A 113,742-nucleotide genomic window follows, 5' to 3' on the forward strand; every position below is an offset into this window, starting at 1 on the left:
CAGCTGGGCGATGCGCGCCAGCTCCGGCAGGTTGATGCGCAGGCCACCTTGCGGGGCGAAGCTGCTGCCGTTCTGGCCGGGCTGCTGGTGCCGGCTCCAGCGCGGCTGCGTGGGCAGGGGCCAGTCGTCGGTCTGCGGCTCCCAGCCCTGCGCGCCGCGGCGGTACAGGGTGGCCAGGCGCTGGCGTTCGGCCGGGCGCATCAGTGCCACGTCGTAGCCAGGGCGGATGCCCAGCGGGCCGAACAGCCAGCGCTGCATCAGCGCGTCGAAGCGCTCGCCGCAGGCGGCCTCCATGGCGGTGGCCAGCAGGGCGAAGGCGAAGTTGCAGTAGGCGAAGCGGCTGCCGGGTGCCGCCGGGTGCCAGTGGGCGGGGTCGGCCCAGCTGCGGCGCAGGGCGGCGCCGTCGGGCTGGGTGGGCTGGTCGGGGTCCTGCAGGCTGGACTGATGGGTGAGCAGCAGGCGGGCGCTGATGGGCGTCTGGCGGTGCAGGGGGTGGCGCAAGGGCGTGCCCAGCCAGCGGCCCAGGTCGGCGTCCAGATCCAGCCGGCCGGCCTCGTGCAGACGCAGCAGGGCCAGGGCCAGGGCCAGCTTGGAGATGGACGCGATGCGCAGCCGCGTGTCCATCTGCATGGGCAGGGGCTGCGCGCCCAGGCGGCGCCAGCCCCAAGCGCCCTCGGCCAGCACCTGGGGGCCGCGCTGCAGGCGCAGCACGAGGCCGCTGAGCGGTGCGGCCGCGCCTTGGGTCAGCGCGGCCAGCGGATCCAAGCGCGCATCGGCCCGGGCTTGCGTCACTGCGGCACCCAAGGCCGCCAGCAGGCCCTGGCGCCGCGTCAGGGGAAGCCCCCGCTTGCTCATCAGAACCGCCAGCCCAGGTTCAGGCCCACGGTGCGCGGTGTCAGGTAGATGCCCCGCAGGCCCACGCGGCTGGCCACGGCGGAGGTGCCCTGGAAGGACACCAGCTCGCGCTCATTGCTCAGGTTGTCCACCCACAGGCTCAGGTCCCAGTTGCCTTGGCTGATGCCGGTGCTCAGCCGGTAGGTGGTGTAGGCCTTGTATTCGAAGGGCTTGTCCTCGGGGTCGTCGCCGCGGTCGCTGGCCTTCACGCCCAGGTAGTTGGCGCTGGCGGCCACATACACATCGCTGTCGCCCCAGGCACCACTCCAACGGGCATTCAACGCATGCTTCCAAGGCGCGGTGCCGCCCAGCTGGCCGCCCTTGCGGTAGGTGCGGCACTCGGTGCCGTCGGCGTACAGGCAGACCTCCTTGGTGCCGGCCCACTCGCCTTCGGTGTAGCTGCTGCTCAGGCCCAGCTCCAGGCCGGCCACGGGCAGCCAGCGCAGCTGCATCTCGAAGCCGCGCGTGCGCGCCTTCGGGCCATTGGTGGTGCCCCAGACCGGGAAGCCCTGGATGTCCTGGCTGAAGTAGGTCTGCGGGTCCTTCCAGTCGATCTGGTAGACGTCGGCCTGCAGGTAGAGCTGGCGGTCCAGCAGGAAGCCCTTGGCGCCGATCTCGAGGTTGTCGGTGCGGTCGGGGCGGTAGCCCTGCAGCGCGGGGTTGACGGCCTGGTCGCCCACGCCGCGGAAGCCGTTCGCGCCACCGCGCCGGAAGCCCTGGCTGAGCGTGGCGTAGGCCAGCAGGTCTTTGGTGAGCGCGTAGTTGGCGTTGAGCTTGAAGTAGGTCTTGCCGCTGTCCTTCTCGCGGCCCTTGATGGTGCCGGTGACGAGGTCGAAGGCGTAGTCCTCCACCTGGGTGCTGCTGTCGTCCTGGTAGGCGAACAGGCGTGCGCCGGCGGTGAGGGTGAGTTTGTCGATGGCCTGCCAGCTCAGCTCGCCGAAGAGCGCGCGTTCCTTGTAGTCGCTGCGCTGGTCTTCCATATAGCCCTCACCGGGGCGGCCGCGGGTGGGCAGGGTGGGCATCCATTCGCTGTATTGCTGGCTCTTTTCCTGGCTGGAAAGGAACAGGCCAGCAATCCAGCTGATCGGGCCGGGTTCGGAGACCAAACGGGTTTCGTGCAACACCCCTTCGTTGCGGTTGTCGTACGTCATGTAGGCCGTCTGGCCGGCGAAATTGGGCGCGCCCAGGCGGTAGCGCGAATAGCCCAGGTCGCCGTAGAAGAAGGAGCCGGTGCCGAGGTAGTCGCCCTGGCCCACGCGGCTGTCCTTGAAGCGGCTGGTGCTGCTGTGCAACTGGCCCAGGCCGTCCAGGCGCCAGTCCAGGTCGATGGTGGTCAGATCGATGCGGCGGTCGGTGTACTCGGGGTAGGGCGAGAGCACGGTCTGGCGGTCCCAGGCCAGGGGGGCGGTGTAGCGGGCGGGCGAGCCGCTGGCCGGCAGCAGCTGGCCGCCGCTGGTGCCGTGGGCGGTGCTGTCTTGCCAGCCATGCGTCAGGCGCAGCTCCAGCGCGGGCGTGGCGCGCCACAGCAGGGAGACACGCGCGGTGTCGGCGCGGTACCAGTCGTCGTCCTTGTAGAGCACCTCGTCGGCCTTGGGCTTGGGCGTCCAGGTGGATGTGAGGTAGCTGGGCGTGCCGGCGTAGCGGTCGGTGTAGCCGCGGTCGTCCAGGCGCGCCAGCGACACGCGCAGCGCCAGGTCTTCGCCCAGCGGGGCGTTCAGCACCACGTCGCTGTCGTTCGACAGCGAGCCGTGCTTCACCTGGAAGAAGCTGGTGTTGAGCTGGCCCTCGAACTTGCCCAGCTGCGGCTTGTTGGTGATGTAGCGCACCGCGCCGCCCAGCGCGCCGCCGCCGTACAGCGTGCCCTGCGGCCCAAGCAGGGTCTCGACGCGGGCGATGTCCTTGATGCGAAAGCCCACGGCCGGGAGCATGGCGTCGTCCAGGTAGGTGGACAGGGTGCTGCGCGCGAACCACTCGATGTTGTTGGCGCTGACCGAGCTGATGTTCAGGCCGCGCACGGTGATCGAGTCGGAGAAGCGCGCGCTGTTGGGCGGGGCCTCGATGGAGGGGCTGTTGGCGATCAGGCGCTTGAGGTCGGTGATGTTGGCCTCGCGCAGCGCCTGCTCGCCGATGGCGGTGACGTTGTAGGGCAGGCGGTGCGCCAGCTCGCGGCGCTTGCTGGAGGTGACGACCACGGTGTCCAGCTGGGCGGCTTTGGACTCCTTCTCCGCCTTCTTCTTGGCTTCGGCCTCGGCTTCTTCTGGCACCGTGGTTTGCGCCTGGGCGGGCAGCTGGATCAAGCCGGCCAAGAGCAGGGCCAGGGCGACGGGACTCGGTTTCTGACGCAGACGCATTCGTGGGACTCCTCGGGGGGATGTTGTGGGGCCGACAGCGCCGCCGGTTCGGAGTGCACGGGCCGTCTTGAGCCGCAAGGCTAGGAGGCCCATCGGTCCGAATCGGCAACTTGCTCTTGCCCCGGCGCCTTGGCGTTGCGGCGGCTCACGCAGTACGCAGCGCGGTGAATCCCCATGGCGCCAGCGCTTCACAGCGGGCAGCATGGCGGCATGAGCCTGGACCTGAACCCCTTGCTGATCTTGCTGGAAGTGCAACATGCCGGGGGCCTTGCGCCCGCCGCGGCGCGCCTGCACACCACGGCCTCGGCCCTCTCCAAACAGGTGCGCGCGCTGGAGCGCCAGACTGGCCAGCTGCTGGTGGAGCATGGCTCCAAGCCGCTGCGCCTGACCGAAGCCGGCCGCGCCTACGCGCTGGCCGCGCGCCAGATGCGCGAGCACCTGCGCAGCGCGCAGGACCAGAGCGCGGCCCTGCGCAAACAGCTGGGCGGCACCCTGCGCGTGGCGGCCAGCTTCATGCTGGGCCACGCGGTGCTGGCCGAGTACGTGGTGGCTTTTCGCCGCCGCCACCCGCAGGTGGAGCTGGAGCTGGTGCTGCGCGACGACGACCCCGACCCCGTGGCCGAGCAGTTCGACCTGGCGCTGCGCCACGAGCAGGGCCGCAGCGCGGAGCTGATCGCGCGCTCGCTGGGCGCCAACCGCGTGCGCCTGTGCGGTGCGCCGGCCTACTTCGAGCGTATGGGCTTCCCGCGCGAACCCGAGGACCTGGCCGGCCACCCCTGCCTGGTCTTCCACTGCGAGGGCCTGGACAGCCGCTGGCGCTTCGTGGGCCCGCAGCGCACCGTGCTGGTGGTGCCGCAGGGGCCCATCACCTGCAACAGCGACGAGCTGCTGCTGGCGCCACTGCGCGCGGGCGAGGGGCTGTTGCCCTGCTTCGACTGGGTGGTGGCGCGCGACCTGCGCGAGGGGCGGCTGCAAACCTGCCTGGACGGCTGGCGCTTCGAGTGCGAGGCCTGGGGCGAGCCCGAGCTGTGGGCCGTCTACCCCAAGGGCAAGCGCGGCCAGCCCAAGATCAAGGCCTTCATCGACGGGCTGGCGGAGTACCTCGCGCAACTCAATGCGGGCGTAGAAAAAGCGCAAGCCTGGCTGGGCCGCTGAAGCGCGGCCGCGCCAGGCTTGCTCGGGGTTTGGGCCCTTACTTGAAGACGTGCATCAGCAGGTCGGCCCCCGTGCCGTCATCGGTGATCAAGGCCTCGAACTTGGCGGCCGGGTACTTCACGCCCTTGCCGCTGCGCGTGGTGTCGTAGTTCTTGGAGTAGGGCACCCCGTCCCACACGCCATAGGGGTCGTTGACGATGTAGTTGGCACCGTCCCAGCCCACCACCTCCACGATGTGGCCGGAGCCCGTGAACCAGCCATGAATGACCACCGGCTTGCCGCTGCCCACCAGGCTGCGCAGCTGGCCGATGGAGCCGGCGCTGGTCCACTGATCCCGCAGCGCGGAGCCGGCCTTGATGGCCTCGGCATTGAAGATGTTGGCCATGGTGGCGGGCGCGCCGCTGATGCCGTAGGTCTTGTAGAGGTAATCGGGCGTGCGCATGCCCAGGCGGGCCGGGTCGGTGATCTTGTAGAAGTCCAGCACCATGGCCAGCGAGGTGATGTTGCAGGCGCGCCAGCCCTCTTGCTGGTTGGCGTTCTGGTTGTAGTACGGGAAGGTGACCGGCATGCTGCTCAGGCCCTTGAGCTGGAGATAGAAGTCGCCCGACCAGCGCTGCTGCAGGCAGGCCAGGCCACCGCCCTTGCTCTGGCAACTGGCCGTCAAGGTGGCGGGGAAGGGCCCGAACACGTTCAGCTGGTTGCCGCTGGGCGCGGTGCCCTCCACGCACAGGCCGTCAAAGCGTGCATCGCCCGCGCTGCTGCCGCGCGGGCAGGCCGCGGTGCCGCGCAGGCTCTTGGTGAAGGCCTTGGCCCAGCGAGCGGCGGCCACTGTCACCGTGTTGCCCTGGTAGGGCAGGGGCTGCTGCTCGGCGCAGGTGCTGCCGCCGCCCAGCCGCTGGCATTCGCTCACCATGGCGGCGGGGAAGGGGCCGTAGGCGTTCGCGGTGTCGGCGCAGAAGCCCAGCGCAGTGTCGAAGCTGGCGCCATCGGGGCAGCTGGTGGCCACCGGCGCCGGGTTGGGCGGTGGGCTGGCGGCGATCTGGTAGTTACCGGCGCTGCAGGCGGTGCTGGTGTCCCAGCTGGTCTGTTGCCAGTTCATCGCGGCCAGAGTGTTCCATTGCGAGAGCGGCACCTCCGCGCCGGGCACCACCCAGAGCGAGGCGTGGGGACCGGCGATCTTGAAGAACTCGTTCTGCTGCGCAGCGCTGGTGAAGGCCTTTTCGTTCGAGGCGATGTGCCAGATCGGCTTCTTCGCGCCCAGCGCGCGGTACTCGCAGTTGCCGGTCTCGATCCAGCGCTTGGTTTCGGCCACATAGCTCGGGCCCCAGACGTCGAGGTAGGTCTGCGGCATGTGGGCGTCGACGTACTTGTCGATGATGTCCACGCGCATGCCGCGGTCCTTGGGGTTGCCCCAGGTGGTGGCGGTCAGGTACCAGTCGCCCTGGATGGTGCCGGCGGCGCGCGCCTGGGCCTGCGCGCTGCTGAAGGCCTTCAGCAGGTTTTCCAGCGCAGTGCTGGTGCCGTCGAACTCCTTCTCCAAATCCAGCACATAGCCCTGATAGCCGAAGCTGGCGGCCTGCTTCAGCGCATTGGCCTGCGCGGCCTCGTTGCCCGGGTAGTTGTAGGACCAGGCCCAGGGCTCGATGCCGCGCGCCTTGTAGATGTCGGTGGTGGTTTTGGAACACGCATCCGGGAACCAGTTGCAGCTGTTCGCGCCGTCGGCGATCTTGATGAAGATGCGCTTCACGCCCACGCTCTTGAGCTTGTCCGCCAGCTGCGCATGCGTCATGCCGGTGTTGCTGATGAGGAAGAGCCAGGCGCCGAACTTGTTCTTGGCTGTGCCGGCGCTGGTCAGGCCGGCGTAGAAGCCGGCGTTCCAGCGGTTCGTGTAGCAGGCCGGCCCGCCCGCGGCGGCCACGCATTGCGCGATCAGGCTGTCCGCAAAGGGCCCGTACACACTCTTCACGCCGCCCACGGTTTCGCTGCAGCGGTTGCCGTAGGCCGGGTCGGGCACGCTGCCGTTCGGACAGGCGCCGGTGCCGCGCAGGCCCTGCGTGAAGGCCTTGCTCCAGCGCGGCAATTGCACCGTGGTGCTGCCCACGACGTAGGGCTTGGTATCCGTGCAGGCCGGGCCACCGCCTAGGGTGCTGCACTGGCTCGTCATGGCCTGGGTGAAGGGGCCGTAGGCGTTGGCGCTGTCGGCACAAAAGCCCAGGTTGCTGTCAAAGCTGCTGCCATTGGGGCAGGCCGCTTGCGCGCCTGCGGCGCAGGCCAGCCAGGCCAGCAGGGTGGCAGCAGGCCACGGTCGGAAATTCATCGCGTCTCCTTGGTGTGAGGGGCCGCTGAACGGCCCGCCTGAAGAGACGCTGCCTGTCAGCGGGGGCGCAGGTTAGGAGGGGGCGGGCGGTGCGAACAGGGGGCGGCGCCGCGGGCGTCATCACCGCAGGGCATGGGAACTCGTGGCCCCATCAGGACTTGCCCGTAGCGCGGTTGCAGTTGCGCGCACCGGCCCTGGAGGGCCTGCCGCTGGATGTAACGGCAGGCCGCCGCGGCGGACAGGTCAGATTGCCAAAACGGCAAGGCCGCTTTGTCGCTTTTCCGGCGCAATTGCTCAGCCGGTGCGGGCCAGCGCGCGGATCGCGTCGATCACGCGTGCCGTGTCGGCCACGCCCATGCCGGCGTACAGCGGCAGGCACAGCACCTCCTGCGCCGCCTGCGTGGCCACCGGCAGATGGTCCGGCTGGGCGCTGGGCAGCTCGGCATACATCGGGAAGCGGCTGATCAAGGGGTGGAAGTAGCGCCGCGTCAGGATGCCCTGCTGCTTGAGGCGCTCGTACAGGGTGTCGCGGCTGCAGACGAAACCAGCCTGCACGCGCACCGGGAAGTAGCTGTGGTTGTGGCTGAGCGGGTCGGTGCTGGGCGGCAGGGTCAGACCGGGCAGGCCCGCCAGGCCGGCGCGGTAGGCGGCGTCCACGGCGGCGCGCTGCTGGTTGTTGGCTTCGTAGCGCGGCAGCTGCAGCAGCCCGATGGCGGCCTGCAGCTCGTTGAGCTTGCCATTGATGCCCACGCTGTCCACCGTCAGCTCGTCCACGAAGCCGAAGTTGCGGATCTGCTGCAGGCGCCGCTTCATTGCGGCGTCGCGGCAGATCACCGCGCCCCCCTCGAAGGTGTGGAAGACCTTGGTGGCGTGCAGCGAGAGGACCGACAGCTCCCCGGCGCGCAGCAGCCCCGGCGCGCGCACGCCAAAGGCGTGGGCGGCGTCGTATAGCACCTTCAGGCCATGGCGCGCCGCCAGGGCGTCCAGCGCGGCGGTGTCGCAGGGCCGGCCGTACACATGCACCGGCAGCAGGGCGCGCGTGCGCGGGGTGATGAGGGCGGCGACGCGCTCCGGGTCCAGGTTCAGGGTGACGGGGTCGATGTCCGCGAACACCGGCCTCAGCCCGGCCCAGCGCAGCGCGTGCGTGGTGGCCACGAAGGAGAAAGGCGTGGTGATGACCTCGCCCTCTTCCAGATCGAGCGCGCGCAGAGCGGCCAGCAGGGCGATGGTGCCGTTGCAGAACAGGGCCAGCTCCGGCACGTCCAGGAACTCGCACAGGGCCCGCTCGAGCTGCTGGTGGAAGGGGCCGTTGTTGGTCAGCTGGCGGCTTTCCCACAGCGCCTCCAGCGCCGGCATCAGGTCCGCCAGCGGCGGCAGATCGGGGCGCGTGACGGTGAGCTTGGGCTCAGTGCTCAAAGCGCACCTCGAAGGATTCGGCCGGCCGGCGCACCAGCGCCGCCACATTTCGCGCAGGGCGGCCTGGATGCCGGCGGCGACGGTGGTGGGCTGCACCAGGGGGTGGGTGCCGATGCGGGCGCGCAAGCTGGCACGCAGCTGCCCGAGCGATCGCAGTTGCTGACTCCAGGTCTTCGCCATGGCAACAAAGGTGGCGTCGTCATGCGCAATGAAGGCCTGCAGGCCCAGACGGCCCAGGATGCCGGCGCACTGCCAGGAGACGAAGGAATCGCCCGTGCGAGTCAGGGTGGGTACGCCCATCCACAGCCCATGGTGCGCAGTGGTGCCGGCCGGGTAGGGCACGGTGTCAAGCAGTAGGTCGATTTGTGCGTGCAAGGCCAGGTACTGCTGCAGGGGCTGTACGCCATGAAAAGCCAGGCGTTGACGCGCGATGCCCCGCACTTCCAGCGCCCGCTGGAGCCGCTGGCGGGCCTCGGTGCCATCGATGGCACCCAAGAGCATGCGGCTCTGGGGTACGGCGTGCAGCACGGCGGCCCACAAATCGAGGCTGGCCGGGCTGATCTTGTTGGGTCGCTGGAAGCTGCCGAAGGTGAACGGATGACCGAGCGAAACCGGCAGCGGCGCCACATCCGGTGCTTCCCCATGCTCGAAGGTGCTGGAGCTGGGGATCCAGACGAGATGCTCCACGCATTGAGAGGCCAGCTGGGGCGGGGTGCGGAAGGTGTCGGTGATGCGGTAGTCCACGGCTTCCAGGCCCGTGCTGTGCGGGTAGCCGATGGCGGTGATCTGGACCGGCGCGGGTTTGCGGGCAAAGCACATCAGGCGGTTGTGGGCGGTGTGGCCGGACAAGTCGATCAGGATGTCAATGCCATCGGCCTGGATGCGGGCCGCCAGCTCGGCATCACTCAATGCGGCCACTTGCACCCATTGATCGCACAGGGCCTGCAACTCGTCCGTATAGGCGTCACGGCGCCAATGGGCCTGGTAGGCCACCAATTCCAGTTCCGTGCGATCGAAGGCGCGCCAAATGGGTGCGATGAAGCGGGCCACCGCGTGATTGCGCAGATCAGCCGATACAAAACCGACTCGCAGACGCTTGCCGGGGTCGCGCAGATTGGCATGCTGAGGCCACCGACTGCGCAGGGGCGAGCCATGCATGGCACCGAATCTCAGGTGCGCGTCGCGCAACTCGGCTGGGCTCAAACCGCCTTCGTGGGTGAGCATGAAGAGCAGATTGCTGTGCGCCTGCACGAAATTCGGGTCGCATCTGAGCGCGGCCTCGAAGCTCTGTCGCGCCAATTCAATGTGGCCCTGGCGTTGCTGCACCAAGCCGAGCAGGTTGTGTGCCGCCGCGTCGTCCGGTTTCAGGCGCAAGGCGAGCTGGAGGCAGGCGTATGCTTCCTCCAGCTCTCCTTGTTGCCGCAGGGTGTTGGCCAGATTGATGTGCACATCGGGCCGATGTGGCAGCAGCTGCGCGGCCTTGCGCTTTGCCGTCAGCGCCAGGTTCGGCTGGCCCTCACGTTGGGCCGCCACGCCAAGCAGGTTCCAAGCCTCACCCATCTCCGGGTGCTCAGCCGTCAGTGCTTGACCCAGCAACAGAGCCTGACGGTCCTGGCCATGCAGCAAATGGTCCCGCAGCCGGCGCAGGGTGGGGCCGGGTGGGCTGGAATCGGTGTCGGGCATGGCCAAGAGAAGCGTACAAGCAGGGACTGGAGCGCGCGCAGGCGACGGCTGCGCGTGGGGGCGCGATGCTCTCATGCCCAGGAGCGTGCAACTTGGGGGATGCCCCCGATGGTAGAGTCCGCGCCCCCCAGGTCGACGGCCCCGGCCCTGCGAGAAGATCGCACTGGCAGACGCCGCACGAGCACCGCACATGTCCCGCGCGCCCCTGTTTGACCCCCGCGACGTCCAAGCGCAGCTGCAACCCTATGCGCTGTACGCCCGGCTGCGCGAGGAAGACCCGGTGCACCGTAGCCCGTTCGGCATGTGGGTGCTGTCCCGCGATGCCGATGTGCGCACCGCCCTGCGCGACCCCCGCTTCAGTTCGCGGCCCTCGCGCTTTTCGGTGCATGCGCGCCAGGAGCTTCAGGACCTGCCGGCTTCGCGCATGGTGCGCGACATGGTGATGTTCCAGGACGCACCGGAACACACCCGCCTGCGCCGCCTGCTGGCCCGGGTGATCACGGACAACCTGGCCAGCAATCTGCGCGAGCGCATCCTGCACTGCGTGGACGAGCTGCTGGCGCCGCATGCGGCGCGTGGCGAAATGGACCTGCTGCACGACTTCGCGATCCCGCTGCCTGTGCAGGTGATTTCCGAGCTGCTGGGCATTCCGCCGCAGGACCGGCACTTGCTCAAGCGCTGGGCCGGCAGCGTGTTTCAAGTGTTTTCCCCCATCACCGACGGGAGCGCCTACCGCGAGCTCAACGGCGCCGTGCAGGAGTTCCGGGACTACCTCGGCCCGCTGGTGCAGCTGCGCCGCCGTGAGCCGCAGCGCGATGTCATCAGCCAGCTGATCCAGCTGCGCGACGAGGCCGACGCACTCAGCGACGACGAACTGATCACCTCCTGCATCCTGCTGTTCGCCAACGGCGAGGAGTCCTTTGCCCACGCGCTGTGCAATGGCCTGCACGCGCTGCTGAACGACGCCGGGCAGCTGCAGCAGCTGCGCGCCGACCCCAGCCTGGTGCGTCCGGCTTTCGAGGAGTTCATTCGCTACGACAGCCCGGCCCAGGTGGTCGGTCGAACCCTGCTCGAACCGATCGAGTTGCATGGCCGGGTGATTCCGAAGGGCGTGCCCGTCTACCTGTTGCTCGGCTCGGCCAACCGGGACCCGGCGCGCTGGGCGGAGCCCGATCGCTTCGACATCCGTCGCGCCGACGCCGATCACCTGGGTTTCGGCCATGGGCGGCACAGCTGCCTGGGGGCCGGCATTGCGCGGGTGGAAGCGCAGGTGGCGCTGACGCGCCTGCTAGAGCGCCTGCAGGGCCTGGCCTTGGCCGAAGCCGATCCGCCCTGGCGCGCCGACTTCTTTCTGCGCGGCCTGCAGCGTCTGCCCGTGCGCTTCCGTCCCTTCTGATACGCCACGCCATGCACCCGCTGCTGCCCCAGCTGTTCGAGCGCCATGCGGCGCAATGCCCGCAGGCGCCTGCCCTGGTCGACCAGGGCGAGTGCTGGAGCTATGCCGAGCTGAACCGCCGGGCGGATCACCTGGCCGCGGCGCTGGCGGCGCGCGGCATCGGCGCCGGCGATCGAGTGGTGCTCGCCTACGAGCGTTCGGCACAGGCTCTGGCGGCTCTGCTGGGCATTCTGAAGAGCGGCGCGGCTTACGTGCCGGTCGATCCGGCGCACCCGGCGGAATGGCAGGCGCAGATCGTGGCGGACTGCGAGCCGGCTGCCGTGCTGGGGGCGCTGCGCAGCCCCCACAGCGCCACGTTGGACGATGCCTGGTGGCTTGCGCAAGGGCCGGCGGCCTGGGTGCCCGACCGTGCGCTGGCCGCTGAGGATCTGATGTACCTGATCTACACCTCGGGCTCCACCGGCCAGCCCAAGGGGGTGCGGGTGTCGCATGCCAACGTCGCCCGCCTGTTCCCGTCGCTGGCCGGCCACATGCCCTTCGGTGCGCAGGATCGTTGGACGCTTTGCCATTCGCTGTCCTTCGGCTTTTCCGTCTGGGAAGTCTGGGGCGCCTGGGCGCATGGCGGCTGCCTGGTGCTGGTGCCGCCGGCGCTCAGCCAGTCGCCGCAGCGGCTGCTGGACCTGCTGGCGGCCGAACGGGTGACCGTGTTGAGCCAGACGCCCACCGCCTTCCGGCAGCTGGCGCGCGGCCTGGGGCCGCAGACGCCGGCCCTGCCCGATCTGCGCTGGGTGGCCTTCAGCGGCGAGGCCCTGGAGCCGCACACCCTCGCCCCCTGGCTCGCCCACTTCGGCGCGGAACGGCCCCGCTTGGCCAACCTGTACGCGCTGACGGAGACCAGCGGCGAGGTGGCCTTCCACCGGGTGACGGACGCGGACCTTGCGCCGGGCCGGGGCGCCTGCATCGGCCAGGCCTTGCCGGATGTGCGCCTGCGCCTGGTGGACGAGCAAGGGGCCGACGTGGCGCCGGGTGAACTGGGTGAACTGGTGGTGGGTGGGCCCAGCGTGGCGCTGGGCTACTGGCGCCGGCCCGAGTTGGAGGCGCAGCGCTTTGGCTGGCACGACGGCCAGCGCGAGTACCGCACGGGGGATCTGGCACGGCAGGGGCCGGACGGCGCCCTGCGCTTTGAGGGGCGGGCCGATCGCCAGGTCAAGCTGCGGGGCTACCGGGTCGAGCTGGGTGCGGTCGAGGCCGCACTGGCCAGCCACCCCGCGCTGCGCGACGCCGTGGTGGACGCCGAGCCCCAGGGCACTGGCGGTCGCTGCCTCGTCGCCTATGTGCAGCCGATCGAGGGCGGGGCGCTGCCCGCCGGGCTGGCGGCCTTTGTGGCCGAACGCCTGCCGCATTACGCCGTGCCCGAACGCTGGGTGGCCATCGACCACCTGCCGATGACGCCCAACGGCAAGCTGGACTGGGCGGCCCTGCGTGCCCAGGCCGGCGCGCCAGCCGACCCGCCGCCCGCGCATGTGCAGCCGGGTGCCGGTCTGCAGCAGGCGGTGGCAGCGCTCTGGTGCCGCGTGCTGCAGCGCGCCGAAGTGACGCCCGATGACGACTTCTTCGACCTGGGTGGCTATTCGCTGCTCGCCTTGGAACTGACGCTGGCCTTGGAGCAGGAGCTCGGCCTGCAGGTCACGATGACCGATCTGTTCGAGGCCCCGACCCTGGCGGCGCTCTGCGCCTTGCTGGAGCGGCGCCAGAGTCTGGGCCAGGACCCGGAGGCCCAAGCCGCGGAGGCCGGCATGGATGGGGTCTACATGCGTCAGGCCATTGCCAAGGCACGCGAAGCGATGCTGGTGGGCCAGCCGCCCTATGCGGCCTGCATCGTGGGCCCCGACGGCGCCGTGCTGGCCGTGGCCCACAACGCCATCTGGCAGAACCAGGATGCGACCGCCCATGCCGAGGTCGAGGCCATTCGCGCCGCCTGCCGCAACCTGGGCGCCTCCGAGCTCAAGGATTGCGTGCTGTACTCCACCGCCGAGCCCTGCAGCATGTGTCTGAGCGCCAGCGTCTGGGCCGGCCTGCAGCGCATCGTGTATGCCATCGACATGCAGGACGAACCCCGCTTCGGCCTGGCCGAACCCACCGTGCCCTGCCGCACCCTGCTGCAGATGCTGGGCAAGCCCGTGCCAGTGCAGGGCGGGGTGATGCGGGCCGAGATGCATGCCCTGCTGGAGGACTGGCTGCGCCTGCAGTCGGTGAGGCCATGAGCGCTCCCGCACGGCCGCTCCGAAGGGCGCGCGTTCCTCCCTCGGGGAGGTGGTCACGCAGTGACCGGAGGGTAGTCCAGTGACCGAGCTGCAGCGCGTCGTCATCGTGGGGAATGGTCAGGTGGCCGAACTGGCCCTGGCGCGGCTGCGGCGTGACACCGCGCTGCAGGTTGCCGGCTTTGCGGTCGATCGCGCCTACATTCGCGGCCCTGAACTGCTGGGCCTGCCGGTGCATGCCTTTGAAGACATCGCGAGCCATTTTCCACCCGATACCCACCTGGCGGTGGTGGCCATCGGCCCCACCGCGGTGAACCGCATCCGGGCCGAACGCTTCGACCAGGCGCGCGCGCTGGGCTACCGCTTTGTCAATCTGATCAGCCCGCGCGCCAGCGTCTGGCCCGGCGTGGTGATGGGCGAGAACTGCACCGTCGGCGACGGCTGCGTGATCCAGCCCTACACGCGCCTGGGTGACAACGTGCATGTGGGCAGCGGCAGCGTGGTGGGCCACCACGTGGTGCTGGAGGACCACTGCTACCTCGCGGCCAGCGTGGCACTGGCGGGTAGCGTGACCATCGGCCGTGCGGCTTTGCTGGGCGTGGGCACGGTGGTGCGGGACCGCGTGCGGGTCGGCGCCGAGGCCGTGCTCGGGGCGGGGGTGGTGCTCAGCGGGCATGCCCAGGCGCGCGCCGTCTATGCAGCGCCGCAACCGGTGCTGCTGCCGGTCAGCAGCGACAAGCTGCCGCTTTAGAGATTGCGCGGAGGCCACGCTCCGGCTTGCTTCAGCATGGCCAGATCATGGTGCTCCACGCGGTAGCTGCCGTCGACATGGCTGGCGGCGGGGCGGGGCGGGTCCACCGTGATGGCGGTGTCGCCCAGCCATTGGCGCAGGCACAGGCCGAGCTCATCCAGACCCAAAAGCCGGCGTGCGAGCGAGGCGCCGGTGAAGCGTCCGTTGACCTCGATGACCTGCCAGCCCCACTCGGGATCGCGCTTGCCCTGCACATTGCAGGGGCCGCGCCAGCCCGCCTGCGCCAGGGCCCGAACATGAGTCAGGGCCAGGTCCGCCCATGGCGCTTCGGCGCATGGCTCCAGCCAGGTGGGCCGGCCCGAGCTCTGCACCGCGCGGTAGCCGAGTGAGCCCTCGATCTGCCCCTGGGGGTCGATCAGGGCATGAAAACCGAAGAGCGAGGTCTCGGGGACTTCTGACCAGAGCGGCAAGCCCAGCGGTGCGGCCAGGGCTTGCACCTGCCATTCAGGGTGAGGGTCGAAGTAGGGCTGGAGCACATAGCCCGCCGTCCTCGCCGCGGCCAGGACTTGGACCTCGGTGTGGACGATGCGCACGCCCCGAGAGCCATTGCCGGCCGCAGGCTTGGCAATCAAGGTGCGATGGACCTGCCACAGCGCGAGAGCCGTGTCGGGCTGCGAATCCTGGCCGCAGACCACGGTGGCGGCAAAGGGCAGGCCCTGTGCGGCCGCGAAGGCCGCGTACTGCGCCTTGTCATGCAGCGCCTGGGCAGCGTCCAGCGCACCCACCAGCAAGCGCGGCGCGTATTGAGGGTCACGAGCGCGCCAGCGCGCCAGGGCCAGCACATCGTCGTCGCGCGCCGGGATCGCCAGGTCGATGGCCTCGCGCATCAGGAGCTCGGTGTGGAAGGCGTCCCAGGCCGCCGCATCGGCCGCAGGCGGTGCGAGGTAGACGCGATCACAGCGGAAGTTGGCAGCTGCACCGGCTTCGGAGTTGCTGCCAATCACCCGCAGGCCTTGGCGTCGCCCTTCCAGGCAATCCAGCAAGTTGTGGCCCACGCCGGAACCGACGCTGGTGATGAGGAGATTGGGCATGGCATGGTCTTGAGCGGGTCGCGATTCTCTGCGCGGCAAAGACGCTCAGACCAAATGACACGCCACCCGGCGCCCCCCCACCTCCCGCAACTCCGGCCGCTCCTGCCCACAACGCGCCTGCGCCAGCGGGCAGCGCGGGTGGAAGGCGCAGCCGCTGGGTGGGTTCAGGGGGCTGGGCAGTTCGCCGTGCAGGCGGATGCGCTGGGCGCGTTCCTTGGGCTTGAGCGAGGGCGTGGCGCTCATCAGGGCCTGGGTGTAGGGGTGCAGGGGGTGCGCGAAGACCTGGGCCTTGGGGCCGATCTCCACCGTGCGGCCCAGGTACATCACCATCACCTCGTCGGCCATGTGCTCCACCACCGCCAGGTTGTGTGAGATGAACACATAGGCCGTGCCGGTCTGCTCTTGCAGGTCCATGAAGAGGTTGAGGATCTGCGCCTGGATCGAGACATCGAGGGCCGAGACGGGCTCATCCGCCACCACCAACGCGGGCTTGAGCATCATGGCGCGGGCGATGGCCACGCGTTGGCGCTGGCCGCCGCTGAACATATGCGGGTAGCGCGCGGCGTGCTCGGGGCGCAAGCCCACGGCGGCCAGGCTCTGGGCCACGCGCTCCTGGCGCTCGGGTTTGCTGAGCTGGGTGTGCAGCAGCAGGGGCTCGGCCAGGCTGCGGCCGATGCTGTGGCGCGGGTTCAGGCTGGCATAGGGGTTCTGGAACACCATCTGCACGCGCGGGCGCAGGGCTTGGCGCTGGGCGGTGTCCATCGCGGCCAGGTCTTGGCCTTCGAGTGACAGGCGGCCGGCGCTGGGCGATTCGATCAGCGTGAGTTGGCGCGCCAGCGTGCTCTTGCCGCAGCCGGATTCGCCCACCACCGCCAGGGTCTGGCCCGGCTTCAGGGCAAAGCTGACGCCGGCCAGCGCCTGCACCTTGGCTTTGGGCGCGAACCAGCCGCGTTTGATGTCGTAATGGCGCGCCAGGTCCTGGGCTTCGACGAGTGCAGAGGTCATGTCGGAAAGAAGCAGCGCACGCCCTGTTCCAGCGCTGGCTGCTCGGAGTGGCAGCGCGCCTGGGCCTTCGGGCAGCGGGGGGCCAGCAGGCAGCCGGCCGGGCGGTCGTGGGCGCCGGGCACGATGCCGGGCAGGGCCGCCAGGCGGCGCGCACCCTGGTTGTGCTCGGGCAGTGCGGCCAGCAGGGCCTGGGTGTAGGGGTGGCGGGGGCGCTCGAACAGGTCGGGCAGGGGGGCGGTTTCGACCAACTGGCCGGCGTACATCACGGCGGCGCGCTGCGCGAGCTCTGCAACGACTGCCAGGTCGTGCGTGATCATCACCAGCGCCATGCCTTGCTCACGCTGCAGGCGGGCCAGCAGGTCGAGGATCTGCGCCTGGATCGTCACGTCCAGCGCGGTGGTGGGCTCGTCGGCAATCAGCAGCTTGGGGTTGCAGGCAATCGCCATCGCGATCATCACGCGCTGGTTCATGCCGCCGCTCAGCTCATGCGGGTAGGCGTTCAGGCGGTTCTTGGCATCGGGAATCTCGACCTGCTGCAACAGCTCCAGCGCCCGCGCGCGCGCCGGGCCGCCGCGCAGGCCCAGGTGTACGCGCAGCACCTCTTCGATCTGGAAGCCCACGCGGTAGGCGGGGTTCAGGGCCGAGAGGGCGTCCTGGAACACCATGGCCACCTCGCGGCCCACCAGGCGGCGGCGGGCGCCCTCATCCAGCGTCAGCAGGTCCTGGCCGGCGAAGCGCAGCGTTTGCGCGCTCACTTCGCCGGGCGCGGGGATCAGGCCCATCAGCGCCATCATGCTGACGGACTTGCCCGAGCCCGATTCGCCCACCAGGCCCAGCACCTCGCCGGGCTGCACGCTCAAAGAGACGCCATCCACGGCCTGGAAGGCGCCGAAGCGCACCGAGAGGCGGTCGATTTCCAGCAGCGGCGCGCTCATTGCAGCTTCTTCAGTTTGGGGTCGAGCGCATCGCGCAGCCCGTCGCCCATCAGGTTCACGGCTAGCACGGCCACCAGGATGGTCAGCCCCGGCAGCGTGACGACCCAGCCGGCGCGTTGGATGTAGTCGCGCGCGCTGCTGAGCATGCTGCCCCACTCGGGCGTGGGGGCCTGCACGCCCAGGCCCAGGAAGCCCAGGCCCGCGGCGGCCAGCAGCGCGGTGGAAAAGCCGAGGGACGCGTTGACGATCAGCGGCGCCATGCAGTTGGGCAGCACGTTGACGAACATCTGCCGCAGCGTGCCGGCGCCGGCCACGCGGCTGGCAGTCACGTAGTCCTTGGGCAGCTCGGCCAGCGCGCTGGCGCGGGTCAGGCGCACGAAGCCGGGCAAGGCGCCGATGGCGATGGCCAGCGCGGTGTTGGCCAGGCCCGGCCCCAGGATGGTGATGACGCAGATGGCCAGCAGCAAGCCCGGCAGGGCCAGCAGGATGTCCATGGTGCGCATGATCAGCGGGCCTGCAGAGCGGCCATAGAAAGCCGCCAGCAGGCCCAGCAGCACGCCGGGAATCAGCGACAGCAGCACCGCTGCCGCGGCCAAGCCCAGCGACGCGCGCCCGCCATGCAGCAGGCGCGAGAGGATGTCGCGCCCTAGCTCGTCCGTGCCCAGCAGGAAGCGCGCGCTGCCGCCGTCCATCCACACCGGCGGCGTCAGCATGTGGGCGCGGTACTGCTCGATGGGATCGTGCGGTGCCAGCCAGGGTGCGGCCAGCGCGGCCAGCACCAGGGTGCAGAACACGATCAGCGCCACCAGCGCCCCGCGGTTGGCGGCGAAGCCGTCCCAGAACTCTCGCAGCGGCGATTTCATGCGGCCCCCCGCAGACGCGGATTGGCCCAGCTGTTGAGGATGTCCACCAGCAGGTTCACGGCGATGAAGGTCAGGGCGGTGACGAGGATGCCGGCCTGCACCACCGGGTAGTCGCGCCGGGCAATGGCGTCGATCAGCCATTTGCCGATGCCGGGCCAGGAAAAGATGGTCTCGGTGAGCACCGCGCCGGCCAGCAGGCTGCCGGTCTGCAGGCCCACCACGGTCAGCACCGGAATGAGCGCATTGCGCAGCGCGTGCACGGCCAGCACCCGCGCGGGCGAAAGCCCCTTGGCGCGGGCGGTGCGGATGTAGTCCTCGCGCAGCACCTCCAGCATGCTGGAGCGCGTCATGCGCGCCACCACCGCCAGGCTGGCCGTGCCCAGCACGATGGCGGGCAGCAGCAGGTGCCGCAGCGCACTCCGGAACGCGCCGGCCTCACCGCTCAGCAGGCTGTCGATCAGCATGAAACCGGTCACGCGCTCGACCTCGAACTCCACCGCGATGCGGCCGGACACTGGTGTGAGGCCCAGGTCCACCGAGAAGAACATGATCAGGATCAGGCCCCACCAGAACACCGGCATCGAGTAGCCCACCGTGGCCAGGCCCATCACGCCCTGGTCCAGCCAGGAGCCGCGCTTCAGCGCCGCGGCCATGCCCAGCAGCAGGCCGCCTACCACCGCCAGCAGCAGCGCGCACAGGGCCAGCTCCAGCGTGGCCGGGAAGAGGGCCGCGAACTCCTGGCTGACCGGCGTGCGGCTCACCAGGCTCTGGCCCAGATCGCCCTGCAGCAGCTGGCCCAGGTAGTGGAGGTACTGGTTCCAAAGCGGCTGGTCCAGGCCGAGCTGCTTCATCAGCGCGGCGTGGGTGGCAGGGTCGAGCTGGCGCTCGCCCACCATGATCTCGATCGGGTCGCCGGGCACCAGGCGGATCAGGCCGAAGGCCACCGCCGTGATGCCCAGCAGCGTGGGCAGCAGCAAGGCCAGCTTGTGCAGAAAGGCTTTCATCAGAAGCGGCTGGTGTAGGGCACGCGCTCGGCAGGCTTGAGCAGCTTCAGGCCGCCGGGCCGCGTGCAGGCATCCAGCAGGGCGGCGGTCTCGGCGTCGGGCACCCCGTCGTAGCGGGCCGGGCGGTAGCGCATCTGGAAGGCGATCAGCTGGTCGCGTGTGTAGGCGTCGAGGGTCTCTTCCAGGTCGGCGCTGTGGGCGGGTGCAAAGCCGTGTTCGCCCAAGCGGGCCTGGAACCAGGCCAGATCGGGCAGCTGTTGTTCGTACTGGGCTTTCAGCTGCGCCACCAGGGCCTCATCGGGCCAGGGGATCAGGCCTTCTTCGGCCAGGCGCTTCCAGGGGAAGAGGGGCCCCGGGTCCTGCTTGCTGCGCGGCTGGATCTCGCCATGGCTAACGATCCGCTCGGGGCGGATCTTGTGGCGCGCCACGATGTCCTTGGTCAGCGCCACCACGGCCTCGATCTGCTCGGGCGGGAAGGGTCTGAAGTCCCAGCTGCCGTCCGTGCGGCGCGTGCCGCCGCGGTTGACGATCTCGATGCCGATCGAGCTCGCATTCAGGCCCGCATGGCCCTTCCAGTAGCTGGGGCCGGCATGCCAGGCGCGGCGGCTTTCGTCCACCAGGCGGTAGATGCGCACGGGCTCTTCGCTCACCAGGTAATGGCTGCTGACGGGCGCAGCGCTCGGTTCGGTCAGGGTCTTGAGCGAGGCATTGAAATCGCCCACCGTGTAGTGCATCACCAGGAAGAGCACGCGGCTGTCCTGGTTCTGCGAGCGGTAGCTGTCGTCGATGCGCAGACCGGCGCAGCCGGTCAGCAGCAGGGCCATCAAGAGGGCAGGTAGTCGCTTCATCGGGTTCGCAACAAGGTATGGGCCAGCTGGGCCGCGGTGGTGTGCGGCTGCAGCTGGCCGCTGGTGAGCGGCAATTGGGGGGGCAGGGCCTCGCGCAGGCCGTCCAGCACCAGCGGGTGCAGCAGCAGCGCGCGGCCGGCGGCCAGCACGGGCTTGGCGCCAAAGCGGCGGCTTAAAGCGAGCGGCAGGCGGGCCAGCTCGGTGCCGGCGCGGCGCAGCAGGACGCGGGCTTGCGGGTCTTGCGCGGCGGCTTCGGCCACGGCCAGGGCCAGGCGGCCGATGCTGCCGCGATCCCCGCCGTACATGAACTGGCGGCTGCGCGCCCAGTCCGGCCCGCCCAGGCGCTCGAACAACGCACAGGCCAGGGGCGAATCGCGCCAGCTCTCGGGGGCTTCGTCCTCGCGCCGCCACACCGTCGCCAAGGCCTCGCGGGCGATCCAGTAGCCACCGCCTTCATCGCCCAGCAGGTAGCCGCGGCCACCGGCGCGGTGCAGCTGGCCGCTGGCGTCCAGGTGCACGGCAATGGCGCCGGTGCCGGCGTAGACCAGATAGCCCGCGCCGGGCGCAAAGGCGGCGCGGTAGGCGATGTCCATGTCGCTGTGGCAGGCCACGCGCGTGGGCTCGATGCGCAGGGCCTCGGCCAGGCGGCGGTTCAGCTCCTGGGCCACCGGGCCCTCGGGCTCGGCCACGCCGGTGATGCCGCCGTACAGCGCCACCGCCTGCCCCAGCGGCGCCAGGGCCTGGGCCAGCTCGGCCAGGGCCTGCTGCAACTGCTGCCGCTTGGCCGGGTCGGCCAGCAGCAGGCCGCTGATGGGGGCTACCTCGCCCTCGGCGCACAGGCTGCCCTGCGCATTCACCGCCGCCCAGCGGGTTTGCGTGCCGCCGGCGTCCAGGCCGATGGAGAGGAGCTTCATGCCTTGCTCCAGGAAGCGCGCGGGCCTTCGAGGCCGGTGGCGCTGATGGCGCAGGCCACCAGGGCGTCGGCGCGGTCCGGCCAATCGAAGGGGCCGGGCCCGCGCAGCTCGCCGCGCCAGGCTCCGGCCTCGCGCCACCACAGCCAGCGCCGCAGCGGGGCCTCTTCCGGCCCGCGCAGCTGCCACTGTGCCGCGCCGCCCACGGGGCGCACGCGCTCCAGCTGCAGCGCACCCGGTGGCGCATCCGCCAGCCAGGGCGTGGCCGGGGGCAGGGCGGACTGGGCGTAGCTCTGGGTGCGCAGGCGCTCGCTCAAACCACGGCGGTTCTGGCCCAGCGCCACCCAGCTGAAATGCACATGACCGCCGGCCTGGGCCTGGCGCGTCACGCCGATCTGCGCCTCGATCTCCTCCACCGGCCAGCTGTCGTCTTTCTCCGTCACCTTGCTGGTGAAGAGGCCGGGCCACAGGTGTCGGCCCTTGGGGTTGAGTTGCTGCCAGCCGCGCAGCAGGGGCTCGAAGGCCTGGGCGGTTTGGGCGCGCGGCCAGTAAAGCTGCGGCACCAAATAGTCCAGCCAGCCTTCGCTCAACCAGCGCTCCACATCGGCGTACAGCTGGTCGTACTGGCTGAAGCCCTGGATGCCGGCGGGGCGCAGCGCCGGCTTCATCAGGCCGAAGGGGCTGATGCCAAAGCGCGCCGTGGGGCGCAGCTCGTGCACGCTGGCGTGCAGGCGTTGCACCAGCGCGTCCACCTGGGCGCGGCGCCAGTCGGCGCGGCTCAGGGTGCCGCCGCTGGCTTGGTAGCGAGACCAGGCCGGTTCGTCGGGGAAATCCACCCACTGGCCGGCGGCGTCCTTCACCGGGTAGGGGTAGAAGTAGTCGTCGATGTGCAGGCCATCAAGCGCGTAGCGGGCCAGCAGGTCGCGCGCCACGGCCAGGGTCTGGGCGGCGGCGCCGTCTTCGGCCGGGTCCAGCCAGAGCTGGTCGCCATAGCGGCGCACCCAGTCGGGGCGGCCCTGGCTCACATGGGTCGCACTGCGCGGGCCCTTGGCGGCGCTGGGCTGGGCGCGGTAGGGGTTGAGCCAGGCATGCAGCTCCAGCCCGGCAGCATGGGCCTCGCGCAGCCAGAAGGCCAGCGGGTCCCAGCCCGGGTCTTCCCCCTGATGGCCGCTGAGCCACTCGGCCCAGGGTTCCAGCGCGCTTGGGTACAGCGCATCGGCGGCGGTGCGCACCTGCAGGATCAGCGCGTTCAGGCCCAGGCGCGCGGCCTGCTGCACGGCGCGGCGCGCTTCTTCCTGCTGCACGGCCGTGGGCAGGCCGGGGCGGCTGGGCCAGTCGATGTTCGCCACGGTGGCCACCCAGGCGGCGCGGAACTCGCGCGGGATGGCGGGTGCCTGCAGCGCGGGGGCGGGCTGCACGCCGCCCAGATCGAGCACGGCGCAGCCGCCCAGCAGGGCGGGCGTGGCCAGCAGCAATTGGCGGCGCTTCATACGGTGATGAACCAGCGGCGCTGGTGCATGAACTGGGCAAGGCCCCAAAAGGCCGCCACGAACAGCAGCGCGAAGGCCAGCGAGGCATTGATGGCCGACAGACCCAGGCCCTGCAGACCTTCGAAGGCGCGTGCCTTCAGGCTCTGGCCGCCGGGTGCCCAGAAGGCCAGCAGCTTGGCCAGCAGGCTGCTGGCCACGAAGAGGAAGAGCGCGTTCATGCCGCACACCACCAAGGGGTGCAGGCGCCGCGCCCAGCGGCTGCGGGCGCCTGCGTCGGGTTGGCTGTCCAGCAGCCAGTGGCTCACCCCAAACACCAGGCAGGCCCAGCCGGCGGTGCTGGCCACATAGGCGGGGGTCCAGAGCGACTTGTTGATCGGCATCGTCCAGACCGCCAGCACTTCGGCGGCCCACAGCGCCGCCAGCCCGGCCACGAAGAGCCAGGCGGTCTTCTCCATCGCGCTGCGCGGCGTGGCCAGCCAGTGACCCACCAGCAGGCCGGCAATCTGGCTGGCCAGCGCCGGCAGGGTGCTGAGCAGGCCCTCGGGGTCCCAGGTCTTGGCCTGGGCCCACAGGTGGCCGTCCATCAGCAGGCGGTCCACAAAGGACGCGAGGTCCTGGCCCTTTTCGAGCGAGCCTACGCGCACCACGCCGTCGGCCCCGGGCACGGGGATGCAGAGCATCAGCCCGGTGTAGAGCAGCAGCAAGCCCACACCCACGCCGGCCTGGGCGCGCCAGCCCAAGTAGATGGCCAGCGGGGCGGCCAGCATGGTGCACAGCCCCAGGCGCTGCAGCACGCCGGGCCAGCGCAGGGTGTCCCAATCGAACTGCGGCACGGCGTTGAGCAGCAGGCCGATCAGCACGATGACGGCACCGCGCCGCAGCGTGCTGCGCAACAGCTGGGGCTTATCGGCGCCGGCCTGGGCGCGGCGCGTCAGGCTCAGCGTCATGGCCACGCCGCTGATGAAGACGAAGAAGGGGAACACCCAGTCGGTGAAGGTCCAGCCATGCCAGGGCGCGTGCAGCAGCGGCGCGTACACATGGCTCCAGCTGCCGGGGTTGTTCACCAGCAGCATGGCGGCGATGGTGAAGCCACGGAAGGCATCCAACGACAGCAGGCGCTGGGCAGGGGCGTGCGTCATGCCTTCTTCCCGAAGCCCGGCGGCACGTGGATCAGCGCCGTCACCGCAAACGAGGGCAAGGTGGCCAGCAGCACCCAGGCGAAGAACCACATGTAGCCGATCTGGTCCTGTAACCAGCCGCTCCACATGCCGGGCAGCATCATGCCCAGCGCCATGAAGCCGGTGCAGAGCGCGTAGTGCGCGGTCTTGTGCGGGCCCTCGGCCACCAGGATCATCACCATCAGATAGGCCGTGAAGCCCAGGCCATAACCGAACTGCTCCACCGCCAGCGCGCCGCTCACCCACCACAGGCTTTGCGGCTGCGCCCAGGCCATCAGCAGGAAAACGACGTTGGGCACATGCATGGCCAGGATCAGCGGCCACAGCGCCGCCTTCAGGCCCACGCGCGAAATCACCCAACCACCGAGCAGACCGCCCAGCGTCAAGGCACTCAGGCCCACGGTGCCGTAGGCGATGCCGACCTGCTGCGTGCTCAGCCCCAGGCCGCCTTGCGCGACGGGGTCCAGCAGGAAGGGCGTGGCCAGCTTGAGCAGCTGCGCCTCGGGGAAGCGGTAGAGCAGCAGAAAGGCCACGATCACCAGGATGGCCGGCTTCTTGAAGAACTCGGCAAACACCTGCAGCGACTCGCGCCAGAAGTCCTGCTGGCGCGGTGCGGGCCGGTCGGCCGCCGGCTTGGGCAAGGCCCACAGGTGGTAGAGCGCCACCAGCACAAAGAGGCCCGCGAGCAGCGCCATCACCACTTGCCAGGCCGAACGGGCGCTGCCCCAGCGTTCCGTCAGGAACCCGGCCAGATAGACCAGCCCGCCCTGGCCGGCAATATTGGCCAGGCGGTAGAAGGCCGAGCGCACGCCCACGAAGGCGGCCTGCTCATGCGTTTCCAGCGCCAGCAGGTAGAAGCCATCGGCGGCGATGTCGTGCGAGGCCGAGGCAAAGGCCATCAGCCACAGCACCGCCAGCGACATTTGGAAGAAGCTCTCCAGCGGCAGCGTCAGCGCCACCCCGGCCAAGGCCGCGCCCACCGCGAACTGCAGGGCCACGATCCAGTGGCGCTTGGTGCCCAGCAGCTCCACCAGCGGGCTCCACAGCGGTTTGATGACCCAGGGCAGGTAGAGCCAGCTGGTGTAGAGCGCGATTTCGGTATTGCCCAAGCCCAGGTTCTTGTACATGACGACCGAGAGGGTCATCACCGTCACATAGGGCAGGGCCTGCAGCAGGTAGAGGCTGGGGATCCAGGCCCAGGGAGAGCGCATCAAGCCTCCAGGGCGGCGCGCAGATGGCCACCGTGCTGCGCCAGCAGCGCCTGGGCGGCCGGCGCCGTCAGGCCCGCGCGCAGCATCAGCACCGCCAGCTTCACCGAGCCGCCAGCCTGGGCCAGCGCCAACTCGGCGGCCTCGGGCGCGGCGCCGCTGGCGCGTTGCGTCAGGGCCAGCGCGCGGCGGCGCAGTTTGGCGTTGGTGGCCTGCAGGTCCACCATCAGGTTGCCGTGCACCTTGTGCAGCTTGACCATCAGGCTGCTGGAAAGCGTGTTGAGCGCGATCTTCTGCGCCGTGCCGGCCTTCAGCCGCGTGCTGCCCGAAATGATCTCGGGCCCGCTGTCCAGCACCACGCCGATCTCGGCCTGCACGCACACCGGCGCGCCCGGGTTGTTGGCCATGCCGATGGTGAGACAACCCGCCGCGCGCGCCGCCTGCAGTGCGCCCAGCACATAAGGCGTGGCGCCGCTGGCGGCCAGGCCGATGACGACATCCTGGGCGCGCGGCTGCAGCTGCTGAAGATCGGCCGCGCCCTGGCTGGCGTTGTCCTCCGCGCCTTCCACCGCCTTCATCAGCGCGCCGGGGCCTCCGGCGATCAGCGCGCAGGCGCGCTCGGGCGGCCAGGAAAAGGTGGGCGTGAGCTCCACACCATCCAGCAGGCCCAGGCGGCCCGAAGTGCCTGCCCCCACGTAGATCAACCGACCGCCGGCCTGCAGGCGCGGCAGCGCAGTCTCCACCGCACGCGCCAGCGCCGGGGCGGCGGCCTGCACGGCACGCACCGCGTCGAGCTGGTCGTCCACGAGGGCTTGCACCAGCTGGCCGGTGGGGTAGCTGTCCAGATCGGGGTGGCGGGGGCTCGGCGTCTCGGTGTTGAGCATGGGCAAGGGTCAGAGGCGAGCGCTCACTCTAGGCAGGCTGGGGCGGCGGAACCAATGAATGCTGGGCCGCGGCGCATAACTGCGGGTAATTGCCGCGTCGGCAGGCGAGCGGCAGGTCCTGCTGTGCCGAACGCGACGTCTGCTGCGGGTGCCGCAGGCTCTAACCGATGCCGCCCCCTGCGCCTTCCGCTGCGGCGCAGTGGAACTCGGGCCGGAGCGGTGTGTGGCGTTGCACCGGCGGTACTCGGCCGCCGGTCAGGCCCTGTCAGAAGAACTTGTACTCCAGACGCAGCGTGAAGCTGCGGCCGCGCGGGTCGGCCACGCGGGGCTCCCAGCTGCTGCCGGCACCGGTGTTGGTGTCGTACGTGACGCTGAAGGGCGGCTCGTCGTTCAGCAGGTTCTTGATGCCGGCGGTCAGCGTCAGGTTCTTGAAGCCGGTGTAGCCCACGCTGAGGTTAAACACCGAGTAGCTGTCCACGTTCGGCTGCCAGTTTGCGGGCTTGACCGTGCCATTGGCCACGCCGGGCAGGGTGTAGTCCTTGTAGCCGTCGCGGAAGGTCTGGCTGAGGGTGGCCGTCCAGTCGCCGGCCGTGCGCGTCAGCGAGGCGGTGTGCTTCCAGCGGATGCCCAGATCGCCCGAGCGCGTGAACACGCCGATCTCGCTCGGGCCCATGGGGGCGGACTTGAGCGGGCGCGAGCGCTTCTCCAGCAGGTAGGAAACATCGAAGCCCGCCGTCCAGCGCGCGTCGGCCCACATCGTGCTGCCGCGCAGGCTGAAGTCCAGGCCTTCGGTGATGGACTCACCCGCATTGACCCAGCGCGTGTCCACCGCCACCAGGTTGCCGGAGGCATCGCGGCGCAGGTTGTCCGGGAAGTACTGGTAGTTGTTCAGGATGGTGGTGATGCCGTAGCTCAGGATCGTGCCCTCGCGGCGCACCTTCCACCAGTCCAGCGTGGCCACCAGGTCCTTGGTGGGCTGGATGACCACACCGGCGCTGGTCATCTTGGCCTCCTCGGGCTCCAGCTCGGGCTTGCCGCCGAACAGCACCAGCGGGCGGATGGCTTCGCAGCCCGGCGTGGTGGAGACGGCGCGGCTCGGGCACTTGGCCGGGTCGGTCAGGTCGGCACCGGTGTACTGGCTTTCGGTGATCGGGTCTTGCGCCTGCTTGAAGGTGGGCACGCGGAAGCCCGTGCTGTAGGAGCCGCGCAGCAGCAGTTCCTCAAACGGGGTGTAGCGCAGCGTCAGCTTCGGATTGGTGCTCTTGCCGAAGCCGGTGTAGTCGTCCTGGCGCACGGCGCCCACGGCCTCGAAGCCCTTGAAGACCGGCAAGGCGATTTCGCCGTACACCGCCTTGATGTCGCGCTTGAGCGTGCCGGCGGTGGCCAGCGCGTTATCAAAGGGCACGTTGAAGATCAGCGCGTCCACGGTGTTCGCATTGGGGCGCTGGTCCCCGTCGAACTTGTATTCCTCGGTGCGCTTGTCCAGGCCGAAGGCCGCCATGGCCATGCCTCCGGGCAACTTGAACAGCGGGCCGGAGACGGAGGCATCGGCCTGCGTCATCGTGTACTTGCCGCCGTAGAGCGTGACGCCCTGGGCCGAGATGGCGTCCAGCGCCTGGAGTGCGGCTGGCGTCTGGGTCAGCGAGAAGGGGTTGAGCGTGCCGTTGTTGATCAGGTCGGCGAATTTCTGCCAGTAGTGGTAGCCGGTGCCCACCGTGGAGCTGCTCTTGCTGGTGGCGCGGTTCAGGCCGACGCGGTACTCCCACTCCGGGAAGAAGGGCAGCGGGCCGTCGGCGCCGAGCAGGAAGCGTGCGGTGTCGGTTTCGGTCTCGATCTCGCGTGGGCCGCAGGGCATGCAGCGCCAGCGGAACGCGATCGGCTGGCCGCGGTTGGCCTCCAGCGCCGGGAAGGCCGCCACCAGCTGGTTGAAGATCTCGTTGTAGGAGCTGCCCGTGCTCGGATAGGCCAGGTTCAGGAAGGGGTGGGGCACGCGCGTGCCGTTGGGCAAGGTGGTGGTGGCCGTGGTGCCGCTGCTGATCTGGTTGTTCGAGAAGCTCTTGGCCGATTCGCTCTTGCCCAGCACCGCCTCGGCGGCGATCTGGTGCTCGCCGGCGCGGAAGGTCAGGCGCGAAACCAGGTTGGTGTTTTTCACCGGCTGCTGGATCACCGCGGCGCGGCCGGTGTCCCAGGCGCAGCCGTATTTGCTGGCCGCCGTGGCCCAGAGCTTTTCCTCGTAGGGGCTCATGCCGTCCACCGAGCCGCAACCCGCCTGGCCGGGCAGGTCCAGCACGTTGATGCCGTTCACGCGCAGCGTGGGGTCGGCAAAGTCGGCCGGCCCGGTGCCGCGGCCGGTGGCATTCAGGTTGTCGCGGCTCAGGGCGCTGTAAAGGGTGCTGATGGCAAAGGCGGTGGCAATCGGCGTGCCGCGCGTGTCCGGTGCCACGCCGCGGTCGGGCTGGTAGGTGTTGACGAAGTCGCGCTGGTCGCCGCGCAGGATCTTGTGGTCCCGCACCGAGAGTGAGGCCAGGAAGTTGAAGCCCTGGCGGTCGAGGTCGCCAAAGCCGGCCGTCACGTCGGCGCCGTAGATCTCGCCGCCCTTTTCCTGCGGAATGTCGACCATCGCGTTCATCACCAGGCCTTCAAAGCGCGTGCGCAGGATGAAGTTGATGACGCCGCCGATGGCATCGGTGCCGTAGATGGCCGAGGCCCCGTCCTTCAGCACCTCCACGCGCTCAATGGCCGCGAAGGGGATCTGGTTCAGGTCCACCGTGCCGCCGTTCAGGCCGTGCGAGGCCACGCGGCGGCCGTTCAGCAGCACCAGGGTGGCGTTGCTGCCCTGGCCGCGCAGGTTGGCGCTGGTGGCGCCGTTGTTGCCGCGTGCCGCGCCGTCCACCACGTCGGCGTTGCCGGCCAGGTTGTCCAGGCCGTTGCCGTTGATGTTCAGGCTGGCGATCAGCTGCTCGGTGGAGGCGATGCCCTGACGCTCCATCTCGCTGCGGCTGATGATCTGCACCGGCAGCGCCCCTTCGTCCTTCAGGCGCTTGATGCTCGAACCCGTGATCACCACTTTCTCGAGCTTGGCTTCGCCGGCGGGCGGGGTGGTCTGCGCGAGGCTGGGGCTGACCAGGCCCACCAGGGCCAGGGCTTGGGCGATGCGGGTGCGTTTCATCAGGGACTCCGACTGCAGGTTGTGGTTGGAAGCTTGGCCGCGATCTTCACCATGCAGACCCCCACTCGCACAGAGGGCGCGCCCCGGTTTGTGGTGCAAATGGTGATCACGACTTGTGCGCAAACCATAACTCGTGGGAATGCGCGCGCCCTCAACCGGTATTGCCTGTTTGGGAAAGAAGCAACTGCCGCGCGGTGCAGGCTGGCAGCATGGCGGGGCCATGCACCTGCTCCGCCGATTCGCCCTCCTTTGTGTCGCCCCCATCCTGCTGGCGGCCTGTGCCCACCGTCCCCTGCCGGACCCGCTGCAGACCGCGTTGCAGGCCCAAGGACTGCCGGCGGACAGCCTGGCCCTGCTGCTGGAGCCGGTGGGCCAGGCGGCGCCGGTGCTGGCGCTGCAGGCCCAGCGTGCCATGGCGCCTGGTTCCACCATGAAGCTCGTGACGGCCGCCGTGGCGCTGGAACGCCTGGGCTCCAATGCCCGCGCCGCCACCGAGCTGCGCGCCACCACCCCGCCCGATGCCGACGGCGTGCTGCACAGCCCGCTGTACGTGCGCGGCGGGGGCGAGGCCGATCTGGGCTATGCCGAGCTGCATCAGCTGCTGCGCGAACTGCGCGAACAGGGCGTGCGCGAGCTGCGCGGCGGCGTGGTGCTGGACCGCAGCCTGTTCCAGCCCGAGCGCCCCGATCAAGGCTTGCCCCCTTTCGACGACACGCCCGAGTTCCCCTACAACGTCATCCCCGATGCGCTGCAGCTCGCGGGCAGCCTGCAGCGCCTGGAGCTGCAGAGCAGCGCCCAGGGCGTGATGCAGGGGCGGCTCAGCCCCGTGCTGCCCGGCATCGAGCTGGATCTCTCCGGTCTGCGGCCGGCCGCGCGTGCCTGTGCCGACTGGGAAGACGGCTGGCAGCCGCCCCGGGTGGTGCGCGAGGCGAATGACCGGCAACGCGTGCACCTGCAGGGCGAGTTCCCGCCGCAATGCCGCATCAGTCAAGCCCTGCAGTTGGTCGATCGGCAAGTGCTGTGGGAGCGGGCGCTGCGCCAGTTCTGGGCTGAGCTGGGCGGGCAATGGGGCGCGCTCGCGGCCGTGCAGGCAGGGCGCACGCCGCCCGACAGCCTGCTGCTGGCCCGGCACCTGGAGCGGCCGCTGGCCGAACTGCTGCGCGGCCTGATGAAGCGCAGCGACAACGCCCAGACCCGTCTGCTCTACCAGCGCCTGGGTGCCGCAGTAGCCCGCCCGGGCGAGCCCACATTGGCGGCCGCCGCGCGCGCCGTGCAGGCCTGGTTCACGGAGCGCGGCATTCCGGTCGATGGCCTGGTGATGGACAACGGCTCCGGCCTTTCACGTAGCGAGCGCATCAGCGCGCGCCAGATGGCCGATCTGCTGCAAGCCGTCTGGCGCGAGCAGCGCCATCTCCCCGAGTTCCTGAACACCCTGCCCGTGGCGGGCGAGGACGGCACCCTGAGCCGCCGCCTCAAGCACGGCCCCGCGCAGGGCCGTGCGCGGCTGAAGACCGGCACCCTGCGCGACGCCGTCGGCCTCGCGGGCTATCTGTGGGACCGCGCCGGCCGGCCCTGGGTGCTGGTCGCCTGGATCAACCACGACAGCCAGGACTTGCCGCAGCGAGGCCGCGCCGTGCTGGACGCCGTGGCGGAGTGGGCGGTCAGCCGCTGAGATGCATCGGCCTCGGGGCCCCGGCCGCGTCGGCCCGGGGAGTAGCCAGCGTGGCGTGGGAGCGGGCGCCTATCGTGCTTCCAGTTCACTGATGACGCGGGCATGGCGCTCGTGGGTCCAGTAGGCCCAGGCCCAGTCCATCAGCACCACCAGGCGGCTGCGGAAGTCGATGAGGAAGTAGACGTGCGCAAACAGCCAGAACAGCCAGGCCAGATAGCCGGAGAAGCGCAAGGGCCCCAGCGGTGTGCCGAGATCGACCACCGCGCTGTGGCGCCCGATGGTGGCAAGGTTGCCGTAGTCGCGGTAGCGGAAAGGCAGGGTGGGGCGGCCCGCCAGGCGCCGCAGCAGATTGGCGGCGGCCCAGCGGCCCATTTGCTTGGCGGCGGGTGAGACCCCGGGCACCGGCCGCCCCTCCGGCCCGCCGCTGCGTGCGGCGGCCAGGTCGCCGATGACGCTGATGTGCGGGTGCCCGGGCAGGCTCAGATCCGCCTCCACCTGCACGCGCCCAGCGCGGTCGAGCAGGGCGCCACAGGCCTCGGCGAGCTGCCGGCCCAGCGGCGAGGCCGCCACGCCGGCCGCCCAGATCACGCAGTGGCTGTGCAGGCGCTGCGTGCCGTCCTGCCCCTGCAGGGTGACACCCTCGCCATCGATGGCCGTGACGCGCTGGTTCAGCAGCACCTCCACGCCCAGTTGCTGCAGTTGCCGGCGCGCGCTCTCGCTCAGCATGGGCGGCATGGTCTGCAGCACGCGCTCCGCCCCTTCCACCAGCACCACGCGTGCGCTCGCGGGATCAATCTGTCGGAACTCGCCCACCAGGGTACGGCGGGCGATCTCGGCCAGGGTGCCCGCCATCTCCACGCCGGTGGGGCCGGCACCGATCACGACGAACTGCAGCCAGCCGGCGCGGCGCGCGGGGTCCGGCTCGCGCTCGGCAGCCTCGAAGGCTCGCAGCACGCGGCGGCGGATCTCGAAGGCGTCCGCCAGCGTCTTCAGGCCGGGTGCGTGCGGCGCCCAGGCGTCATTGCCGAAATAGCTGTGCGTGGCGCCGGCTGCGACGATCAGATGGTCCCAGTGCAGCACTTGGCCGTCCTCCAGGGTCACTGTTCGCGCCTGGGGGTCAATGCGCTGCACGTCGCCCAGCAGCGTGCGCGCATTGGCCTGCGCGCGCAGCACATGGCGGATCGGGGCGGCGATGGATGGGGCCGACAACCCGGCCGTGGCCACCTGGTACAGCAGGGGCTGAAAGAGGTGGTGGTTGGTGCGGTCAACGACGGTGATGTCGACCGGCGCGCGGCGCAGGGCGCGGATGGCTTCAAGACCGCCAAAGCCGCAACCGATCACCAGGATCCGTTGACGGGGGGAGGGGGTAGACATACCGTGATCCTAGTCCTCATGCTGCAGCGCAGCATTTGTGGCTTCGGTCGCCTTGCAGCGGCTCGGGCTTTTCAGGACGCCGGTAATCGTTTTCCCGCTGGTGGTGTGTGCACTTATGCACGAAAAGTGGTGCCGTGGGACCTCCTTCGGGGTGCCCTGCAAAGGAGGGTCCCCGATGGAAAACATGGCAGTGATGCTGGTGGTGGCGGCGGTAGCCGCGCTGGCCGGTGCGGCTGGCGCCTGGCTGGCGCTGCAGGGCCAGCTCAAGCAGGCGCAACACCGCACGCACAAGTACGAGCAACTGCGCAAGCAGCTGGAGCAGCAGAAGGCCCAGGCCTTCAAGCAGATCGAGCAGCTGCAGGCCGATCTGACCGATCTGCGCCGCGAACAGGCCCTGCACGATGCACCGCGCGGCAAGTCGGCGAAGTCCGGTCAGGATTCCGTGGGTGGCGCAGCGCTGCTGGCCAGCGAACCCTATTTCGACAGCGACTCGGCGGCGCCGGAAGGCTTTGCCCAGACGCAGATCACACTGACGCCGCATTCCAAGGGCGTGTGAGGCAGGCGAGTTTGCTGCCCGCGCGGCGGCAATGAAAAACGGGCCGCGAGGGCCCGTTTTTGCTTGCTGTCTGGCGGAGAGAGCGGGATTCGAACCCGCGGTGGGCTGTTAACCCACACACGCTTTCCAGGCGTGCGACTTAAACCACTCATCCATCTCTCCGGAACCCGGCATTCTAACCAGAACAATCAGGTCTTCTGGCCGCCCTTGAGCAGGGCCATCGCGGTGCCGATCAGGCCGCCCACCTCGCTCATGTTGCCGGGCACGATCATGGTGTTGTTCTTCTGGGCCAGCTGGGCGTAGGCGTCCACCGCCTTTTCGGCCACCTTGAGCTGCACGGCCTGCTCGCCGCCGGGCGAGCGGATGGCCTCGGCAATCTTGCGAATGGCGTCGGCCGTGGCGTCGGCCACCGCGGTGATGGCGGCCGCCTCACCCTGGGCCTTGTTGATCTCGGCCTGCTTCTCGCCTTCGGAGCGGGCAATGGCCGCCTCGCGCTCGCCGGTGGCGATGTTGATCTGCTCCTGGCGGCGGCCCTCGGAAGCCGCGATCAGCGCGCGCTTCTCGCGCTCGGCGGTGATCTGCGCCTGCATCGAGCGCAGGATTTCCGCCGGTGGCGTCAGGTCCTTGATCTCGTAGCGCAGCACCTTCACGCCCCAGTTCAGCGCGGCCTCGTCCAGCGCCGAGACGACCGAGGCGTTGATGGCATCGCGCTCCTCGAAGGTCTTGTCCAGCTCCATGCGGCCGATCACCGAGCGCAAGGTTGTCTGGGCCAGCTGGGTGATGGCGACGATGAAGTTGCTGCTGCCGTAGCTGGCACGCATGGCGTCGGTGACCTGGAAGTAGAGGATGCCGTCCACCGTCAGCTGCGTGTTGTCCTTGGTGATGCAGACCTGGCTGGGCACATCGAGCGGGATCTCTTTCAGCGAATGCTTGTAGGAGACGCGATCAACAAAGGGCACCAGCACGCGCAGGCCCGGGGCCAGGGTGCGGTCGTAGCGCCCCAGCCGCTCCACCACCCAGGCGTGCTGCTGCGGCACGATCTTGATCGCCCGGCTGATGAAGAGGATGGCGATGACGGCGACGATGAGTGCGATTTCCATGGTGGCCTTTCAGCAGGGTTCAAGTTCAAGGGTGTTGCCGCGCAGGGCGACGATGCGGTGCATGCCGGGTGCGGGGCTGCCTGGGCCCGCGAACTGGGCATGCCAGGTGGCGCCGCGGTAGCTGACCTGGGCATGCCCCAGCGAATCCCATTGGCCGACCTGCACGCTCTGGCCGATGTCCAGGTTCACGTCGGGATTGCTCTCGATGGCGGGCGAATCGGAACCCTTGGCGCGGCGGTAGCGGTACCAGGCGAAGGTGCTCAGCGCTCCGGCCGCAGCGGCGGCCACGATCTGCAGCTGCATGCCCAGGCCCAGGTGGGCACAGAGGGCTCCCGTGGCCGCGCCCAGGGCGAGCATGAGCAGATAAAAGCTGCCGGTCAGCAGCTCGGCGGCGACCAGCGCACCGGCCAGCAACCACCAGGTGGTGGCGTCATTCATACAGGTCCTCCCGGACGTCTTGACTGTCTGGCCAGTTTAGGCGGGTGACCTTCATACGATTGACCGGTCCGCGCCCTAAACTGCGCGCCCTTTTTCCTGACCGGCCCCTCGGAGCCCTGCCATGCTGCGTTTCCATTTCCCCATCGTCATCATTGATGAGGACTACCGCTCCGAGAACGCCTCGGGTCTGGGTATTCGCGCGCTGGCGGACGCGATCAAACGAGAGGGCATGGACGTGCTGGGCGTGACCAGCTACGGCGACCTCTCCCAGTTTGCCCAGCAGCAAAGCCGCGCCTCGGCCTTCATCCTGTCGATCGACGACGAGGAGTTCACGCCCGGCCCCGAGCTCGACCCGGCGGTGCTGAATCTGCGCAAGTTCATCGAGGAGATCCGCTTCCGTAATCCGGACATCCCTATCTACATCTACGGCGAGACGCGCACCAGCCAGCACCTGCCCAACGATGTGCTGCGGGAACTGCACGGCTTCATCCATATGTTCGAGGACACGCCGGAGTTCGTGGCGCGCCACATCATCCGCGAGGCCAAGAGCTACCTGGATGGCCTGGCACCGCCCTTCTTCAAGGCGCTGATGGACTACGCCCAGGACGGCTCCTACAGCTGGCACTGCCCAGGCCACAGCGGCGGCGTCGCCTTCCTGAAGAGCCCGGTGGGCCAGATGTTCCACCAGTTCTTCGGCGAGAACATGCTGCGCGCCGACGTCTGCAATGCGGTGGAAGAACTCGGCCAGTTGCTCGACCACACCGGTCCGGTCGCCGCCAGCGAAAAGAACGCCGCGCGCATCTTCAATGCCGACCACTGCTTCTTCGTCACCAACGGCACCAGCACCTCGAACAAGATGGTCTGGCATCACACCGTGGCGCCAGGCGACGTGGTCGTGATCGACCGCAACTGCCACAAGAGCAATCTGCACGCCATCATCATGTGTGGCGCGATCCCCGTCTTCCTGACCCCGACGCGCAACCACCACGGCATCATCGGCCCGATCCCCGAAAGCGAGTTCTCGCCCGAGACCATCCGCGCCAAGATCGCGGCCAACCCGCTGCTGGCGCATGTCGACCCGGCGACCGTCAAGCCCTCGATCCTGACGCTGACGCAGAGCACTTACGACGGCGTGCTCTACAACACCGAGACCATCAAGCACAAGCTGGACGGCTACATCCCGACCCTGCACTTCGACGAGGCCTGGCTGCCGCACGCCGCCTTCCACGACTTCTACGGCCAGTTCCACGCAATGGGCAAGAACCGCCCGCGCCCCAAGCAGGCCATGGTCTACGCCACGCAATCGACCCACAAGCTGCTCGCCGGCATCTCGCAGGCCTCGCAGGTGCTGGTGCAGGACTCGCAACAGGTCAAGCTGGACAAGCACCTGTTCAACGAGGCCTACCTGATGCACACCAGCACCAGCCCGCAGTACTCGATCATCGCCAGCTGCGATGTGGCCGCGGCCATGATGGAGCCCCCGGGCGGCACGGCGCTGGTCGAGGAAAGCATCCGTGAGTCGCTGGACTTCCGCCGCGCCATGCGCAAGGTCGACGAGGACTACGGCGACGACTGGTGGTTCAAGGTCTGGGGCCCGGACCATCTGGCCGAGACCAGCGACCCCAAGTCGGCCGACTGGATGCTGCACGCCAACGAGGAGTGGCATGGCTTCGGCGCGCTGGCCGAGGGCTTCAACATGCTGGACCCGATCAAGTCCACCGTCATCACACCGGGCATGGACATGGAAGGGCGCTTCGCCAAGACCGGCATCCCGGCCTCGGTGGTGACCAAATTTCTGGTCGAGCACGGCGTGGTGGTCGAGAAGACCGGCCTGTACTCCTTCTTCATCATGTTCACCATCGGCATCACCAAGGGCCGCTGGAACACCCTGCTCACCGCGCTGCAGCAGTTCAAGGACGACTACGACAAGAACGCGCCGCTGTGGCGCATCCTGCCGGAGTTCTGCGCCGCGCACCCGAAGTACGAGCGCATGGGTCTGCGCGACCTCTGCCAGAGCATCCACGAGGCCTATGCCGAGGGCGACATCGCGCGCCTGACGACCGACATGTACCTGTCGAATCTGCAGCCGGCGATGACCCCGACCGACGCCTACGCGCACATCGCGCAGCGCCGGACCGAGCGCGTCGGCATTGACGAGCTCGAAGGCCGCATCACCACCAGCCTGCTGACGCCCTACCCGCCGGGCATCCCGCTGCTGATCCCGGGTGAGCGCTTCAACAAGAAGATCTGCGACTACCTGAAGTTCACGCGCGCCTTCAACGCCAAGTTCCCGGGCTTTGCTACCGATGTGCATGGCTTGGTGCACGAGATCGATGAAGAAACCGGCAAGGGCCGCTATTACGTGGACTGCGTGAAGCAGTAAGCCGAATGAACAAGGGGCGCCCGCGGCGCCCCTTTCTGTTTGTGCCCGGCGGGGCTTACTCCTCGTTGGCCAGCGCCACGTGGCTGAAACCGCCGTCCACGTACAGGATCTCCGCGCTTACGCCGGCCGCCAGGTCGGACAGCAGGAAGGCGGCGGCATTGCCGACGTCGTCGATCGTCACATTGCGACGGATCGGCGTGGTGGCGGCAAAGGCCGAGAGCAGCTTGCCGAAGTCCTTGATGCCCGAAGCGGCCAGCGTCTTGATGGGGCCGGCCGAGATGCCATTCACGCGCACCCCTTTGTCCCCCAGGGCATGGGCCAGGTAGCGCACGCTAGCCTCCAGGCTGGCCTTGGCCAGGCCCATGGTGTTGTAGTTGGGTACATAGCGCAGCGCGCCCAGGTAGGACAGGGTCAGCAGCGCGGCGCCGGGACGCAGGCGCGGAGCGGCTGCCTTGGCCATGGCCGGGAAGCTGTAGGCACTGATGTCGTGCGCAATGCGGAAGGATTCACGCGACAGGCCATCGAGGAAGTTGCCTGCAATCGCCTCGCGCGGTGCAAAGCCGATGGAGTGCACAAAACCGTCGAATTCCGGCCAGACCTCGCCCAGTTCGGCAAAGGTGCGCTCGATTTGCTCATCGCTGCCGACATCGCAGTCGTACACCAAGCTGGAGCCGAACTCGGCGGCAAATTCAGTGATGCGCTCCTTGAAGCGCTCGCCCACGTAGGAAAAGGCCAGTTCGGCGCCTTCACGATGGCAAGCCTTGGCAATGCCATAGGCAATGGAGCGGTTGGAAAGCACGCCGCTGATCAAAAAGCGCTTGCCGGCCAGAAATCCCATGGTTCAACCTGTTGCAAAAGTGGGGCGCGGATTCTGTCACGCGCAACAAGGGCTACGGGGAAGCCCGCGCTTTCGGATTAGAATGCGAGCTTCGCTGAAGTAGTGAAGCGTTGGGCGGATTCTTCCAGCCCATTTTTTTTGGCTTTTCGCTTTTAGAGCGGTACGGAGTGGTTGGCGCGGATGAACTGGCAGGCAGTGGTTGAAAAGACCGTCACAGGTTTGGACCTGGAACTGGTGGAGTGTGAGCGCTCCGCCGGCGGATTGCTGCGTGTGTTCATCGACAAATTGCCCGCCCCCGAAGGCCAGGAGCAGCCCTTCGTCACCGTAGACGACTGCGAGCGCGTGACGCGCCAGCTGCAGTATGTGCTGGAAGTGGAAGGCTGCGATTACAGCCGCCTGGAAGTCAGCTCGCCCGGCCTGGACCGCCCCCTGCACACCCCCGTGCACTACCGCCGCTTCTGCGGTGAGCAGATCGACCTGACCCTGCGCCTGCCGTTCCAGGGCCGCAAGAAGTACCGCGGCCTGCTGCAGGCAGGCGAGGGCGAAGGCTGGCAACTGGTGTTCGGCGAACCCGGCCAGGAGCAAGTCCTCAGCTTTCAACTGGACGAGGTGCGCGAGGCGCGCCTGGTGCCGGTGATCGATTTCAAGGGCCGCAAGACCAAGCCGACCCCCGGTGGCAAGACCGCCCAGACCCCGAATCAGAAGAAGACCGACGGAGATCAGACCCCATGAACCGCGAACTGTTGTTGCTGGTGGACGCCATTTCCCGCGAAAAGAGCGTGGAACGTGAAGTGGTGTTCGGCGCCGTGGAATCGGCGCTGGCCCAGGCCACCAAGAAGTTTGTCGGCGGTGAGGTCGACATCCGCGTCTCGATCGACCGCGAATCTGGCGAGTACGAGAGCTTCCGCCGCTGGCTGGTGGTGCCTGACAGCGCTGGCCTGCAGAACCCGGATGCCGAGGAGCTGCTGACCGACGCCCGTGATCGCATTGCCGATATCGAAGAGGGCGACTACATCGAGGAGTCGATCGAATCGGTGCCCATCGGTCGCATCGGCGCCCAGGCTGCCAAGCAGGTCATCCTGCAGAAGATCCGCGATGCCGAGCGTGAGCAACTGCTGAACGACTTTCTGGCGCGTGGCGAGAAGATCTTCGTCGGCACCGTCAAGCGTCTGGACAAGGGTGACATCATTGTTGAATCGGGCCGCGTGGAAGGCCGCCTGAAGCGCAGCGAGATGATTCCGAAGGAAAACCTGCGCAGCGGCGACCGCGTGCGCGCCGTGCTGCTGGGCATCGACCCGACCGCGCGCGGCCCGCAGATCATGCTGTCGCGTGCCCACGGTGACTTCATGAAGGAGCTGTTTGCCCAGGAAGTGCCGGAGATCGAGCAGGGCCTCCTGGAGATCAAGAGCTGCGCCCGCGATGCCGGCAGCCGCGCCAAGATCGCGGTCGTCTCGCATGACCGCCGCGTCGATCCGATCGGCACCTGTGTGGGCGTGCGGGGTTCGCGCGTCACTGCAGTCACCAATGAGCTGGCGGGCGAGCGTGTCGACATCGTGCTGTGGAGCGAGGACCCGGCGCAGTTCGTGATTGGCGCGCTGGCACCGGCGAATGTCTCGTCCATCGTGGTGGACGAGGAGCGTCATGCGATGGATGTGGTGGTCGATGAGGAAAACCTCGCCATCGCCATCGGCCGCGGCGGCCAGAACGTGCGTCTGGCATCGGAGCTGACCGGCTGGCGCATCAACATCATGACGGCCGAGGAATCGGCCGCGCGCAAGGCCGAGGAAGACGGCGGTGCGCGCAAGTTGTTCATCGAGAAGCTGGATGTCGACGAGGAAGTCGCCGACATCCTGATCGCCGAAGGTTTCACCAGCCTGGAGGAGGTGGCCTATGTGCCGCTGGCCGAAATGTTGGAGATTGAGAGCTTCGACGAAGACACCGTGCACGAGCTGCGCGCACGTGCAAAGGATGCGCTGCTGACGATGGAAATCGCGCGCGAGGAATCGGTCGAGGAGGTTTCGCAGGATCTGCGTGACCTCGAGGGCATCACCCCTGACCTGCTGGCCAAGCTGGCCGGCGGCGGTGTGCATACCCGAGATGAATTGGCCGATCTGGCGGTGGACGAGTTGGTCGAGATGACCGGCATGGCCGAGGAAGGCGCGAAGGCGCTGATCCTGAAGGCACGCGAACACTGGTTTGCGTAATCCAAGCCCTGCACCCGACCTAACTGCTACCGCACCAAGACACCCCAAGGATTCCCCAGATGGCTGTGACCACCGTCGCTCAATTTGCCGCCGAGCTCAACCGCCCGGCCAGCACGCTGCTTGAGCAGCTGCAGGCTGCCGGCGTACCCAAGGCCTCGGCGGCCGATGCGCTGACCGAAGGCGACAAGGAACGCCTGCTTGAACACCTGCGCCAGTCCCACGGCACGGCCGGTGCGGACCGCAAGAAGATCACCCTGGTCAAGAAGTCGACCACCGAGATCAAGCAGGCCGACGCCAGCGGCAAGGCGCGCACCATCACGGTCGAGACGCGCAAGAAGCGTGTGTTCGTGAAGCGTGACGACGGCCCGGCCTCCGACGAGACGGCTGCGCTGGAAGCCGCCGAGCTGGCGCGCCGCGAGGAAGAGGCACGTGCCCAGGCCGAAGCGCTGGCGCGCGAGCAGGCGGAGCTGGAGCGTCAGGCCCGTGAGCGTGCCGAGGCGGAAGCCCGTGCTCGCGAAGAAGCCGAGCTCAAGGCGGCCGAAGAGCGTGCCGCTGCGGAAGCTGCCGCCAAGGCTGCGGCCGAGGCCGCTCTGGCGGCGGCGCAGGCAGAGGCCGAAGCCGCCAAGAGCGCCAAGAGCGCCAAGGCCAAGCCCGAGGCCACGGCGGAGACCAAGCCTGAAGCCAAGGTTGAGGCCAAGCCCGAACCCAAGGTGGAAGCAGCAGCCCCGGCGCCGGCGCCGGTCGAGGCGCCCAAACCCGCGCTGCGTGTGGTCAAGGCGGCCGACATCACGGCCGAGACGGCAGCCAAGGCGGCCGAGCTGGATCGTCGCCGCAAGGCGGCCGAAGCCGAGGCTGCGGCCATTCGCGCCATGATGAACGCACCCAAGAAGGTGCTGGTGGCGAAGAAGCCGGAAGAACCCAAGCCGGCCGAAGCCCCGGGCATCAAGGGCACCCTGCACAAGAAGCCGGGCGTGGCCGGTGCGCCGGCCCCGGCAGCCAATGCAGGCGCCGCCAAGCCAGGCGACAAGAAGTCCGTCAAGAGCGAGAAGCTCAGCAGCAGCTGGGCCGACGATGCGGCCAAGAAGCGCGGCCTGAAGACCCGCGGCGACACCACGGCCGGAGCCGGCCGCGGTACGCCGGGCTGGAAGGCGCCGAAGGGCGGCCGCCGTGGCGACCGTGGCGAAGGCCAGTCGAACTTCGTGGCGCCGACCGAGCCGGTGATCCAGGAAGTGCATATCCCCGAGACCATCACGGTGGCCGACCTGGCGCACAAGATGTCGGTCAAGGCCGCCGAGGTCATCAAGAAGCTGATGCAACTGGGTCAGATGGTCACCATCAACCAGGCGCTGGACCAGGAAACGGCCATGATCGTGGTCGAGGAAATGGGCCACAAGGCCTTCGCGGCCAAGCTGGATGACCCGGACGCCTTCCTGGAGGAAGACGCCGCCGAGAAGGAATACGAGGCCCTGCCGCGTCCCCCGGTCGTGACCGTCATGGGTCACGTCGACCACGGCAAGACCTCGCTGCTGGACACCATCCGCCGCGCCCGTGTGGCCGCGGGCGAGGCGGGCGGCATCACGCAGCACATCGGCGCCTATCACGTCGAAACGCCGCGTGGCGTCATCACCTTCCTGGACACCCCGGGTCACGAGGCCTTCACGGCCATGCGGGCCCGCGGCGCCAAGGCCACCGACCTGGTGATCCTGGTCGTGGCGGCGGACGACGGCGTGATGCCGCAGACGAAGGAAGCCATCCACCACGCCAAGGCCGCCAATGTGCCGCTGGTGGTGGCGATCAACAAGATCGACAAGCCCGGTGCCAACCTCGACCGCGTCAAGCAGGAGCTGGTGGGCGAGGAAGTGGTGCCGGAAGAGTACGGTGGCGATTCGCCCTTCGTGCCGGTGTCGGCCAAGACGGGCGAGGGCATCGACAGCCTGCTCGAACAGGTGCTGCTGCAGGCCGAGGTGCTGGAACTGACCGCTCCGGTCGAATCCATGGCCAAGGGCCTGGTCATTGAAGCCAAGCTGGACAAGGGCCGCGGCCCGGTGGCCACGGTGCTGGTGCAGAGCGGCACGCTCAAGCGCGGTGACGTGGTGCTGGCCGGTTCCACTTTCGGCCGCGTGCGCGCCATGCTTGACGAGGACGGCAAGGCTGCCAACGAGGCGGGTCCTTCCATTCCGGTGGAGATCCAGGGCCTGTCGGACGTGCCGCGTGCTGGTGATGAGTTCATGGTGCTGGGCGACGAGCGCCGCGCCCGTGAAATCGCCACCTTCCGTGCCGGCAAGTACCGCGACGTGAAGCTGGCCAAGCAGCAGGCCGCCAAGCTCGAGAACATGTTCGAGAACATGGGTAAGGGCGAGGCCCAGACCCTGGCGCTGATCGTCAAGGCGGACGTGCAGGGTTCGCAGGAAGCGCTGGCCGCTTCGCTGCTCAAGCTCAGCACCGAGGAGGTGCGCGTGCAGATCGTCCACTCGGCGGTCGGCGGCATCAGCGAGACCGACATCAACCTGGCGATTGCCTCCAAGGCGGTGGTCATCGGTTTCAACACCCGTGCCGACGCCGGTGCGCGCAAGCTCGCCGAGAGCAATGGCGTGGACCTGCGCTACTACAACGTCATCTACGACGCGGTGGACGATGTCAAGGCAGCCATGAGCGGCATGCTGGCTCCTGAGCAGCGCGAGGAGATCCTGGGCACGGCCGAGATCCGCAACGTCATCGTGGCGACCAAGATCGGCACCATCGCAGGCTGTATGGTCACCAATGGCACGGTCAAGCGCGATGCGCGCTTCCGCCTGTTGCGCGACAACGTGGTGATTTACACCGGCGAGCTGGATTCGCTCAAGCGCTTCAAGGACGACGTCAAGGAAGTCAAGGAAGGCTTCGAGTGCGGTGTGAAGCTCAAGAACTACACCGACATCCACGAAGGCGACCAGCTCGAATTCTTCGAAGTCAAGGAAGTCGCCCGAACCCTGTAAGCCGGTAGCAGGATTCGCGACAAGCCCCGACCGGCAGTGCCGGTCGGGGCTTTGTCCATCCAGGAGAACCGCTCATGCGCCACAAGAAGTCCACCCCCAACCGCAGCTTCCGCGTCGCCGACCAGATCCAGCGCGATCTGGCCGAGCTGATCCGCGAGCTCAAGGATCCGCGCATCGGCATGCTGACGATCTCGGCCGTCGAGGTCACGCCCGATTACGCCCATGCCAAGGTGTTCTTCACCTTGCTGGTGGGCTCGCCCGACGCCACGGCGGAGGCGCTGAATGAGGCCGCTGGCTTCCTGCGCAACGGCCTGTTCAAGCGGCTGCAGATCCACACCGTGCCGACCTTGCATTTCCACTTCGACCACAGCACCGAGCGGGCGGCGGAGATGAACGCGCTGATCCAGCAGGCCAATCGCACGCGCGCGCTTGATGCTGACGAGGACCGCGAGGACTGATGCACGCCACCCCCCGCCCGCGCCTGCCGCGCCGTGCCCTGCATGGCGTGCTGCTGCTTGACAAGCCGCTGGGCCTGTCGAGCAACGACGCGCTGCAGAAGGTGAAGCGCCTGCTGCGCGCGGAGAAGGCCGGCCATACCGGGACCCTGGACCCGCTGGCCACCGGCCTGCTGCCCCTGTGCTTCGGCGCGGCCACCAAGTTCAGCCAGCTCAATCTGGAGGCCGACAAGGCCTATGTCGCGACGCTGCGCCTGGGACAGACCACGGCCACCGGCGACCGCGAAGGCGAGGTGCTGCGCGAGCGTGCGATTTGTTTCACGCCTGAGCAACTGCAGGCGGCCTTGCAGCGGCTGCGGGGCGAGATCGAGCAGGTGCCCCCCATGCATTCGGCGCTCAAGCACGAGGGCAAGGCGCTGTACGAGCTGGCGCGTCAGGGCAAGACGGTGGAGCGCGAACCGCGCCGCGTCACCATCCACGCGCTCGACCTGCTGTCACAGGATGGCGAGACGATGCAGCTTGCCGTGCGCTGCTCCAAGGGCACCTACATCCGTACCCTGGCCGAGGACCTTGGCGAACTGCTGGGCTGCGGCGCGCACCTGAGCGCGCTGCGCCGCACCCACAGCGGCCCGCTGCATCTGGCCCAGGCCGTGACCCTGGAGCAGCTCGAAGCGGAAGATGACACGGCCCGGCTGAGTCATCTGCTGCCGCCCGATCTGCTGCTGGACGACTGCCCGCTGGTGCGCCTGGACGCCGAGAACGCCGGCAAGCTGCTGGCCGGCATCCGCCGCCGCACTGCGCTCGCGCCCTCTGCGCGGGTGCGTGCCTTCGGCCCCGAACCCAAGGCCTTCCTTGGCTCCGCCCGCATTGCTGGCGGCGAACTGATTCCTGAGCGACTGCTCAGCCCCATCGAGCTGCAGACCCTGCTCGCTGGCCCCGTATCACTGACCTGAGAACTGCCATGAGCAACAAGCAAATCCGCAACATCGCCATCATTGCCCACGTGGACCATGGCAAGACCACCCTCGTCGACCAGCTGCTGCGCCAGTCCGGCACCTTCGCTGCGCACGAGCAGGTCGAGGAATGCGTGATGGACAGCAACGCGATCGAAAAGGAACGCGGCATCACCATCCTGGCCAAGAACTGCGCAGTGAGCTGGGAAGGCACGCACATCAACATCGTCGACACCCCGGGCCACGCGGACTTCGGCGGTGAGGTCGAGCGTGCGCTCTCGATGGTGGACGGTGTGGTGCTGCTGATCGACGCCCAGGAAGGTCCGATGCCGCAGACCCGCTTCGTGACCAAGAAGGCCCTGGCCCTGGGCCTGCGCCCGATCGTGGTCGTGAACAAGGTCGACAAGCCGGGCGCCAAGCCCGACGCCGTCATCAATGCCGCCTTCGATCTGTTCGACAAGCTCGGTGCCACCGACGAGCAGCTCGACTTCCCGGTCGTCTACGCCTCGGGCATCAATGGCTGGTCCTCGTTGGAAGAGGGCGAGCCGGGCGAGAAGTGGGGCGATTCGATGGCCCCCTTGTTCGAGACCATCCTGCGCCATGTGCAGCCGCACGAGGGCGAGGAGAGCGCGCCGCTGCAAATGCAGATCAGCTCGCTGGACTATTCCTCATACGTCGGACGCATCGGCGTGGGCCGCATCAACCAGGGCACCATCAGGCCCGGCATGGACGTGCTGGTGATGGAAGGCCCGGACGGCAAGACCGCCAAGGGTCGCATCAACCAAGTGCTGAAGTTCAAGGGCCTGGACCGCATGATGGTGCAGGAAGCCGGCCCCGGCGACATCGTGCTGATCAATGGCATCGAGGACATCGGCATGGGTGTGACCGTGACCGACCCGGCCAACCCGCAACCGCTGCCGATGCTCAAGGTCGACGAGCCGACGCTGACGATGAACTTCTGCGTCAACACCTCGCCGCTGGCCGGTCGTGAGGGTAAGTTCGTCACCAGCCGCCAGATCTGGGACCGCCTGCAGAAGGAACTGCAGAGCAATGTGGCCCTGCGCGTCAAAGAGACTAGCGAGGACGGCGTGTTCGAAGTGATGGGCCGCGGTGAACTGCACCTGACCATCCTGATTGAGAACATGCGCCGCGAGGGCTTCGAACTGGCCGTCGGCAAGCCGCGCGTGGTGTTCAAGGACATCGACGGCGTGCGCTGCGAGCCGATCGAGCTGGTGACCGCCGACATCGAGGAAGCCCATCAGGGTGGCGTGATGCAGGCGCTGGGCGAGCGCAAGGGTGAGCTGGTGAATATGGAGCCGGACGGCCGTGGTCGCGTCCGCCTTGAGTACCGCATCCCCGCGCGCGGCCTGATCGGCTTCAGCAACGAGTTCCTCAACCTGACGCGCGGCTCGGGCCTGATCTCGAATATCTTCGACGGTTACGAGCCGCACAAGGGCGACATCGGCAGCCGCAAGAACGGCGTTCTGATCTCGATGGACGCAGGTGAAATCTTCACCTACGCCCTGGGCAAGCTGGACGACCGCGGCCGCATGTTCGTCAAGGCCGGTGACCCGGTGTACGAGGGCATGATCGTCGGCATCCACAACCGCGACAACGACTTGGTCGTCAACGCCACGCGCACCAAGCAGCTGACCAACTTCCGCGTCAGTGGCAAGGAAGACGCGATCAAGATCACGCCCCCGATCGACCTGACCCTGGAATACGGCGTCGAGTTTTGCGAGGACGACGAACTGGTCGAGATCACGCCCAAGAGCGTGCGCCTGCGCAAGCGCTATCTGGTCGAGCACGAGCGCAAGCGCATGGCGCGCGAAAACGCTGCAGGCTGACGCGTCGGCCCATGAGCCACCGCCGCGCGCTGCTGCTGATGGTGTTGGTGACCCTGCTGTGGAGCAGCGCGGGCATCGTCAGCCGTCAACTGGAGAGCGCGCGTCCCTTTGAAGTGACCTTCTGGCGCTCTGCCTTCACCGCACTCACGCTTTTGCTGTGGTGGGGCTTGCGCGAGGGGAGGGCGGGTCTGGCGCCGCTGCTTCACCCGAGCAAGGCGCTCTGGGCTTCGGGCGCCTGCTGGGCGGTGATGTTTACGGCCTTCATGGTCGCCGTGAGCATCAGCCCCGTGGCCCAGGTGCTGGTCGTCATGTCGCTTGGCCCCTTGATGACGGCAGTGTTGGCCTGGGTGGTGCTGAAGCAGCCCATGGCGTTGCGCACCGGGCTGGCTGTCTTGCTGGCCTGCGCGGGCGTGGCGTGGATGTTCGGCGGCGATGCGAAGCCGGGTTTGGGTGCCTTGGTGGCGCTCGCGGTGCCGATTGCAGCCTCCACCAACTGGATCGTTCTGCAACGCTTCGGGCGGAGCAGCGGCACGGTGTCGCTCCCGCACGCCGTGGCACTTGGCGGACTGGCTTCGGCACTGCTGACACTGCCTCTGGCCTGGCCTTTCCATGCCTCGGGTGTCGACATGGCCTGGCTGGGCTTTCTGGGCATGTTTCAGCTGGCGCTGCCGTGCGTGCTCGTCGTCCATCTGGCGCGCGTGCTCAGTGCCACCGAACTCTCCCTGCTGGGGCAGTTGGAGCTGCTGTTCGGCGTCGCCTGGGTTTGGTGGCTGGCTGGCGAGGCACCGGGGCCAAATACCCTGGCCGGGGGCAGCCTGGTGCTCACGGCCTTGTTTCTGAACGAGCTGCGCCGCCGCCCGGCGCTGGAGCCTCTGGCATGAGTGACACCCCATCCCTGATCCCCCCCCTGGGCAGCGAAGGCCAGATCCTGGCCGAGGTCAATGGCGTGCTGGGCATCATTACCTTGAACCGGCCCCAGGCTCTGAATGCGCTCTCGCTGGCCATGATCCGCGACCTGCGAACCCTGCTGAATGCCTGGGCCGAGGATTCGCGGATCGAAGCCGTCGTCGTGCTGGGCGCCGGCCGCGAGGGCAAGCCCCCGGCCTTCTGTGCGGGTGGCGACATCCGTTTCTTTCACGCTGCCGCCAAGGCCAAGGACAAGGCACTCGGTGACTTCTTCACCGAGGAGTACGCGCTGAACTACGAGATCCACAACTATCCCAAGCCCTACATCGCCCTGATGGACGGCATCGTGATGGGTGGTGGCATGGGCATCAGCCAGGGAGCCCGACTGCGCGTGCTAACCGAACGCAGCAAGCTCGCCATGCCCGAGGTGCACATCGGCCTGTTTCCTGATGTGGGCGGCGGTTGGTTCCTCGCGCAGTGCCCAGGGCATTTGGGCGAATGGCTGGCACTTACTGGGCAGGTGCTAGGCGCGGGGGACGCCATCGCTTTCGGGTTGGGCGATGTGTATGTGCGCGGCGATGAGTTGAGCGGGCTGATCGCGGCTCTGCGTCATGAGTCGCAGAGCACTGCCGAACGCGTGATCGCGACCGTGATGGAGCGTGCGGACGTGGCTCCCGATGCCCTGCACCTGGCCGAACGAGAGCGCATTGACCTTCACTTTGGTGCGACCAACCTGCAAGAGTTGTTGCTGTCGCTTCAGAACGAGCATTCCGATTGGTCCGCACGGGTGCTCGCCCAACTGGCCAAAAGCTCGCCCTTGGCGATGGCCATCAGCCTGGAACTGATCCGACGAGGCCGTCGTATCGGTTTGGCCGATGACCTTCGTCTCGAGCGCAATCTGGTTCATTGGTGCTTCGAGCCTGCCTGGCGTGACGAGCATTGCGAAACTGTTGAGGGGATTCGGGCACTGGCGATTGACAAAGACCATCGCCCGCGCTGGCTTCCTTCGACGCCATCCGAACTGGATCACCGGGTGATTGGGGCCATGTTTGAAGATCCGTGGGCCGGAAAGGTCCATCCGCTTGCCGCACTGCGCTGAAGTCATCCATCGATTGCGAGTGTCGAAAAGTTTGACAGTTCTCGGTGCGGCCGTGGGATCAATCAGTCAAGCGCTGAGCTATCGCTTTTTAAATCAATAACTTATCACCCTAGCGATGGGGCTGGCATGAGACCTGCTAAGAATGCAGCGAGGGAGGGCATGTTGCCCCTCAGTAGCTAGACAGGAGCTTTCAAATGAACGTGATCAAGAAGACCGCAGTGGCTGCTGCCTTGGCTCTGGCCGGGGCAACCAGCTTCGCGAGCACCATCAACGTGGGTGGTGTGAATTGGGATCCGGATGCGCCGACCGACTATTCGGGTCAGGCGGTGAACATGCGCCAAAAGATCAATACCGTCACCGGTGAACTGACTGGTTTCGGCATTCTGACGGCCATGAACGGTACTGCACAGGGCGCGTTTTGCCCGGGCTGCGAACTGACCTTCCAATTTGGTGGTTTCTCGCCCATCGGTGGCCAAATCATCCCCGGCATCGGTGCTACCGTCAGCTACACCGGCGGCTGGGTTAAGTTCTACGTCGATCACTCGCCCGAGATTGCCAATCCGGCCAACTACTTGGCTCTGACCTCGGCGAATACCGGCGACGGCAATTTGTGGCTGAGCTTGGCAAATAACGGCGTCTTCCAAGGCACGAACTTCGGCAATGTGATCCTGTCCGGTCTGGGCTTCTTGGACGTAACTGGTGGTATGGCTGCCGCCAATTTCGACACCAACACTCGCCCCAATGGGACTGACTTCTTTTTCTCGACTTCACTGACCTTCCCGCACTCTGGGAGCACCGTGGTCGATATGTCGGGTACCGGCAACCTGTTTGGTTCGTCGGTCCCCGAACCGACCTCGCTGGCGTTGATCGGCTTGGGTCTGTTGGGGGCGGGTGTGGTCAGCCGCAAGCGCGCCAAGTAATCGCTTCAAAGCAACTCCGGTTGCTCCAGTGCAAAAGAGCCGTCGGGCTCTTTTGCATTTGGCGCAGTTCGCGTTAACTGATGATGGCTCACCTGGTGAGCCAGTCGGCGTGGGTGCTTGAGGCGAAGCCCCTCGGTGGGGCCTGGAGCCCTCGATGCGAGACGACGATGGACCTCCTGGCTGGCTTGCCTGGGCCGCCTGAGTGCTGAACAGCGCTTGCAGCTTCGCCAGTGCTTGGATGTCGTGACCGCTGAGATGGCGTTGAGGCCGCGATGCTGCGCCGGCGCAGCCGGCACCCCGAGTGTCCGCACTGCCAGGGGCTTCACGTGGTGCGCAATGGCCATGCGGATGGTCGGCAACGCTACAAGTGCCGCGACTGCGGCCGCAGCTTCAATGCCCTGAGCGGCACGCCTCTGGCTCGGTTGCGCCACCGCGAACGCTGGATGGTGCAGACCGAGGTGCTGGCTTCGGGCCTGAGCGTACGCAAGTCGGCCGTGCGGTTGCAGGTGCATCGCACCACGGCGTTTCGGTGGCGCCACCGCTTCCTGAGTCGGACCAAGAGCGTCAAGGCCAATGGGCTGCAGGGCGTGACGGAGGCTGATGAGACCTACCAATTGCGCTCTTTCAAGGGGCAAGCCCGCTTGCTGGCAGAACAGTGTCGCCAAGCCAGGCGCCACGGCGGACGGGCTGCCAAGCGGGGACTGTCCGACGAACAGGTGCCCGTTCTGGTGCTGCGCGACCGCAGCGGCGCGACGACCGACTTCGTGTTGCCCGACCGCAGCAAGGCGGCAGTGAAACAGGTGTTTGCGCTGGCGCTAGCCGCCGACGCAGTGCTGTGCACCGATGGCAGCGGCACGCAGGCGGCAGCCGCACGCGAACTGGAGCTGGAGCACAAGGCCGTCAACATCTCCAAGGGCGAGAGACGTCGAGGTGCCTGGCACATCCAGAACGTCAACGCATACCACTCGCGCTTCAAGACTTGGATGCGTCGCTTTAACGACGTGGCGACGTCATATCTGGAGCACTACCTGGGCTGGTTTCGTGCGCTGGACCGCAATGCCCAGGCCGGCGCCAAACCAGCATCACTGCTGGACTTGGCTCTGGGAGTCTGAACATCATCAGTTAACGCGAACAGCGCCTTGTTTTTTGCGGCCGGCTCTTTGGCCTATGGTTGAAGTGCCTGATGGCTCCGACTGATTTCGTCTCGGTTGGTCACCGGTAGCGTTCCGGCGCCAACAGATCGCTCGGATCGTGAAGCTGATGCAGTCTGCGATTGAATTCACTGGCAGTAGGTGCGAATTCGCGAAGCAGGCCCATGGCGCTGATTGGCAGTCGGTACGGGAAAAACCCCCGCTCACGCCCCTTGCTTACCAACTGCAGCAGGCAAACCTCCGCACGCCGGCAGGCGCTCTCATCTGCTCGATCAAAAAGGATGGGGACGGTACTGTCAAATAGCCGGTCGCCTAAGCTGGTGAAGGTGATCAGGGGTTCGATGCCGAGCGGGCGCATAGTTTGGTGGACAAAGTCTGCGTAGTCGCGTGTGGCGTCGCTGTGCATCGGTACCAAGGGGGCGTACCACATGAGGCCGCAGCCATCTTGACCGGGATCCAAGTCGGAGCCGGCGGGCGGCTCACCGCGTTTGCGCCAGTACGCGAGGGGCAGCGCGGTGTGGTTGGGTCTGCCTGCGACCAGTTCGAGTGATTTCGCCAGGGTGCCTGTCAGTCGTTGCAGTCCATTTCCAGCGCGACCTGGAATGAGGCGTGCTAAGCGGGCAAGGGACTGGGCCCGCTGCGGCGTGATGAAAAGGACGCGCGTGGCAAACCCTTTGAGCAGGGATCGCAACTCGTCCTGTGCGGCGCGGACCATCCTCCTAGAGCCATAGAGTGTTGCGAACCCCGTCCAGGGCGCAATGTGGTAGCGCCGGCCCATTTCCTCGAGCACAGCGCTGGGGATTAGACCATCTGGGCCAAGGTGGTCCCAGGGGTATGGCGCCGACATTGATAGCATGCGGTGGCGATTCATCAAGTTGATGGCCCCGAGAGTGCCGCCCAGGCGTTGATTGGCCTGCTGAATGGCCTCTACGGCAGCCCCAAGCAAGTCTTCGCGGGGCACGCTGAACAAGCAAGCCATCAAGCATTCGGGGCGGGGCGCAAGTGCAATCGAAATCTGGGTCACGATGCCGATGCCGCTCTGGCTGAACAGTCCTTGCGTGTAGGCGCCAACGCCCCATCGGAACAACCGCCCCAGTTCCGGGCCGGCGGCCTCACTAAGCATGCCCTGATACAGGCGGCCATCTGGCATCACGGCGCGCAGGTCGGTGACGGCGCCAAAGTGATCGGTGTACGGGGTCACGCCGTAGCCGCGTTCCAGGGCGTTGGCCAGCACGCTGCACTTCGGGCCGGCGCCGGTGACGGGTACAAGGTAGGGCAGCCCCTCGCTGTCCAGGAACCGCGCCAAGTCTTCCTGGGTGACGCCGGGCTCCAAAGTGACGACGCCAAACCTTCGGTCGAAATGAAGGATTTTTCGCATGCCGCCCAGATCAATCAGGGTGCAGTCCTGACCTGACGGCAGCGCAGTGCCATAGCCCCAGTTCCGTCCCGTTGAGATGGGGTGCAGTCGGCGCCCGTGCTGGTTGGCAATTCGCAGGACTTGTTGAATTTGAGCCTCGGTCACGACTCGAAGCGCGCCGGCGAGTCGCCGTTGGCTGCCCGTGGTGTCCATGCCATAGCGGCGGCTCGCCTCCTGTGGGCCGTCAACTTGCCCATCTCCCAACAGATCGCGCCATGCCTCGAAGGCTTGGTCGGTCAGGGAATTGGTGTCGTGTGTCTGTTGCATCGGCTTATTGTCTGAATCTAGCGAGGGACGACCTAGTTCCGAGCGGTCTGCAAACCCTAAGAAGCCGGTGGGCTTGCACTACAGTCGATTCGGTGGTCGCAGCAATGCGGCCAGAAGAAGCCGCTCCTCGGCAATGCACTAGAACCGGTACCAACCGCCCATGCCCAATTTTTTTCGCCGGCACCCGGCAACGCTGCTTCCCTTTGCTTTTGCCGCCGCTCTGGTCGGTGGCTGCGTTCAGGAGTCCGCTGAGCAGCAGTTGAGCAAGGCCAAGTCGCATTTGGAGCAGTCCGAAAGGCCCCAGGCCATCATTCGGCTCAAGTCGGCGCTCCAGGCGGATCCTGCGCTGCAGGAGGCCAGGTACCTTCTTGGCGTGGCGTTGCTTGAGTCTGGGGATGCAGTGGGGGCGCAGATCGAACTGCGCAAACTGAGGGAGGCAGGGTACCGAACTGAAGATGTGGTGCCCAGACTCGCTCAGGCCATGCTGAAGGCCGGTAATGTGGATCGGCTGCTGACCGAGCTGGGGCAGGAGAGTTTGCAGAGCCATACTGGTCAGGCTGAGCTGAAGGCGGCTATTGCGATGGCACATGGTGCTCGCGGCAAGCTCGAATTGGCTGGCGAAGCGGTGCAAGCGGCTCTGAAGCGCGATCCGGAGAATGGCAGCGCGCGGCTCGTGGAGGCGCGCTTGCTGGCGGCGGGAGGGGATCGAAAAGGTGCGTTGGAGCGGGTGGACTCGCTGCTCACGAAGAATCCAAAGTTTTCTGAGGCTGGGCTATTCCGGGCGGTGTTGCTGTCCATGCTCGGGCGGTCCCGCGAGGAGATCGAGTCTGCCTATCGCCAGGTTCTGGCGGTCGAGCCTGCCAACTTGGATGCCCTGGGGATGTCGACCTTGCTTGCCGCGCATGCCAAGGATTGGTCCGCTGCGCAGGCCTATTTGGAGCTGATGCAGCGCCATCATCCGAGGCAACTGGCCACGCTGTTCATTGCGGCCTCGCTGGACGCGCAAAAGGGTGAACTGGCCGCTGCACATCAAAAGATCCAGGCTTTGCTCAAACTGGCACCTGCTGAACCGAGTTTTGCGAGATTGGCTGGCGTCATCGAGTACCAGCGTGGCAACTTCTTGCAGGCGGCCAGCCATCTTGGTCGTGCACTCAGCGGCAGTGAGTTCCAGCTTGCGACACGCGTGTTGCTGGCGCGTAGCCAGTTGCAGCTTGGGGATCCACAGCGCAGCTTGATGACTTTGCGCCCGCTATTGGATCGCGGCGACCTGCCGAATGAGGCCAGGCTCACAGCGGCGGAAGCCTATCTGCAAGTCGGAGACACCGCGGCCGCATCCAAGCTGTTTCAGCAGGCGGCCCAGCAAGATCCGCGCGACCCGCGCGCTCGCACGGCTTGGGCCTTGGCCCAGTTTGACCGTGCAGGCTTGCCTGCTACAGAAGCGGCCTTGCGCGAGATTGCCCAGGCTGATGCCGGCGTGGTGGCGGAGTTGGCACTGGTGACTCTGCGCATGTCACGCCAGTTGCACCCCGAGGCATTGCTGGCGATTGACGAGCTTGAAGCCAAGCTCAAAGCCAGTCCGCTGCCGCACCTGCTGCGAGGGCGGGTGGAGTTGGCCAGAGGAGATCAAGCTCTGGCGCGAAAGCACTTTGAGCGGGCACTCCAGACCAAGCCTGACCTGGTTCCGGCGGTGTCTGCGTTGGCGGATCTGGATGTGCGTGCTGGCCAGCGCGAGGCGGCTGTGCGGCGATTCCAGCAATTGGCGCAGGTCAGCACTGGGTCATTGTCTGCCGATCTCGCCGTGCTGCAGTTGCGTGCGGAGGGTGGCGCGAGCGCGGTGGAACTGGTGACGCTCGCGGCGGAGGTCAGCAAACGGCACCCCGGCGAGGTCCAGCCGCGCTTGGCCCTGATTCGCGCGATGTTGGCAGCCAATCAGTTCAAGGAAGCGGTGGGTGCAGCGCAGCAGGCAGCAGTTGCTTTCCCTGGTGATGCCGAGTTCCTGGAACTCCTGTCAATTGCGCATCAGCAGGCGGGTGACATCGGGCAAGCGCAGGCGGCCGCTACGCGTATGGCCAGCCTGCATCCAAATTCCCCTATGGCCTACATGCGCATGGCTGAGCTGAGCTTGTCGCAAAAGAACGCCAGCGAAGCCAAGGCGCATCTTCAGCGGGCTCTTTCTGTTCGTGACGACTTCACGCCAGCCTACATGGCCTTGGCCGACCTCCTGATGGCGGAGGGCAAGTTCGACGATGCGCGCGCGTTGGCGAGCAGTCTGCAAAAGCGGCATCCAGCGATGGCATCTGGCTGGTTGTTGACTGGTGAAATTGAGCGCAGGAGCCGCCGGCCCAAGGCCGCCGCTGCGGCATTCCAGACCGCGCTGGAAAAGCGCGAAGACGTCCGCACCGCAATGCAGTTGCACACTGCATTGGTGGCGGGTGGTGAACGGACGGACGCCGCTCGGTTTGCTGCGGAATGGCTGAAGCGGCGGCCCGGTGACGCGGCCTTCAAATCCTTTTTGGGCCAGCAGGCCATCGAGGCCCAAGACCTTGTGCAGGCCGAGCGCCTGTTCCAAGAGCTTGTGGGCGAACAGCCGGGGAACGTGGTGGCGTTGAACAACTTGGCCTGGACGCAGATGCGCCTGGGCAAGCCGGATGCGCTAGCGAATGTTCAGCGAGCGATTGCAATTGCGCCTCGCTCGGCTGCGGTACTGGACACCTTGGCAGCCGTCCATGCTGCGCGAAAGGAATGGGAAGTGGCCTTGGCCGCTCAGCGGCGCGCCGTTGATGCCGAGCCAAGCATCATGTTGCATCGTCTCCACTTGGTGGAGTACTTGGCGCGTTCGGGTCAAAAAGACGTAGCGCGCGCCGAGTTGGAGCGCATTGACTTGGCGACGCTTGCGCCACCTCTGCAAGCGCGCTGGAAGGCGCTGAAAGCCGGGCTTTGAGGCGGCTTCAAAGATCCCTCGGATCAAGGGGGCTCGCGCAGATGGCGATACCCCCTATGGCATGATCCCGCGGGCTTATGCACAGGCATGGCGGCTTGCCCGTTGCCGAGTCCAATTTCGGACTTGCTGAGAATGAAAGCGCTTCAGATGAACTCATTGCTTCGGGCCCTGGGATGGGCAACTGGTTTGGCACTCGCGCTGCAGCTTTCGGGCTGCGCTTCTTCAGGTGCGCATCCGCCTGCGCCGGCTGCTGCGGCGGTGGAGGACTACAGCTACGTCATCGGGCCAGGCGACAGCCTCAATATCGTTGTTTGGCGCAATCCGGAACTTTCCATGGCGGTGCCCGTACGTCCGGACGGCAAGATTTCTGCGCCCTTGGTGGATGAATTGCTCGTGCAGGGCAAGAACTCCAAGGAAGTGGCGCGTGAGGTAGAGAAGCAACTGGGCAAGTATGTGCGGGATCCCGTCGTGACCGTCATGGTGACGAATTTCGTGGGGCCCTATAGCGAGCAGATCCGAGTCGTGGGTGAGGCCGCGCGTCCCCAGTTCCTGCCCTACAAGCAGAAGATGACGCTGTTGGACGTGATGATTGCCGTCGGGGGGCTGACTGACTTCGCCGATGGCAATGGCGCCACGATTCTGCGCACGAGTGACGCCGGTAAGCAGTACTCGGTTCGCTTGAAGGACTTGATCAAGCGCGGAGATGTCAGTGCCAATGTGGAAATGCGTCCGGGAGACATCCTGATCATTCCGCAGAGCTTCTTCTAACCCGAGCGTCGGAAAAGCATGGACCTCTTGTTGGCCCAATTGTTTGGGGTGTTCCGGCGGGTATGGAAGTACCGCTGGATCGGCCTTGGCCTGTCTTGGTTGTTGGGCGTGATCGCGTTGGTGGTTGCTTTTGTCGTGCCCAATCGCTACGAGTCGAGTGCACGGATCTATGTGGACACCCAGTCCATCCTGAAGCCGCTGATGTCGGGCATGGCGGTGCAGCCGAATGTCGAGCAACAGGTGACGATGCTCAGTCGCACCCTGATCACGCGACCCAACGTTGAAAAGCTGGTGCGCATGGCGGACTTGGACCTGAAGAAGCAAACCAAGGTGCAGGCCGAGGCGCAGATCGAGCACCTGATGAAGACCTTGTCCATCTCGACGACAGGCCGTGACAACCTTTACACCTTGGCTTACAACGATCCGAATCCGGAAGTGGCCAAGCGGGTGGTGCAGTCCTTGGTGTCCATCTTCGTGGAGAGTTCGTTGGGCGCCACGCGCAAGGACACCGCATCCGCAACCACTTTCATCAACGAGCAAATCAAGGCTTACGAGGCCAAGTTGGAAGAGGCGGAGCAACGGCTCAAGGAGTTCCGGCTCCGCAATCTGGAGATGGTCGCTGGAGACGGTAAGGATGCGACTTCGCGCCTTGCCGAGATGAATGCGCAGCTTGAACGAGCCAAGCTGGAACTGCGCGAGGCCGAGAACGCTCGCGATGCGGCAAGGAAGCAACTGGAAGGTGAGCGCGGGCGGGGCGGTGATGTCACGACCGCCTCCATCTTGCAGGAATCGAGTATTTCCGTGTCGACCCCCGAGATTGACGCGCGTCTCTCTGAGTTGCGCCGCACCCTGGACGGGCTGCTGCAGCGTTACACCGAGCAGCATCCCGACGTCACTTCGGTGCGCCGACTTATCAAAGAACTCGAAGAACAGAAGCGCCGGGAAATGGCCGAACTGCGCAAGCAGGCGATGAACAACCCTGTCGGGACCGCCACAACCGGCAACCCCGTCCAGCAGGAACTCAGCCGCATGCTGGCGACGGCAGAGGTGCAGGTGGCTTCGCTGAAGGCTCGCGTTGCCGAGTACCAGTCTCGCTATACCGCCGCGATGTCCGCAATGCGGACTGCTCCGCAGATCGAGGCGGAGGCGGCCCAGCTCAATCGCGACTACGCGATTCACAAGAAGAATTACGAAGATTTGGTGGCTCGGCGTGAATCGGCCGCGATTTCCGGGGAGTTGGACGTTGCGGCCGGGGTGGCTGATTTCCGCCTGATTGAGCCACCTCGGGTGTCTCCGAGGCCGGTGGCTCCCAACCGCTTCTTGTTGCTGGGTGCCGGCCTGCTGGTGACTTTGCTGGGAGGCGTTTTCGCGGCCTTCGCTGCCAGTCAGTTGCGGCCGGTGTTTTTCGAGCCGAGCGAGCTGCGCAACAAGACCGAATTGCCGATCCTCGGCGTTGTGTCGCGGCTTGTCAGTCAGGCGGAGATCAGGCGTCGGCGGGTGGACCGCCTGCGCTTCATCGGGGGTTCGATTGGATTGTTTGGCATGTTTGGCCTCGCCACGCTGGCGCTGGTGATTCTGAATGCCCGGCAGGCGGTTGTTTGAGGAAAAGGGCAGAGCATGGCCAGTCTGATTGAGCAGGCAGCACAGCGTCTGGAGCAGTTGCGCCAGGCCGGTGTCGTCCTTCCCGAAGCCCCCTCCATTCCGAGCGCAGTCGCCCCCGCCGTTGCTGTTGTTGAGGCGCCTGTGGAGAAAGCATCCGGGCGCGGCACGGCGACGCCCCCTGCACCCTCAACGGAAGCGCCGCAGCGATCGAAACAGGTTGAGCTGGATTTGGCAGCGCTCGGGGCCATGGGCCTGCTGACGCCTGCGGCCCCGCGCAGCCTGATCGCGGATCAGTACCGCGTCATCAAGCGGCCCTTGATCAAAAACGCCGTCGGGCAAGGTGCCACGACCCTCAACCACGCCAACCTGATCATGGTGACCAGCGCGCTGGCGGGAGAAGGCAAGAGCTTTACCTCGTTGAACCTTGCCATGAGCATCGCGGCAGAACTGGATCACACGGTGATGCTCGTCGATGCCGACGTGGCGCGACCGTCGCTCTTGCGCATGCTTGGTCTGCCTCCCGGTCCGGGCCTGTTGGACGTGCTTGAAGATCGCTCGCAGTTGTCCGATGTCTTGCTGCGGACCAATGTCGACAAGCTGAGCCTCCTGCCCAGTGGCACGCCACATCCGCGCGCCACTGAATTGCTCGCCAGTGAATCGATGCGGGACCTGCTTAACGACATGGCCCAGCGTTACCCCGATCGCATCATCATCTTCGACTCGCCGCCGCTGTTGCTGACGACTGAAGCCAGGGTGTTGGCCTCGCAAATGGGGCAAATCGTCATGGTTGTGGCCGCGGAGGCCACGCCGCAGTCGGCCGTGCAGCAGGCACTCGCCACCATTGAGGCCCATCCCCTGAAGATGCTCGTGCTCAACCAGGTTCGCACCGATGCGCAGGGTGGCTACGGCTACGGCTACGGCTACGGCTACGGCTACGGCTACGAGCATGAGGACCGTGGTGCTCAAGCGAGCTGAGCTGCTGTGCTGGCTTGCGCCCCTGGGTCTTGTGGCTATGCCGGTCTGGGCACAAGAGGCCACCAGCACAGGGGCGGCCGGCAGCAGGTTGCAAATGCAGCTCGGGGCCAGTCTGCTGGTCAGTGACCAACTGGCACGTAGTGAGACGCAGTCGGCCAAGGATCGTGGCGCGCTTTTGATGGTGTCGCCCGGTGTGGTGTGGCGCTCCAACCGGGGTGCCGTGCAGGGGGCGGTCGATTACAGCCTGAACACCATCAAGAAGATCAAGACCAATACCGACATGCGGCAGATCCAGCACCAGCTGAAGGCCAGTGTGCGGGCGTCGCTGCTGCCAGAGCATCTCAGCCTGGATGTGAACGGAAATGTCGGTCAGCAGGCCTTGTCTGCGTTCGCTACGCAGAGCGTGGGCTCGCAGCCGGCTGCAGGAGCCAATCGTTCCGAAGTGGGCAGCCTTTCAGTGACCCCGCAGATGCGGGTCCGTCTGGCCGGGGTGGCCCAGCTTCAACTGCGCCACACGCAGTCCGTCCAGCGGGTGCGCGGCACCTTGGCGGGCGATGTCAACGGACGCATCACGGCGCTCACGCTGAGCCCGGCACGCGATCGCGTGCTGAATTGGTCCTTTGATCTCAGCGACCAGCGCAGTACTCCGCGGCTGGGGCGGAGCACGCGGACCGAATTGGCTCTGGTCGGTTTGAACTGGCGACCTGACGTTGATTGGCGTCTGGGGGCTCGCGCCGGACAGGAGCGCAGCAATCTCTTTGAGGGCCTTGCTCGCACCGCCGATACCTACGGTGGCTCGGCGAATTGGCAACCCAGTGCTCGCACGTCTGTCGCTTTCAATTGGGATCGTCGCCTGGCGGCGGACCAATACAGCCTCAGCGCCAATCACCGCCTGCCGCGCTCGACGCTCGGGCTGAGCTACAACCGCAGCGTCAATTTGCCGGGGAACTACCTGCTTGGAGAGGCGCAGACACGCTACGACCAACTCTTTGCCCTGTTTGCCTCGCGTGAGCCTGATGCAGCGCGCCGTGATCTGCTGGTGCGGCAGGAACTGGCTCGCCTTGGACTGGGCGTGGATGCTCCGGTCTCGGCGGGCTTCCTGAGTAGCAGCAGTTCCCTGAGTCATGCCCTGCAATTCAACTGGGCCTGGGCGCTGCAACGCTCGGTGCTTACTTTTGGGCTGAGCCAGCGCCGCACCGAGCGACTGGGATCGGCTCCGGCTGTCTCGCAGGACGATCTGGCCATCAGCTCCATGGTGAAGCAGCAGGGCATGAACCTGGCCTGGACGTACCGACTTGCGCCGACCCAGAGTCTTACCGCGCAATGGGTCCGACAGCACAACCAAGGTGAGCGTGCCAGCTTGGATTCAACCCTGGACAGCGCCAATCTGATGTGGACCTTGCAATTGGGCCTGCAAACTCAGTTCAGTGCCAGCTATCGCCACAGCCGCTTTGAGGCCACTCAGCGTCCGTACGACGAAAACGCGCTGATGCTGACCTTGACGCAACAGTTTTGACATGAACCGCCCCTGGAACTTGCTGCTGCCCGCCGCCGCGGGTGCCTTTACGCCACGAGCGCCCGGGTGCTATTGAGATGTACGAAGCCTTCTATGGCCTGAGCGCCAAACCCTTCCAGCTGAGCCCGGATCCGAGCTTCTATTTCGGCTCCAAGCAGCATCGCCGTGCCAAGGCTTATCTGGACTATGGGGTGCTGCGCAATGACGGCTTCATCGTCATCACCGGCGAGATCGGAGCTGGCAAGACCACCTTGCTGCGTGGTTTGCTGGACGGCCTGAACCGCGAGCAGGTGGTGATCGGCAACCTGGTCACCACCCAGCTGGATGCCGAAGACACGCTGCGCATGGTGGCCGCGGCGTTTGGTGTCCGTGCCAAAGACCTGCCCAAGGCCGAGCTGCTCATGACCCTGGAGGCCTTCTTCGTAGCGCAGGCCAGTCAGGGCAAGCGCTGCTTGCTGGTGGTGGATGAGGCCCAGAACCTCGCGGCTCGTGCGGTCGAGGAACTTCGCATGCTGTCGAACTTCCAGTTTGGCAACCAGTCGCTTCTCCAGACCTTCGTGGTCGGCCAGCCGGAGTTCCGACAGATCCTGCAGCGCCCGGAGATGGAGCAGTTTCGCCAGCGTGTGGCGGCCACCTGCCATATTGGTCCGTTGGACGAAGAGGAAACCCAGCGCTACATCGAGCACCGCCTGAAGTGCGCGGGAGCGACTGACAAGCCGACCTTCGACCCCGAGGCCTTCCTGGTTATCCACCGTGCCACCAAGGGCATTCCGCGGCGCATCAACACGCTGTGCGACCGCCTGCTCTTGCTGGGTTTCATGCAGGGGCGCGTGCATCTGGCGCTGGGTGACGTGGATGAAGTCCTGAAGGACCTCGCAAAAGAGTCCGAACTGCCGCCGCCCTCGCGCCCCGTGCCTCTGGATGCCAGCAGCGAGGCCGCGCGTGCGGGCCTGGATTCGCAGAGCGGTGTCGATCTGGACCTCAGCCGTCTGAGTGCGCTTCCTGGGGCTCAGGGTGCCCAGTTGCAGCAAGGGCTGGGTCAGCTGGTGCTGGATCAGCAGAACGATCGTCTGCAGAGGCTTGAGCGCAGCCTGATGCGGCTGGAGCGCATCAACCTGCAGACGCTGCAGCTGCTGCAGAAGATGGTGGCGGCGATGACGGCGCCCGGAGGGCCCGGCTCTTGATGCGCAATGCGATGACCATCGACGTCGAGGACTACTTTCAGGTCTCGGCGATGGCCCCCTACATCCCGCGTTCGGACTGGGAGCGTATCCGCTGTCGTGCCGAAGACAACGTGATGCGCATTCTTTCCCTCCTGGAGGAGGCCGATGTCAAGGCCACCTTCTTTACGCTGGGATGGATCGCCGAACGCCATCCGGGGCTGGTGCGGGCCATTGTGGCCGGCGGGCACGAGTTGGCCAGTCATGGCTATGGGCACGAACGCGCCAGCGACATGAGCCCGGTGGCCTTTGCGGACGATGTGCGGCGCGCCAAGGCCCTGCTGGAAGACCTGGGCGGCGTGGCGGTCCAGGGCTACCGGGCGCCGAGTTTTTCCATCGGCGAGGGCAATCAGTGGGCCTTCGACGTGTTGGCCGAGGCAGGCTATCGCTACTCGAGCAGCGTGTACCCGATCGAGCACGACCACTACGGCATGCCCGATTCGCCGCGCTTCGCCTACCCGGTGCGCAACGGTCTGATCGAAGTACCCGTCACCACCTGCCGCATCGGAGCCCGAAACATGCCCTCCAGTGGCGGCGGGTATTTCCGTCTGCTGCCCTACCGCCTGTCGCGCTGGTTGATCCGCCGCGTCAACGAGCAGGAGCAGCAGGCGGCCGTGTTCTATTTCCACCCCTGGGAAATCGACCCAGATCAGCCCCGTGTCCGGGGCATCGACGCCAAGACACGCTTCCGTCACTACGTGAACCTGGGCCGGACCGAGGCCCGCATCCGTCTCCTGCTTGGAGATTTCTCCTGGGGGCGGATGGACGAGATCTTCCTTCCCCATTGACCATGAGCGCCGTGCTGCAGGTGCGCCCGCTGGCGCTGGATCAGCCTGCCCAGGTCCGCGCCTGGGACCACTATGTGCGTGCGCAGCCGCAGGCCACGTTCTTCCACCTGAGTGGGTGGGCGCGCGTGGTGGAGCGCGTCTGGGGGCACCGCTGCACTTTGCTGGCGGCGTGGCGCGAAGGCCAGTTGGTCGGCGTGCTGCCGCTGGGCGAGATCGACAGCCTGCTGTTTGGTCACAGCCTGAGCTCCATGCCCTTTGCCGTCTACGGCGGCGCCGTGGGCGACGATGAGTTGGTCGTGCAGGCTCTGGAGGCAGCCGCCGATGCCCTGGCCCAGCGTCTGGGCGCTGACCATCTGGAGCTGCGCCATTTGCAGCCCCAGACGCGCCACCGTGACTCGCCGCAGCAGGATCTGTACGTCACGTTCCGCAAGGCGCTGAGCGCAGACCATGAGGCCAACCTGCTCGCCATTCCCCGCAAGCAGCGCGCCATGGTCCGCAAGGGCATCGCCAACGGATTGCGAGCCGAGATCGATGCCGACGCCGGCCGCTTCTTCGAGCTGTTTGCCGACAACGTGCACCGCCACGGCACGCCCGCGATGCCGCGAGCCTGGTTCGAGGGCCTGCTGCAGGAGTTCGGTCGGGATGCCGAGGTGCTGACGGTGCTGGCCCCCGATGGTCGGCCCGTTTCCAGCGTCCTCAGCTTCTACTTCCGCGACGAAGTGCTGCCCTACTACGCGGGCGACGACCTGGCGGCGCGCGAACTGGCGGCGAATGACTTCAAGTACTGGGCGCTGATGCAGCATGCCGTCGACCGCGGCGCGCGCCTGTTCGACTACGGCCGCAGCAAGCTGGGAACCGGCCCCTACAGCTTCAAGAAAAACTGGGGTTTCGAGCCGCAGGCACTGAGCTATGCGTTCCGCCTGTACCGGGGGCAGGACGGCGTGCCTCAGCAAAACCCCAACAACCCCAAGTACCAGGCCTTGATCCAGACCTGGCGACGCCTGCCGCGCGCCGTGGTCGACCGGCTCGGCCCCTGGGTGGTGCGCAGCCTCGGATGAAGATCCTCTACCTGGTCCATCGCCTGCCTTACCCACCCAACAAGGGGGACAAGGTACGCTCCTATCACCTGCTGCGTCATCTGGTGCAGCAAGGGCACCAGGTGCTGCTGGGCAGCTTCATCGATGACCCCGAAGACTGGCAGCACCTGCCCACCCTGCGCACGCTCTGCGCCGACCTCCATGTCGAGGGGCTGAGCCCGCGTTGGGCCAAGCTCATGAGTCTGAACGGCCTGATGCGCGGCGAAGCGCTGGGCCTACGCTACTACCGCAACCCCAAGTTGCAGCGGTGGGTGGATGCGCAGGTTCAGAGCGGCGTGGACGCGATCCTGGTGTTCTCCTCGACCATGGCGCAGTACGCGCTGCCGCACAACCGGCTGCCGCTGCTGGTGGACTTTGTCGACATGGACAGCGCCAAGTGGCGCGACTACGCGCCTCGCCACGCCTGGCCCCTTTCTTGGCTGTATGCCCGCGAGGGGCGCGAATTGCTGCGTTTCGAGCGTCTGGTGGCCGAGCGCGCACGCGCCAGCTATTTCGTCACAGATGCCGAATGCGCGCTGTTCCGTGCCGCGGCCCCCGAGTCGAACGAGCGGGTGCAAACCCTGTGCAACGGCGTCGATGCCGAGTTTTTCGACCCTGCGCTGGATTTGCCCAACCCCTACGGGCCTGACGAATTGCCGATCGTGTTCACTGGGGCAATGGACTACTGGCCGAATGTGGACGCCGTGCAGTGGTTTGTAGCGGAGATGCTGCCCCAGCTGCGGCAACGGCACGCGCGTCTGCGCTTCCATATCGTCGGCCGCGCTCCCTCTGCGGCGGTGCAGGCCTTGGCAGGAGAGGCAGTCCATGTCTCGGGCACCGTGCCCGACGTGCGGCCCTATCTGCGTCATGCCGCCGCGGTGGTGGCGCCCTTGCGGCTGGCGCGAGGCATCCAGAACAAGGTGCTGGAGGCCATGGCGATGGCGCAGCCCGTGGTCGCGGCGACCAGCTGTGTGGCCGCCATTGATGCGGTGGCGGGGCAGGAACTCGCGCCGGCCGAGCGGGCAGAGGACTATGTGGCCCAGTTGCTCGCGTGGCTGGACGCCCCGGGCCTGGCCGCCGAGGTGGGACGGGCGGCGCGTGAGCGGGTCTTGGCGCGCTATGCCTGGGGCGCGCAGCTGGCGCGGCTGGATCGCGAGTTGGAGGCCTTGGCATGACGACGTGGAAGCGCTCGATGTTGGAGTGGCTGGTGCTGGTCGGCTTGATGCTGGCCCTGTGGTTTCCGGCCGCGTCCGGCATGGCGGTGATCTGGTGGCGCAGCGACACCTACGCGCATGGATTGCTGGTGCTGCCGATCGCCGCCTGGCTGGTGTGGCGAGATCGCACCCGATGGATGGCCCTGACGCCGCGGCGCTGGGCCTGGGGCTTGCTGCCCCTGGCGGCTGCCGCCCTGCTGGCCCTGGCGGGCGAGCTGGCGCAAGTGGCCGCGGCCAGCCAGTTCGCCGTCGTGCTGGCCCTGCAGGGCCTGACCCTGCTCGTATTGGGCCCTGAGCTGGGGCGGGTGCTGGCCTTCCCGTTGGTCTTCCTGTTCTTCGGTGTACCGATCGGCGACTTTCTGCTGCCCTGGATGATGGGCTGGACCGCCGACTTCACGGTGGCAGCCTTGCGGCTGGTCGGCGTGCCGGTGTACCGCGAGGGGCTGCAGTTTGTCATCCCGTCGGGGCATTGGTCCGTGGTCGAAGCCTGCTCGGGGGTGCGCTACCTGATGGCCTCAATGATGGTGGGCACCCTGTTCGCCTATCTGAACTACGGGAGTCTGAGGAAGCGGCTGATCTTCATCGGGTTCGCGATCGTGGCACCGCTGCTGGCCAACTGGCTGCGCGCGTTCGGCATCGTGATGCTCGGGCATCTTTCGAACAACAAGTTGGCAACGGGTGTGGATCACCTGGTCTATGGCTGGGTGTTCTTCGGCCTCGTGATGGCGCTCATGTTTGTGGTTGGCGGGCGCTTTGTGGATCAGCAAGCTCCACGCCCAAACGCAGGTGGTTCTTCACGCGGCGTCGCCGGACTGCCTGTCGCGTGGGTTTCGCTGGGGCTTTTGATGTTGGCCTTGCCGCCCGCGCTGGCTCTGGCACTGCGGCATCCTGGGCCGCCGCTGAGCGAATCGCAGTGGGCCCTGCAGGTGCCAGGCTGGCGGGATGCCCCCGCCGCTGAGGACTGGCATCCGGCGATCGAGAACCCTCAAGCCCTGCTGCGGCGAGGCTTCGCTGCCGACGCAGGTGTGGTCTGGGTCGACCTGGCCTATTACCCGCGCCAGGCGTTCGGCTCCAAGGCGGTGAGTGGTGAAAACGTGCTGGTGCGGGCCGACGACAGGGAATGGCAGGTGCTGAACCGTGGCACGGAAGGCTGGCAAATGCGTCGCAGGGGCTCAGGCGAGGAGCAATTCCTGCTCCGGCGCCTGCATTGGGTGGATGGTCGCTTCATCGAGAGTCCCGCCGCGGCCAAGCTGGCCCATGCCTGGGCCTTGCTGAAGGGGCAGGGAGATGCTGCCGCGCTCGTGCTGATTCGTACGGCCGCGGATCCACAGGCTGCACAGCGTCTGGACGCCTTCTGGACGCAGGCGCAAGCCCCCTTGAATGCATGTCTGCAGACGACGGTCCGAGGCCCGCAGGTTCACAATGCCGGCCGCTGCCGGTAGCCCATGTTCTTGGGGCTCAGCCGGCCCATGTAATCAGCGCTTTGGAGCACAAGAATGACGACCCTGGCAGTGATCGGCCTTGGCTATGTAGGCCTGCCCTTGGTGGTGGAGTTCGGCAAGCAGATCCGCACCATCGGCTTTGACATCGCCCAGTCCAAGGTTGACGCCTGCCTGCGGGGCACCGACCCTTCGCGTGAGCTCAGCGACGAACAGATGGCGCTGGCCACTCATGCGGTCTACACCTCTGACGGCAAGCTGCTGGCCGAGGCCGACATCATCATCGTGGCGGTTCCCACCCCGGTGGATGAGGCGCACATTCCTGATTTCCGCCCTTTGATCGGCGCCAGCACCAGCGTGGGCCGGTACATGAAGAAGGGTGCCATCGTGGTGTACGAGAGCACCGTCTACCCGGGCGCGACCGAAGAGGTCTGCATTCCGGTGCTGGAAAAGGAGTCGGGCCTGAAGTGGAAGCAGGACTTCTTCGTCGGCTACTCACCCGAGCGCATCAACCCGGGCGACAAGGAGCACACGCTGACCAAGATCCTCAAGATCGTCAGCGGGGACACGCCGGAAACCTTGGACGCCGTGGCCAAGCTCTACGAGCGCATCGTCGAGCCCGGCGTGCACCGCGCCAGCAGCATCAAGGCGGCGGAAGCCGCCAAAGTGATCGAGAACACCCAGCGCGATCTGAACATCGCGCTGATGAACGAGCTGGCCATCATCTTCGACAAGATCGGCATCGACACCTCCGAGGTGCTGGAGGCTGCCGGCACGAAGTGGAACTTCCTCAAGTTCAAGCCGGGCCTGGTGGGTGGTCACTGCATCGGCGTGGATCCGTACTACCTGACCCACAAGGCCGAGATGCTGGGCTACCACCCTCAGGTCATCCTGGCCGGTCGTCGCATCAATGACGGCATGGCCAAGTTCATTGCCGAGCAGACCATCAAGCAGATGATCGCCGCCGGCAGCCATGTCAAGGGTGCGCGCGTCAACGTGCTGGGGCTGACCTTCAAGGAGAACTGCGGCGATCTGCGCAACTCCAAGGTCATCGACATCATCCGGGAACTGGAAAGCTACGGCGTGGATGTCTTCGTTGCCGACCCGCAGGCCGAGGCCGAGGAGGCCATGCACGAGTACGGTGTGCGTCTCACGCCCTGGGCGGAACTGCCCAAGGCCGACGCCGTCGTGGCAGCCGTCTCGCACCGCGAGTTCCTGTCCTTGGCGATCGACGAAATCGCGACCAAGTTGCTGCCCGAGGGTGTGTTCGTGGATGTGAAAGCCGCATTCGACGCCACCGCGTTGCGCGCGGCGGGGCTGCGCGTCTGGCGTCTGTGACGCGGGTGCAACTGCCACCGCAATCAGGGCCGGTTGGCCCTGATTTCGTTTTCGCGCATGGAGCCACGCGATGAAGCCGCTCGTGCTGCACCTGCTCTATCGCTTCGATACCGGGGGGCTGGAGAACGGCGTCGTCAATCTGATCAACCGCCTGGACGGCTACCGGCATGCGGTGCTGGCGATCGACCACTGCGCGCCAGCCTTTTGCGAGCGGGTGCAGCGTGCCGATACGGAGTTCATCAGCCTGAGGAAGCCGCCGGGTCAGACGGTGAAGCTGTTGCCGCGCGTCGTCCGTGAACTGCGGCGGCTGCAGCCTGCTGTGGTGCACAGCCGCAACCTGGCCGCCCTGGAGCTTCAACCCGCTGCTTGGTGGGCTCGAGTGCCTGTGCGCCTGCACGGTGAGCATGGTCGGGACACCGAAGATCTCCACGGCCTGTCGCGCCGCCATCAGTGGATGCGTCGTCTCAATCGGCCCTTCGTGCAGCATTGGGTGGCGCTGTCGGGTGAGTTGGAGAGCTACCTCAGCGAACGCGTGGGCGTTCCGCCGGAGCGCATCACGCGCATCTGCAATGGTGTGGATACCCAGCGCTTTCAGGCGCCGGGGCGGCGCCAGCCTATTGAAGGCTCTCCGTTCAACGACCCGGCCCTGTTCCTCTTCGGCACCGTCGGTCGCATGCAGCCGGTCAAGGCGCAGACCCTGATGGTGCAGGCCTTTATCAAGGCGCTGCAGTCCCAGCCGGCGCTGCGTGAACGGGCCCGCCTGGTGCTGATTGGCGATGGCCCCCTGCGGGCGCAATGCGCCGAATTGCTGCAAAGCGCCGATATGGCCCATCTGGCTTGGCTGCCGGGTGAGCGTCGCGACGTGCCGCAGTTGCTGCAGGGCATGGACGCCTTCGTGCTGCCTTCCTTGGGCGAGGGCATTTCCAACACCATCCTGGAGGCCATGGCCACAGGCTTGCCTGTACTGGCGGCTGCCGTGGGGGGGAACCCAGAACTGGTGCAGGCTGACCACACGGGGGCCTTGGTGCCGGCGGGCGATGTGGCAGCCTTCGCCGGCGTGATGGCGGCCTGGGCGCGCGAGCCGCAGACGGCTCAGGCGCTGGGCGTGGCGGCACGCCTCCGGGCCGAGCAGCAGTTCAGCCTGGGCACCATGGTCCAGACCTACGATGCGCTCTACGCGCGCGCGCTGAATCCGAGCAACTGAGAGACCTTATGTGCGGCATCACCGGACTCTTCGATACCCAGGGCCGACGCGAGGTGGATCGCGCGCGGCTGGCCCGCATGAACGACTCTCAGTGGCACCGCGGCCCAGACGAAGGCGCGCTCCACCTGGAGCCCGGGCTGGGCTTCGGCCACCGGCGTCTGTCCATCATCGACATTGCCACGGGCCAGCAGCCGATCTTTAATGACGACCAGAGCGTTGCGCTGGTCTTCAACGGAGAGATCTACAACTATTTGGAGCTGATGCAGCAGCTGCGCGGGCTGGGCTATCACTTCCGCACCAAGAGCGACAGCGAGACCATCGTGCGCGCCTGGGAGCATTGGGGTGAGGACTGCGTGCAGCACCTGCGCGGCATGTTCGCCTTCGTCATCCATGACAGGCGGCGTCAGGCGCTCTTCATGGCGCGCGATCGCATGGGCGTCAAACCCCTGCATTACGCGCTGCTGCCCGATGGCTGGCTGCTGTTTGGCTCCGAGCTCAAATCGGTGCTGGCGCACGGCGGCTTGAGCCGCGAGCTCGACCCGCTGGCCCTCGAAGAGTATTTCGCGCTCGGTTACACGGCCGAACCCCGTACCGCGTTCAAGGGTGCGAAGAAGCTCTCGCCCGGCCATTGCGTGCTGTGGAAGGTCGGCCAGGCCAGCGAGCCGCAATCCCGCCCCTACTGGGATGTCCGCTTCACGCTGGAAAGCAAGATCTCCCAAGCCGACGCCGAGGTCGAGCTGCGCGAGCGTCTGAACGAATCCGTCAAACTGCGCTTGCAGAGCGAGCGGACGCTGGGCGCCTTCCTGTCTGGCGGTGTCGATTCGAGCGCTGTGGTGGCCAGCATGGCCGGGCTGATGAACGAGCCGGTCAATACCTGCTCGATCGCCTTTGACGACCCGAAGTTCAACGAGAGCGAGTTTGCGCAACTGGTGGCCGATCGCTACAAGACCAACCACCGCGTCGAGATGGTCAAGAGCGATGACTTCGACCTCATCGACACCCTGGCGCGTCTTTATGACGAACCCTATGCCGACAGCTCGGCGATTCCGACCTACCGCGTCTGCCAGCTGGCGCGTCAGCATGTCACGGTGGCGCTCAGCGGCGACGGCGGCGACGAGACTTTTGGGGGCTATCGCCGCTACCGCTTGCACCTGATGGAGGAGCGCCTGCGGCAGGCCTTGCCCTACGGATTGCGCAAGCCCCTCTTCGGCACCCTGGGCCAGCTCTATCCCAAGATGGACTGGGCACCGCGCTTCCTGCGTGCCAAGACCACCTTCGAGGGGCTGGCGCGCAGCGCCGTGCAGGCCTACTTTCACTCGGTTTCCATCTTGCGCGGGCCGATGCGTGAGCAGCTCTTTTCTGCCAGCTTCAAGCGCGAACTGGCCGGCTACAACGCCTTCGAGGTGTTTGAGCGCCATGGCAGCGCCGCCGGGACGGAAGACCCGCTGGCCCTGATCCAGTACCTCGACTACAAGACCTATCTGGTGGGAGACATCAACACCAAGGTCGACCGCGCGTCGATGGCGCACTCGCTCGAAGTGCGTGAACCCTTGATGGACCACCCCCTCGTCGAGTGGCTGGCCACTCTGCCTTCCAGCCTCAAGATCCAGGGCCAGGAAGGCAAGTACATCTTCAAGAAAGCCATGGAACCCTGGCTACCGAACGAGGTGCTGTACCGCCCCAAGATGGGCTTTGCCGTGCCCCTGGCGCGCTGGTTCCGCGGCCCGCTGAAGCAGCGGGTTCGCCAGGCGATTCTGGGCGAACGTCTGGCTTCGACCGGCTGGTTCAATCGGGACTACCTGCTCCGCCTGGTGGAAGACCATCAATCCGGCAAGAGCGACTACAGCGCGCCGCTGTGGACCTTGCTGATGTTTGAGGCCTTCCTTCGCCAGGTGGTGGAAAGCGGAACTGATGGCCTGACACGCGAGTATCTGGCGCCAGGGCCTCGATGACGACGATGGTGAACGATCCTTTGGGCGCCAGGGCTCCCGCGGTGCAAACCGTGGCACGTGAGCGTCTTGACGATCTGCACCAGTTTCGCGGCTTGGCGATCCTGTTGATCCTGGCAACCCATTGCGTAAGCTTTTTTGACTGGGACCAGCATCCTCTGCAGGCCGAACTTGCGCGCCGGACCACTGCCAACACCACGCTGCTTTTCGTCTTTATCGGGGGCTATCTCTTTGATCACCTTAGCCGCGATCGATTTGATGCACGCGACTATTGGCTCAAGAAGCTTCGCTTTGTGGCTTTTCCGTATCTGGTGATCTCGACCCCGGCGCTGGGTATGGCCTTGAGTGGGCGGTTGCGGCCGGACTTTCCACAGGGCTTCTCTGATTGGCCACTCTGGCGACAGCTGGTCGAGATGCTGGGGACTGGTGTGCATTTGGTGCCGTTCTGGTTCATCCCGGGCATTCTGTTGCTCTACTTGGTTGCGCCCTTGATTCGTTGGGCCTTCCAGGACCGGCGCGCGTTTGTCGTGATGCCGCTGCTGCTAGTGCTGAGTCTGGTTATTGACCGTGGCACTTTCCAGCCTTGGAAGGCGGCGCTGCACTTCATGCCGATCTGGGTTCTGGGCATGGCGGCCTGCCGGTTTCGTGCCCAGGTGTGCAGTTGGCTGGCATGGAGCTGGCCGCTGTTTTGGCTGGCTGCCGCAGTGGCCATGCTGGCGGAACTTGCCTGGATGCCCGGTACACACAGCCCGCTCAGCACTTTGGGAAAGCTCATGCTCGCCTTTGCCTTGCTGCACTTGGTCGGGCAATTCAAGGGCGCGCCTGCCCACCTGCTGGAATTGCTAGGGGACGTCAGCTTTGGCTTGTTCTTCGTGCATTCTTATGTCATTACAGCCGGCAAGCTGGCCTGGGCTCGATTTGTAGGGGCGCCCCCGCAAGGGAATGGCCTGCTACTGTTGCTGGCAATTGGCCTCTTCACTCTGTTCTCCTATGTTCTGGTCCATGCGTTGATTCGCTTGGTTGGCCGAAATCGCAGCCGCATGATTGTTGGAGTCTGAGCGACGCATGAATACCCCACGTATCCTCCACGTTCTTGACCATTCCATTCCCCTGCACAGCGGTTACACCTTCCGCAGCCTGGCTTTGCTTAGAGGTCAGCGGGCGCTGGGTTTCGAGACCTTCCACCTCACCAGCCCCAAGCACGAGGCCGGCCTGAAAGGGCAGGGCGATGGAGTACTGGAGCAGGATGTGGATGGCTGGCACTTCTTCCGCACGCCCGAGCAGACGCGCTCGGTCCTGCCGGGCCTGGCAGAGGTGCAGCTGATGCGCAGCCTGGAGGCGCGCATCGAACAGGTGGCGCGCCAAGTGCGTGCCACCGTATTGCACGCCCATTCGCCGGTGCTGAATGCCCTGCCGACGCTCAGAGTCGGCCGCCGCCTGGGGCTGCCAGTGGTCTACGAGGTGCGCGCCTTCTGGGAAGACGCGGCGGTGGATCATGGCTCCACCCGAGAAGGTAGCCTGCGCTACCGCCTGACGCGCCAAATGGAAACCCGTGCCCTGAAAAAGGCCAACCATGTGTTCACCATCTGTGAGGGCCTGCGCAACGACATCGTGGCGCGCGGCGTACCCGCCAGCAAGGTCACCGTAATCCCCAACGCGGTCGACATCGGTGCCTTCGAGCCCGGCGGAGTGGCGGATGAAGCGCTCAAGGGCAAGCTGGGCCTGAGCGGTTGCACGGTGCTCGGCTTCATCGGCTCCTTCTATGCCTATGAAGGCCTGGACCTGTTGGTGGCTGCCCTGCCGACGCTCCGCCAGCTCCAGCCGCAACTGCGCCTTCTGCTGGTGGGCGGTGGCCCGCAAGAGGCCGCGCTCAAGGCTCAAGCCCAGGCACTGGGTGTGACCGACGCAGTGGTCTTCACCGGTCGCGTGCCCCATTCCGAAGTAGGCCGCTACTACGACCTGGTGGACCTGCTCTGCTACCCGCGTCATTCGATGCGTCTGACCGAACTCGTCACGCCGCTCAAGCCCTTGGAGGCCATGGCGCAAGGCCGGGTGTTGCTGGCATCCGATGTGGGCGGGCACCGTGAACTGATCCGCGACGGCCAAACCGGCTATCTGTTCAAGGCCGACGATGTGAACGCGTTGGTGCAGCGTGTGAGCACCGCCCTGGACGAGCGCGCAGCCTGGCCCCAACTGCGGGAGCAGGGCCGCAATTTCGTTGAGACGGAACGCAACTGGACCGTCAGCACCCTTCGCTACGCCGAGCCATACGCGCAGTTGCGCGCCTGATGCAAACGCCACCATGAAAGTCACTGTCTTCGGTTCCGGCTATGTGGGTCTTGTCACCGGCGCCTGCCTGGCGCAGATGGGCAACCACGTGGTCTGTGTGGATGTGGACGCGCGCAAGATCGAGCGCCTGCAGCAAGGGGACATCCCGATCCACGAGCCTGGCTTGGACGGCTTGGTCAAGGCCAATGCAGCGGCCGGGCGCCTGCAGTTCACCACCGACGCCGCTGCGGCGGTGGCGCATGGCACCTTGATCTTCATCGGCGTGGGCACCCCGCCGGACGAAGACGGATCGGCCGACATGCGCTATGTGCTGGCGGCGGCGCGCACCATTGCCCAGCACATGAGCGACTACAAGGTCATCGTGGACAAGAGCACCGTGCCGGTGGGCACCGCCGACAGCGTGCGCTCCGAAGTGGCTGCCACCTTGCAGGCGCGCGACGTGGAACTGCCGTTTGCGGTGGTCAGCAACCCCGAGTTCCTCAAGGAAGGCGCGGCGATTGAGGATTTCATGAAACCCGATCGCATCATCATCGGGGCCGACGACGAGCAGGCCGTTCTGCTGATGCGTGCGCTATACGCCCCCTTCAACCGCAATTCCGACCGCGTACTGGTGATGGATGCCCGCAGCGCCGAACTGACCAAGTACGCTGCCAATGCCATGCTGGCCACCCGTATCAGCTTCATGAACGAGTTGGCCCGGCTGGCCGAGCGGGTGGGGGCGGACATCGAGAAAGTGCGTCGAGGCATTGGCAGCGATCCGCGCATCGGCACCAGCTTCTTGTACGCCGGCGTCGGCTATGGCGGTTCCTGTTTCCCAAAAGACGTGAAGGCCCTGATCCACGACGCTACGCGCCAGGGCGTGGAGTTGGGCGTGCTGCGGGCTGTGCAGGCCGCCAATGACAGCCAGAAGGGCTTGCTGGTGGACAAGCTGGTGGCGCGTCTGGGCGGCGAACTGGCCGGCAAGAAGATCGCGCTCTGGGGCCTGGCCTTTAAGCCCAATACCGACGACATGCGCGAGGCGCCGAGCCTGGTGTTGATTGAGCGCCTGTTGACCCTGGGCATAAAGGTGCGCGCCTACGACCCGGTGGCCATGTCAGAGGCCGCTCGTCTATTGCAGGGGCGCGCAGGCGTCGAGCTGTTGCCGCAGGCCATGGACGTGCTGGACGGCAGCGAGGCCTTGCTGATCGTGACCGAGTGGAACGAGTTCCGCACGCCCGATTTCGAGGCCATCCGCTCACGACTGCGCCAGCCCCTCGTGTTCGATGGCCGCAACCTCTACGAGCCGGCCTTGATGAAGGCCTTCGGCATCGAGTACCACTCGGTCGGTCGCGCCAGCGTCTGATGCTGCGGGTTCTGACATTCTCCAGTTTGTTCCCGAGCAGCGCGCGACCGGGACATGGCATCTTTGTCGAGACACGGCTGCGCGAGTTGTTGAAGACTGGCGCGGTGGACGCCCGCGTGGTGGCTCCGGTGCCCTGGTTCCCCTCGCAGCACCCGCGCTGGGGCAGCTACGCCAAGATGGCGACCACGCCGCATCGCGAGCGCCGCAACGATCTGGATGTGCTGCATCCGCGCTACCTGCTGGCGCCCAAGATCGGCATGCTCAGCGCTCCCTGGAGCCTGGCCCTGGCGGCGCGGCCCGCGCTGCAGCGCCTGCGTCAGGAGGGCTTTGACTTCGATCTCATCGACGCCCATTACTTCTACCCCGATGGCGTGGCGGCCGCCCTGCTGGCGCGCTGGTTCAAACGCCCCCTGATGATCACCGCGCGAGGGTCCGACCTGAGCTTCATCCCTCAGTACCGCCTGCCTCGGCGCTGGATGCAGCAGGCGGCCACCCAGGCCGGCGCCTGCGTTGGCGTCTGCAACGCCTTGGTGGATGTGCTGCGCGAGTGGGGCTTGCCCGAGCACAAGCTCAGCGTCATTCCCAATGGTGTGGACCTGCAGCGCTTCCGTCGCATTCCGCGCGGTCAGGCGCGCCAGCAACTCGGGCTGCCCGCCACTGCTCCGCTCTTTCTTTGTGTAGGCAATCTGGTGGAATTGAAGGGGCATCGATTTGTGATCGAAGCTTTGGCCCGTTTGCGCCGTCAATACCCGGACGCCGAACTGCTACTGGTGGGCGAAGGGCCGCTGCGCGAAGAGTTGCAGCGCCAGGCCCTGAGCCTGGGTTTGAGCGGCGCGGTTCGCTTTGTGGGCCGGGTGCCCAACGAACAGCTCTACGCCTGGTACAGCGCGGCCAACGCGTTGGTGCTGGCTTCCAGCCGCGAAGGTTGGGCCAATGTGTTGCTCGAAAGCATGGCCTGCGGCACCCCCGTCATCGCCACCCGCATCTGGGGCACCCCAGAAGTGGTGCAGCCCGACAGCGGCGGCCTTTTGGTCGATCGCAGTGCCGGTGCGATCGAGGCGGCAATGCACCAGTTTCTAGAGGCACCGTCGAGTACCGCACAGGTGCGCGCGTATGCGGAGCGCTTTGGCTGGGAACCCAGCTCACAGGCGCAACTGGCACTGATGCGAGGCCTCCTGGCGCCTGCGTCTGCAACCGAGTCGAAGAAAGGGTCCACGGGGAAGCGCGATGCGTGATCTGCTGATCCTTTCCATCATCTTTGGCGGCGCGCTCTATGCGCTCAAGCGGCCTTGGATCGGGGTGCTGCTCTGGACCTGGGTCAGCATCATGAACCCGCACAAGGAGTTCGCCCACTCAGCGGCACACCAGCCTGTGGCCCTGGCGATCGCCGTCTGCACCCTGCTGGGCTTCTTGGCCACCAAGGAGCGACAGAACCCCTTGCAGAGCAGTCCGGCCCGCTGGCTGGCGGTGTTCGTGCTGTGGACATGCATCACCCTGCCGGCTTCGCTCTACTTCGACAAAAGCCTGCCGCTCTGGGAACGTTCGATCAAGATCTACTTCATGGTCTTTGTGACCCTGGCTCTCTTGATGGATCGACGCCAGTTGCAGGCCTTTGTTTACGTCGTGGTGCTGTCGCTGACCTTCTATGGGATCAAAGGTGGGCTCTTCACGGCGGCCAGCGGCGGTGCCTTCCGAGTCTGGGGACCGCCTGACTCCTTCATCGAAGGCAACAACGAGATTGCCTTGGCCCTGATCATGACGATCCCGCTGATGCGCTACTTGCAGCTCACCACACCGCGGCGCTGGGAGCACTGGGCCTGGCACGGTGCCATGGCCCTGACGGCGCTGACCGTCCTGGGTACGCATTCACGCGGCGCTTTGCTTGGTATTACAGCTATGTTCCTGTTCCTGTGGTGGCGCAGTGAGCGTAAGGGCTTGGGTCTCATCGCATTGGTCGCACTGGGTGCGATTGGCCTGAACTTCATGCCCGAGCACTGGTGGGAGCGCATGAACACGATTCAGACATACGACCAGGATGCGTCGGCGCTGGGCCGCATCAACGCCTGGATCATGGCCTTCAATCTCGCAAATGACCGACCCTTTGGCGGGGGCTTCATGATCTATTACGCTGAGGTCTTCCAGCGCTACTCACCCGAGCCCGAGCGTGTCCATGCCGCGCACAGCATCTACTTCCAGGTGCTGGGCGAGCATGGGTGGGTGGGGCTGTTGCTATTCCTGGGCTTGGGCGCCTCCACTTGGCTTTGCGCGGGACGCCTCATCAAGAACGGCCGCGCCCAGCCCGAACTGGCCTGGGCCCGTCATCTGGGCGCCATGATTCAGGTCAGCATGGTCGGCTATGCCGTTGGCGGCGCCTTTCTCAGCTTGGCGTACTTCGACCTGCCTTACAACATGATGATCATGGCCGTGCTGGCCGCGCAGTTGCTGGCCCGCCCATTGCCACCACCGGCTCTGGTGGCGGCGCTCAACACCACGCCCTTGGCGCCACGCGCCTGAACATGCTTGCTCCTCTAATTGGAATGCTCAGCCCGACCGGCGCCCGTGCGCGCCTGTCCATCCTGCTGTTTCATCGCGTGCAGGCCGAATTGGACCCGCTCTTTCCTAGTGAACGCCCAGCAGCTGCATTCGATGCGCTGTGTGGTGATCTGAAGCGCTGGTTCCGTGTGCTGCCGTTGGACGAAGCCTTGAGCTTGCAGCGCGAGGGGCGCCTGCCGGCGCGCGCGGCCGCCATCACCTTTGACGACGGCTATCGTGACAACCACGACGTCGCCTTGCCCATCTTGCGCCGCCATGGGCTGCATGCCAGCTTCTTCGTCGCTACCGGCTTCCTCGACGGGGGGCGTATGTGGAACGACACCGTCGTCGAGGTGCTGCGCCGCCACCCCGGCCCTGGGCTGGATCTGGCGGGAACGACGCTTGCCGCCCTTGGCCCGCTGAATCTCTCCGATTGGCCTGCGCGCCGCCAAGCACTTGGCCGTCTGCTGGAGCACATCAAGTACCTTGACTTTGATGCCCGTCAGCAGGCAGTGGATGCGCTCGCCGCCGCCAGCGGCCTGAGCCTGCCAACTGACCTGATGATGGACAGCAAGCAGGTGCTGGCCCTCCACCGTGCTGGCATGGAAATTGGCGGGCATACGGTGCAGCACCCCATCCTGGCCTGCCTGCCAGCCGCTCAGGCCGAGCACGAAATCGCCCGAGGCAAGCAGCAACTCGAAAGCCTGCTCGGTGCGCCGGTGCGGCTGTTCGCCTACCCGAATGGCCGGCCAGGGAAGGACTATCGGATCGAGCATGCCCGGATGGTGCAAGCCGCCGGGTTTGGCGCTGCGGTGACCACTGCCGCCGGTGCCGCGCGCGCCGAAGACGACCCCTACCAGATCCCCCGGTTCACGCCCTGGGATGCTCAGAACTGGCGCTTTGGCCTCCGCCTGGCCCAAAACCTCAGGCGGACTGGCGCTCGCGCGTGAGTCGAGATCAGGCCGAGGTGCGAAGGAACAGGACGTTGCCGTAGTAGTTGTTCGCCAGCACGATGCCGCCCAGTTCGGGCGCGTACTGTGCTGCGTTGTGCAAGCCATTCGGGCGGGCAGCCGGTTCAGAGGCCAGATTGGGTATGGCACTCACGGACCAGGTCTCCGGATGCACCATCAGCACACGGATGCGACCACTGCTGTTGAACAGCACCAGAAAGCGATCCAACGCCTCGTCATACACCACCCCGGGATAGCCGTTCAGGGTCAGCGCCGAAGCGCCGAGGCCACCGAACACCACCGCCTGCGTTTGGCCGTTCAGATCGATGACGCTCGGCGCTACCACCGAATAGCTGCCCACCGTCAGGATACGGTTGCGCAGCGGGTCAATTGCTGCGCCGCAGAACCATGGACTGCGGGAGACGTTGGAGCGCCGGACCCAGCGGTTCTCGGCTGCCAGCCATTGGTAGAAGCCGTCACCGCTGTTGCGGCTGTAGAAGATGTCGTCGGTGTGCGGGTGCTTGACGCAAAAACATGCGGTGGGAATACCGCCTTTGCCAGGGAAGTGCGCGATGTGCTCGGGGCTGTCCCAAACCCGACGGACCAAGTCGAAGCTATAGCTGCGAAGCGTGCCCTTGTAGGCATAGCCAGCTGGCGCCGGTGGGAAGCCACTGAACACTCCCTGGCTGCCGACCACCACCAGCCGCTCCTGAGACTCGATGCAGTGCGAGGCGTAGTAGGTGTGTGTGGCGGAAGGGCGGTCGTCCAAGTAGAACTGGACATCGTCCAACACCACGCTGGCCGGTGACGGCGCGATCAGCTCGGCCCAGCGCGGCGCGCCCACGCTCAAGTCGAGCGCGTTGACCTCATTGCCGGCGTAGTCCGCATGCCCGCCGGCGGCGCCGATCAGGTACAGGCTGCCACGGCGGCGCATCGCCGCGCCGCACCAAGCGTCGATCTTTGATCGTGGCCCGGTGGAACCCAATGGGCGCGGGCTAGGCTCCACGCTCGCCAATGCCGTTCCCGGGATCTCGCTCCACTGCCATAGCGGTAGCTGCGCCGCCCACGCCGGCAGGGGCGGACGTGGTGGCGGAGGAGGCGGTGGCGGAGGGGGCGGAGGAGGCGGTGGCGGAGGGGGCGGAGGAGGCGGTGGCGGAGGGGGCGGAGGAGGCGGAGGAGGCAGTGGCGGAGGAGGCGGAGGAGGCGGTGGCGGTGCCGGTGGCGGAGGAGGAGACGGCTGAGGAGCAGGCGGCACTGGTACCTCTGCGCTGCCCGAGCCGCCCCCGCCGCAGCCAGCCAACGCACCGCCGGCGGTTACGCCCAGAACCAAGTCACGCCGCTTCATCATCTGACTCTCACAAACGGTAATTCGGCGCGTGCGCCTGCAGCCAGAGCTCTAGGCTTAACGCGATCCAGACCATTTCACCGTAGTAGCCAGGGTGCTGGGGCAAGTATTCACGCAACAGGCGGTCGATAAAGCTTGCCTGAAGCAGGCCACGGCCGGCTAGTGAGTGCATGGTGTCACGCGCCAGTGCCTGCAATGCGGGGTCGTGGGCCAGCCAGGGGCCAAACGGCAGGCCAAAGCCATGCTTGCTCTTGGTGATGACAGCCTGCGGCAGGAAATCCGCGAGCGCTTCCTTGAAGAACCAGCGCAGCCGTTCGCCGCGTAGCTTGTAGTCCAGCGGCAGGCGGCTGGAAAAGGCCAGCAGCGCGTCGTCCAGCAGCGGGAAGCCCACGCCGATTTCGGCCATGCCGCAAGCGCCGCGCACCTTCACTAAATCGTTCTCGGCCAGGGTGAAGCGCCAGTCAAAAGCAAGCTGCGTGTTGAGTTCGTTGGCCGCGCGCACTTGGTCCCACACGGCTTGCTGCAGAGCCTGCGGTGCATGGCAGTCCACTTGGGCCAGCAGAGGCTCGGTCAGCACCTGTTTCAGCCCCAGACGGTGGATCAGGTTGTACATCTCCAGCCGCGCAGGCATGCCGGCCTTGGCCTGGGTGATGTAGCTGCTGCCCTTTTTCAGACCGGGCACGCGGCGCATCAGGTCATTCTCGAACAGCGGCTCCAGCAGGCCGCGCCGCACCCAGTGCGGCACGCGCGCGTAGTGCGCAAACAGCCGCCCTTGCGCATAGCGTGAATTGCCGCCGAACAGCTCGTCGCCGCCATCGCCGGCCAGCACCTTGTCGGCACCGGCCTGGCGGGCCATGCGGGCACAGAAGAAGCTGGGCAGCGAGGAACTGTTGCCAAAGGGCTGGTCAAAGTGCGCGGCTACCTGCGGCAGGGCCTGCAGCAGGTCTTTGGGGGTCACGTAATAGGCGTGGTGCGAAACGTCAAAGTGCTCCGCGGCGGCCTTTGCAAAGACCATCTCGTCGTAGCCCTCGGCCTCGAAGCCAATCGAAAAGGCTTCACAGCGCCCCGTCAACTGCTGCACCAAGCCCGCGACGGTCGAGCTGTCGGTACCGCCACTCAGAAAGCAGGCCGGCACACCGCCTTGCAACTCGGTACGGACCCCTTGTTCGAGTAGGCCGCGAAACTCTTGCTTCAGTGCGGCGAAATCGGGCTGCGGGTTGGGGGCGAAGCTCGCCGTCCAATAGGGCACCACCTGTGCCCGCTGGCCTTCCCACAGCAGCGCGTGGCCGGCCGGCAGACGCTGCACGCCTTGAAAGACCGTTTGCGGAGCCGGGATGCAGTGGAAGTAAAGGTAGTTGAACAGTGCCTGCGGATCCAGTGCATCGGCCTGGCCCAAGGCTGAGGCCTGCTCGGCCACCAGCAACTGCCCGCCATTTTGGAGCCAGCACAGGGTGTGGCGCGCCATGCGGTCCACCGCCAGCAAGGCTTTGCCGGGCTGGCGCAACTCTAGGGCAAAGGCGCCGCCCAAATCGGCCAGAAAGGCCGCACCGTGAGCCTGCCAGGCGGCCTGCAACTCGGTCAGAGCCAGCGGCCGGCGCTCAGGGTCGCTCAGCCAGAACGGACGGCCGACGAGACGCGAGTTTTCCTGAGACATGGGCGGGTGGCAAAGGCGAAAAAGGGGGGCGGGATCATAGGCGCGCCCGATCCGGCGCGGGTGGGCGCCCCCCGGCTTGCGGGTTGCCGCCGGCTGCAGGGCCACGCCGCCAGCGGCGCGTCCACCATGCTGCCCACCCGCTCAGCAGGCCCAACGACCGGCTCAGGACCTCATCTGGCAAGGACTGTTCCGGGAAGTGGGTCAGCACCAGTGCCGTGGGTGCGTTTGCGTCTTGCAGCTCTGGCTCCAGCGCATCTGCAAGGGGCTGCAGCGTGCGGGTGAGCGGGTACGGCAGTACCTCGGTACTCAGTGCCAGGGCCGGGTCGATCAGAGTGCGGAAGTGATAGGCCAGAGCCGCCCGCAAGGAATAGCGCGCGTGGCTGTAGGACTGCCATCCGCCGTAGGCTTGCAGCCCAGGCGCGGCCTGCCAAGACCAATGGCGGGCTTTCCAGCGCGGCAGCGTGTGCGAGGAAAGGCGCATTCACTGGGGTCAAGGCCCTGGTTGGCTTGGTAACGCAGCACCGGCGGCGGGCTCATCGCGGGCGACGCATGCGCTGCAGCAGCGGGCTGATCTCGTCGCGCAGCGGGTGCCTGAACAACCAGCAGCCGGCCAGGAATCCGAGTGTGGCCGTGGGCACTCCCACGGCCAGCGCGAGCGCAGGTGGCGGTGTCCAGCCCCAGGCGGCCACCGCCAAGGCCGGCCCGGCCGCGCAGCACAGCGCCACGCCCAAGCTCGGGGCGCAGGCCCGCGTCAGCAGGCCCAGCGAAAGACCCAGATGACGCCGCACCTGCCAGAGCCACAGACCCAGCGAGCCCAGCGCGGCCGGCAGCATGCAGGCTGCCAGCACCTCCTTGCCCTGCCAGGCGCCAAAGGCCGTGAGGGACAGGGTCAGGGCACTGGCCCAGCTGCTGGCGCGCAGCAGGGCGGGTGCGCCGCCGGTACTGGCCAGGACCGTCTGGCAGGTGCTGACCGGTACTTGGAACAGCAGCGCCAAAGCCAGCCAGCGCACCAGGGGCACGGCGGGGTCCCACTGGTCGCCATAGAGCACCCGCACGGCCGGGTAGGCCATCAGAGCGGTGCAGGCGCCGAAGGACCAGCCCACCGCCGTCATATAGGCCTGCACACGGGCGAAGGCGGCCGGCACATCGCGCTGCTCGCGCGCTGCCTTGGCAAACAGGGGCAGGGCCACGGCCATCACGGCGTCGCTGACCAGGCTGCGGAACATGGCCACCAGGCCGCCGGCGCGGGAGTAGAAGCCCGCCGCCGTGAGCGACTGCAGGCGCGCCAGCAGGAACTCGGGCGCGCCCGTGGTGATGGTGTTCAGTACCGAGGCGCCGGTGAGCCGGGAGCCGAAGGCCAGCACATCCTTGAAGTGGCGCAGGCCGGGCAGCCAGGGGAATTTGGCCGGCCGCGCCAGGCTGAGCACCAGGGCATTCACCACGGTCGTGCAAAGGCTGCCCCAGGCCAGGCTGATGGGGCCAAAACCCTTCCAGGCCAGACCGATGCCGACCAGCGCGCCAGCGAGTGCCGAGCTGAAGCGTGCCCAGGCCAGGGTGGTGAAGCGCATCTCGCGCATCAGCCAGGCGTAGGTGATGGAACCGAAGGGGTTGGCCAGGTAGTTCGCGGCCAGCAAGACCATGATGGGCGCGATGCGCTCGTCTCTGTAGAAGGCGGCCACCGGCTGGCTGCCTGCAAGGGTCAGCAGCGCCAGGAGGGCGCCCAGGCCCAGTTGCACCGCCCAGACCGAGCGCACCATCTCGGGCGTCAGCTCACGGGCTTGCAGCAGGTACTGGCCGGCCCCCAGGTCGCGCACGGTGTTCACCAGGGCCAGCAGCACCATCACGGCGCTGAACACACCCACCTCGGTGGGCGTGAGCAGGCGCGCCAGCACCATTGAGGATGCGATGTTCAGGCCCAGGGCTGCGTAACGGTCCAGGAAGGACGCCACCAGAGAGCTGCGAACACTCACGGGATGCTGCTCACGAGCGGTTCTTCAGGCTGTGGTCCAGCAACTGGGCGAGGGCCTGCGTGCGTGCCAGCCGCGAGGCCGCCTGCACTGCCTGCGCCTGCGGCTGCAGCGCCGAGTCATGGCGCTGCACGGCAGCCAGAAACTGCTCCAGGCGGGTGGCGATGGCGCTCGCGTTGTCCAGTTCAGCGATCTGGTCCAGACCGGCACCACGCAGCACGCCGGCGGTGTCGCCGGCCGGATCGGTCAGGGCCAGGATAGGCCGGCCGGCGCGCAGGTATTCGTAGATCTTGGCCGGTACCTGGTCGTTGCAGCCCCGGTCCTGCATCACCAACAGGCCATCGGCGCGCAGCATTTCGGCTAGTGCCTCGCGGTAGGGCACCGCCGGCGCCAGCTCCAGGTAGTCGGACACACCTTGCTCCTGCGCCAGGCGCTGCAGCAAGGCGTTGTGCACAGCGGCGCGGAAGCGCAGCTTGAGGCGGCCGGGCTGGATGCGGCCACTCTCATGCAGGCGGCGCAAGGCCTGCATCAGGTGGCTGGGGTCGCGCTCGGCCGGGTAGACGATGCCGCTATGCAGCAGGGTGATGCAGCCCGGGATCAGGGGGCCTTCGGTGCCCAGCTCGCGCGGGAAGCTGTCTTCGTCGTAGCCGTTCTCGATGCAGTGCACCTGGGCCTTTGACTGCGGGTAGCGAGCGCGGTACTGGCGGGTGGCGCCGGGTGTGGTTAGCACACAGTGATCAGCTAGGGAGAAGGCTTCCTCTTCAATGGCCTTGAACGCCTGCCAGACCTGCGGATCCTTGGGGTAGTCCTCCTGCGCCATGGGGTCGCGGAAATCGGCGATCCAAGGCAGGCCGCTGCGGCGAGCCAGGGTGGCGCCGATCTGGTGCGCCGTGGCAATTGGGTAGGTGGACCAGATGAACTGCGGCTGGTAGCGGCGGATCATGGCCATGCCGCGCCGCACGGCGTCAAAGCGCCAGCTCATCCAGCGGTCTGGCCGTGCCAAAGCCCCCCAGTAGCGGCCCTTGAAGGACAGATGGCGTGCGGTGTCCACCGCAAACGCGCGCTCCACCACCAAATCGGCCGGCAGTTCACGGCTCAGGCTGTCGTCGCAGCGCTCATAGGCGCGGGGGCTGGCCGTGAGCACCAGGGGCTGCCAGCCAAACTGCGGTAGCTGCTGCGCAAAGCGCAGCGTGCGCTGAATGCCGCTACTGCCCGCCAAAGGGGGGAAGTGGTATGCGATCAGCAGGATGCGCTTGTGTGCGCTCAAGGGCTGACTCCGGAGGCGGCAGGGGGCGCACTGGCGGTCGAGTTGGCGGGTGTGCTGGCCGGTACCGTGCTGGCTAGTTCCTCAATGCTACGCAGAGCAAAGCCTGCGGCCGCAAAGCGCTCGTTGACCTGCGCACGCTCCAGCCCCAGTGCACGGGCTTGCTCGGCCTGCGAGCGGCCGATCTCCCAGCGCCCTAAGTCTGCGTTGAGCAAAGCCAGGTTCAGCCAGGTCAGTGCCTCGGGCGGATTCTTGGCGGCCACAAAGTCCAGATGCTGAGGTGCTTCCTTGGCACGGTTGGTGCGGATCAGGTACTTCACGAACAAAAAGCGCACCACGTAGTCGTCCGGCATGAAGCGCATGCCGCGGTCAAACCAGCAGTCCACGCTGTAGCGCATACCCTTGGGTTGAGGGGTGTTGTCGCGCAGCGCCAGACGCATAGTGGCGTCGAGTGCGCGGTGGTGGTTGGGCGCCGCCCGCAGCGTGTAGTCCAGATCGCCGCCGATGCTGGACGATTTGCCACGAATCAGCATCTCCACATCGGTCGTGAAGTGCGCGGAGTCAACGATCTGCAGCATCCGGCCTCGCTCCTTGCGGTAGTCGAACGGCCCGTAGGCGTTCTGCAGGCTGCCACAGGCAGAAACCAACTGCGCGTTGGCTACTCCGGCGCTCGTGAGCAAAAGCGCGATCAGCAAACTCTTCATGCCATTCACCTCTACGGGAAATGCCGCTTCAACCAATCCACCAGATCCACCATTGACTCCTGCAAAGCCTCCGGCTGCGAGAAGGTGTGATCGGCGTCCAGATAGTCTTTGCGGGTCAGGCCTGGGCGCTGCCAAGCGCTAGCCCAGCTGGGACGGCTGGCCAGGGTCCGTTCGAACTCCTGGGCTGTGAAATCGGTTGGACAGAGCTGCAGCAGCAAAGGCTGACGGCTTTGCAGCCAGGCGCGGGCCATCAAATCGGGGAATGTCAGACTGCTGGCCGCGGGCTGCTGGCGGGCCAGCTGGCGCGCCTGCCACCAACCGCGAAGCGCTTGCAGGCCCACGCCGCCACCTACCAACTTGCGCCAGAACTCGGGGCTGCGCAGCCGTTCCCAGTAGTAGTGCTTCACGCGTGTGGCGGCCTCGGATTGGGCCGAGCGGGTCCATGGGTTGAGCAGAACCAAGCCGTCCACTGCAATGTGAGGTTCGCGCGCCAGCAGCAGCAGGACTGCCGAGGCCGCATCACACAGGCCCCAGAGCACGATGGACCTTATGCCCGGACGGGCGCTGCGCAGGGCCTGCAAGGCGGCACTGAGGTCCTCGTCCAGGGCCTCGAAGGGTTGCAGCGGGCCGGCTTGGGCGTCGCCCAGTCCGCGGTGGTCGAAGCGCAGGCTGCAATAGCCGGCCTGAGCCAACGCACGCGCCAGCAGCACGAAGTGGCGGTGCGCCCCGGCCCGGTACTGCGGGCCGCCGACAACGATTAGCACGCCGACTTCGGCCTCTCGGCCGGCCGGTTCGCAGATCACGCCCAGGCTGCGCTGGCCCTGCAGGCTCAGCGGCAGCAACTGCTCGCGCAGGTCGGCATGTTCGATGCTCGAGTTCATACCTGGGCCGGCCAATGGGTTTGCAGCCAGGTCAGGCTGGCGGCGATCAGGGCGTCGCAGTCTTCCAGCTCGGTGGCGGCCCAGGCTTGTAGCCCGGTGACTGCGCGGGCCTCGACGGGCGCGCCGGCCCAGCTGGCGAGGAGGTTCTGGCTGGCCGGCAGCAGGGCGGGTGCGGCCTCGTTCTGGACTTCCAGCCACAGGGTGGGGCAGGTAGGTGGCTGCAGGCGGGCCGCTTCCAGGCCATCGGCGACGCCTTGGGTGAGGGCGTAGCCGCCCACCCAAACGGGCTGGCCGGCCTGCAGCAGCACGCGCAGTTCGGCCATCTGCAGCCTGCGGCCGGCGGCCATTTCGGCGGCCAGGCGGATGCGCAGGAATTGCTGCAGCAGGGCCTTGCCCTGCGCAGGCGGCTGCCACCAGAGCTGGCCCTGCAGTTCGGCGTCCAGCTCACTGGCAAGCAAGCAGCCCATGCGGGTGCCCCAGCCGAGGATGGGCAGCCTGGGATGGTGTTCACGTAGTGTTTGCAAGCCCAGTCGGGCGTCGTGCTGCCAGGCGGCCCAGCTGGCGTCGGCAAAGTCGCCGCTGCTGTCGCCTGTGCCTTTCAGGTCCAAGCTCAGCACGGCAAAGCCGGCGGCGGCGAAGGCCTGGGCGGCATGCGCCAGCGGGCGGCGCAGCTTGTTCATCTCTTCGGCGAAGGCGGGCAGCAGCAGCAGCGCGGCCCGAGCCGGTGCGGCGGGCAGGTGGTGCAGGGCCAGACGGTAGCCGTCTGGCGTGGGCAGGAAGGAGGCCTGGGGGGGCAAGGCTCCGAGCCTCAGCCGAGCTTGGCGGCCACGAAGTCCGTCAGCGAGCCCACGGTGGCGAAGGTGTCGCCATCGATCTCGTCGTCGTCGATGCTCAGACCCAGCCGCTCTTCCATGGCCGTCATCAGAGAAACCACGGCCATGGAGTCCAGCTCGGGCAGGGCGCCGAGCAGGGCGGTGCTTCGGGTGAAGGACTGGGCGCGGCCGTCAAGGCTCAGGACGTCGTCGAGGAGGCGCAGCACTTGGGCCTGGAGATCGGTGGACATGGCGGGCACAGGGGGTCAACGAAACAACAAAGCCCCGCCGGTCAGACCGTGGGGCAAGGGCACTAGATCTTAAGCGCGCAGTCCCCCGCGGACTCGGGGGCGCCCCCAATACCCGGGGGGGGCGCTGCGCTACATTGGCCGCCACCTTCGGTGCCCAGCGGCGCCGCCCTACGACGCAGTTGGCGTCCCCTTGAGTGCCTGGTCGCGTTGCGGCCCTTTCCTTATGCACAGCGCTGAAGCCCATCTTCTGCACGAATTCATTGCTCGCCGCGCCGCGCGCGAGCCCTCGCGCGCCGCGCTGAGTTATCGCGGTCAGACTCTGAGCTATGGCGAGCTGTGGCAGCAGGTGCAGGGAGTCGCCAATGGGCTGCTGAACCTTGGCCTGGCGCGCGGTGAGCGTGTGGGCATCTACCTGGAAAAGCGATTCGAGACCGTGGTTGCCAGTTTTGGCGCCCCGGCCGCCGGACTGGTGTTCGTGCCCATGAACCCCCTGCTCAAGCCTGAGCAGGTAGGGTTCATCGCCCGGGATTGCGGTGTGCGGGTGCTGGTGACTTCTGCCGAGCGCTACGCCCAACTGCTGCCCGTGCTGACCGAATGCCCCGAATTGCGCGCCGTGGTGCTGACCGAAGCCGCTGAGCCCCAGCCGCCGGCCTCTTGGGCACTGCTGAACTGGGCTGCTTTGCTGCATGCCCCAGCACACGCGCCGCATCGGCTCATCGATACCGACATCCTCTCCATCCTTTACACCAGCGGCAGCACCGGCCGCTCCAAGGGCGTGGTCTTGAGCCACCGCAACATGGTGGCGGGCGCCAAGTCCGTGGCCTCTTACTTGCAGAACCACGCCGATGACACCTTGCTGGCGGCGCTGCCGCTGTCGTTTGACGCCGGCTTCAGCCAGCTGACCACGGCTTTCCATGCCGGCGCTCGGGTGGTGCTGCTGAACTACTTGCTGCCGCGCGACGTGCTGCGGGCGATGGAGAAGGAGCGGGTGACCGGGCTGACTGCCGTGCCGCCGCTCTACATCCAGCTCACACAGCTGGAGTGGCCGGCCGCCATCAACGAGCACCTGCGCTATTTCGCCAACACCGGCGGGCGCATGCCGCGCGACACGCTGGACCAACTGAGGGCCCGCGTGCCGGCTGCTAAACCCTTCCTGATGTACGGGCTCACCGAGGCCTTCCGCTCGACCTATCTACCGCCGGAAGAGGTTGACCGTCGGCCCGACAGCATCGGCAAGGCCATTCCAAACGCCGAGATCCTGGTGCTGCGCGAGGACGGCAGCGAATGCGGGCCCGATGAACCGGGCGAACTGGTGCACCGCGGTGCGCTGGTGGGCCAGGGCTACTGGGGCGACCCAGACAAGACGGCGGAGCGCTACAAGCTGCTGCCCGCCAACGCGGCGTCCCGTCTGGGCGGCCTGCAACTGCCTGAATACGCCGTGTTCAGTGGCGACACTGTGCGCAAGGACGCGGAAGGCTTTTTGTACTTCATTGGCCGGCGCGACGAAATGATCAAGACCAGCGGTTACCGCGTCAGCCCCACCGAGGTAGAGGAAGTTCTGTATGCCACTCGGCTCGTGGGCGAATGTGCGGCCTTCGGTGTGGAGCATCCCCAGTTGGGTCAGGCCATTCATGTGATTGCGACGCCGCCGCCTGGTCAAGCTGAACTGGACCGCGAGGCCTTGCAGGCGCAATGCCGGCAGCGCATGCCGGCCTATATGGTGCCAACCGTCATTGAGGCGCGCAGCGGGCCGCTGCCGCGCAACCCGAATGGCAAGATCGACCGCAGCCGGCTGGCCAAAGCGCTGCGCGAGGGCGCATGAGTCAAGTTCTTTCGCTGTCCGAAGCGCATGCCTGGGTCGAAGCACACGCGGCCGTGCTCGATGCGGAAGGTGCGCGCAACCCCTTCGCCACCGCGGCCTGGCTACGTCCCTACCTGGCCTGTTGCGGCCGCGCCGACGGCCGCTACGCTGCAGTCGGCGACGCGCAGCGCGGCTGGACCCTCCTCGAGCAGCAGGGCGGCGAATGGAAGGCGCTGAACAACTACTACGCCTCGCTGTACTCGCCATGGGCGGGCGGGACGGGCACAGCCGCGGCGGCCGACTGGCCGGGTGCGGTGGTCAATCTGCAGCCCCTCGACGAGGCGTCGGCCGCGCGCCTCGAGGTGCAATGGCGCTCGCAGGGGTGGTGGACGCGCCGCTACGACTGCTTTGCCAACTGGGTGCTGCCCTGTGAGGGGCTGGGCTTCGCCGACTTCATGGCGCAGCGCCCCAGCCAACTCGTCAACACTTGGAAGCGCAAGGCCAAGCGCTTCCAGCGCGGCGACGAGGGCGCGCGCCTGCAGATCGTTGACTCGCTTGAGGGCCTCGACGAAGGCCTGTTGGCCTACGAGGCCATCTATGCGAAGAGCTGGAAGCAGGCCGAACCCTACCCGGGCTTCATCCGCGCCTGGGCGCGCACATGCGCCGAGCGCGGCTGGCTGCGCCTGGGACTGGCCTGGGTTGGCGAGGCGCCGATCGCGGCCCAGCTCTGGTTCACGATCGAGCGCCGCGCCTACATCTTCAAACTGGCCTACGACGAGGCCTACAAGCCCTGGTCGGCCGGCACCGTGCTGTCAGCCTTGCTGTTCGAGCGTGCGCTGGATCGCGACCAAGTGGTCGAGCTCGACTACCTGACCGGCAACGACGCCTACAAAAGTAGTTGGATGACAACTTGCCGGCAGCGCTTCGGCGTAGTCGCCTGCAAGCCCACCCATCCGGCCGGTCTTTGGCGCGGCACCAAGGAGAAACTTGGGGCCTGGACCGCGCGATGGCGCTGCCCGGCGCAGGCGCAGTCCGCGGTCCCGGTCCATGACAGAGAGTCCCCATGAACCCAGTGCCCCAGCATGTCCCGATGACGGGCTTCCCGGTCGATGGCCGTGAACTGATCATCGGCGGCCAGCCCTTGACGCTCATCGCAGCGCGCGTTGGCTCGACGCCTTTCTACGCCTACGACCGCAGCCTGCTGGACCGCCGCGTGGCCGAGCTGCGCGCCGCGCTGCCGCAGGGCCTGAAGCTGCACTACGCTATGAAGGCCAACCCCATGCCCGCCGTGGTGGCGCATATGGCGCGGCTGGTGGATGGCATCGACGTGGCCTCGGCCGGCGAGCTCAAGGTGGCGCTGGACGCGGGCGCCGACCCGCACGAGATCAGCTTTGCCGGTCCCGGCAAGCGCGACCCCGAACTGCTCCAGGCAGTGGCCGCTGGCGTGCTGGTGAATGTGGAGTCGGCGCGCGAACTGCCGGTGCTGCAGCGCGAGGCCGAGCAGCTGGGCCTGCCGGCCCGGGTGGCCCTGCGTGTCAACCCGGACTTCGAGCTCAAGGGCTCGGGCATGAAGATGGGCGGCGGACCCAAGCAGTTCGGCGTGGATGTGGAGCAGGTGCCGGCGGTGCTGGACGAGATGCGCGCGCGCGGCCTGCAGTTCGAAGGCTTCCACTTGTTCGCGGGCTCGCAGAACCTGAAGCCGGAATCCATCTGCGAGGCGCAGCAGAAGAGCTACGAATTGGCCCTGCGCCTGTCGGCGCAGACGCCGCAGCCGATCCGCTTCCTGAACCTCGGCGGTGGCTTTGGCATCCCCTACTTCCCGGGCGAGCAGCGCCTGGATCTGGGCCCGATCGGGGCGAACCTGGCCGCGCTGCAAGAGCGCGCCCGCCGCGAGCTGCCCGAGGCCGAACTGGTCATCGAACTCGGCCGCTATCTGGTGGGGGAGGCGGGCGTCTACGTCACCCGTGTCGTCGACAAGAAGGTCTCGCGCGGGCAAACCTATCTGGTGTGTGACGGCGGCCTGAACCACCACCTGAGCGTGTCCGGCAATTTCGGCCAGGTGATCCGCAAGAACTACCCGGTCACGATCGGCAACCGCCAGGGCGGTCAGGCCGAGCTGGTGTCGGCCGTCGGCCCGCTGTGCACGCCGCTGGATCTGCTGGCCGACAAGATGGCACTGCCGCAGGCCGAGATCGGCGATCTGGTGGTGATCTTCCAGAGCGGTGCCTATGGCGCCAGCGCCAGCCCCGCGGCCTTTCTCGGTCACCCCGCGGTGACCGAGGTGCTCGTCTAAACAGCGCTGCGCAACGCCGCTTCGCTCAGCCCCTCGGGCTGATGGAAGTGGTAGCCCTGCGCGTACTGCACGCCAAGCTCGCGTAGCGCGGCGGCGATGCGCGCCGATTCCACGAACTCCGCCACCACGGGCAGGCCCAGGGCCTGGGCCATCTGCACCATCGAGCGCACCATGGTGGCATTGGCCTCGTCGTGGTCCATGTCGCGCACGAAGGCGCCATCGATCTTCAAGCTGTCGAAGGGCAGGCGCTTCAGATAGGCGAAGCTGGCGAAGCCGGTGCCGAAGTCGTCGAGCGAGAAGCGCAGGCCGGCGGCCTTGAGGCGGTGCATGAAGGCCTGCGCGACCTCCAGGTTGACGATCGCCTCGGTCTCGGTGATTTCGAAGCAGAGCTTACTGGGCGCGCAGGGGTGGTCGGCGAGCAGGCCGAGGATGTAGTCGGCCAGGCCGGCGTCGCGCAGCGAATAGGCCGACAGGTTGATGCTGACCAGCTCGACGCGCGGCAGCAGCTCGGCGGGCAGGGCGGCCAGCTGGCCCAGCACCGCGCGCAGCATCCAGCGGTCCACCTGGTCAATGATCTGGTAGCGCTCGGCCGGGCCGATGAAGGCGGCGGGGCTGATGACGCGTTGCTGCTCGGGGTCCCAGAGTCGGATCAGCGTTTCGAAACGTAGGCCGTTCGGCAGGCCGTCCTGCAGCGGCACGATGCGCTGGAAGAAGACGCGGAAGTGGTCGGACTTGAGGGCGTCGAGCAGGCGGTAGGCCCAGTTGACGGCCTCGCGCGGGTCGGCCTCGCGGGGCGAGGGCTGGTGCAGGCGCACGCCGGGGCCGCCTTCGCGGCGCGCCAGGTAGCTGGCCTCGTCCGCCTTGGCCATGACCTGCTCGAAGGAGTAGTACTCGGTGCCGATCGGCACCACCGCCACGCGCGCGTCCACCGAGTAAGGGCGGCCGTCCCAATAGAACACGAAGCCTTCGAAGGCGCGCTTGATGCGCTGGCCCAGGGCCAGCACGGTGTCGGTGCTGCGCGGGCAGATGATGGCGAAGCGGTCGCCACCCAGCCGGGCGATGAAGTCGTCGCCCGCGGCCAGCGCGGCCAGCAGGTCGGCCACCTGACGCAGCAATTCGTCGCCGGCGATGTAGCCGCAGGCGTCGTTGACGATGGAGAAGCGTGCCAGCTCGACCAGCACGATGCAGGCGCTGTCGTCGCCCCGGCTGGCCTGGCCCAGCAGGCTCTGCACATGGGTTTCGAGCGCGTCGCGGTTGTAAAGCCGGGTGACGAAGTCGTGCGTGGCCAGGTAGGAGAGCCGGTCCTGCATGAAGCGGCGCTCGTTGATCTCCTCGCGCAGCTGGCGGTTGGCCTGGACCAGTTCCTGGGTGCGCTCGCGCACCCGGGTTTCGAGCTGGGCATTGAGCTGCTGCAGGTCGCGCAGCAGGCGGCGCTTTTCCAGGTGGTGGTGCACGCGGGCGCGCACCTCGTCGGCGCGCACCGGCTTGGCGATGTAGTCCACGCCGCCTGCGGCAAAGCCCTGGCTGGTGTCCTCGGCGCGGGCGGTGACGAAGATCACCGGCAGATCCTGGCCGCCGGGCAGGGCGCGCAGGCGGCGGCAGGTTTCGAAGCCGTCGATGCCCGGCATCATCACGTCCAGCAGCACCAGGTCCGGCTGCGTGCGCGGCACGAGCTCCAGGGCCCGTTCGCCGCTGTTGGCGGCCAGGATGTCGAGTTCGGCGCCGGCCAGGATGGACACCAGCAGATCGATGTTCTCCGGCGTGTCGTCAACGATCAGCAGCTTGGCTTTGCTCATTCAGGGGTCTCGGGCTCTGCGGCGGCGCCGCCGCAATGGGTTTGCAGCAGGGCCTCTGCCGCTTGCAGATCGTAGCGGGCCAGGGCGGCCAGCAGCTCCCGGCGCAGGGGGGATTCCGGCTGCGCCTGCACCCACTCCCGCAGCTCCACGGCGCGGCCGGCCTGGGCCCAGGCCAGGGCCTGCGGCCAGTCGGCCGGCGGCGGGCTGGGCGCGGTGGCTGGCGCGGCCTCCGGCGTTGTGCGGCTACCCGAGTCGGGCGTGTCGGCCGGCACCAGTTCGGCGCCGGCGTGGGTCCGCAGCATCAGCTGGATCTGGCTGAAGTCGAAGGGCTTGGCGATGAAGTCGGCGAAGCCCATGGCGATGAAGGCCTCACGCTCGTGCAGCAGGCTGGAAGCGGTGACGGCCACCATCGGGATGCGGCTCCACTCCGGGTGCGCGGCCAGGTGCTGGCGCAGGGCCACGCCGTCCATCACGGGCATGCGCATGTCGGTCAGGATGAGCTCCACTGGCTCTTCGCGCAGCCGCTCCAGGGCTTGCGCGCCATGCTCGGCGGCGCGCACCTGGCAGCCCATCTGCAGCAGCAGGGCCACGAGCAGTTCGCGGCTGTCGGGGTCGTCCTCCACCACCAGCACGCGGCAGTGGCTGCCCGGGCGCAGGCGCAGCCGGCTGTGGGCGGCGTTGCTGGCCTCGCCCTGGGCCTCGGCGGCGCTGCAGCGCTGCAGTGGCAGCTGGATGCGCGCGCAGCTGCCTTCGCCCTTGCGGCTGCTCAGGCTGAGCTCGCCGCCCATGGCGCGCACCAGGCTGCGCGAGAGGCTCAGGCCCAGGCCGGTGCCGCCGCGCAGCTGGCCGGCCTGGCCCTGCACGAAGGGGCTGAACAGCTGGTTCAGCTCCGCCTCGTCCATGCCGGCGCCGCTGTCCTGCACGCGCAGGTCCAGGGCGCCGGCGTCATCCAGCCGGGCGCTGACGCTCACGCCGCCCTGCACGGTGAACTTCAGCGCGTTGCCCAGCAGGTTCAGCAGCACCTGGCCGAACTTGCCGCGGTCGATCAGCACATGCAGCGGGCGTGGCAGCTCCAGGCTCAGCGTCAGGCCGAGCCCGCTGGAGCGCGCGCGCTCCTGCAGCAGGCGCACGGATTCCTCGATCTCGCGGCACAGGTCCACGCGCTCGGCGTTCAGCTGCAGGGCGCCGGCCTCGATCTTGGAAAGATCCAGCACGTCGTTGATCAGGCGCAGCAGGCGCGCGCCGGCGTTGTAGATGCTTTCCACGCGCTCGCGCACGCCGCTGCCCAGGCTGGCGTCCTCGCGCAGCAGCTGCGCGTAGCCCAGCACCGCATTCAGCGGGGTGCGGATCTCATGGCTCATATTGGCCAGGAAGGCCGACTTGGCGCGGTTGGCGCTTTCGGCGCGCTGGCGCGCTTCGTCCAGGTCGCGCTCCAGGCGCAGGCGCTCGCTCAGGTCGGTCATCACCAGGGCCACGTAGCGGGCCTGGCCCTGCTCGTCGCGCATCAGGAACAGGCTGGAGTGCAGCTCGGGCGGCTGGGCGCCGGGGCGGCCGCGCAGCGGCAGCAGGCCGTTCCAGTGGCCCTGGGTCTGCACCTGGGGCCAAATTTCGTCGCGCAGGCGCTGGCGGGCGTCCTCGCCCAGGTAGTCGCGTGCGTGGCGCGGCTGGCCTTCCTGCCAATCCTCGTCGTTCAGCCAGCGCCGCGCGGTGTGGTTCAGGTAGACCAGCTGGCCTTGCAGGTCGGCAAAGGCAAAGCCCTGGGCGGCGCTGTCGGCCAGCCAGCGAAAGCGCTGCAGCAGGGCCTCGCGTTCGCGGCGCTGGGTGATGTCCCGCGCCACCCCGAGCAGGCCGATGCGCTGGCCCTGGGCGTCCCGAATGGCCACTCGGGTGACGCTGTGGATGCGCGCCCGGCCCTTGGCGTCCACCAGCTCCACCTCGGTCTCCAGCGGCGTGCTCAGCAGGGCGGCGCTGGCATCAAGCTCGGCGGCGTGGTCGAGGATGCTGCTGTCCAGGAACTCCTGGGCGGCGTGGCCCAGCAGCTCGTCGGCGCTGCGGCCCAGGAAGCGCTCCAGCGCCGGGTTGACCAGGGTGTAGCGCCCGTTGACATCCTTCAGCCAGGCCAGGTCGGGCAGGAACTTCAGCAGGGTGTGCAGCTGCGCGGTCTGGTGCATCAGCTGCTCGCTGGACTGGCGCAGCTGGTCGGCCATGCGCTGGCGCTCCACCACTTCCTCGCGCAGCTGCGCGTTGGCCTGTTCCAGGTCGCGTGTGCGCTCGCCCACCTGCAGCTCCAATTCGGCCTGCCAGCGTGCCAGGGATTCGTCGCGCCGCGTGCGCGCGGCCAGGAAGGCCGACAGCAGGCCGCTGAAGGCCAGGCCGGCCGCGAGCGTCAGCAGCTGCAGGGCGCTGGGGCGCAGGTTCAGCTCGGGCGGCTGGGTGCGCAGCAGCCATTGGTGGTCGCCAAAGCGCACCGCCTGCTGCAGATGGCTTTCGCGCAGCCAGGTCTGCAGGGCGGCCTGCGCGCCCTCGCCATGCAGCTCCAGCAGCTGGCCGCGCTGGCGCTGCAGGCCGGCGGGGGCGGCGTCGTCACTCAGCAGCAGCAGCGGGTCGTGCCACTCCGGGAACTGCGCCAGGGCGGCTTGCAGCAGGGGCACCAGGGGCAGGCCGGCTTCCACCAGGCCGGTCGGCGGGGCCTCGTAGCCTTGCTCGAAGGTCGGGACGGCCAGCAGCACGGCCAGCTCCTCGTTTTCGGCGTAGTGCAGATTGCGCAGCACCGGGCTCAGCGCCGGCCGGCGCGTGGCGAGTGCCCGGTCGATCACGGCCCGGCGCGGCGGGTCGCTGCCCTCGTCGAGCCCGAGTCGGCCTTCCTGTCCGCCGTGCGGATTCAGGCGCACCACCACCCAGTAGCTGGACTGTTCGGGGGCCACCGCCAAGCGCCCGTCGGCACCCGGGCTGGCGAAGTGCTGGCCCAGTTCGGCCTCCAGCGCCGCGCGCTCGCTGTGCGGGATGCGGCGCAGGTAGGCCAAATTGCGAATCCAGTGCTGCGAGTCGCGCAGCTCGGTGCCGGCGGCCTGGAATTCGGCCGGGCTGAGCGCCACGCGGAAATGCAGATCGGCCAGGCGCGCCACGCCCACCTCGGCCAGCTTCATCTGCGTCTGCAGGGTCTGCGCCAGCAGGCGCAGGTCGGCGCGCTTGCCGGCCAGCGCGGATTCGCGCTCCAGCTGGCCCACCGTGAAGCTGCCGGTGAGGCTCAGGCCGATGCCCAGCGCCAGCACCGGAAAGGCCTGATTGGTCACGCAGTGCGCGCGCACGCCGCGGTGCAGCAGCATCAAGAGCAGCGGGCTCACCACCAGGATGCCGGCGCAGTCGCCCACCCACCAGGTCAGCCAGGCCTGCGCCAGGTCGCCCGCCGCCAGCCGGCCCTGGGCCAGCAGGGCGGCATTGCCCAGGCTGGTGGCCAGCACGCAGCCCAGCGACACCAGCACCACAAAGCGCAGCGACCAGCGCCCGCCGCCGGCCTGCATGCGGGCCCACCAGTCGCCCAGCAGCAGCTTCAGCAAGGCCCACTGGGCCAGGGACGCGCCGCTCAGCAGGCTGGCGGCCAGCAGCGCACCGGCGCTGCCGCGTGCCACCCACCAGTCATTCGCCAGACTGGCCAGCAGCAGGCCGGGCAGCACCGGCCAGCCCCACAGCAGCAGCGCCGCCACGGCCACGCCGGCGGCCGGCCAGAGGGTGGTGGTTTGCGCCGGCCCGATGGCCAGCGCGAGGCCCAGGCGCGCCGCCAAGCCGAACAGCAGGGCCAGCGCCAGGTTCAGCAGCAGCCACTGCACCGGTGTACGCGGACGCAGCAGCAGCGGGTCGCCAGAGGCCGGGGGGCTCGTCAAAGGCATGAGCCATGCTAGACGAGGGGTCCATGCCCATGCGATTGGAGTGCATCCTCCAAGGCCCTTAAGGGCTTGCCCTAGGCGGTCCGGGCAGGGGGGCTCGTCCTTAGAATGGCGCCCTTTTGTATACAGTTTTCGCCATGGCTCTCTCGATGCGTCCCCTGTTCGCCGTGCTCGCCCTGCTGGTTTCGGGCAGCACCCTGGCCGCACCGGCCGTCATCTTTGACATGGGCGGCAAGTTCGACAAGAGCTTCAACGAGTCCGGCTACCGCGGCGTCGAGAAGTGGAAGGCCGAGACCGGCAAGAACTACCTCGAATTCGAGATCAGCAACGAGACCCAGCGCGTGCAGGCCCTGCGCCGCATGGCCGAGCGCGGCGCCTCGCCCATCATCTCGATTGGTTTTGCCCAGGCCTCCGCGCTGGAGCAGGTGGCCAGGGAATTCCCGAAGATCCAGTTCGCCATCATTGACGGCGTGGTCAATCTGCCCAATGTGGCCTCGATCACCTTCAAGGAACACGAGGGCAGCTACCTCGTGGGCGTGGCGGCGGCGCTGAAGAGCAAGAGTGGCAAGGTCGGCTTCGTGGGCGGCATGGACATCCCGCTGATCCGCAAGTTCCTGTGCGGCTACGAGCAGGGCGCCAAGGCCACCAATCCCAAGGCCGAGGTGCTGGCCAACATGACCGGCACCACCGCCACGGCCTGGAACGACCCCACGCGCGGTGCCGAACTCGCCAAAGCCCAGTTCGCCAAGGGCGTGGACGTGATCTTTGCCGCCGCCGGCGGCACCGGCAACGGCGTCTACCAGGCCGCCAAGGATGCCGGCAAGCTGGCGATCGGCGTCGATAGCAACCAGAACCATCTGCAGCCCGGCACCATGCTGACCTCGATGCTCAAGCGCGTCGATGTGGCGGTTTATGGCGTGCTGAAGGACTTCAAGCCCGGCGTGCGCGCGCTCGGCCTGAAGGAGGAAGGCGTGGCCGCCGCCATGGACGAGCACAACGCCAAGCTGGTTGACGCCGCGCTCAAGGCCAAGCTGGACGCCGCGCGTGCCGACATCGTGGCCGGCAAGATCAAGGTCAACGACGCCATGGCCGACCCGGCTGCCTGCAAAAAATAAGACCGGAGTTCCATGTCTGCAGTCGCCCTGAAGGGCATCAAGAAGCGCTTCGGTGCGGTGCAGGCCAATGACGGTGTCGACCTCACGGTCGAGGCCGGCACGGTGCATGCGTTGATCGGCGAAAACGGCGCCGGCAAGTCCACGCTGATGGCCATCCTCTACGGCTACTACCAGGCCGACGAGGGGAGCATCGAAGTGAACGGCCGCGCCGCCCAGATCCGCAACTCGCACGAGGCGATCGCCCTGGGCATCGGCATGGTGCACCAGCACTTCATGCTGGTGGACACGCTGACCGCGCTCGACAACGTGCTGCTCGGCGCCGAGCCGCATGGCTACCTGCCCAAGGCGCAGGCCCAGGTGCGCGCCGGGCTGGACCAGCTCATGGCCGAGACCGGCCTGCAGGTGCACCTGGACGCCCGCGTGGACAGCCTGCCGGTGGGCGAGCTGCAGCGTCTGGAGATCCTGAAGGCCCTGTACCGCGGCGCCAAGATCCTGATCCTGGACGAGCCCACCGCGGTGCTCACGCCGCAGGAAACCCAGCAGCTCTTCGAAGTGCTGCGCGGCCTGCGGGCACGGGGCACGACGATCATCCTGATCACCCACAAGCTCAAGGAAGTGATGGCGCTCTCGGACGCCATCACCGTGATGCGCACCGGCCGCGTGGTGCACCGCTGCGCCACCGCCGAGACCGACGAAGCCCAGCTGGCCGAAGCCATGGTGGGCCGCAAGGTGGTGCTGGGCCGCGACGGCTCGGCCGCCCACCACCCGGACAGCGAACCGCTGCTGGAAGCCGAGGGCCTGGCGCTGCGCAACGGACAGGGCGTGCCGGTGCTGAACTCCGTGAGCCTGCGCCTGCGCGCCGGCGAGATCGTCGGCGTGGCCGGTGTGTCGGGCAACGGCCAGACCGAGCTGCTGGAAGTGCTCTCAGGCCTGCACACGCCCGACGCCGGCCGCCTGACCCTGGGGGGCAAGAGCTTCGGCCCCGCCGCCTGGCTGCACCCGAAGGAGGCGCGCGAGCGCGGCCTGGCCCATGTGCCTGAAGACCGCCATGCCTGCGGCCTGGTGCTGGGCTTCCCGGCCTGGGAGTCGGCCGGCCTGGGTTACCAGAACCTGCCCAAGTACCGCCAGGGCCTGTTCGGTCTGAACCGCAAGGCTCTGCGCGCCGCTACTGCGGCCATGATGGAGCGCTTCGACGTGCGCCCGCGCAACCCCGAGCTGGGGTCCAGCAAGTTCAGCGGCGGCAACCAGCAGAAGCTCATCCTGGCGCGCGAGATCGGCGAGAACCCCAAGGTGCTGCTGGTCGGCCAGCCCACGCGCGGCGTGGACATCGGTGCCATCGAGTTCATCCACAACCAGCTGCGGGCGCTGCGCGACGCCGGTTGCGCGGTGCTGGTGGTGTCGAGCGAACTCGACGAAATCCTGGCCCTGGCCGATCGCGTGCTGGTCATGAACTGCGGCCGCATCACCGGCGAACTGCCGATCGAAGAATGTGACGAACGCAAGCTGGGCCTGCTGATGGCGGCCCAAGCGGAAGCGGCTTAAGCGATGAGTGCTCCTGTCAACATGCCGCGCTGGATCGAGCTCGGCGTCCTGCCGCTTTGGAATCTGCTGGTGGCCCTGGCCGTCGCGGCCCTGGTGGTCAAGATCATCGGCCACAGCCCGCTGCAGGCCTTCGACGTGCTCGTGAACGGCGCCCTGGGCAGCTCGCGCGGCCTGGGCTACACGCTGTACTACGCCACCACCTTCATCTTCACCGGCCTGGCGGTGGCGGTGGCCATCCATGGCGGGCTGTTCAACATCGGTGCCGAAGGGCAGGCCACCTTTGCCGGCCTGGGTGTGGCACTGGCGGCGCTCTACCTGGGCGCCAGCCTGCCGGCCTGGCTGCTGCTGCCCCTGGTGGTGCTGGGGGCGGCGCTGTTCGGCGCGGCCTGGGGCCTGGTGCCGGGCTATCTGCAGGCCTGGCGCGGCAGCCACATCGTCATCACGACGATCATGTTCAACTTCATTGCTGCTAGTTTGAACGTGTACTTGCTGGTGAACGCGCTGCGCGTGGGCGGTGGCTCGATGGTGGTGGAGAGCGAACCTTTCCCGGAGGCCGCGCGTATGCCGGCGCTGCACGAATGGGCGGCCAAGCTCGGTTACGAGCTGCCCAGCTCGCCGCTGAACGCGGCCTCGCTGCTGGCCGTGGCGGCCTGCTTCTTTGTCGCCTGGTTCCTGTGGCGCAGCCGCGCCGGCTACGCGCTGCGTGCGGTGGGCAGTGCCCCACGGGCGGCGCAGTTCGCCGGCCTGAACCCCAAGGCCCAGGTGCTGGTGGCGATGGGCATTTCGGGCGCGCTGGCTGGCCTGGTGGCGGTGAATGAGCTGTCGGGCGTGCAGGGCAAGCTCACATTGGATTTCGTGGCCGGCGCTGGCTTCACCGGCATCGCGGTCAGCCTGATGGGGCGCAACCACCCGTTCGGCATCGTGCTGGCGGCGCTGCTGTTCGGCGTGCTGTACCAGGGCGGGGTGGAGGTGGCCTTCGAGCTGCCGGGCTTCTCGCGCGAGATGGTGGTGACGGTGCAGGGCCTCATCGTGCTCTTCGCTGGCGCCATGGCCACGGTGAGTGCGCCGCTGTTCGCCAAGCTGTATGGGATGGTCAAGGGGGCGAACCGTGGATGAGTTGGTCCTGATCGGCTCGGTGCTGGGCTCGACCCTGCGCCTGACCGCCCCCCTGCTGCTGGTGGCCCTGGCGGGCCTGATCAGTGAGCGCGCCGGCGTCATCGACCTCGGGCTCGAGGGCAAGATGCTCGCGGCCGCCTTTGCGGCGGCAGCGGCTGCTTCGGCCAGCCAGTCGGTGCTCGTCGGCCTGGCTGCGGCCATCGGCGTGGCGGCGGCGATGGCGCTGATCCATGGTTTCGCCTGCATCAGCCACCGCGGCGACCAGGTGGTCTCGGGCGTGGCCCTGAACATGGTGGCCGCGGGCCTCACGGTGGTGCTGGGCATCGCCTGGTTCAAGACCGGCGGCCAGACGCCCACGCTGCCGGCCGAACTGCGCATCACGGCCCTGGTGCCTGCGCTGGCCGAACCGGCCGCCGCTGCGCAGGCCCATGGTGGCTTGCTGGGTGGCCTGCTGGGCCATGCCTTCTTCAGCCACAACCTGCTCGTCTACGCCGCTTTCGGCGCCGTGCTGGCGGTCTGGTTCCTGCTGGAACGCACGCGCCTGGGTTTGAGGTTGCGCGCCGTGGGCGAGAACCCGGCGATGGTGGACGCCGCCGGGGTCTCGGTGCCGATGCTGCGCTACACCGCGCTGATGATCGGCGCCCTGCTGTGCGGCTTGGCCGGGGCCTACCTCTCGATGGCGCAGAACGCCAACTTCAGCCCCAACATGACGGCCGGCCGCGGCTACATCGCGCTGGCCGCGATGATCTTTGGCCGCTGGAAGCCCATCCCCACGCTGTTGGCCTGCCTGCTCTTCGGCCTGCTGGACGCGCTGGCGATCCAGCTGCAGGGTGTGGCCTTGCCGGGCATCGGCGAGATTCCGGTGCAGGCCATCCAGGCCTTGCCCTATGTGCTGACGGTGGTGCTGCTGGCCGGCTTCATTGGCCAAGCCATTGCGCCGAAGGCGCTGGGTCGGCCCTACGTCAAGGAGCGCTGATGCTGAGCGCTGCCTTGAAGACCGAAATGCTCGCCGTCGCTCGCGCCGCGCGCGCGGCGGCCTACGCGCCGTACTCGAACTACTTCGTCGGCGCCGCGGTGCTGGGCGAAGACGGCCGGATCTTTGGCGGCTGCAATGTCGAGAACGCCGCCTTCCCCGAAGGCGTGTGTGCCGAGGCCGGCGCGCTGTCAGCCATGGTGCTGGCGGGCGTGCGCAAGGCCCGGGCCGTGCTGGTGGTGGGGGCGGGCAGCCACCTCATCACCCCCTGCGGCGGCTGCCGCCAGAAGCTGCGCGAGTTTGCGCAGCCCGATTCCTTCCAGGTCCTGGCCGTCAACGAGGACGGCCAAGAACAGCAATGGACCCTGGCCGAGCTGTTGCCGCACAGCTTCGGCCCCGAACATTTTTCCTAAGGACAAGACCATGAGCAGTCCCTATCTCCAGGGCGAAGCCCTGGCTACCGCCATTGCGCAATCCGCCGCCAAGCTGAAGGCGGTGTTCGGCGAGGCCCCGGCGATCGCCGTCGTGCTGGGCTCGGGCTGGTCCGGTGCCAGCGAGCAGTTGCAAAACCCCCAGCGCCTGAGCTACGCCGATCTGCCCGGCTGGCCCCTGCCCAAGGTGGAAGGCCATGTGAACGAGGTGGTGGTGGGCACGACGGCCGCTGGCCAGCGCGTGGCCATGCTGCGTGGCCGTGCCCACACCTATGAGAGCGGCGACTGCACCGGCATGGCTGCGCCCATCCGCAGCCTCAAGGCCTGGGGCGTGCAGGTGCTGCTCTCCACCAATGCTTCCGGCTCGCTGCGCCAGCACCAGCCGCCGGGCAGCCTGATGCTGATCAGCGACCACATCAACGCGCCGCAGCGCTCGCCCCTGGTGGGCCTCTCTGGCAGCGACCGCTTCTGCGACATGAGCACCGCCTACGACCTGGAGCTGCGCCAGACGGCCAAGGCCCTGGCCCAGGAAGTGGACCAGCGCCTGTGCGAGGGCGTGTACTGCTGGGCCCTGGGCCCGCAGTTCGAGACCCCGGCCGAGATCCGCATGTTTGCCGCCTGGGGTGCCGATGCGGTCGGCATGTCCACCGTGCCCGACACCATCCTGGCCCGCCACGCCGGCCTGCGCGTGATGGGCCTGGCGCTCATCACCAATATGGCCGCCGGCCTCTCGGCCGAGGCGCTGACGCATGAGCTCACGCTGCGCGAAGCCAAGGACAGCGGCGAGCGCGCCTCGAAGTTCCTGGGCCAATTGCTGGACCGCTTGATGAAGCTGAGTTCCCTGCAATGAGCGCGCAAGACACGGCACGCACCCTGCTGCGCTGCCTGGACCTGACCAGCCTGAACGAAGGCGACACGGCCGAAAGCACGGCGGCCCTGTGCACCAAGGCCCAGACTGCCCACGGCCCGGTGGCTGCGGTGTGCGTGTGGCCGCGCTTCGTCACGCAGGCGCGTGCGGCGCTGCCGCCCGCCATCCGGGTGGCAGCCGTCGCCAACTTCCCCGAGGGGGCGCTCGATCTGCCACGCGCCCTGGCCGACATCGAGGCGATTGCCCAGGCCGGTGCGCAGGAAATCGACGTGGTGCTGCCCTGGCGGGCGCTCAAGGCCGGCCAGGTGCAAGAAGTGGCCGAGTTCCTGGCCGAGGTGCGCCACGCCAGCCGGCCGCTGACGCTCAAGGTCATCATCGAAAGCGGAGAGTTGAAAGACGAGGCGCTGATCCGCCGCGCCACCCAGCTCAGCCTGAATGCCGGGGCGGACTTCATCAAGACCAGCACCGGCAAGACCGCGGTCTCGGCCACGCCCGAGGCAGCGCGCGCCATGCTGGACGAGATCGCCCACAGCGGCTTCTCGGCCGCCGGCTTCAAGGCCTCGGGCGGCATCCGCACCGTGGCGCAGGGGGCTGACTACCTGGAGCTGGTGCGCGCCAGCCTGGGGGAGGGCGGCCTGAACCCGCAGCGCCTGCGCTTCGGCGCTTCGGGCCTGCTGGACGACATCCTGGCCGTGCTGGATGGCAAGGCGGGCACGGCCGTGAAAGAGGGGTATTGAGATGCTGGCCCAGGAAATCATCCGCACCAAGCGCAACGGCGGCACGCTGAGCACCGCGCAGATCCAATCCTTCGTCAAGGGCCTGACCGACGAGAGCTGGAGCGAAGGCCAGGTGGCCGCGCTCGGCATGGCCGTGTTCCTGAAGGGCATGAACCGCGACGAGGCGGTGGCGCTGACGCTGGCGATGCGCGACTCCGGCCGCGTGATGCACTGGCCCGACATGCCCGGCCCGGTGGTGGACAAGCATTCCACCGGCGGCGTGGGCGACAAGATCAGCCTGATGCTGGCGCCCATGGTGGCCGCCTGCGGCGGCTATGTGCCCATGATTGCCGGGCGGGGCCTCGGCCACACCGGCGGCACGGTGGACAAGCTCGAAGCCATCCCCGGCTACCAGACCCGTCCCGATGCCGCGCTGTTCGACGCCACGGTGCGCCGTCTCGGCTGCGCCATCATTGGCCAGACCGCCGACCTGGCGCCGGCCGACAAGCGCTTCTATGCCACGCGGGACGTCACCGCCACGGTCGAGTCGGTGCCGCTGATCACCGCCTCCATCCTGAGCAAGAAGCTCGCCGCCGGCCTGCAGGGCCTGGCGATGGACGTGAAGTACGGCAGCGGCGCCTTCTGCGATTCCCTGGGCATGGCGCGTGAGCTGGCCGAGAGCATCGTCGCCGTGGGCAATGGCGCCGGCATGAAGACTCGCGCGCTCATCACCGACATGAACGAGGTGCTCGGCCTTTCTGCCGGCAATGCCGTCGAGGTGCTGGAGGCGGTCAATTACCTGCGCGGGCTGAACGTCGAGCCGCGCCAGCACGAGATCACCCTGGCCCTGTGCAGCCAGATGCTGCTGCTGGGCGGCCTGGCCCGCACCGAAACCGAAGCCCGCGCCAAGCTGCAGGCCGCGCTGGACAGCGGCGCCGCCGCCGAGCGCTTCGGCCAGATGGTGGCGGCCCTGGGTGGCCCCACCGACCTGATGGAGCACCCCGAGAAGCATCTGCAGCTGGCGCCCGTGAAGAAGCCCGTGCCTTCGCCGCGCGCGGGCGTGCTGGCTGCGCAGGACACGCGTGCCATCGGCATCGCCGTCATCGAACTGGGCGGTGGCCGCCGCCTGGCCAGCGATGCCATCAACCACCGCGTCGGCTTCTCGGCCGTGCGCCCGCTGGCACGCCTGATCGACGAGTTCGAGCCCCTGGCCTACGTGCACGCGATGGACGAGGCCTCGGCCGACCGCGCCATCGCCGCCTACCAGGCCGCTTGTGTCATCCACGAGCGCCCGGAACCCGCCACGCCCTTGATCGCCGAGGTCATCGGATGAGCGAGGAGCAGGACAACAAGCCGGTGCACGAGCGCCGCATCAAGAGCTTCGTCAAGCGCGGCGGGCGCATGGGCACGGGCCAGATCAAGGCCCTGCAGGAGCTCGCGCCCAAGTACGTGCTGCCCTACAGCGCCCAGGCGCCCGACTGGGACGCGGTGTTCGGCCGCCAGGCCCCGCGCGTGCTGGAGATTGGCTTCGGCATGGGCGACGCGACCGCCAAGATCGCCGCCACGCTGCCGCAGCTCGATTTCATCGGCTGCGAGGTGCACGAGGCCGGGGTGGGCGCGCTGCTGCAGCGCATCGAGGAAGGCCAGCTGACCAATCTGCGCATCGTGCAGCACGACGCCGTGGAGGTGCTGGCCACGATGATCCCCAAGGCCAGCCTGCAGGGCGTGCACCTGTTCTTCCCCGACCCCTGGCACAAGAAGCGCCACCACAAGCGCCGGCTGGTGCAGCCGGCCTTCATTGCCGACCTGGTGCAGTACATCCAGCCCGGCGGCTACTTCCACGCCGCCACCGACTGGGAACCCTATGCCCAGCAGATGCTCGAGGTGCTGAGCGCCGAACCGGCACTGCAGAACACGGCCCTGGGCTTTGCGCCCAAGCCCGAGTACCGGCCGCTGACCAAGTTCGAGGCGCGCGGCCTGCGCCTGGGTCATGGCGTGTGGGATCTGGTGTTCCAGCGGCGTTGAAGGGGTGAGGCCCCGCACAATGCGCGGGCCATGCTGAGCTTCTTCTCCCTCACCCACACCGAGCACGCGCCCAGCCACGAGTTCTTCCGTGGCCAGCTCGTGCCCTGTCACGAAACCCCGGCGCGAGCCGAGCAGGTGCATCAGGCCCTGCAGGCCGCCGGGCACCGCATCGAAACCGCAGGCTTCCCGGACAGCCGCGCGCTGCTCGGCCAGGTGCATGCCGAGCGCTACCTGCGTTTTCTGGAAGGCGCCTGGGCCGATTGGCTGGCCCGCGACCCCGCCAACGCTGCGCGCCAGCCCTGGCCCTCGACCTGGCCGGTGCGCACCTTGCGCAGCGACCTCGAACCGCGCGAGTTCAGCGCCCGCCTCGGGCTTTACAGCTTTGACAACGGCACGCCGCTGAGCGCCGGCAGTTGGGCGGCCGCCAAGGCCGGCTGCGACGCCGCGCTGGCCGGTGCGCAGGCCCTGGCGGGTGGCGCGCGCGCCGCCTTCGTGGCCAGCCGTCCGCCCGGCCACCATGCCGGGCCGGATTTCATGGGCGGCTACTGCTTCCTCAATCAAGCCGCCGTGGCCGCCCAGGCCCTGCGCGCCCAGGGCCATGCGCGCGTGGCGGTGCTGGACGTGGACTATCACCATGGCAACGGCACGCAGGCGATCTTCTACGGCCGCAGTGACGTGTTCTTCGCCAGCCTGCATGGCGACCCGAGCACCGAGTACCCGTTTTTCCTGGGCCATGCCGACGAAGAAGGCGAGGGCGAGGGCCGAGGCTTCAACCTGAACCTGCCGCTGCCGGCCGGCACCACCGCCGAGTTCTGGTTCGCCGCGCTGGAGCAGGCCTGCGCCCGCTTGCAGGCGTTGAATGCGAGCGCGCTGGTGGTGTCGCTGGGCTTGGATACCTTCGAGGGCGACCCCATCTCCAAGTTCAAGCTGGCGCGCGCCGATTTCGGCCGCCTGGGCGCGCGCCTGGCCGGCTTGGGCCTGCCCACACTGTTCGTGCTGGAAGGCGGCTACGCCACCGCCGATCTGGGCTTGAACGCGGTGGCCGTGCTGGACGGCTTCGAGCGCGAAGGAGGGCGTTGACGATGGGATGGCATCTGCTGGTCTGGATTCCGCTGACCCTGCTGGGTCTGTTCTGGTCCCTGCTGTGCTGGGCCGCCAAGGGCCTGATCCACTGGGAAGGCTGGCGCAAGGGGGTGGAAATCACCCAGGAAGTGCCGCTGTTCGAGTTCCCCGAATGGCTGAAAGACCTGCTCGGTATCGGCTGGATCGAGGAGATCCAGGCTGCCTTGGTGAGCTTCTGGCCGCAGCTGCATGAATGGCTGCTCAGCTGGCCCGATCTGGGCTCTTGGTTCACCGTGCTGCTGTGGTTCGTGTGGGGCGTGGGCATCCTGCTGCTGCTGGGTGCGGGAGGCTTGCTGAGCCTGTTGATCGCGCTGGCCCGGCGCGCACAGCCGCAGCGGCCTGTGGGAGTGGGTGCATGAGCGAAGTCTTGCGAGGCCGGCGCATCCTGCTGGCGCTTTCCGGCGGCATCGCTGGCTACAAGGTGGCGGAGCTGACGCGCCTGCTCGTCAAGGCCGGTGCCCAGGTGCAGGTGATGATGAGTCAGGCGGCGACGCAGTTCATCACCCCGGTGACGATGCAGGCCCTCTCGGGCCGGCCCGTCATCCTGGATCAGTGGGACGGCGCCGCGCCCAACAACATGCACCACATCAATGCCGGCCGCGAGGCCGAGCTGATGCTGATCGCCCCGGCCAGCGCCGACCTGATCGCCAAGCTGGCGCAGGGCAGGGCGGACGAAATCGTGTCGCTGACCGCGCTGGCGCGACCCATCGAGCGCTGCCCGCTGCTGGTGGCGCCGGCCATGAACCGCGAGATGTGGGCGCACCCGGCCACGCAACGCAATGTCGACCAGATCGAAGCCGATGGCGCGCTGATCCTTGGCCCCGCGGCGGGCGACCAGGCCTGCGGCGAAATTGGCGACGGCCGCATGCTGGAGCCCGAGGAGTTGTTCGAGGCCCTGGTCAACCACTTCACGCCCAAGCGGCTGGCCGGACGCTCGGTGCTGATCACTGCCGGCCCGACTTTCGAGGCCATCGACCCGGTGCGTGGCATCACCAACCGTAGCAGCGGCAAGATGGGTTTTGCCATCGCCCAGGCCTGCGAGCGCGCCGGCGCCCGCGTCACCCTGGTGGCCGGCCCGGTGGCCCTGCCCACGCCGGCTGGGGTGGAGCGCATCGACGTGCAGTCCGCGCAAGCGATGCTGGACGCGGTGCTGCCGCGCGCCACCGGGCACGAGGTCTTCATCGCCACCGCGGCGGTGGCCGATTGGCGGCCCGCCCAATGCGCCGAGCACAAGATCAAGAAGGACGGCAGCGGCCAGACGCCCACGCTGGCCTTCACCGAGAACCCCGACATCTTGGCCACCGTGGCGGCGCTGCCTAACCCGCCTTATTGCGTGGGCTTTGCCGCCGAAAGTGAAAAGCTGCTGGAGCACGCCCAGGCCAAGCGCGCGCGCAAGCGCATTCCGCTCATCGTGGCCAATCTGGGCCCCGCCACCTTCGGCCAGGACGACAACGCCCTGCTGCTGGTGGACGCCGAAGGCGCCCGCGAGCTGCCGCGCGCCCCCAAGACCGAACTGGCCAGCCAGCTGGTGGCCGAACTTTCCCAGCGCCTGAACGCAAGAACGACCTGATGCACACCGTTGACCTGAAGATCCTGGACCCGCGCATGGCCGAAAGCCTGCCGGCCTACGCCACCCCCGGCAGCGCCGGCCTGGACCTGCGCGCCGCGCTGACCGAGCCCCTGACCCTGCAGCCTGGGCAGACCGAGCTCATTCCCACCGGCATCGCCATCCATCTGGGTGACCCTAACCTGGCCGCGCTGATCCTGCCGCGCTCGGGCCTGGGTCACAAGCACGGCATCGTGCTGGGCAATCTGGTGGGGCTGATCGATTCCGACTACCAGGGCCCGCTGATGGTCAGCGCCTGGAACCGCGGCAGTCAGGCCTTCACGATCCAGCCGATGGACCGGCTCGCGCAGTTGGTCATCGTGCCGGTGCTGCAGGCGCAGTTCCGCGTGGTGGATGACTTTGACGCCAGCCACCGCGGCGCGGGTGGCTTCGGTTCAACCGGCCACGCTTAGTGGATCGGTTCGTCCGGGGAGGAGCCCTCCAGCACTTGGACGAAACCCTCACCCACAGTGCGGGCGGCAATCTCGTCGTCGCTGGCCTCGCGCAGCGCCTGGATCTTCAGGTGCAGGCGCAGGCCGATGCCGGCCAGCGGGTGGTTGCCGTCCAGCACCACATGCTCGGGGTAGAGCTCGGTGACGGTGTAGATCGCGTCAGCCGGCATGTCGGGCGTCTGTGCGCCTTCGGGCAGGCCTTCGAAGCGCATGCCGATCTCGATGTCGCCAGGGAACAGATGGCGGGGCTCGAAGCAGACCAGTTCGGCCTCGTAGTCACCAAAGGCATCGGCCGGCTCCAGGGCTAGGCTCAGCTCGGCGCCGATGTACTGGCCCAGCAGGGCCTGTTCGACCTTGGGCAGCAGGTCTTCGCCACCGACCAGGAATTCGGTCGGCTCTTCGAGGGTGTCGATCAGTTCGCCTTGGGCGTCTTCGAGGCGCCAGGTCAGGCTGACGACGCTGGGGGATAGCACTTCTTCCATCGCGTCATGTTCGCACAGGGCCTTGACAATGCCCGCATGCATGCACCCTTTGACAAGCCCTGGCCCCTGCTGGGCGGCCTGAGTCCCGACCAATTCATGCGTCGCCATTGGCAGCGCAAACCTGCTGTCTTGCGCCAGGCCGCGCTGCCCTGGCTGGGCCGGCTGAACCGCCCGCAGCTGTTCGCGCTGGCCGAGCGCGAGGACGTGGAGTCCCGTCTGATCCAGGGCAATGAGACCCAGACTTGGAAGCTCTCGCATGGTCCCTTCCCGCGCCGGCGGTTGCCGGCAGTCAGCAAGCCGGGCTGGACCCTGCTGGTGCAGGGCATGGAGGCTCTGCATCCGGCGGCACGCGAGCTGATCGACGCCTTCCGCTTCCTGCCCGAAGCGCGCCTGGACGATGTGATGGTCTCATGGGCCAGCGACCAGGGCGGCGTGGGGCCGCACACCGATGCCTACGACGTCTTCCTCTGCCAGCTCAGCGGCCGGCGGCGCTGGCGCGTCTCGAACCAGAAGCAGCGCGAGCTGGTGGAGGGCCTGCCGGTCAAGATCCTGCGCCAGTTCGAGCCGCAGTTCGAATGGGTGCTCGATCCGGGCGACATCCTTTACCTGCCGCCCAACTGGGCGCATGACGGCGTGGCGCTGGGCGCCGACTGCGTGACCGCCTCCGTGGGCCTGCGCACGCCCTCGCGTTGGGAACTGGCCGATGCGCTGCTGGCACGCCTGATCGACCCTGAGGACGAGCCCAGCAAGGCGCTGGAGCAGCACTACACCGACGCCGGCACCCCGCCGAGCCCGCAGCCGGCCCAGATTCCCGCCGGCCTGCAGGACTTCGCGCAGGATGCCTTGCAGCGCGTGATGCAGGACCCGCAACGCCTGGCACGTGCGCTGGGCGAGTACCTGAGCGAGCCCAAGCCCCAGCAAGTCTTTGAGCCGGGGGCGGTGACTGCCGGGGCCGTGCGCCTGGCGCCGGCCAGCCGCATGCTTTACGACCGCTGGCATGTGTTTCTCAATGGCGAGGCCTACCGGGCGGCCGGTCAGGATTTCCGCCTGATGCGCATCCTGGCCGACCGGCGCACACTGGCGGCGGCCGAACGTGCGCGCCTGAGCGAGGGGGCGCAGGCCCTGGTCAATGACTGGATGGAATGGGGGTGGCTGTGCCCGACACCGTGATGAACCTGGAAGGCGAGAGTGGACGGCTGGAAGGCTGGGTGGCGATTGAGGCCGGCCTCAAGGATTTGCTGCTGGAGGCCTTGAACGAGGGCAACCGGCGCCTGGTGGTGCTGGACCCGGACTTCGTGCATTGGCCCTGGTCCGACGCCTCGGTGCTGGAGGCCCTGGGCCACTGGGGGCGGGGCGGGCGGCACCTGGAAATGCTGGCGCCTGATTACCAGGCCTGCGCGCGTCGGCATCCGCGCTTCATGCAGTGGCGCGCCCATTACGACCATGTGCTGCGCGTTGCCGACTTCGACCCCGGCGAGGTGGGGCCGGACTGGCCCACCGGCCTGCTGGCCAGCGACCACGGTCCGGTGCTGCGCCTACTGGAGTTGGAGAACGGTCGTGCACGCTGGACGCGCGCCGGCCCCCATCTGGCGGCGGATCGGCACGCTGCGTTCGGACTGTTTGATGCAATTGCACAACGCTCTTCGCCGGCCTGGCCATTCACCCAACTCGGCCTTTAAGAAGCGGTGTTTTCCCTTCCTATAATGGCGGGCTAGGCAGCAGAGGCGCTCGAGGTTTCTGTTGTCTTGCTTGACCGGTGGGGACATCGGTCGGGTTTGGACCCCACGCCGGTTGGTGCGGGTTCCGCGAAATTACCGGTGATTTTGTTTTTCCATCCTGTCTTCTAGAGGACCCCAATGAAAAAGTCGATCCTGATGGCTTCCCTGCTGGCCGCCGTCGCCCTCGCCGCTTGCAGCAAGAAGGAAGAAGCTCCGGCTCCGGCTGCTGAGCCTGCTCCGGTTGCCGCCCCGGCTCCCGCTGCTTCGGAAATGGCTTCGGCCCCCGCCGCTGACGCTTCGGCCCCCGCCGCTGCTGAAGCTGCCTCGGCTCCCGCCAGCAACTAAGAAGCACGAGATCGCGGACCCGGCGCTTGTCGCCGGGTCGCATCAAGACAAAGGCCACCGCAAGGTGGCCTTTGTCTTTTCCGGCACGCGGCGCCAAGAAAAAACGGCCGGGTCCGTTTCCGGAGCCGGCCGTCAGTGAAGTTTGCGGGGCTTAGCGCAGGTCTTGCAGCAGCAGGGCCAGGATGCGCTTGGCGTTGTCGTTGGTCTGTTGCACGCCCTGGCTGTCCTGCACGCTGACGACCGAGCCCTTGGCATCGCTCTTCACGGCCACGCGGTAGCGGCCGGTGGTCGGGCCCTTGTCGGACGAGAACAGGCGCTGCAGGAAATTGGGCTCGTCTTTGCCGGCCTGGCTCGGGTCGGCATAGCGCAGGAAGAAGAGGCCGGCGCGGCGGTCGCGGTCTTCCACGGTGAAGCCATGGCGATCGAGCGACTGGCCGACACGGCGCCAGGCCTTCTCGAAGTCGTCCGCCAGCTTGATTTCGTTGGGTACCTCGCTCAGCGCCAGCTTGGCCGGATCGGCGGCCGGTGCGCTGGGGGTAGTGGCTGCCGGGGCTTTGCCGGCTTCGGCCAGGGCCACCGGGGCCTTGCCGCCCAGGCGCAGCAGCAGGCGGCTGAGCATCTCGGCTTCCAGCTCGGCGTCCGCGGGGCGCGGCGTCCACACCACCTGATCCCGCTGCGCATTGGTGTAGACCTCGTGCATGCCGCGGTGCGTCACGGTGATCTCGGTCTTGCCATCCACGCGCTCCAGGCGGGTGCGGAACTGGTCGCGCTCGCCGGTGGAGTACAGGCCTTCCAGCACCGTGCCGATGGTGCGACGGATGAAGTCCTTGGGCAGCTTGGCGCGGTTCTCCTTCCAGTCGGTTTCCAGCACACCCACATCGGCCTGGTCCTTGGGCAGGTCAAAGCCCAACTCGGTCCAGAACGCGCGGGTCACGGGCCAGACTTCCTCGGGGCTCATGCTGGTGCGGATCAGGCGTACACCGCCCACCCGCACGATCTCGGCTCCCGGCACGCTGTTCAGGGCCACCTGGTTGGTGTTCACGGCCACGGCCGTGGGCTGGGTGGACAAGGCCGCAGCGCTGACGCTGCCGGCCGCACCCAGCGGAGCCTGGCGTTGCAACTGGCTCAGATCGGGCGGAACCTCCAGGCCAGGGGTCTGCTTGGACTGGGTGCGGTAATCGACCTTGTCGTTGTTGAACAGGGGGTCGAACGAGCTGCAGCCGCCCAGTGCGGCGGCAAGGGCAAGACTCAGGGCACGGAGGGGAAAACGCGTCACGGCAGGGCAGTCCTGACTTGGGAAAGAGGCGGATTAGAGCAAATGCGCATCGCGCATCGCCGCTTCGACGGCACTCTGGCCGGCGGGGGTGAGCGGGAGCAGGGGCAGACGCAGATTGTTCTCGATGTGGCCCAGGCGGCTCAGCGCCCATTTCGTGGGGGCCGGGCTGGGTTCGCAGAACAGCTGCTTGTGCAGGCTCAGCAGTTGGAAGTGCAGGGCGGTGGCCTTGGCCACTTCACCGGCGCGCGCGGCAGCGCACATCTGGGCCATCAGCTTCGGCGCGACGTTGCTGCTCACGCTGACCACGCCGGCGCCGCCCATCAGCATCAGGGCCAGGGCGGTGCCGTCGTCGCCGCTGTAGATGGCGAAACCCTCGGGGGCGTGCTTGATCAGCCAGGCCGCGCGCTCGATGTTGCCGGTGGCTTCTTTGATGCCGAACACGCCGGGCAATGCAGCGCAGCGCAGCGCGGTTTCGGGGGCCATATCGGCCACGGTGCGGCCGGGCACGTTGTAGAGCATCAGCGGCAGGTCCACGGCCTCGGCAATGGCCTTGAAGTGGGCGTAGATGCCGTCCTGGCTGGGCTTGTTGTAGTAGGGCACGACGCTCAGGTGCGCGCTGGCGCCCACCTGCTTGGCGTAGCGGGCCAGCTCGATGGCCTCGCGGGTGGCATTCGCACCGGTGCCGGCCAGGATGGGCACGCGGCCGGCCGCATGCTCGACGGCGACGCGGATGACCTCGCAGTTTTCCTCCATGCTGACCGTGGGCGACTCGCCCGTGGTGCCGACCACGCCGATCACGTTGGTGCCTTCGGCGATGTGCCAGTCGATCAGGGAGCGCAGCTTGGCGTAGTCGATCGCGCCATCGGCGTGCATGGGGGTGACGAGGGCGACGATGCTGCCGTGGATGGATTTCATGGGGCGGATTCCTGGGGAGCCGGAGATTCTAGGAGCGGCCAGTCGGGCGGTGACTCATGCAGCCGCAGGTGGCGCGCGGCAACGCGCTGGATCCGGGCGCCGTTGACGATGCCGTCTTCGTAGGCCAGCACATGGAGCTTGCCCTGGCACGCAGCCAGCAACTCCCCGGGTTGCAGCAGGAAGTCGGGGTTGCGCGGTCGGCCCAGCAGCTCCTGGCCGACGGCGAAGGTCTCGTAGACCAGCCAGCCGCCCTCGGCCACGCTGTCGACGATGCGCGGCAGCAGCGGGCGCCAGAGGTAGTTCGTCACCAGCACGAGGTCGAACTGCTCGCCGCCGAGCGGCCAGGGGCCGTTTTCCAGGTCGGCGCATAGCACCCGGGCGGGTTCGGGAATCAGCAGCAGGGCCTCGGCGTCGCGGTCCACCGCAGTGACGTGAAGCCCGTGCTCCAGCAACAGCCGGCTGTGGCGGCCGCCGCCGCAGGCCAGGTCCAACGCCTTCATGCCGGCCTGCCACTGCGGCACCCAGCGGCTTACCCAGTCAGAAGCAGCCACGCACACCCTCCGCCAGGGCCTGCATCAAGGCCGGGTCGATCCAGGCCAGCAGCACGGCGCCCAGCACCAGCAGGGCGAGCAGGCCGAACATCAGCTTGCGCAGCATCAGGCCGCCACCGGCTGGCGCTGCAGCGCCTGCTCACGCACGGGCAGATTGGCGAGCGCGGCGAACACGCCCAGCGCCACGGCGATCCACCAGACGATCTGGTAGCTGCCCGTCTGCTCGTACAGCAAGCCACCCAGCCACACGCCCAGGAAGCTGCCGATCTGGTGGCTGAAGAACACCATGCCGCCCAGCATCGACAGGTTGGCCACGCCAAAGATTTGCGCCACCGTGGCATTGGTAGGCGGGATGGTGGAGAGCCACAGCAAGCCCATCACAGAAGAAAAGACGTACACCGTAGCCGGGCTGATGGGCAGGGTGATGAAGGCGACGATGGCCACCGAGCGCGCGGCGTAGATGAAGGACAGGATGTAGCGCTTCGGAAAACGCTGGCCCAGTGCGCCCGCGGCGTAGGTGCCGAACACATTGAAGAGCCCGATCAGCGCCAGCGCCCAGGTCGCCACACCGGCCGAAAGCCCCTGGTCCTTCAGATAGGCCGGCAGGTGCACGCCGATGAACACCACCTGGAAGCCGCAGACGAAGTAGCCGGCCGTCAGCCACAGGAAGCTCGGGGTGGCCACGGCCTCCTTCAGCGCAGCCAGCGCGCCCTGGCGTGGCCCGCTGGCCTTCACGGGTGGTTCGCGCAGGCCCAGGGCCAGCGGCAGGATCAAGAGCACCGCGCCGGCCAGCAGGAACAGGCTGGGCTGCCAGCCGAATGCCTCGATCAAGCGGTGCTCGATAGGCAGCATCAGAAATTGGCCAAAGCTGCCGGCGCTGGCCGTCACGCCCATGGCCCAGCTGCGCTTGGCAGGGTCCAACTGGCGGCCGATGACGCCGTACACCACGGCATAAGTGGTGCCCGATTGCGCCACGCCGATAAGCAGCCCCGCGGCCAGGGCGAACAGGGCCGGCGTGTTTGCCAGGCCCATGCCGGCCAGGCCCAGGGCATACAGCAGGGCGCCCGCCAGCAAGGGCTTCAGGGCCCCGACCCGGTCTGCCCAGATCCCGACCAGCGGGCCGATGGCCCCCCAGACCAGGTTCTGCAACGCCAGGGCGAGGGCGAAGTCTTCTCGCGTCCAGCCGCGCTCCAGGGTGATGGGTTGGAGCCACAGGCCGAAGCCGTGCCGGATGCCCATCGAGAGGGTGACGATGGTGGCGCCACAGGCCAGGATCTGGGTGGCGGAAGGGTGCTTCGGGTGCGACATAGGGGGCGATTCTGGGCGCTT

Annotated in this window: 91 protein-coding genes, 1 tRNA gene and 2 pseudogenes (1 of these 94 running past the window's edge); 55 read left to right on the forward strand and 39 right to left on the reverse strand. The window is 67.4% G+C overall.

Going from position 1 to position 113,742, the window contains the following annotated elements; translation table 11 throughout:
• Both ACE3QP_RS04975 and ACE3QP_RS04980 read right to left on the reverse strand, forming a co-directional pair.
• Positions 1–855: the 5' portion of a serine hydrolase domain-containing protein gene (locus tag ACE3QP_RS04975; RefSeq protein WP_374434061.1), read on the reverse strand. 405 nt of this gene lie to the left of the window's left edge; only the first 855 of its 1,260 coding nucleotides appear in the window; its start codon is at positions 853–855; the stop codon falls past the left edge of the window.
• Positions 855–3,245, reverse strand: coding sequence for a TonB-dependent receptor (locus ACE3QP_RS04980; protein WP_374434063.1), 2,391 nt, complete (start codon positions 3,243–3,245; stop codon positions 855–857). Before ACE3QP_RS04980 ends, ACE3QP_RS04975 begins: the two co-directional genes overlap by 1 nt.
• Positions 3,246–3,455: 210 nt before the next feature.
• Between ACE3QP_RS04980 and ACE3QP_RS04985 the strand changes: the two genes are divergently transcribed.
• Positions 3,456–4,400 (forward strand): LysR substrate-binding domain-containing protein, encoded by a 945-nt coding sequence (locus ACE3QP_RS04985; protein ID WP_374434065.1) that lies wholly within the window; start codon positions 3,456–3,458, stop codon positions 4,398–4,400.
• A gap of 37 nt (positions 4,401–4,437) precedes the next feature.
• Here the strand turns inward: ACE3QP_RS04985 and ACE3QP_RS04990 are convergent, their stop codons facing one another.
• The 3 genes and pseudogenes from ACE3QP_RS04990 to ACE3QP_RS05000 all read right to left on the reverse strand — a co-directional run.
• Positions 4,438–6,717: a C39 family peptidase gene (locus ACE3QP_RS04990; RefSeq protein WP_374434066.1), complete on the reverse strand. Its 2,280-nt coding sequence runs from the start codon at positions 6,715–6,717 to the stop codon at positions 4,438–4,440.
• Between the two features lie 294 nt (positions 6,718–7,011).
• Positions 7,012–8,181, reverse strand: coding sequence for a DegT/DnrJ/EryC1/StrS family aminotransferase (locus tag ACE3QP_RS04995; RefSeq protein WP_374434229.1), 1,170 nt, complete (start codon positions 8,179–8,181; stop codon positions 7,012–7,014).
• 60 nt (positions 8,182–8,241) lie between these two features.
• Positions 8,242–10,008 (reverse strand): annotated as a pseudogene (locus tag ACE3QP_RS05000) (tetratricopeptide repeat protein); the annotation flags it as partial.
• Between ACE3QP_RS05000 and ACE3QP_RS05005 the strand changes: the two are divergent.
• The 3 genes from ACE3QP_RS05005 to ACE3QP_RS05015 all read left to right on the forward strand — a co-directional run bounded on the left by ACE3QP_RS05005 (position 10,007) and on the right by ACE3QP_RS05015 (position 14,224).
• Entirely contained in the window at positions 10,007–11,212 is a 1,206-nt protein-coding gene (locus ACE3QP_RS05005; protein WP_374434068.1) for a cytochrome P450, read from the forward strand. The pseudogene ACE3QP_RS05000 and the gene ACE3QP_RS05005 overlap by 2 nt on opposite strands.
• 11 nt (positions 11,213–11,223) lie before the next feature.
• Positions 11,224–13,476 carry an amino acid adenylation domain-containing protein gene (locus ACE3QP_RS05010; protein WP_374434070.1) on the forward strand — a complete coding sequence of 751 codons (2,253 nt, stop codon included), beginning with the start codon at positions 11,224–11,226 and terminating at the stop codon, positions 13,474–13,476.
• Positions 13,477–13,555: 79 nt separating this feature from the next.
• Complete coding sequence (locus ACE3QP_RS05015; protein ID WP_374434071.1) at positions 13,556–14,224, forward strand: acetyltransferase; 669 nt, start codon at positions 13,556–13,558, stop codon at positions 14,222–14,224.
• On the opposite strand, the gene ACE3QP_RS05020 is transcribed toward ACE3QP_RS05015, so the two are convergent.
• From ACE3QP_RS05020 to ACE3QP_RS05075, 12 genes are all read right to left on the reverse strand, one after another.
• A complete protein-coding gene (locus ACE3QP_RS05020) occupies positions 14,221–15,315 on the reverse strand; it encodes a hypothetical protein (protein ID WP_374434073.1) in 1,095 nt (364 codons plus the stop codon). The two genes, ACE3QP_RS05015 and ACE3QP_RS05020, sit on opposite strands and share 4 nt — an antisense overlap.
• A 45-nt stretch (positions 15,316–15,360) precedes the next feature.
• Entirely contained in the window at positions 15,361–16,320 is a 960-nt protein-coding gene (locus tag ACE3QP_RS05025) for a dipeptide ABC transporter ATP-binding protein (RefSeq protein ID WP_374434075.1), read from the reverse strand.
• Positions 16,317–17,255 carry an ABC transporter ATP-binding protein gene (locus ACE3QP_RS05030; protein WP_374434077.1) on the reverse strand — a complete coding sequence of 313 codons (939 nt, stop codon included), beginning with the start codon at positions 17,253–17,255 and terminating at the stop codon, positions 16,317–16,319. The genes ACE3QP_RS05025 and ACE3QP_RS05030 overlap by 4 nt, the downstream gene beginning before the upstream one ends.
• On the reverse strand, positions 17,252–18,118 hold the full coding sequence (locus tag ACE3QP_RS05035; RefSeq protein WP_374434078.1) for an ABC transporter permease subunit: 867 nt from the start codon (positions 18,116–18,118) through the stop codon (positions 17,252–17,254). Before ACE3QP_RS05035 ends, ACE3QP_RS05030 begins: the two co-directional genes overlap by 4 nt.
• Entirely contained in the window at positions 18,115–19,122 is a 1,008-nt protein-coding gene (locus ACE3QP_RS05040) for an ABC transporter permease subunit (protein WP_374434081.1), read from the reverse strand. Before ACE3QP_RS05040 ends, ACE3QP_RS05035 begins: the two co-directional genes overlap by 4 nt.
• On the reverse strand, positions 19,122–19,970 hold the full coding sequence (locus tag ACE3QP_RS05045) for an N-acetylmuramoyl-L-alanine amidase (protein WP_374434083.1): 849 nt from the start codon (positions 19,968–19,970) through the stop codon (positions 19,122–19,124). Before ACE3QP_RS05045 ends, ACE3QP_RS05040 begins: the two co-directional genes overlap by 1 nt.
• Positions 19,967–20,884 (reverse strand): N-acetylglucosamine kinase, encoded by a 918-nt coding sequence (locus tag ACE3QP_RS05050; protein WP_374434085.1) that lies wholly within the window; start codon positions 20,882–20,884, stop codon positions 19,967–19,969. The genes ACE3QP_RS05045 and ACE3QP_RS05050 overlap by 4 nt, the downstream gene beginning before the upstream one ends.
• On the reverse strand, positions 20,881–22,371 hold the full coding sequence (locus ACE3QP_RS05055; protein WP_374434087.1) for a glycoside hydrolase family 10 protein: 1,491 nt from the start codon (positions 22,369–22,371) through the stop codon (positions 20,881–20,883). The genes ACE3QP_RS05050 and ACE3QP_RS05055 overlap by 4 nt, the downstream gene beginning before the upstream one ends.
• On the reverse strand, positions 22,368–23,510 hold the full coding sequence (locus ACE3QP_RS05060; protein ID WP_374434088.1) for an acyltransferase family protein: 1,143 nt from the start codon (positions 23,508–23,510) through the stop codon (positions 22,368–22,370). The genes ACE3QP_RS05055 and ACE3QP_RS05060 overlap by 4 nt, the downstream gene beginning before the upstream one ends.
• Positions 23,507–24,760 carry an MFS transporter gene (locus ACE3QP_RS05065; RefSeq protein WP_374434089.1) on the reverse strand — a complete coding sequence of 418 codons (1,254 nt, stop codon included), beginning with the start codon at positions 24,758–24,760 and terminating at the stop codon, positions 23,507–23,509. Before ACE3QP_RS05065 ends, ACE3QP_RS05060 begins: the two co-directional genes overlap by 4 nt.
• On the reverse strand, positions 24,760–25,641 hold the full coding sequence (murQ, locus tag ACE3QP_RS05070) for an N-acetylmuramic acid 6-phosphate etherase (RefSeq protein WP_374434090.1): 882 nt from the start codon (positions 25,639–25,641) through the stop codon (positions 24,760–24,762). Before murQ ends, ACE3QP_RS05065 begins: the two co-directional genes overlap by 1 nt.
• Before the next feature lie 265 nt (positions 25,642–25,906).
• Positions 25,907–28,810, reverse strand: a complete 2,904-nt coding sequence (locus ACE3QP_RS05075) for a TonB-dependent receptor domain-containing protein (RefSeq protein ID WP_374434091.1) — start codon at positions 28,808–28,810, stop codon at positions 25,907–25,909.
• Between the two features lie 220 nt (positions 28,811–29,030).
• Between ACE3QP_RS05075 and dacB the strand changes: the two genes are divergently transcribed.
• On the forward strand, positions 29,031–30,482 hold the full coding sequence (gene dacB, locus ACE3QP_RS05080; RefSeq protein WP_374434092.1) for a D-alanyl-D-alanine carboxypeptidase/D-alanyl-D-alanine-endopeptidase: 1,452 nt from the start codon (positions 29,031–29,033) through the stop codon (positions 30,480–30,482).
• 69 nt (positions 30,483–30,551) lie between these two features.
• Here dacB and ACE3QP_RS05085 read toward each other — a convergent pair whose 3' ends face one another.
• A complete protein-coding gene (locus ACE3QP_RS05085) occupies positions 30,552–31,856 on the reverse strand; it encodes an NAD(P)/FAD-dependent oxidoreductase (RefSeq protein ID WP_374434093.1) in 1,305 nt (434 codons plus the stop codon).
• Positions 31,857–32,031: 175 nt separating this feature from the next.
• On the opposite strand from ACE3QP_RS05085, the gene ACE3QP_RS05090 reads away from it, so the two are divergent.
• The gene (locus tag ACE3QP_RS05090; protein ID WP_374434095.1) at positions 32,032–32,412 is read left to right on the forward strand and encodes a hypothetical protein; all 381 of its coding nucleotides are present in this window, start codon (positions 32,032–32,034) and stop codon (positions 32,410–32,412) included.
• A gap of 71 nt (positions 32,413–32,483) precedes the next feature.
• Here the strand turns inward: ACE3QP_RS05090 and ACE3QP_RS05095 are convergent.
• The 3 genes from ACE3QP_RS05095 to ACE3QP_RS05105 all read right to left on the reverse strand — a co-directional run bounded on the left by ACE3QP_RS05095 (position 32,484) and on the right by ACE3QP_RS05105 (position 33,950).
• Positions 32,484–32,574 (reverse strand) — tRNA-Ser (locus ACE3QP_RS05095).
• A gap of 26 nt (positions 32,575–32,600) precedes the next feature.
• A complete protein-coding gene (locus tag ACE3QP_RS05100) occupies positions 32,601–33,512 on the reverse strand; it encodes an SPFH domain-containing protein (protein ID WP_374434096.1) in 912 nt (303 codons plus the stop codon).
• A gap of 9 nt (positions 33,513–33,521) precedes the next feature.
• Positions 33,522–33,950, reverse strand: a complete 429-nt coding sequence (locus ACE3QP_RS05105; RefSeq protein WP_374434097.1) for an NfeD family protein — start codon at positions 33,948–33,950, stop codon at positions 33,522–33,524.
• A 121-nt stretch (positions 33,951–34,071) separates the two neighbouring features.
• Here ACE3QP_RS05105 and ACE3QP_RS05110 point away from each other — a divergent pair, with 121 nt between their 5' ends.
• Complete coding sequence (locus ACE3QP_RS05110) at positions 34,072–36,333, forward strand: Orn/Lys/Arg decarboxylase N-terminal domain-containing protein (RefSeq protein ID WP_374434098.1); 2,262 nt, start codon at positions 34,072–34,074, stop codon at positions 36,331–36,333.
• A 55-nt stretch (positions 36,334–36,388) separates the two neighbouring features.
• Here the strand turns inward: ACE3QP_RS05110 and fabI are convergent, their stop codons facing one another.
• Positions 36,389–37,171: an enoyl-ACP reductase FabI gene (gene fabI / locus ACE3QP_RS05115; RefSeq protein WP_198110154.1), complete on the reverse strand. Its 783-nt coding sequence runs from the start codon at positions 37,169–37,171 to the stop codon at positions 36,389–36,391.
• Between the two features lie 180 nt (positions 37,172–37,351).
• On the opposite strand from fabI, the gene rimP reads away from it, so the two are divergent.
• The 10 genes and pseudogenes from rimP to ACE3QP_RS05165 form a co-directional block, all read left to right on the forward strand.
• Positions 37,352–37,903, forward strand: coding sequence for a ribosome maturation factor RimP (gene rimP / locus ACE3QP_RS05120; protein ID WP_374434099.1), 552 nt, complete (start codon positions 37,352–37,354; stop codon positions 37,901–37,903).
• Positions 37,900–39,375 (forward strand): transcription termination factor NusA, encoded by a 1,476-nt coding sequence (gene nusA / locus ACE3QP_RS05125; RefSeq protein WP_374434100.1) that lies wholly within the window; start codon positions 37,900–37,902, stop codon positions 39,373–39,375. The genes rimP and nusA overlap by 4 nt, the downstream gene beginning before the upstream one ends.
• 59 nt (positions 39,376–39,434) lie before the next feature.
• Entirely contained in the window at positions 39,435–42,350 is a 2,916-nt protein-coding gene (gene infB / locus ACE3QP_RS05130) for a translation initiation factor IF-2 (RefSeq protein ID WP_374434101.1), read from the forward strand.
• A gap of 74 nt (positions 42,351–42,424) precedes the next feature.
• Positions 42,425–42,808 (forward strand): 30S ribosome-binding factor RbfA, encoded by a 384-nt coding sequence (gene rbfA, locus ACE3QP_RS05135; RefSeq protein ID WP_198110150.1) that lies wholly within the window; start codon positions 42,425–42,427, stop codon positions 42,806–42,808.
• Complete coding sequence (truB, locus tag ACE3QP_RS05140) at positions 42,808–43,758, forward strand: tRNA pseudouridine(55) synthase TruB (protein WP_374434102.1); 951 nt, start codon at positions 42,808–42,810, stop codon at positions 43,756–43,758. Before rbfA ends, truB begins: the two co-directional genes overlap by 1 nt.
• Positions 43,759–43,766: 8 nt before the next feature.
• Entirely contained in the window at positions 43,767–45,605 is a 1,839-nt protein-coding gene (typA, locus tag ACE3QP_RS05145; RefSeq protein ID WP_374434103.1) for a translational GTPase TypA, read from the forward strand.
• A gap of 11 nt (positions 45,606–45,616) precedes the next feature.
• Entirely contained in the window at positions 45,617–46,486 is an 870-nt protein-coding gene (locus ACE3QP_RS05150) for a DMT family transporter (protein WP_374434104.1), read from the forward strand.
• Positions 46,483–47,610, forward strand: coding sequence for a 3-hydroxyisobutyryl-CoA hydrolase (locus ACE3QP_RS05155; protein WP_374434106.1), 1,128 nt, complete (start codon positions 46,483–46,485; stop codon positions 47,608–47,610). The genes ACE3QP_RS05150 and ACE3QP_RS05155 overlap by 4 nt, the downstream gene beginning before the upstream one ends.
• 194 nt (positions 47,611–47,804) lie before the next feature.
• On the forward strand, positions 47,805–48,530 hold the full coding sequence (locus ACE3QP_RS05160) for a PEP-CTERM sorting domain-containing protein (protein ID WP_374434107.1): 726 nt from the start codon (positions 47,805–47,807) through the stop codon (positions 48,528–48,530).
• Positions 48,531–48,814: 284 nt separating this feature from the next.
• A pseudogene (locus ACE3QP_RS05165) lies at positions 48,815–49,642 on the forward strand (IS1595 family transposase); the annotation flags it as partial.
• Positions 49,643–49,742: 100 nt separating this feature from the next.
• Here the strand turns inward: ACE3QP_RS05165 and ACE3QP_RS05170 are convergent.
• Complete coding sequence (locus tag ACE3QP_RS05170; protein ID WP_374434109.1) at positions 49,743–51,365, reverse strand: FAD-binding oxidoreductase; 1,623 nt, start codon at positions 51,363–51,365, stop codon at positions 49,743–49,745.
• 160 nt (positions 51,366–51,525) lie between these two features.
• Here ACE3QP_RS05170 and prsT point away from each other — a divergent pair, with 160 nt between their 5' ends.
• The 19 genes from prsT (at position 51,526) to ACE3QP_RS05265 (ending at position 76,508) form a co-directional block, all read left to right on the forward strand.
• Complete coding sequence (gene prsT / locus ACE3QP_RS05175) at positions 51,526–54,306, forward strand: XrtA/PEP-CTERM system TPR-repeat protein PrsT (protein ID WP_374434111.1); 2,781 nt, start codon at positions 51,526–51,528, stop codon at positions 54,304–54,306.
• 132 nt (positions 54,307–54,438) lie between these two features.
• On the forward strand, positions 54,439–55,074 hold the full coding sequence (locus ACE3QP_RS05180; RefSeq protein ID WP_374434113.1) for an XrtA/PEP-CTERM system exopolysaccharide export protein: 636 nt from the start codon (positions 54,439–54,441) through the stop codon (positions 55,072–55,074).
• 18 nt (positions 55,075–55,092) lie between these two features.
• Positions 55,093–56,676, forward strand: coding sequence for an XrtA system polysaccharide chain length determinant (locus ACE3QP_RS05185; protein WP_374434114.1), 1,584 nt, complete (start codon positions 55,093–55,095; stop codon positions 56,674–56,676).
• Positions 56,677–56,691: 15 nt separating this feature from the next.
• Positions 56,692–57,651, forward strand: a complete 960-nt coding sequence (locus tag ACE3QP_RS05190) for an XrtA-associated tyrosine autokinase (RefSeq protein WP_374434116.1) — start codon at positions 56,692–56,694, stop codon at positions 57,649–57,651.
• The gene (locus tag ACE3QP_RS05195) at positions 57,623–59,167 is read left to right on the forward strand and encodes a TIGR03016 family PEP-CTERM system-associated outer membrane protein (RefSeq protein WP_374434118.1); all 1,545 of its coding nucleotides are present in this window, start codon (positions 57,623–57,625) and stop codon (positions 59,165–59,167) included. The genes ACE3QP_RS05190 and ACE3QP_RS05195 overlap by 29 nt, the downstream gene beginning before the upstream one ends.
• 77 nt (positions 59,168–59,244) lie before the next feature.
• Positions 59,245–60,351, forward strand: coding sequence for an XrtA/PEP-CTERM system-associated ATPase (locus ACE3QP_RS05200; RefSeq protein WP_374434119.1), 1,107 nt, complete (start codon positions 59,245–59,247; stop codon positions 60,349–60,351).
• Between the two features lie 11 nt (positions 60,352–60,362).
• Positions 60,363–61,175, forward strand: a complete 813-nt coding sequence (locus ACE3QP_RS05205; RefSeq protein WP_374434121.1) for an XrtA system polysaccharide deacetylase — start codon at positions 60,363–60,365, stop codon at positions 61,173–61,175.
• 2 nt (positions 61,176–61,177) lie between these two features.
• Positions 61,178–62,233 (forward strand): FemAB family XrtA/PEP-CTERM system-associated protein, encoded by a 1,056-nt coding sequence (locus tag ACE3QP_RS05210; protein ID WP_374434122.1) that lies wholly within the window; start codon positions 61,178–61,180, stop codon positions 62,231–62,233.
• Positions 62,230–63,426, forward strand: coding sequence for a TIGR03087 family PEP-CTERM/XrtA system glycosyltransferase (locus ACE3QP_RS05215; RefSeq protein ID WP_374434124.1), 1,197 nt, complete (start codon positions 62,230–62,232; stop codon positions 63,424–63,426). The genes ACE3QP_RS05210 and ACE3QP_RS05215 overlap by 4 nt, the downstream gene beginning before the upstream one ends.
• Positions 63,423–64,907, forward strand: coding sequence for an exosortase A (gene xrtA, locus ACE3QP_RS05220; RefSeq protein WP_374434126.1), 1,485 nt, complete (start codon positions 63,423–63,425; stop codon positions 64,905–64,907). Before ACE3QP_RS05215 ends, xrtA begins: the two co-directional genes overlap by 4 nt.
• A gap of 54 nt (positions 64,908–64,961) precedes the next feature.
• Positions 64,962–66,242: a nucleotide sugar dehydrogenase gene (locus ACE3QP_RS05225; protein WP_374434128.1), complete on the forward strand. Its 1,281-nt coding sequence runs from the start codon at positions 64,962–64,964 to the stop codon at positions 66,240–66,242.
• A gap of 70 nt (positions 66,243–66,312) precedes the next feature.
• Complete coding sequence (locus ACE3QP_RS05230) at positions 66,313–67,446, forward strand: TIGR03088 family PEP-CTERM/XrtA system glycosyltransferase (protein ID WP_374434130.1); 1,134 nt, start codon at positions 66,313–66,315, stop codon at positions 67,444–67,446.
• Between the two features lie 8 nt (positions 67,447–67,454).
• Positions 67,455–69,398: an XrtA/PEP-CTERM system amidotransferase gene (locus ACE3QP_RS05235; protein ID WP_374434132.1), complete on the forward strand. Its 1,944-nt coding sequence runs from the start codon at positions 67,455–67,457 to the stop codon at positions 69,396–69,398.
• Complete coding sequence (locus ACE3QP_RS05240; RefSeq protein ID WP_374434134.1) at positions 69,395–70,453, forward strand: acyltransferase family protein; 1,059 nt, start codon at positions 69,395–69,397, stop codon at positions 70,451–70,453. Before ACE3QP_RS05235 ends, ACE3QP_RS05240 begins: the two co-directional genes overlap by 4 nt.
• 7 nt (positions 70,454–70,460) lie before the next feature.
• Entirely contained in the window at positions 70,461–71,684 is a 1,224-nt protein-coding gene (locus ACE3QP_RS05245) for a TIGR04063 family PEP-CTERM/XrtA system glycosyltransferase (protein ID WP_374434136.1), read from the forward strand.
• A 13-nt stretch (positions 71,685–71,697) separates the two neighbouring features.
• Positions 71,698–73,026: a UDP-glucose/GDP-mannose dehydrogenase family protein gene (locus ACE3QP_RS05250; protein ID WP_374434138.1), complete on the forward strand. Its 1,329-nt coding sequence runs from the start codon at positions 71,698–71,700 to the stop codon at positions 73,024–73,026.
• 104 nt (positions 73,027–73,130) lie between these two features.
• Complete coding sequence (locus ACE3QP_RS05255) at positions 73,131–74,261, forward strand: glycosyltransferase family 4 protein (RefSeq protein WP_374434140.1); 1,131 nt, start codon at positions 73,131–73,133, stop codon at positions 74,259–74,261.
• Positions 74,254–75,540 carry a putative O-glycosylation ligase, exosortase A system-associated gene (locus ACE3QP_RS05260; protein WP_374434141.1) on the forward strand — a complete coding sequence of 429 codons (1,287 nt, stop codon included), beginning with the start codon at positions 74,254–74,256 and terminating at the stop codon, positions 75,538–75,540. Before ACE3QP_RS05255 ends, ACE3QP_RS05260 begins: the two co-directional genes overlap by 8 nt.
• 188 nt (positions 75,541–75,728) lie before the next feature.
• A complete protein-coding gene (locus ACE3QP_RS05265; RefSeq protein ID WP_374434143.1) occupies positions 75,729–76,508 on the forward strand; it encodes a polysaccharide deacetylase family protein in 780 nt (259 codons plus the stop codon).
• A 7-nt stretch (positions 76,509–76,515) separates the two neighbouring features.
• On the opposite strand, the gene ACE3QP_RS05270 is transcribed toward ACE3QP_RS05265, so the two are convergent.
• The 9 genes from ACE3QP_RS05270 to ACE3QP_RS05310 form a co-directional block, all read right to left on the reverse strand.
• The gene (locus ACE3QP_RS05270; RefSeq protein WP_374434145.1) at positions 76,516–77,442 is read right to left on the reverse strand and encodes a hypothetical protein; all 927 of its coding nucleotides are present in this window, start codon (positions 77,440–77,442) and stop codon (positions 76,516–76,518) included.
• Positions 77,443–77,863: 421 nt separating this feature from the next.
• Positions 77,864–79,507, reverse strand: a complete 1,644-nt coding sequence (locus ACE3QP_RS05275) for an asparagine synthetase B (protein ID WP_374434147.1) — start codon at positions 79,505–79,507, stop codon at positions 77,864–77,866.
• A gap of 34 nt (positions 79,508–79,541) precedes the next feature.
• The gene (locus ACE3QP_RS05280) at positions 79,542–79,988 is read right to left on the reverse strand and encodes a hypothetical protein (RefSeq protein ID WP_374434150.1); all 447 of its coding nucleotides are present in this window, start codon (positions 79,986–79,988) and stop codon (positions 79,542–79,544) included.
• Positions 79,989–80,040: 52 nt separating this feature from the next.
• Positions 80,041–81,477 (reverse strand): lipopolysaccharide biosynthesis protein, encoded by a 1,437-nt coding sequence (locus ACE3QP_RS05285; RefSeq protein ID WP_374434151.1) that lies wholly within the window; start codon positions 81,475–81,477, stop codon positions 80,041–80,043.
• Between the two features lie 10 nt (positions 81,478–81,487).
• Positions 81,488–82,741, reverse strand: coding sequence for a glycosyltransferase (locus ACE3QP_RS05290; protein WP_374434153.1), 1,254 nt, complete (start codon positions 82,739–82,741; stop codon positions 81,488–81,490).
• Positions 82,738–83,442: a hypothetical protein gene (locus ACE3QP_RS05295; RefSeq protein ID WP_374434155.1), complete on the reverse strand. Its 705-nt coding sequence runs from the start codon at positions 83,440–83,442 to the stop codon at positions 82,738–82,740. Before ACE3QP_RS05295 ends, ACE3QP_RS05290 begins: the two co-directional genes overlap by 4 nt.
• Before the next feature lie 11 nt (positions 83,443–83,453).
• Positions 83,454–84,323 (reverse strand): hydrolase 1, exosortase A system-associated, encoded by an 870-nt coding sequence (locus tag ACE3QP_RS05300; RefSeq protein WP_374434157.1) that lies wholly within the window; start codon positions 84,321–84,323, stop codon positions 83,454–83,456.
• Complete coding sequence (locus ACE3QP_RS05305; protein ID WP_374434159.1) at positions 84,320–85,120, reverse strand: hydrolase 2, exosortase A system-associated; 801 nt, start codon at positions 85,118–85,120, stop codon at positions 84,320–84,322. Before ACE3QP_RS05305 ends, ACE3QP_RS05300 begins: the two co-directional genes overlap by 4 nt.
• 11 nt (positions 85,121–85,131) lie before the next feature.
• Positions 85,132–85,386 (reverse strand): acyl carrier protein, encoded by a 255-nt coding sequence (locus ACE3QP_RS05310; RefSeq protein WP_374434161.1) that lies wholly within the window; start codon positions 85,384–85,386, stop codon positions 85,132–85,134.
• Between the two features lie 223 nt (positions 85,387–85,609).
• On the opposite strand from ACE3QP_RS05310, the gene ACE3QP_RS05315 reads away from it, so the two are divergent.
• Genes ACE3QP_RS05315 through ACE3QP_RS05325 form a run of 3 tightly spaced genes read left to right on the forward strand, consistent with a single transcriptional unit; the run spans position 85,610 to position 89,480 of the window.
• Positions 85,610–87,208, forward strand: coding sequence for an acyl-CoA ligase (AMP-forming), exosortase A system-associated (locus tag ACE3QP_RS05315; protein WP_374434163.1), 1,599 nt, complete (start codon positions 85,610–85,612; stop codon positions 87,206–87,208).
• A 53-nt stretch (positions 87,209–87,261) separates the two neighbouring features.
• Positions 87,262–88,254 carry a GNAT family N-acetyltransferase gene (locus ACE3QP_RS05320; protein ID WP_374434165.1) on the forward strand — a complete coding sequence of 331 codons (993 nt, stop codon included), beginning with the start codon at positions 87,262–87,264 and terminating at the stop codon, positions 88,252–88,254.
• Positions 88,251–89,480, forward strand: coding sequence for a pyridoxal-dependent decarboxylase, exosortase A system-associated (locus tag ACE3QP_RS05325; RefSeq protein ID WP_374434167.1), 1,230 nt, complete (start codon positions 88,251–88,253; stop codon positions 89,478–89,480). The genes ACE3QP_RS05320 and ACE3QP_RS05325 overlap by 4 nt, the downstream gene beginning before the upstream one ends.
• Here the strand turns inward: ACE3QP_RS05325 and ACE3QP_RS05330 are convergent.
• Entirely contained in the window at positions 89,477–91,276 is a 1,800-nt protein-coding gene (locus ACE3QP_RS05330; protein ID WP_374434169.1) for a putative bifunctional diguanylate cyclase/phosphodiesterase, read from the reverse strand. The genes ACE3QP_RS05325 and ACE3QP_RS05330 overlap by 4 nt on opposite strands.
• The gene (locus ACE3QP_RS05335) at positions 91,273–95,163 is read right to left on the reverse strand and encodes an ATP-binding protein (RefSeq protein ID WP_374434171.1); all 3,891 of its coding nucleotides are present in this window, start codon (positions 95,161–95,163) and stop codon (positions 91,273–91,275) included. The genes ACE3QP_RS05330 and ACE3QP_RS05335 overlap by 4 nt, the downstream gene beginning before the upstream one ends.
• Positions 95,164–95,297: 134 nt before the next feature.
• Between ACE3QP_RS05335 and ACE3QP_RS05340 the strand changes: the two genes are divergently transcribed.
• Genes ACE3QP_RS05340 through dut form a run of 13 tightly spaced genes read left to right on the forward strand, consistent with a single transcriptional unit; the run spans position 95,298 to position 107,087 of the window.
• Positions 95,298–96,275: a BMP family protein gene (locus ACE3QP_RS05340; protein WP_374434173.1), complete on the forward strand. Its 978-nt coding sequence runs from the start codon at positions 95,298–95,300 to the stop codon at positions 96,273–96,275.
• Positions 96,276–96,287: 12 nt separating this feature from the next.
• Positions 96,288–97,817 (forward strand): ABC transporter ATP-binding protein, encoded by a 1,530-nt coding sequence (locus ACE3QP_RS05345; RefSeq protein ID WP_374434175.1) that lies wholly within the window; start codon positions 96,288–96,290, stop codon positions 97,815–97,817.
• A 3-nt stretch (positions 97,818–97,820) separates the two neighbouring features.
• On the forward strand, positions 97,821–98,933 hold the full coding sequence (locus ACE3QP_RS05350) for an ABC transporter permease (RefSeq protein ID WP_374434176.1): 1,113 nt from the start codon (positions 97,821–97,823) through the stop codon (positions 98,931–98,933).
• Positions 98,926–99,909 carry an ABC transporter permease gene (locus ACE3QP_RS05355; protein ID WP_374434178.1) on the forward strand — a complete coding sequence of 328 codons (984 nt, stop codon included), beginning with the start codon at positions 98,926–98,928 and terminating at the stop codon, positions 99,907–99,909. The genes ACE3QP_RS05350 and ACE3QP_RS05355 overlap by 8 nt, the downstream gene beginning before the upstream one ends.
• Complete coding sequence (cdd, locus tag ACE3QP_RS05360; protein ID WP_374434180.1) at positions 99,909–100,319, forward strand: cytidine deaminase; 411 nt, start codon at positions 99,909–99,911, stop codon at positions 100,317–100,319. The genes ACE3QP_RS05355 and cdd overlap by 1 nt, the downstream gene beginning before the upstream one ends.
• A gap of 10 nt (positions 100,320–100,329) precedes the next feature.
• Complete coding sequence (locus tag ACE3QP_RS05365) at positions 100,330–101,187, forward strand: purine-nucleoside phosphorylase (protein WP_374434183.1); 858 nt, start codon at positions 100,330–100,332, stop codon at positions 101,185–101,187.
• On the forward strand, positions 101,184–101,942 hold the full coding sequence (gene deoC / locus ACE3QP_RS05370; protein ID WP_374434185.1) for a deoxyribose-phosphate aldolase: 759 nt from the start codon (positions 101,184–101,186) through the stop codon (positions 101,940–101,942). The genes ACE3QP_RS05365 and deoC overlap by 4 nt, the downstream gene beginning before the upstream one ends.
• A 1-nt stretch (position 101,943) precedes the next feature.
• Positions 101,944–103,254, forward strand: a complete 1,311-nt coding sequence (gene deoA, locus ACE3QP_RS05375) for a thymidine phosphorylase (protein WP_374434187.1) — start codon at positions 101,944–101,946, stop codon at positions 103,252–103,254.
• Complete coding sequence (trmB, locus tag ACE3QP_RS05380) at positions 103,194–103,946, forward strand: tRNA (guanosine(46)-N7)-methyltransferase TrmB (protein ID WP_374434189.1); 753 nt, start codon at positions 103,194–103,196, stop codon at positions 103,944–103,946. Before deoA ends, trmB begins: the two co-directional genes overlap by 61 nt.
• 30 nt (positions 103,947–103,976) lie before the next feature.
• A complete protein-coding gene (locus ACE3QP_RS05385) occupies positions 103,977–105,026 on the forward strand; it encodes a histone deacetylase family protein (protein ID WP_374434191.1) in 1,050 nt (349 codons plus the stop codon).
• Positions 105,027–105,028: 2 nt separating this feature from the next.
• Complete coding sequence (locus ACE3QP_RS05390; protein ID WP_374434193.1) at positions 105,029–105,427, forward strand: hypothetical protein; 399 nt, start codon at positions 105,029–105,031, stop codon at positions 105,425–105,427.
• Complete coding sequence (gene coaBC / locus ACE3QP_RS05395) at positions 105,424–106,638, forward strand: bifunctional phosphopantothenoylcysteine decarboxylase/phosphopantothenate--cysteine ligase CoaBC (protein ID WP_374434195.1); 1,215 nt, start codon at positions 105,424–105,426, stop codon at positions 106,636–106,638. The genes ACE3QP_RS05390 and coaBC overlap by 4 nt, the downstream gene beginning before the upstream one ends.
• Positions 106,638–107,087: a dUTP diphosphatase gene (dut, locus tag ACE3QP_RS05400; protein ID WP_374434196.1), complete on the forward strand. Its 450-nt coding sequence runs from the start codon at positions 106,638–106,640 to the stop codon at positions 107,085–107,087. The genes coaBC and dut overlap by 1 nt, the downstream gene beginning before the upstream one ends.
• Here dut and ACE3QP_RS05405 read toward each other — a convergent pair.
• The gene (locus tag ACE3QP_RS05405) at positions 107,084–107,650 is read right to left on the reverse strand and encodes a peptidylprolyl isomerase (RefSeq protein ID WP_374434198.1); all 567 of its coding nucleotides are present in this window, start codon (positions 107,648–107,650) and stop codon (positions 107,084–107,086) included. The genes dut and ACE3QP_RS05405 overlap by 4 nt on opposite strands.
• On the opposite strand from ACE3QP_RS05405, the gene ACE3QP_RS05410 reads away from it, so the two are divergent.
• The 3 genes from ACE3QP_RS05410 to ACE3QP_RS05420 all read left to right on the forward strand — a co-directional run bounded on the left by ACE3QP_RS05410 (position 107,645) and on the right by ACE3QP_RS05420 (position 109,671).
• A complete protein-coding gene (locus ACE3QP_RS05410; protein ID WP_374434200.1) occupies positions 107,645–108,778 on the forward strand; it encodes a JmjC domain-containing protein in 1,134 nt (377 codons plus the stop codon). The two genes, ACE3QP_RS05405 and ACE3QP_RS05410, sit on opposite strands and share 6 nt — an antisense overlap.
• Complete coding sequence (locus ACE3QP_RS05415) at positions 108,757–109,287, forward strand: hypothetical protein (RefSeq protein WP_374434201.1); 531 nt, start codon at positions 108,757–108,759, stop codon at positions 109,285–109,287. Before ACE3QP_RS05410 ends, ACE3QP_RS05415 begins: the two co-directional genes overlap by 22 nt.
• A gap of 177 nt (positions 109,288–109,464) precedes the next feature.
• Complete coding sequence (locus tag ACE3QP_RS05420) at positions 109,465–109,671, forward strand: hypothetical protein (RefSeq protein WP_232351748.1); 207 nt, start codon at positions 109,465–109,467, stop codon at positions 109,669–109,671.
• A 151-nt stretch (positions 109,672–109,822) separates the two neighbouring features.
• Here ACE3QP_RS05420 and bamC read toward each other — a convergent pair whose 3' ends face one another.
• The 4 genes from bamC to ACE3QP_RS05440 form a co-directional block, all read right to left on the reverse strand.
• Positions 109,823–110,947 (reverse strand): outer membrane protein assembly factor BamC, encoded by a 1,125-nt coding sequence (gene bamC / locus ACE3QP_RS05425; protein ID WP_374434203.1) that lies wholly within the window; start codon positions 110,945–110,947, stop codon positions 109,823–109,825.
• Between the two features lie 33 nt (positions 110,948–110,980).
• Positions 110,981–111,862: a 4-hydroxy-tetrahydrodipicolinate synthase gene (dapA, locus tag ACE3QP_RS05430; protein ID WP_374434205.1), complete on the reverse strand. Its 882-nt coding sequence runs from the start codon at positions 111,860–111,862 to the stop codon at positions 110,981–110,983.
• Positions 111,859–112,362, reverse strand: a complete 504-nt coding sequence (locus ACE3QP_RS05435) for a class I SAM-dependent methyltransferase (RefSeq protein WP_374434232.1) — start codon at positions 112,360–112,362, stop codon at positions 111,859–111,861. The genes dapA and ACE3QP_RS05435 overlap by 4 nt, the downstream gene beginning before the upstream one ends.
• A 156-nt stretch (positions 112,363–112,518) precedes the next feature.
• Positions 112,519–113,721 carry an MFS transporter gene (locus ACE3QP_RS05440; protein ID WP_374434207.1) on the reverse strand — a complete coding sequence of 401 codons (1,203 nt, stop codon included), beginning with the start codon at positions 113,719–113,721 and terminating at the stop codon, positions 112,519–112,521.
• Positions 113,722–113,742: the final 21 nt, after the last annotated feature.

Source organism: Inhella sp., from assembly GCF_041912635.1.
GTDB lineage: Bacteria > Pseudomonadota > Gammaproteobacteria > Burkholderiales > Burkholderiaceae_C > Inhella.

What these genes read in the sequence shown, in the direction of transcription:
- ACE3QP_RS05405 (WP_374434198.1), bottom strand. Translation starts at nt 107,650, where the DNA reads ATGCATGCGGGCATTGTCAAGGCCCTGTGCGAACATGACGCGATGGAA.
- ACE3QP_RS05075 (WP_374434091.1), bottom strand. Translation starts at nt 28,810, where the DNA reads ATGAAACGCACCCGCATCGCCCAAGCCCTGGCCCTGGTGGGCCTGGTC.
- prsT (WP_374434111.1), top strand. Translation starts at nt 51,526, where the DNA reads ATGCCCAATTTTTTTCGCCGGCACCCGGCAACGCTGCTTCCCTTTGCT.
- ACE3QP_RS05325 (WP_374434167.1), top strand. Translation starts at nt 88,251, where the DNA reads ATGAACCCAGTGCCCCAGCATGTCCCGATGACGGGCTTCCCGGTCGAT.
- ACE3QP_RS05350 (WP_374434176.1), top strand. Translation starts at nt 97,821, where the DNA reads ATGAGTGCTCCTGTCAACATGCCGCGCTGGATCGAGCTCGGCGTCCTG.
- ACE3QP_RS05420 (WP_232351748.1), top strand. Translation starts at nt 109,465, where the DNA reads ATGAAAAAGTCGATCCTGATGGCTTCCCTGCTGGCCGCCGTCGCCCTC.
- ACE3QP_RS05215 (WP_374434124.1), top strand. Translation starts at nt 62,230, where the DNA reads ATGAAGATCCTCTACCTGGTCCATCGCCTGCCTTACCCACCCAACAAG.
- ACE3QP_RS05105 (WP_374434097.1), bottom strand. Translation starts at nt 33,950, where the DNA reads ATGAATGACGCCACCACCTGGTGGTTGCTGGCCGGTGCGCTGGTCGCC.
- ACE3QP_RS05295 (WP_374434155.1), bottom strand. Translation starts at nt 83,442, where the DNA reads ATGAAGAGTTTGCTGATCGCGCTTTTGCTCACGAGCGCCGGAGTAGCC.
- ACE3QP_RS05260 (WP_374434141.1), top strand. Translation starts at nt 74,254, where the DNA reads ATGCGTGATCTGCTGATCCTTTCCATCATCTTTGGCGGCGCGCTCTAT.
- ACE3QP_RS05275 (WP_374434147.1), bottom strand. Translation starts at nt 79,507, where the DNA reads ATGTCTCAGGAAAACTCGCGTCTCGTCGGCCGTCCGTTCTGGCTGAGC.
- fabI (WP_198110154.1), bottom strand. Translation starts at nt 37,171, where the DNA reads ATGGGATTTCTGGCCGGCAAGCGCTTTTTGATCAGCGGCGTGCTTTCC.
- ACE3QP_RS05230 (WP_374434130.1), top strand. Translation starts at nt 66,313, where the DNA reads ATGAAGCCGCTCGTGCTGCACCTGCTCTATCGCTTCGATACCGGGGGG.
- ACE3QP_RS05170 (WP_374434109.1), bottom strand. Translation starts at nt 51,365, where the DNA reads ATGCAACAGACACACGACACCAATTCCCTGACCGACCAAGCCTTCGAG.
- ACE3QP_RS05040 (WP_374434081.1), bottom strand. Translation starts at nt 19,122, where the DNA reads ATGAAAGCCTTTCTGCACAAGCTGGCCTTGCTGCTGCCCACGCTGCTG.
- truB (WP_374434102.1), top strand. Translation starts at nt 42,808, where the DNA reads ATGCACGCCACCCCCCGCCCGCGCCTGCCGCGCCGTGCCCTGCATGGC.
- ACE3QP_RS05200 (WP_374434119.1), top strand. Translation starts at nt 59,245, where the DNA reads ATGTACGAAGCCTTCTATGGCCTGAGCGCCAAACCCTTCCAGCTGAGC.
- cdd (WP_374434180.1), top strand. Translation starts at nt 99,909, where the DNA reads ATGCTGAGCGCTGCCTTGAAGACCGAAATGCTCGCCGTCGCTCGCGCC.
- ACE3QP_RS05190 (WP_374434116.1), top strand. Translation starts at nt 56,692, where the DNA reads ATGGCCAGTCTGATTGAGCAGGCAGCACAGCGTCTGGAGCAGTTGCGC.
- ACE3QP_RS05300 (WP_374434157.1), bottom strand. Translation starts at nt 84,323, where the DNA reads ATGAACTCGAGCATCGAACATGCCGACCTGCGCGAGCAGTTGCTGCCG.
- ACE3QP_RS05090 (WP_374434095.1), top strand. Translation starts at nt 32,032, where the DNA reads ATGGAAAACATGGCAGTGATGCTGGTGGTGGCGGCGGTAGCCGCGCTG.
- ACE3QP_RS05045 (WP_374434083.1), bottom strand. Translation starts at nt 19,970, where the DNA reads ATGAAGCGACTACCTGCCCTCTTGATGGCCCTGCTGCTGACCGGCTGC.
- ACE3QP_RS05340 (WP_374434173.1), top strand. Translation starts at nt 95,298, where the DNA reads ATGGCTCTCTCGATGCGTCCCCTGTTCGCCGTGCTCGCCCTGCTGGTT.
- ACE3QP_RS05030 (WP_374434077.1), bottom strand. Translation starts at nt 17,255, where the DNA reads ATGAGCGCGCCGCTGCTGGAAATCGACCGCCTCTCGGTGCGCTTCGGC.
- ACE3QP_RS05310 (WP_374434161.1), bottom strand. Translation starts at nt 85,386, where the DNA reads ATGTCCACCGATCTCCAGGCCCAAGTGCTGCGCCTCCTCGACGACGTC.
- ACE3QP_RS05065 (WP_374434089.1), bottom strand. Translation starts at nt 24,760, where the DNA reads ATGCGCTCTCCCTGGGCCTGGATCCCCAGCCTCTACCTGCTGCAGGCC.
- ACE3QP_RS04980 (WP_374434063.1), bottom strand. Translation starts at nt 3,245, where the DNA reads ATGCGTCTGCGTCAGAAACCGAGTCCCGTCGCCCTGGCCCTGCTCTTG.
- ACE3QP_RS05280 (WP_374434150.1), bottom strand. Translation starts at nt 79,988, where the DNA reads ATGCGCCTTTCCTCGCACACGCTGCCGCGCTGGAAAGCCCGCCATTGG.
- ACE3QP_RS05225 (WP_374434128.1), top strand. Translation starts at nt 64,962, where the DNA reads ATGACGACCCTGGCAGTGATCGGCCTTGGCTATGTAGGCCTGCCCTTG.
- nusA (WP_374434100.1), top strand. Translation starts at nt 37,900, where the DNA reads ATGAACCGCGAACTGTTGTTGCTGGTGGACGCCATTTCCCGCGAAAAG.
- dut (WP_374434196.1), top strand. Translation starts at nt 106,638, where the DNA reads ATGCACACCGTTGACCTGAAGATCCTGGACCCGCGCATGGCCGAAAGC.
- ACE3QP_RS05440 (WP_374434207.1), bottom strand. Translation starts at nt 113,721, where the DNA reads ATGTCGCACCCGAAGCACCCTTCCGCCACCCAGATCCTGGCCTGTGGC.
- ACE3QP_RS05020 (WP_374434073.1), bottom strand. Translation starts at nt 15,315, where the DNA reads ATGCCCAATCTCCTCATCACCAGCGTCGGTTCCGGCGTGGGCCACAAC.
- ACE3QP_RS05390 (WP_374434193.1), top strand. Translation starts at nt 105,029, where the DNA reads ATGGGATGGCATCTGCTGGTCTGGATTCCGCTGACCCTGCTGGGTCTG.
- rbfA (WP_198110150.1), top strand. Translation starts at nt 42,425, where the DNA reads ATGCGCCACAAGAAGTCCACCCCCAACCGCAGCTTCCGCGTCGCCGAC.
- ACE3QP_RS05055 (WP_374434087.1), bottom strand. Translation starts at nt 22,371, where the DNA reads ATGAAGCGCCGCCAATTGCTGCTGGCCACGCCCGCCCTGCTGGGCGGC.
- ACE3QP_RS05185 (WP_374434114.1), top strand. Translation starts at nt 55,093, where the DNA reads ATGGACCTCTTGTTGGCCCAATTGTTTGGGGTGTTCCGGCGGGTATGG.
- ACE3QP_RS05050 (WP_374434085.1), bottom strand. Translation starts at nt 20,884, where the DNA reads ATGAAGCTCCTCTCCATCGGCCTGGACGCCGGCGGCACGCAAACCCGC.
- ACE3QP_RS04985 (WP_374434065.1), top strand. Translation starts at nt 3,456, where the DNA reads ATGAGCCTGGACCTGAACCCCTTGCTGATCTTGCTGGAAGTGCAACAT.
- ACE3QP_RS05365 (WP_374434183.1), top strand. Translation starts at nt 100,330, where the DNA reads ATGAGCAGTCCCTATCTCCAGGGCGAAGCCCTGGCTACCGCCATTGCG.
- ACE3QP_RS05025 (WP_374434075.1), bottom strand. Translation starts at nt 16,320, where the DNA reads ATGACCTCTGCACTCGTCGAAGCCCAGGACCTGGCGCGCCATTACGAC.
- infB (WP_374434101.1), top strand. Translation starts at nt 39,435, where the DNA reads ATGGCTGTGACCACCGTCGCTCAATTTGCCGCCGAGCTCAACCGCCCG.
- ACE3QP_RS05010 (WP_374434070.1), top strand. Translation starts at nt 11,224, where the DNA reads ATGCACCCGCTGCTGCCCCAGCTGTTCGAGCGCCATGCGGCGCAATGC.
- ACE3QP_RS05345 (WP_374434175.1), top strand. Translation starts at nt 96,288, where the DNA reads ATGTCTGCAGTCGCCCTGAAGGGCATCAAGAAGCGCTTCGGTGCGGTG.
- ACE3QP_RS05150 (WP_374434104.1), top strand. Translation starts at nt 45,617, where the DNA reads ATGAGCCACCGCCGCGCGCTGCTGCTGATGGTGTTGGTGACCCTGCTG.
- ACE3QP_RS05410 (WP_374434200.1), top strand. Translation starts at nt 107,645, where the DNA reads ATGCATGCACCCTTTGACAAGCCCTGGCCCCTGCTGGGCGGCCTGAGT.
- deoA (WP_374434187.1), top strand. Translation starts at nt 101,944, where the DNA reads ATGCTGGCCCAGGAAATCATCCGCACCAAGCGCAACGGCGGCACGCTG.
- ACE3QP_RS05160 (WP_374434107.1), top strand. Translation starts at nt 47,805, where the DNA reads ATGAACGTGATCAAGAAGACCGCAGTGGCTGCTGCCTTGGCTCTGGCC.
- ACE3QP_RS05330 (WP_374434169.1), bottom strand. Translation starts at nt 91,276, where the DNA reads ATGAGCAAAGCCAAGCTGCTGATCGTTGACGACACGCCGGAGAACATC.
- rimP (WP_374434099.1), top strand. Translation starts at nt 37,352, where the DNA reads ATGAACTGGCAGGCAGTGGTTGAAAAGACCGTCACAGGTTTGGACCTG.
- ACE3QP_RS05210 (WP_374434122.1), top strand. Translation starts at nt 61,178, where the DNA reads ATGAGCGCCGTGCTGCAGGTGCGCCCGCTGGCGCTGGATCAGCCTGCC.
- ACE3QP_RS04995 (WP_374434229.1), bottom strand. Translation starts at nt 8,181, where the DNA reads ATGTGGCGGCGCTGGTGCGCCGGCCGGCCGAATCCTTCGAGGTGCGCT.
- ACE3QP_RS05435 (WP_374434232.1), bottom strand. Translation starts at nt 112,362, where the DNA reads ATGAAGGCGTTGGACCTGGCCTGCGGCGGCGGCCGCCACAGCCGGCTG.
- ACE3QP_RS05035 (WP_374434078.1), bottom strand. Translation starts at nt 18,118, where the DNA reads ATGAAATCGCCGCTGCGAGAGTTCTGGGACGGCTTCGCCGCCAACCGC.
- typA (WP_374434103.1), top strand. Translation starts at nt 43,767, where the DNA reads ATGAGCAACAAGCAAATCCGCAACATCGCCATCATTGCCCACGTGGAC.
- xrtA (WP_374434126.1), top strand. Translation starts at nt 63,423, where the DNA reads ATGACGACGTGGAAGCGCTCGATGTTGGAGTGGCTGGTGCTGGTCGGC.
- ACE3QP_RS05110 (WP_374434098.1), top strand. Translation starts at nt 34,072, where the DNA reads ATGCTGCGTTTCCATTTCCCCATCGTCATCATTGATGAGGACTACCGC.
- ACE3QP_RS05315 (WP_374434163.1), top strand. Translation starts at nt 85,610, where the DNA reads ATGCACAGCGCTGAAGCCCATCTTCTGCACGAATTCATTGCTCGCCGC.
- ACE3QP_RS05240 (WP_374434134.1), top strand. Translation starts at nt 69,395, where the DNA reads ATGACGACGATGGTGAACGATCCTTTGGGCGCCAGGGCTCCCGCGGTG.
- ACE3QP_RS05205 (WP_374434121.1), top strand. Translation starts at nt 60,363, where the DNA reads ATGACCATCGACGTCGAGGACTACTTTCAGGTCTCGGCGATGGCCCCC.
- murQ (WP_374434090.1), bottom strand. Translation starts at nt 25,641, where the DNA reads ATGCTCAACACCGAGACGCCGAGCCCCCGCCACCCCGATCTGGACAGC.
- ACE3QP_RS05245 (WP_374434136.1), top strand. Translation starts at nt 70,461, where the DNA reads ATGAATACCCCACGTATCCTCCACGTTCTTGACCATTCCATTCCCCTG.
- dacB (WP_374434092.1), top strand. Translation starts at nt 29,031, where the DNA reads ATGCACCTGCTCCGCCGATTCGCCCTCCTTTGTGTCGCCCCCATCCTG.
- ACE3QP_RS05085 (WP_374434093.1), bottom strand. Translation starts at nt 31,856, where the DNA reads ATGTCTACCCCCTCCCCCCGTCAACGGATCCTGGTGATCGGTTGCGGC.
- dapA (WP_374434205.1), bottom strand. Translation starts at nt 111,862, where the DNA reads ATGAAATCCATCCACGGCAGCATCGTCGCCCTCGTCACCCCCATGCAC.
- ACE3QP_RS05060 (WP_374434088.1), bottom strand. Translation starts at nt 23,510, where the DNA reads ATGACGCACGCCCCTGCCCAGCGCCTGCTGTCGTTGGATGCCTTCCGT.
- deoC (WP_374434185.1), top strand. Translation starts at nt 101,184, where the DNA reads ATGAGCGCGCAAGACACGGCACGCACCCTGCTGCGCTGCCTGGACCTG.
- ACE3QP_RS05005 (WP_374434068.1), top strand. Translation starts at nt 10,007, where the DNA reads ATGTCCCGCGCGCCCCTGTTTGACCCCCGCGACGTCCAAGCGCAGCTG.
- ACE3QP_RS05335 (WP_374434171.1), bottom strand. Translation starts at nt 95,163, where the DNA reads ATGCCTTTGACGAGCCCCCCGGCCTCTGGCGACCCGCTGCTGCTGCGT.
- ACE3QP_RS05235 (WP_374434132.1), top strand. Translation starts at nt 67,455, where the DNA reads ATGTGCGGCATCACCGGACTCTTCGATACCCAGGGCCGACGCGAGGTG.
- ACE3QP_RS05100 (WP_374434096.1), bottom strand. Translation starts at nt 33,512, where the DNA reads ATGGAAATCGCACTCATCGTCGCCGTCATCGCCATCCTCTTCATCAGC.
- ACE3QP_RS05250 (WP_374434138.1), top strand. Translation starts at nt 71,698, where the DNA reads ATGAAAGTCACTGTCTTCGGTTCCGGCTATGTGGGTCTTGTCACCGGC.
- coaBC (WP_374434195.1), top strand. Translation starts at nt 105,424, where the DNA reads ATGAGCGAAGTCTTGCGAGGCCGGCGCATCCTGCTGGCGCTTTCCGGC.
- ACE3QP_RS04990 (WP_374434066.1), bottom strand. Translation starts at nt 6,717, where the DNA reads ATGAATTTCCGACCGTGGCCTGCTGCCACCCTGCTGGCCTGGCTGGCC.
- ACE3QP_RS05180 (WP_374434113.1), top strand. Translation starts at nt 54,439, where the DNA reads ATGAAAGCGCTTCAGATGAACTCATTGCTTCGGGCCCTGGGATGGGCA.
- ACE3QP_RS05270 (WP_374434145.1), bottom strand. Translation starts at nt 77,442, where the DNA reads ATGCGCCGCCGTGGCAGCCTGTACCTGATCGGCGCCGCCGGCGGGCAT.
- ACE3QP_RS05195 (WP_374434118.1), top strand. Translation starts at nt 57,623, where the DNA reads ATGAGGACCGTGGTGCTCAAGCGAGCTGAGCTGCTGTGCTGGCTTGCG.
- ACE3QP_RS05155 (WP_374434106.1), top strand. Translation starts at nt 46,483, where the DNA reads ATGAGTGACACCCCATCCCTGATCCCCCCCCTGGGCAGCGAAGGCCAG.
- ACE3QP_RS05385 (WP_374434191.1), top strand. Translation starts at nt 103,977, where the DNA reads ATGCTGAGCTTCTTCTCCCTCACCCACACCGAGCACGCGCCCAGCCAC.